111 protein-coding genes and 2 tRNA genes (1 of these 113 running past the window's edge) are annotated in these 115343 nt (G+C 33.7%); 79 read left to right on the forward strand and 34 right to left on the reverse strand.

The genetic code is table 11. The annotated features are described in order from the left end of the window. The first annotated feature begins 160 nt into the window (after positions 1 to 160). Complete coding sequence (locus tag ACXAFS_RS11590) at positions 161 to 2599, forward strand: helix-turn-helix domain-containing protein (RefSeq protein WP_475307117.1); 2439 nt, start codon at positions 161 to 163, stop codon at positions 2597 to 2599. Positions 2600 to 2653: 54 nt separating this feature from the next. Here ACXAFS_RS11590 and ACXAFS_RS11595 read toward each other — a convergent pair whose 3' ends face one another. Further along, the gene (locus ACXAFS_RS11595) at positions 2654 to 3796 is read right to left on the reverse strand and encodes an acyl-CoA dehydrogenase (RefSeq protein ID WP_475307118.1); all 1143 of its coding nucleotides are present in this window, start codon (positions 3794 to 3796) and stop codon (positions 2654 to 2656) included. Between the two features lie 91 nt (positions 3797 to 3887). On the opposite strand from ACXAFS_RS11595, the gene ACXAFS_RS11600 reads away from it, so the two are divergent. The 9 genes from ACXAFS_RS11600 (at position 3888) to ACXAFS_RS11640 (ending at position 13780) form a co-directional block, all read left to right on the forward strand. Beyond that, positions 3888 to 4955, forward strand: coding sequence for an anhydro-N-acetylmuramic acid kinase (locus ACXAFS_RS11600; protein WP_475307119.1), 1068 nt, complete (start codon positions 3888 to 3890; stop codon positions 4953 to 4955). 74 nt (positions 4956 to 5029) lie between these two features. Continuing rightward, a complete protein-coding gene (locus tag ACXAFS_RS11605; RefSeq protein WP_475307314.1) occupies positions 5030 to 6256 on the forward strand; it encodes a Glu/Leu/Phe/Val dehydrogenase dimerization domain-containing protein in 1227 nt (408 codons plus the stop codon). A 21-nt stretch (positions 6257 to 6277) separates the two neighbouring features. Continuing rightward, entirely contained in the window at positions 6278 to 7669 is a 1392-nt protein-coding gene (nhaD, locus tag ACXAFS_RS11610) for a sodium:proton antiporter NhaD (RefSeq protein WP_475307121.1), read from the forward strand. 63 nt (positions 7670 to 7732) lie between these two features. Beyond that, the gene (locus tag ACXAFS_RS11615; protein WP_475307122.1) at positions 7733 to 8428 is read left to right on the forward strand and encodes a MotA/TolQ/ExbB proton channel family protein; all 696 of its coding nucleotides are present in this window, start codon (positions 7733 to 7735) and stop codon (positions 8426 to 8428) included. Between the two features lie 3 nt (positions 8429 to 8431). Beyond that, entirely contained in the window at positions 8432 to 8824 is a 393-nt protein-coding gene (locus ACXAFS_RS11620) for an ExbD/TolR family protein (protein WP_076620209.1), read from the forward strand. 46 nt (positions 8825 to 8870) lie between these two features. Continuing rightward, positions 8871 to 9719 (forward strand): energy transducer TonB, encoded by an 849-nt coding sequence (locus ACXAFS_RS11625; protein ID WP_475307124.1) that lies wholly within the window; start codon positions 8871 to 8873, stop codon positions 9717 to 9719. Between the two features lie 3 nt (positions 9720 to 9722). After that, positions 9723 to 10940, forward strand: coding sequence for a bifunctional folylpolyglutamate synthase/dihydrofolate synthase (locus ACXAFS_RS11630; RefSeq protein WP_475307125.1), 1218 nt, complete (start codon positions 9723 to 9725; stop codon positions 10938 to 10940). Positions 10941 to 10982: 42 nt separating this feature from the next. Further along, on the forward strand, positions 10983 to 11276 hold the full coding sequence (locus ACXAFS_RS11635) for a hypothetical protein (RefSeq protein ID WP_475307127.1): 294 nt from the start codon (positions 10983 to 10985) through the stop codon (positions 11274 to 11276). Positions 11277 to 11281: 5 nt separating this feature from the next. Beyond that, entirely contained in the window at positions 11282 to 13780 is a 2499-nt protein-coding gene (locus ACXAFS_RS11640) for an Hsp70 family protein (RefSeq protein WP_475307128.1), read from the forward strand. Here ACXAFS_RS11640 and ACXAFS_RS11645 read toward each other — a convergent pair. Further along, positions 13777 to 15525: a hypothetical protein gene (locus ACXAFS_RS11645; RefSeq protein ID WP_475307130.1), complete on the reverse strand. Its 1749-nt coding sequence runs from the start codon at positions 15523 to 15525 to the stop codon at positions 13777 to 13779. The genes ACXAFS_RS11640 and ACXAFS_RS11645 overlap by 4 nt on opposite strands. A 148-nt stretch (positions 15526 to 15673) precedes the next feature. Between ACXAFS_RS11645 and ACXAFS_RS11650 the strand changes: the two genes are divergently transcribed. Further along, positions 15674 to 15748: transfer RNA gene (locus tag ACXAFS_RS11650), tRNA-Val, on the forward strand. Between the two features lie 40 nt (positions 15749 to 15788). Continuing rightward, positions 15789 to 15863 (forward strand) — tRNA-Val (locus tag ACXAFS_RS11655). Between the two features lie 41 nt (positions 15864 to 15904). Here the strand turns inward: ACXAFS_RS11655 and ACXAFS_RS11660 are convergent. Both ACXAFS_RS11660 and gldJ read right to left on the reverse strand, forming a co-directional pair. Beyond that, positions 15905 to 17185: a UDP-N-acetylmuramoyl-tripeptide--D-alanyl-D-alanine ligase gene (locus ACXAFS_RS11660; RefSeq protein ID WP_475307131.1), complete on the reverse strand. Its 1281-nt coding sequence runs from the start codon at positions 17183 to 17185 to the stop codon at positions 15905 to 15907. 65 nt (positions 17186 to 17250) lie between these two features. Then, on the reverse strand, positions 17251 to 18930 hold the full coding sequence (gene gldJ, locus ACXAFS_RS11665; RefSeq protein WP_475307132.1) for a gliding motility lipoprotein GldJ: 1680 nt from the start codon (positions 18928 to 18930) through the stop codon (positions 17251 to 17253). Positions 18931 to 19254: 324 nt separating this feature from the next. On the opposite strand from gldJ, the gene porU reads away from it, so the two are divergent. From porU to ACXAFS_RS11725, 12 genes are all read left to right on the forward strand, one after another. After that, positions 19255 to 23106, forward strand: coding sequence for a type IX secretion system sortase PorU (porU, locus tag ACXAFS_RS11670; RefSeq protein ID WP_475307133.1), 3852 nt, complete (start codon positions 19255 to 19257; stop codon positions 23104 to 23106). Between the two features lie 64 nt (positions 23107 to 23170). Continuing rightward, positions 23171 to 24400 (forward strand): type IX secretion system outer membrane channel protein PorV, encoded by a 1230-nt coding sequence (porV, locus tag ACXAFS_RS11675; RefSeq protein ID WP_475307135.1) that lies wholly within the window; start codon positions 23171 to 23173, stop codon positions 24398 to 24400. 76 nt (positions 24401 to 24476) lie between these two features. Then, positions 24477 to 24959: a cytidine deaminase gene (gene cdd, locus ACXAFS_RS11680; protein ID WP_475307136.1), complete on the forward strand. Its 483-nt coding sequence runs from the start codon at positions 24477 to 24479 to the stop codon at positions 24957 to 24959. 91 nt (positions 24960 to 25050) lie between these two features. Further along, complete coding sequence (gene pdhA / locus ACXAFS_RS11685) at positions 25051 to 26049, forward strand: pyruvate dehydrogenase (acetyl-transferring) E1 component subunit alpha (RefSeq protein ID WP_475307137.1); 999 nt, start codon at positions 25051 to 25053, stop codon at positions 26047 to 26049. 3 nt (positions 26050 to 26052) lie between these two features. Further along, positions 26053 to 27681, forward strand: a complete 1629-nt coding sequence (locus tag ACXAFS_RS11690) for a pyruvate dehydrogenase complex dihydrolipoamide acetyltransferase (RefSeq protein ID WP_475307138.1) — start codon at positions 26053 to 26055, stop codon at positions 27679 to 27681. Between the two features lie 149 nt (positions 27682 to 27830). Next, positions 27831 to 28811 carry a M28 family metallopeptidase gene (locus ACXAFS_RS11695; protein ID WP_475307140.1) on the forward strand — a complete coding sequence of 327 codons (981 nt, stop codon included), beginning with the start codon at positions 27831 to 27833 and terminating at the stop codon, positions 28809 to 28811. Continuing rightward, positions 28801 to 29487, forward strand: coding sequence for an SDR family NAD(P)-dependent oxidoreductase (locus tag ACXAFS_RS11700; protein WP_475307141.1), 687 nt, complete (start codon positions 28801 to 28803; stop codon positions 29485 to 29487). Before ACXAFS_RS11695 ends, ACXAFS_RS11700 begins: the two co-directional genes overlap by 11 nt. A 1-nt stretch (position 29488) precedes the next feature. Continuing rightward, a complete protein-coding gene (locus ACXAFS_RS11705; RefSeq protein WP_475307143.1) occupies positions 29489 to 30130 on the forward strand; it encodes an HAD family hydrolase in 642 nt (213 codons plus the stop codon). A 32-nt stretch (positions 30131 to 30162) separates the two neighbouring features. Next, positions 30163 to 34200, forward strand: coding sequence for an FG-GAP-like repeat-containing protein (locus tag ACXAFS_RS11710; RefSeq protein WP_475307144.1), 4038 nt, complete (start codon positions 30163 to 30165; stop codon positions 34198 to 34200). Positions 34201 to 34227: 27 nt separating this feature from the next. Continuing rightward, entirely contained in the window at positions 34228 to 34824 is a 597-nt protein-coding gene (locus ACXAFS_RS11715; RefSeq protein WP_475307146.1) for a SprT-like domain-containing protein, read from the forward strand. Continuing rightward, complete coding sequence (locus ACXAFS_RS11720) at positions 34824 to 35906, forward strand: mannose-1-phosphate guanylyltransferase (RefSeq protein ID WP_475307147.1); 1083 nt, start codon at positions 34824 to 34826, stop codon at positions 35904 to 35906. The genes ACXAFS_RS11715 and ACXAFS_RS11720 overlap by 1 nt, the downstream gene beginning before the upstream one ends. Before the next feature lie 3 nt (positions 35907 to 35909). Then, positions 35910 to 37400 (forward strand): DUF389 domain-containing protein, encoded by a 1491-nt coding sequence (locus ACXAFS_RS11725; protein ID WP_475307148.1) that lies wholly within the window; start codon positions 35910 to 35912, stop codon positions 37398 to 37400. On the opposite strand, the gene ACXAFS_RS11730 is transcribed toward ACXAFS_RS11725, so the two are convergent. Beyond that, on the reverse strand, positions 37401 to 38168 hold the full coding sequence (locus ACXAFS_RS11730) for an ABC transporter ATP-binding protein (protein ID WP_475307149.1): 768 nt from the start codon (positions 38166 to 38168) through the stop codon (positions 37401 to 37403). It lies immediately after the preceding gene. Beyond that, the gene (locus ACXAFS_RS11735) at positions 38168 to 38905 is read right to left on the reverse strand and encodes an MlaE family ABC transporter permease (RefSeq protein WP_138434875.1); all 738 of its coding nucleotides are present in this window, start codon (positions 38903 to 38905) and stop codon (positions 38168 to 38170) included. The genes ACXAFS_RS11730 and ACXAFS_RS11735 overlap by 1 nt, the downstream gene beginning before the upstream one ends. 113 nt (positions 38906 to 39018) lie before the next feature. Here ACXAFS_RS11735 and pafA point away from each other — a divergent pair, with 113 nt between their 5' ends. After that, on the forward strand, positions 39019 to 40686 hold the full coding sequence (pafA, locus tag ACXAFS_RS11740) for an alkaline phosphatase PafA (RefSeq protein WP_475307151.1): 1668 nt from the start codon (positions 39019 to 39021) through the stop codon (positions 40684 to 40686). Between the two features lie 8 nt (positions 40687 to 40694). Next, positions 40695 to 41501 (forward strand): DNA/RNA non-specific endonuclease, encoded by an 807-nt coding sequence (locus ACXAFS_RS11745; protein WP_475307152.1) that lies wholly within the window; start codon positions 40695 to 40697, stop codon positions 41499 to 41501. An 8-nt stretch (positions 41502 to 41509) separates the two neighbouring features. Here ACXAFS_RS11745 and ACXAFS_RS11750 read toward each other — a convergent pair whose 3' ends face one another. The 4 genes from ACXAFS_RS11750 to gcvP all read right to left on the reverse strand — a co-directional run bounded on the left by ACXAFS_RS11750 (position 41510) and on the right by gcvP (position 47030). Beyond that, entirely contained in the window at positions 41510 to 42358 is an 849-nt protein-coding gene (locus ACXAFS_RS11750) for a glycosyltransferase family 2 protein (RefSeq protein ID WP_475307154.1), read from the reverse strand. Positions 42359 to 42391: 33 nt separating this feature from the next. Continuing rightward, positions 42392 to 42919 (reverse strand): class I SAM-dependent methyltransferase, encoded by a 528-nt coding sequence (locus ACXAFS_RS11755; RefSeq protein WP_475307155.1) that lies wholly within the window; start codon positions 42917 to 42919, stop codon positions 42392 to 42394. A gap of 29 nt (positions 42920 to 42948) precedes the next feature. Continuing rightward, positions 42949 to 44007: a 3-oxoacyl-ACP synthase III family protein gene (locus tag ACXAFS_RS11760; RefSeq protein WP_475307156.1), complete on the reverse strand. Its 1059-nt coding sequence runs from the start codon at positions 44005 to 44007 to the stop codon at positions 42949 to 42951. Between the two features lie 173 nt (positions 44008 to 44180). Then, the gene (gcvP, locus tag ACXAFS_RS11765; RefSeq protein WP_475307158.1) at positions 44181 to 47030 is read right to left on the reverse strand and encodes an aminomethyl-transferring glycine dehydrogenase; all 2850 of its coding nucleotides are present in this window, start codon (positions 47028 to 47030) and stop codon (positions 44181 to 44183) included. Positions 47031 to 47152: 122 nt separating this feature from the next. On the opposite strand from gcvP, the gene ACXAFS_RS11770 reads away from it, so the two are divergent. Beyond that, complete coding sequence (locus ACXAFS_RS11770; RefSeq protein ID WP_475307159.1) at positions 47153 to 47986, forward strand: UbiA prenyltransferase family protein; 834 nt, start codon at positions 47153 to 47155, stop codon at positions 47984 to 47986. On the opposite strand, the gene ACXAFS_RS11775 is transcribed toward ACXAFS_RS11770, so the two are convergent. The 6 genes from ACXAFS_RS11775 to ACXAFS_RS11800 form a co-directional block, all read right to left on the reverse strand. Then, positions 47969 to 48226, reverse strand: a complete 258-nt coding sequence (locus ACXAFS_RS11775) for a hypothetical protein (protein WP_475307161.1) — start codon at positions 48224 to 48226, stop codon at positions 47969 to 47971. The two genes, ACXAFS_RS11770 and ACXAFS_RS11775, sit on opposite strands and share 18 nt — an antisense overlap. Before the next feature lie 7 nt (positions 48227 to 48233). Then, the gene (locus tag ACXAFS_RS11780; protein WP_475307162.1) at positions 48234 to 48788 is read right to left on the reverse strand and encodes a sigma-70 family RNA polymerase sigma factor; all 555 of its coding nucleotides are present in this window, start codon (positions 48786 to 48788) and stop codon (positions 48234 to 48236) included. A gap of 69 nt (positions 48789 to 48857) precedes the next feature. Beyond that, on the reverse strand, positions 48858 to 49736 hold the full coding sequence (locus ACXAFS_RS11785) for an SAM-dependent methyltransferase (protein ID WP_475307163.1): 879 nt from the start codon (positions 49734 to 49736) through the stop codon (positions 48858 to 48860). A 4-nt stretch (positions 49737 to 49740) separates the two neighbouring features. Beyond that, the gene (locus ACXAFS_RS11790) at positions 49741 to 50634 is read right to left on the reverse strand and encodes a fatty acid desaturase (RefSeq protein WP_475307165.1); all 894 of its coding nucleotides are present in this window, start codon (positions 50632 to 50634) and stop codon (positions 49741 to 49743) included. After that, a complete protein-coding gene (locus ACXAFS_RS11795; protein ID WP_475307166.1) occupies positions 50631 to 50954 on the reverse strand; it encodes a hypothetical protein in 324 nt (107 codons plus the stop codon). The genes ACXAFS_RS11790 and ACXAFS_RS11795 overlap by 4 nt, the downstream gene beginning before the upstream one ends. A 59-nt stretch (positions 50955 to 51013) precedes the next feature. Next, a complete protein-coding gene (locus ACXAFS_RS11800; RefSeq protein ID WP_475307168.1) occupies positions 51014 to 51517 on the reverse strand; it encodes a GbsR/MarR family transcriptional regulator in 504 nt (167 codons plus the stop codon). A 93-nt stretch (positions 51518 to 51610) separates the two neighbouring features. On the opposite strand from ACXAFS_RS11800, the gene ACXAFS_RS11805 reads away from it, so the two are divergent. Next, positions 51611 to 52309, forward strand: coding sequence for a T9SS type A sorting domain-containing protein (locus ACXAFS_RS11805; RefSeq protein WP_475307169.1), 699 nt, complete (start codon positions 51611 to 51613; stop codon positions 52307 to 52309). Between the two features lie 5 nt (positions 52310 to 52314). Here the strand turns inward: ACXAFS_RS11805 and ACXAFS_RS11810 are convergent, their stop codons facing one another. From ACXAFS_RS11810 to ACXAFS_RS11825, 4 genes are all read right to left on the reverse strand, one after another. Continuing rightward, complete coding sequence (locus ACXAFS_RS11810; RefSeq protein ID WP_475307170.1) at positions 52315 to 53091, reverse strand: hypothetical protein; 777 nt, start codon at positions 53089 to 53091, stop codon at positions 52315 to 52317. 28 nt (positions 53092 to 53119) lie between these two features. Next, positions 53120 to 55150, reverse strand: a complete 2031-nt coding sequence (locus tag ACXAFS_RS11815) for a M3 family metallopeptidase (protein ID WP_475307172.1) — start codon at positions 55148 to 55150, stop codon at positions 53120 to 53122. Between the two features lie 187 nt (positions 55151 to 55337). Then, positions 55338 to 55817, reverse strand: a complete 480-nt coding sequence (purE, locus tag ACXAFS_RS11820; RefSeq protein ID WP_076620265.1) for a 5-(carboxyamino)imidazole ribonucleotide mutase — start codon at positions 55815 to 55817, stop codon at positions 55338 to 55340. A gap of 2 nt (positions 55818 to 55819) precedes the next feature. Next, positions 55820 to 56974: a 5-(carboxyamino)imidazole ribonucleotide synthase gene (locus tag ACXAFS_RS11825; RefSeq protein WP_475307173.1), complete on the reverse strand. Its 1155-nt coding sequence runs from the start codon at positions 56972 to 56974 to the stop codon at positions 55820 to 55822. A 151-nt stretch (positions 56975 to 57125) separates the two neighbouring features. Between ACXAFS_RS11825 and ACXAFS_RS11830 the strand changes: the two genes are divergently transcribed. The 6 genes from ACXAFS_RS11830 (at position 57126) to ACXAFS_RS11855 (ending at position 61991) form a co-directional block, all read left to right on the forward strand. Beyond that, positions 57126 to 58238 (forward strand): adenylate kinase, encoded by a 1113-nt coding sequence (locus tag ACXAFS_RS11830; protein ID WP_475307175.1) that lies wholly within the window; start codon positions 57126 to 57128, stop codon positions 58236 to 58238. Between the two features lie 48 nt (positions 58239 to 58286). Further along, positions 58287 to 58649, forward strand: coding sequence for a four helix bundle protein (locus ACXAFS_RS11835; protein WP_475307176.1), 363 nt, complete (start codon positions 58287 to 58289; stop codon positions 58647 to 58649). Between the two features lie 23 nt (positions 58650 to 58672). After that, positions 58673 to 59671, forward strand: coding sequence for a GTPase ObgE (gene obgE, locus ACXAFS_RS11840; RefSeq protein ID WP_278006334.1), 999 nt, complete (start codon positions 58673 to 58675; stop codon positions 59669 to 59671). A gap of 160 nt (positions 59672 to 59831) precedes the next feature. Further along, on the forward strand, positions 59832 to 60545 hold the full coding sequence (locus tag ACXAFS_RS11845; RefSeq protein ID WP_475307177.1) for an ion transporter: 714 nt from the start codon (positions 59832 to 59834) through the stop codon (positions 60543 to 60545). A gap of 67 nt (positions 60546 to 60612) precedes the next feature. After that, complete coding sequence (locus ACXAFS_RS11850; protein WP_475307179.1) at positions 60613 to 61134, forward strand: DUF4136 domain-containing protein; 522 nt, start codon at positions 60613 to 60615, stop codon at positions 61132 to 61134. 128 nt (positions 61135 to 61262) lie between these two features. Beyond that, positions 61263 to 61991 (forward strand): SDR family oxidoreductase, encoded by a 729-nt coding sequence (locus ACXAFS_RS11855; RefSeq protein ID WP_475307180.1) that lies wholly within the window; start codon positions 61263 to 61265, stop codon positions 61989 to 61991. 243 nt (positions 61992 to 62234) lie between these two features. Here ACXAFS_RS11855 and ACXAFS_RS11860 read toward each other — a convergent pair whose 3' ends face one another. Continuing rightward, a complete protein-coding gene (locus ACXAFS_RS11860) occupies positions 62235 to 68690 on the reverse strand; it encodes an alpha-2-macroglobulin family protein (RefSeq protein ID WP_475307182.1) in 6456 nt (2151 codons plus the stop codon). A 154-nt stretch (positions 68691 to 68844) separates the two neighbouring features. On the opposite strand from ACXAFS_RS11860, the gene ACXAFS_RS11865 reads away from it, so the two are divergent. The 6 genes from ACXAFS_RS11865 (at position 68845) to ACXAFS_RS11890 (ending at position 76481) form a co-directional block, all read left to right on the forward strand. Continuing rightward, on the forward strand, positions 68845 to 69798 hold the full coding sequence (locus ACXAFS_RS11865; protein ID WP_475307183.1) for a tetratricopeptide repeat protein: 954 nt from the start codon (positions 68845 to 68847) through the stop codon (positions 69796 to 69798). Positions 69799 to 69914: 116 nt separating this feature from the next. Next, the gene (locus tag ACXAFS_RS11870; RefSeq protein ID WP_475307185.1) at positions 69915 to 70607 is read left to right on the forward strand and encodes a TetR/AcrR family transcriptional regulator; all 693 of its coding nucleotides are present in this window, start codon (positions 69915 to 69917) and stop codon (positions 70605 to 70607) included. Continuing rightward, positions 70594 to 72255 carry a peptidase domain-containing ABC transporter gene (locus ACXAFS_RS11875; protein WP_475307186.1) on the forward strand — a complete coding sequence of 554 codons (1662 nt, stop codon included), beginning with the start codon at positions 70594 to 70596 and terminating at the stop codon, positions 72253 to 72255. Before ACXAFS_RS11870 ends, ACXAFS_RS11875 begins: the two co-directional genes overlap by 14 nt. A 10-nt stretch (positions 72256 to 72265) precedes the next feature. Further along, on the forward strand, positions 72266 to 73621 hold the full coding sequence (locus ACXAFS_RS11880; protein ID WP_475307187.1) for an HlyD family secretion protein: 1356 nt from the start codon (positions 72266 to 72268) through the stop codon (positions 73619 to 73621). A gap of 3 nt (positions 73622 to 73624) precedes the next feature. Next, complete coding sequence (locus ACXAFS_RS11885) at positions 73625 to 75031, forward strand: TolC family protein (protein WP_475307189.1); 1407 nt, start codon at positions 73625 to 73627, stop codon at positions 75029 to 75031. A gap of 97 nt (positions 75032 to 75128) precedes the next feature. Beyond that, positions 75129 to 76481, forward strand: a complete 1353-nt coding sequence (locus ACXAFS_RS11890; protein ID WP_475307190.1) for a UDP-N-acetylmuramate--L-alanine ligase — start codon at positions 75129 to 75131, stop codon at positions 76479 to 76481. Positions 76482 to 76571: 90 nt separating this feature from the next. Here the strand turns inward: ACXAFS_RS11890 and ACXAFS_RS11895 are convergent, their stop codons facing one another. The 3 genes from ACXAFS_RS11895 to ACXAFS_RS11905 all read right to left on the reverse strand — a co-directional run bounded on the left by ACXAFS_RS11895 (position 76572) and on the right by ACXAFS_RS11905 (position 79166). Then, positions 76572 to 77483, reverse strand: coding sequence for a mechanosensitive ion channel family protein (locus tag ACXAFS_RS11895; protein ID WP_475307191.1), 912 nt, complete (start codon positions 77481 to 77483; stop codon positions 76572 to 76574). A gap of 198 nt (positions 77484 to 77681) precedes the next feature. Next, the gene (locus tag ACXAFS_RS11900; protein WP_475307193.1) at positions 77682 to 78299 is read right to left on the reverse strand and encodes a hypothetical protein; all 618 of its coding nucleotides are present in this window, start codon (positions 78297 to 78299) and stop codon (positions 77682 to 77684) included. Between the two features lie 84 nt (positions 78300 to 78383). Beyond that, a complete protein-coding gene (locus ACXAFS_RS11905; RefSeq protein WP_475307194.1) occupies positions 78384 to 79166 on the reverse strand; it encodes a hypothetical protein in 783 nt (260 codons plus the stop codon). A gap of 306 nt (positions 79167 to 79472) precedes the next feature. On the opposite strand from ACXAFS_RS11905, the gene ACXAFS_RS11910 reads away from it, so the two are divergent. Then, on the forward strand, positions 79473 to 81224 hold the full coding sequence (locus ACXAFS_RS11910) for a T9SS type A sorting domain-containing protein (protein ID WP_475307195.1): 1752 nt from the start codon (positions 79473 to 79475) through the stop codon (positions 81222 to 81224). Between the two features lie 220 nt (positions 81225 to 81444). On the opposite strand, the gene ACXAFS_RS11915 is transcribed toward ACXAFS_RS11910, so the two are convergent. Next, complete coding sequence (locus ACXAFS_RS11915) at positions 81445 to 82014, reverse strand: hypothetical protein (RefSeq protein ID WP_475307196.1); 570 nt, start codon at positions 82012 to 82014, stop codon at positions 81445 to 81447. Between the two features lie 134 nt (positions 82015 to 82148). On the opposite strand from ACXAFS_RS11915, the gene ACXAFS_RS11920 reads away from it, so the two are divergent. Then, a complete protein-coding gene (locus ACXAFS_RS11920; RefSeq protein WP_475307198.1) occupies positions 82149 to 83567 on the forward strand; it encodes a hypothetical protein in 1419 nt (472 codons plus the stop codon). Positions 83568 to 83609: 42 nt separating this feature from the next. Here ACXAFS_RS11920 and ACXAFS_RS11925 read toward each other — a convergent pair whose 3' ends face one another. The 4 genes from ACXAFS_RS11925 to ACXAFS_RS11940 all read right to left on the reverse strand — a co-directional run bounded on the left by ACXAFS_RS11925 (position 83610) and on the right by ACXAFS_RS11940 (position 87012). Further along, the gene (locus ACXAFS_RS11925) at positions 83610 to 83933 is read right to left on the reverse strand and encodes a hypothetical protein (protein WP_475307199.1); all 324 of its coding nucleotides are present in this window, start codon (positions 83931 to 83933) and stop codon (positions 83610 to 83612) included. 44 nt (positions 83934 to 83977) lie between these two features. Then, a complete protein-coding gene (locus ACXAFS_RS11930; protein ID WP_475307200.1) occupies positions 83978 to 85822 on the reverse strand; it encodes a PLP-dependent aminotransferase family protein in 1845 nt (614 codons plus the stop codon). 65 nt (positions 85823 to 85887) lie between these two features. Then, positions 85888 to 86487, reverse strand: coding sequence for an FMN-binding negative transcriptional regulator (locus ACXAFS_RS11935; protein ID WP_475307201.1), 600 nt, complete (start codon positions 86485 to 86487; stop codon positions 85888 to 85890). A gap of 81 nt (positions 86488 to 86568) precedes the next feature. Beyond that, the gene (locus tag ACXAFS_RS11940) at positions 86569 to 87012 is read right to left on the reverse strand and encodes a DUF1569 domain-containing protein (RefSeq protein WP_475307203.1); all 444 of its coding nucleotides are present in this window, start codon (positions 87010 to 87012) and stop codon (positions 86569 to 86571) included. A 51-nt stretch (positions 87013 to 87063) separates the two neighbouring features. Here ACXAFS_RS11940 and radC point away from each other — a divergent pair, with 51 nt between their 5' ends. Genes radC through ACXAFS_RS11960 form a run of 4 tightly spaced genes read left to right on the forward strand, consistent with a single transcriptional unit; the run spans position 87064 to position 90551 of the window. Then, positions 87064 to 87765: a RadC family protein gene (gene radC, locus ACXAFS_RS11945; protein ID WP_475307204.1), complete on the forward strand. Its 702-nt coding sequence runs from the start codon at positions 87064 to 87066 to the stop codon at positions 87763 to 87765. 28 nt (positions 87766 to 87793) lie between these two features. Next, a complete protein-coding gene (locus tag ACXAFS_RS11950; protein WP_475307206.1) occupies positions 87794 to 89095 on the forward strand; it encodes a polysaccharide deacetylase family protein in 1302 nt (433 codons plus the stop codon). Then, on the forward strand, positions 89085 to 89771 hold the full coding sequence (locus ACXAFS_RS11955) for a YjjG family noncanonical pyrimidine nucleotidase (RefSeq protein ID WP_475307207.1): 687 nt from the start codon (positions 89085 to 89087) through the stop codon (positions 89769 to 89771). The genes ACXAFS_RS11950 and ACXAFS_RS11955 overlap by 11 nt, the downstream gene beginning before the upstream one ends. 9 nt (positions 89772 to 89780) lie before the next feature. Then, on the forward strand, positions 89781 to 90551 hold the full coding sequence (locus tag ACXAFS_RS11960) for a hypothetical protein (RefSeq protein WP_475307208.1): 771 nt from the start codon (positions 89781 to 89783) through the stop codon (positions 90549 to 90551). 2 nt (positions 90552 to 90553) lie between these two features. Here the strand turns inward: ACXAFS_RS11960 and ACXAFS_RS11965 are convergent, their stop codons facing one another. Together ACXAFS_RS11965 and ACXAFS_RS11970 are read right to left on the reverse strand one after the other, a co-directional pair. After that, positions 90554 to 91831 carry a replication-associated recombination protein A gene (locus ACXAFS_RS11965; RefSeq protein WP_475307210.1) on the reverse strand — a complete coding sequence of 426 codons (1278 nt, stop codon included), beginning with the start codon at positions 91829 to 91831 and terminating at the stop codon, positions 90554 to 90556. A gap of 152 nt (positions 91832 to 91983) precedes the next feature. Beyond that, entirely contained in the window at positions 91984 to 92583 is a 600-nt protein-coding gene (locus ACXAFS_RS11970) for a hypothetical protein (RefSeq protein ID WP_475307211.1), read from the reverse strand. A 249-nt stretch (positions 92584 to 92832) separates the two neighbouring features. Between ACXAFS_RS11970 and ACXAFS_RS11975 the strand changes: the two genes are divergently transcribed. Next, positions 92833 to 93582, forward strand: coding sequence for a rhomboid family intramembrane serine protease (locus tag ACXAFS_RS11975; protein WP_475307212.1), 750 nt, complete (start codon positions 92833 to 92835; stop codon positions 93580 to 93582). Here ACXAFS_RS11975 and rlmB read toward each other — a convergent pair. The 3 genes from rlmB to ACXAFS_RS11990 form a co-directional block, all read right to left on the reverse strand. After that, entirely contained in the window at positions 93579 to 94316 is a 738-nt protein-coding gene (gene rlmB / locus ACXAFS_RS11980) for a 23S rRNA (guanosine(2251)-2'-O)-methyltransferase RlmB (protein WP_475307213.1), read from the reverse strand. The genes ACXAFS_RS11975 and rlmB overlap by 4 nt on opposite strands. 61 nt (positions 94317 to 94377) lie before the next feature. Further along, complete coding sequence (locus tag ACXAFS_RS11985; protein WP_475307215.1) at positions 94378 to 96009, reverse strand: aryl-sulfate sulfotransferase; 1632 nt, start codon at positions 96007 to 96009, stop codon at positions 94378 to 94380. A gap of 48 nt (positions 96010 to 96057) precedes the next feature. Further along, a complete protein-coding gene (locus tag ACXAFS_RS11990) occupies positions 96058 to 97743 on the reverse strand; it encodes a POTRA domain-containing protein (protein ID WP_475307216.1) in 1686 nt (561 codons plus the stop codon). 178 nt (positions 97744 to 97921) lie between these two features. Between ACXAFS_RS11990 and rpsL the strand changes: the two genes are divergently transcribed. From rpsL to rplQ, 32 genes are all read left to right on the forward strand, one after another. Then, on the forward strand, positions 97922 to 98296 hold the full coding sequence (gene rpsL / locus ACXAFS_RS11995) for a 30S ribosomal protein S12 (RefSeq protein ID WP_008269190.1): 375 nt from the start codon (positions 97922 to 97924) through the stop codon (positions 98294 to 98296). A 24-nt stretch (positions 98297 to 98320) separates the two neighbouring features. Next, positions 98321 to 98797, forward strand: a complete 477-nt coding sequence (gene rpsG, locus ACXAFS_RS12000) for a 30S ribosomal protein S7 (RefSeq protein WP_138434832.1) — start codon at positions 98321 to 98323, stop codon at positions 98795 to 98797. Positions 98798 to 98803: 6 nt separating this feature from the next. Beyond that, positions 98804 to 100930, forward strand: a complete 2127-nt coding sequence (gene fusA, locus ACXAFS_RS12005) for an elongation factor G (protein ID WP_475307217.1) — start codon at positions 98804 to 98806, stop codon at positions 100928 to 100930. 12 nt (positions 100931 to 100942) lie between these two features. Then, on the forward strand, positions 100943 to 101248 hold the full coding sequence (gene rpsJ, locus ACXAFS_RS12010; protein ID WP_007650482.1) for a 30S ribosomal protein S10: 306 nt from the start codon (positions 100943 to 100945) through the stop codon (positions 101246 to 101248). A gap of 143 nt (positions 101249 to 101391) precedes the next feature. Further along, a complete protein-coding gene (rplC, locus tag ACXAFS_RS12015; RefSeq protein ID WP_475307219.1) occupies positions 101392 to 102009 on the forward strand; it encodes a 50S ribosomal protein L3 in 618 nt (205 codons plus the stop codon). Then, positions 102009 to 102638 carry a 50S ribosomal protein L4 gene (gene rplD / locus ACXAFS_RS12020; RefSeq protein ID WP_138434829.1) on the forward strand — a complete coding sequence of 210 codons (630 nt, stop codon included), beginning with the start codon at positions 102009 to 102011 and terminating at the stop codon, positions 102636 to 102638. Before rplC ends, rplD begins: the two co-directional genes overlap by 1 nt. A 7-nt stretch (positions 102639 to 102645) precedes the next feature. Then, complete coding sequence (gene rplW / locus ACXAFS_RS12025) at positions 102646 to 102936, forward strand: 50S ribosomal protein L23 (RefSeq protein WP_224530957.1); 291 nt, start codon at positions 102646 to 102648, stop codon at positions 102934 to 102936. A 10-nt stretch (positions 102937 to 102946) separates the two neighbouring features. Further along, entirely contained in the window at positions 102947 to 103774 is an 828-nt protein-coding gene (gene rplB / locus ACXAFS_RS12030; protein ID WP_461598196.1) for a 50S ribosomal protein L2, read from the forward strand. 10 nt (positions 103775 to 103784) lie between these two features. Next, on the forward strand, positions 103785 to 104063 hold the full coding sequence (rpsS, locus tag ACXAFS_RS12035; protein ID WP_008269180.1) for a 30S ribosomal protein S19: 279 nt from the start codon (positions 103785 to 103787) through the stop codon (positions 104061 to 104063). Positions 104064 to 104068: 5 nt separating this feature from the next. Continuing rightward, a complete protein-coding gene (rplV, locus tag ACXAFS_RS12040) occupies positions 104069 to 104476 on the forward strand; it encodes a 50S ribosomal protein L22 (RefSeq protein ID WP_138434826.1) in 408 nt (135 codons plus the stop codon). Between the two features lie 9 nt (positions 104477 to 104485). Then, a complete protein-coding gene (rpsC, locus tag ACXAFS_RS12045) occupies positions 104486 to 105199 on the forward strand; it encodes a 30S ribosomal protein S3 (RefSeq protein ID WP_076620335.1) in 714 nt (237 codons plus the stop codon). 20 nt (positions 105200 to 105219) lie between these two features. Further along, the gene (gene rplP, locus ACXAFS_RS12050; RefSeq protein WP_278006377.1) at positions 105220 to 105639 is read left to right on the forward strand and encodes a 50S ribosomal protein L16; all 420 of its coding nucleotides are present in this window, start codon (positions 105220 to 105222) and stop codon (positions 105637 to 105639) included. Positions 105640 to 105651: 12 nt separating this feature from the next. Continuing rightward, positions 105652 to 105843, forward strand: a complete 192-nt coding sequence (rpmC, locus tag ACXAFS_RS12055) for a 50S ribosomal protein L29 (protein WP_278006378.1) — start codon at positions 105652 to 105654, stop codon at positions 105841 to 105843. Between the two features lie 17 nt (positions 105844 to 105860). Continuing rightward, positions 105861 to 106118 carry a 30S ribosomal protein S17 gene (gene rpsQ / locus ACXAFS_RS12060; RefSeq protein WP_076620340.1) on the forward strand — a complete coding sequence of 86 codons (258 nt, stop codon included), beginning with the start codon at positions 105861 to 105863 and terminating at the stop codon, positions 106116 to 106118. A 2-nt stretch (positions 106119 to 106120) separates the two neighbouring features. Next, positions 106121 to 106489 (forward strand): 50S ribosomal protein L14, encoded by a 369-nt coding sequence (gene rplN, locus ACXAFS_RS12065; RefSeq protein ID WP_278006379.1) that lies wholly within the window; start codon positions 106121 to 106123, stop codon positions 106487 to 106489. Positions 106490 to 106501: 12 nt separating this feature from the next. Then, positions 106502 to 106813: a 50S ribosomal protein L24 gene (rplX, locus tag ACXAFS_RS12070; RefSeq protein WP_138434823.1), complete on the forward strand. Its 312-nt coding sequence runs from the start codon at positions 106502 to 106504 to the stop codon at positions 106811 to 106813. 2 nt (positions 106814 to 106815) lie between these two features. Continuing rightward, positions 106816 to 107367, forward strand: a complete 552-nt coding sequence (rplE, locus tag ACXAFS_RS12075) for a 50S ribosomal protein L5 (RefSeq protein WP_475307222.1) — start codon at positions 106816 to 106818, stop codon at positions 107365 to 107367. A 2-nt stretch (positions 107368 to 107369) separates the two neighbouring features. After that, on the forward strand, positions 107370 to 107639 hold the full coding sequence (rpsN, locus tag ACXAFS_RS12080; RefSeq protein WP_076620346.1) for a 30S ribosomal protein S14: 270 nt from the start codon (positions 107370 to 107372) through the stop codon (positions 107637 to 107639). Positions 107640 to 107743: 104 nt separating this feature from the next. Next, entirely contained in the window at positions 107744 to 108142 is a 399-nt protein-coding gene (gene rpsH / locus ACXAFS_RS12085) for a 30S ribosomal protein S8 (RefSeq protein WP_076620347.1), read from the forward strand. 12 nt (positions 108143 to 108154) lie between these two features. Then, on the forward strand, positions 108155 to 108697 hold the full coding sequence (gene rplF, locus ACXAFS_RS12090; protein WP_475307223.1) for a 50S ribosomal protein L6: 543 nt from the start codon (positions 108155 to 108157) through the stop codon (positions 108695 to 108697). A 10-nt stretch (positions 108698 to 108707) separates the two neighbouring features. Then, a complete protein-coding gene (gene rplR / locus ACXAFS_RS12095; RefSeq protein WP_475307225.1) occupies positions 108708 to 109064 on the forward strand; it encodes a 50S ribosomal protein L18 in 357 nt (118 codons plus the stop codon). Between the two features lie 6 nt (positions 109065 to 109070). Beyond that, positions 109071 to 109595 (forward strand): 30S ribosomal protein S5, encoded by a 525-nt coding sequence (gene rpsE, locus ACXAFS_RS12100; RefSeq protein WP_076620350.1) that lies wholly within the window; start codon positions 109071 to 109073, stop codon positions 109593 to 109595. Positions 109596 to 109606: 11 nt separating this feature from the next. Further along, positions 109607 to 109786 (forward strand): 50S ribosomal protein L30, encoded by a 180-nt coding sequence (rpmD, locus tag ACXAFS_RS12105; RefSeq protein ID WP_076620351.1) that lies wholly within the window; start codon positions 109607 to 109609, stop codon positions 109784 to 109786. Positions 109787 to 109802: 16 nt separating this feature from the next. Then, positions 109803 to 110255: a 50S ribosomal protein L15 gene (gene rplO / locus ACXAFS_RS12110; protein ID WP_243471096.1), complete on the forward strand. Its 453-nt coding sequence runs from the start codon at positions 109803 to 109805 to the stop codon at positions 110253 to 110255. 10 nt (positions 110256 to 110265) lie between these two features. Next, positions 110266 to 111630, forward strand: a complete 1365-nt coding sequence (secY, locus tag ACXAFS_RS12115) for a preprotein translocase subunit SecY (protein ID WP_475307226.1) — start codon at positions 110266 to 110268, stop codon at positions 111628 to 111630. 79 nt (positions 111631 to 111709) lie between these two features. Further along, the gene (infA, locus tag ACXAFS_RS12120) at positions 111710 to 111925 is read left to right on the forward strand and encodes a translation initiation factor IF-1 (RefSeq protein ID WP_007094967.1); all 216 of its coding nucleotides are present in this window, start codon (positions 111710 to 111712) and stop codon (positions 111923 to 111925) included. 4 nt (positions 111926 to 111929) lie between these two features. Then, entirely contained in the window at positions 111930 to 112046 is a 117-nt protein-coding gene (ykgO, locus tag ACXAFS_RS12125; RefSeq protein WP_008269159.1) for a type B 50S ribosomal protein L36, read from the forward strand. Positions 112047 to 112143: 97 nt separating this feature from the next. Further along, entirely contained in the window at positions 112144 to 112518 is a 375-nt protein-coding gene (gene rpsM, locus ACXAFS_RS12130; RefSeq protein ID WP_138434817.1) for a 30S ribosomal protein S13, read from the forward strand. Between the two features lie 104 nt (positions 112519 to 112622). Then, entirely contained in the window at positions 112623 to 113006 is a 384-nt protein-coding gene (rpsK, locus tag ACXAFS_RS12135; RefSeq protein WP_076620357.1) for a 30S ribosomal protein S11, read from the forward strand. 171 nt (positions 113007 to 113177) lie between these two features. Further along, positions 113178 to 113783, forward strand: a complete 606-nt coding sequence (rpsD, locus tag ACXAFS_RS12140) for a 30S ribosomal protein S4 (RefSeq protein WP_475307228.1) — start codon at positions 113178 to 113180, stop codon at positions 113781 to 113783. Between the two features lie 97 nt (positions 113784 to 113880). Then, the gene (locus ACXAFS_RS12145; RefSeq protein WP_138434814.1) at positions 113881 to 114873 is read left to right on the forward strand and encodes a DNA-directed RNA polymerase subunit alpha; all 993 of its coding nucleotides are present in this window, start codon (positions 113881 to 113883) and stop codon (positions 114871 to 114873) included. 72 nt (positions 114874 to 114945) lie between these two features. Then, positions 114946 to 115343, forward strand: partial view of a 50S ribosomal protein L17 gene (gene rplQ, locus ACXAFS_RS12150; RefSeq protein WP_475307230.1) — the 5' portion only. Its footprint extends 79 nt past the window's final position; only the first 398 of its 477 coding nucleotides appear in the window; the start codon lies at positions 114946 to 114948; the stop codon falls past the right edge of the window.

Consider the following 115343-nt stretch of genomic DNA (forward strand, 5'->3'; position numbering starts at 1 on the left):
CCCGTTTGCGCCGATGGTACTGCACTTGTGGAAGAGTAGGTCGCCGCCTTTTTTGAAGACCCTTACTAAAACTAGTAAGGGTCTTTTGTTTTTTAAGAAGTTTACTTATGGGGTTAATCTTTTAAATAGTTTTATTTGATAATACTTATTTTTACCATTAATGAAATTTAATAAGGAATTACAAATAGCCTGGGATTTTGTAAACAAAAGCCATCGAAATGTTTTCTTAACAGGTAAAGCTGGCACAGGAAAGACTACGTTTCTTCATAGGTTAAAATCAAATTCACTTAAAAGAATGGTTATTGTTGCACCTACTGGTGTAGCAGCAATTAATGCTAAAGGAGTAACTATTCATTCTTTTTTTCAATTACCTTTTGGGCCTATTCTTCCCGATGATAATCTTTCTAATAGTAGTGGTTTTAAAAATAAATTTAGTAAGACTAAAATCAATATTATTAAATCTTTAGATTTATTAGTTATTGATGAAATTAGTATGGTTAGAGCTGACTTACTAGATGCAATAGATAAAATTCTTAGACGATATAAAGATAGGAATCAAGTTTTTGGTGGTGTTCAAGTTCTTATGATTGGTGATTTACAACAATTATCACCTGTCGTTAGAGATAATGAATGGGAACTTCTCAAACCATTCTACAACAATCCTTATTTTTTCAGTAGTCATGCTTATCAATATTGTAATCCAATAAATGTTGAGTTAAAACACATTTATAGACAAGACAATCCTAAGTTTATTGAGATTTTAAATGAAATAAGATCGAATAATTTATCTAAAAATTCAATAGAAGAACTTAATAAACGATTTGATCCAAATTTTTCACCTTCAGAAAATGAAGGCTATATATTTTTAACTACACATAACCATAAAGCCGATCAAGTTAATAATTCAGAATTAGATAAACTGTCAACAAAATTAGTTAGCTATTCAGCTAAAGTTGAAGGTAAGTTCCCTGATCATTCTTATCCAAACGAGGATAAATTATTTTTGAAAGTTGGTGCGCAAGTCATGTTTATTAAAAACGATAGCTCACCAGAAAAGCGTTATTTTAATGGTAAAATAGGAAAAGTCATTCATTTAGATAAAGACGAAGTTGTTGTAAAATGTCCTGATGATGATTTTACAATTATAACAAAACCTGAAACTTGGGAAAACATTACCTACAAAGTAGATAAAGAAACAGACGCTATAACCGAAGACAAAATTGGTAGCTACACGCAGATGCCTTTACGTTTGGCTTGGTCAATTACTATTCATAAAAGTCAAGGTTTAACTTTTGAAAAAGCTGTTATAGATGCAGAAGGTGCTTTTGCACATGGTCAAACTTATGTAGCCTTGAGTAGATGTAAATCTTTAGATGGTTTAGTTTTAAAAAGTAAGATTGATTCAAGACAAATTATAAGTGATACCAATGTTTTAAACTTTACTATACAAGCTGAAGAAAATCAACCAGATGCTGCCGAATTAGAACAATCAAAATCTATATTTCAGCTTCAATTAATTTCAGAAGTTTTTGATTTTTTTCAATTTATATATCCTGTAAATAGAATTCTAGATATCTATTATAAAAATAGAGGAAGTTTTGAAGGCAATTTAGAGCAACCTTTAACCAGTATAAAGGATTGTGCTACAAACCTACTGAAAGTAGCCAATTCATTTAAAATTCAACTAAAAGAATTAGCTAAAGATAAGTTGCCAGAAAACGATCAAGTGATACAAGAGCGTTTTAAAAAAGCTATTACTTATTTTACAGAAGAAACTAAAAGCAAGATTATAGATGCTTATCAAAACTTTAGTTTTAGCACAGATAACAAAGCTTTAGATAGAGATATTAGTAAACAATTAGATACGATTGAAGAACTTATAGCGACTAAAAAACTCTATTTCTCTGAATTGAAAGAAGGTTTTGAAGTCAATAAGTTTTTAGGTCTAAGAGCTAAATCGGTCTTTTTAACTAAAGACAAACCAAAAAAACTCAGAAAAACTGTCATTGATGGTACTACAAATATTGAATTATTTGAGCTGTTAAGAGAATTAAGAAATACACTGGCTCAAGAACACGATTTAATCCACTATCAAATTTTTACCCAAAAAGCACTTTACGAGATGTGCGAAACCTTACCAACGACCAAAAAAGAATTATTACAAGTCAATGGTTTTGGTAAAGTACGAGTTGATAAATATGGAAATGATATTTTAACTGTAATTAGAGAGTATTGTGAAGACAATGATATTGACACTTCAGATGCAAATCAATTTGAATTTGTAGAAGAAAAAAAGCCAAAACGTAAAAAAGGTGATACACAAAAAGAGTCTTTAGCACTTTTTAAAGAAGGTAAAACCATAGAAGAAATTGCTCACATTAGAGAGTTAAATGAAAATACAATCTTTGGTCATTTAGCTAAATTTATTAAATCAGGTGAAATTAAAATTTCCGATTTAATGCCAAAAACCCATTATCAAGAATTAAAAGAACTAATCCCAAAACATACATTTGATACATTTTCAGATTTAAAACATCAACTAGATGATAAATATAGTTATGGTGAAATCAGGTTGGTTTTAGAAGAATTAAATTCATAAAAAAAGGCTTCAACATTACATGCGAAGCCTTTTCAATTTTATATAATTAAAATGTTATCCTTTAATAACACCTCTAGAAATTACAATTTTTTGGATTTCAGAAGTACCTTCATAAATCTGAGTGATTTTTGCATCACGCATTAAACGCTCTACATGGTATTCTTTCACAAAACCATTTCCACCGTGTATTTGAACAGCTTCAACAGTTTGTTCCATTGCAACTTTACTAGCGTATAATTTTGCCATAGCGCTAGACATATCGTAATTGTTACCTTGGTCTTTATCCCAAGCAGCTTTCATTACTAACATACGTGCAGCTTCAATTTCTGTATACATATCTGCAAGTTTAAAAGCAATAGCTTGATGGTTACAAATTTCGGTACCAAAAGCTTTACGCTCTTTACTATATTTTAAAGCAAGCTCGTAAGCTCCAGAAGCAATACCTAAAGCTTGTGCAGCAATACCAATACGTCCACCAGAAAGTGTTTTCATTGCGAATTTAAAACCAAATCCGTCTTCGCCAATTCTGTTTTCTTTTGGTACTTTAACATCGTTAAATTGAAGCGTATGTGTATCACTTCCTCTAATGCCTAATTTATCTTCTTTAGGACCAATATCAAAACCAGGAGTACCTTTTTCAACAATAAAAGCATTGATTCCTCTATGGCCTTTTTCCCTATCTGTTTGTGCAATAACTAAGTAAACATCAGATCTACCACCATTGGTAATCCAGTTTTTTGTTCCATTAATTACATAATGGTCACCCATATCTATTGCAGTAGTTCTTTGTGATGTTGCGTCACTACCTGCTTCAGGCTCACTCAAACAGAAAGCACCAATTTGCTCTCCAGTAGCTAGTTTTGTAAGATATTTTTGTTTTTGTTCTTCTGTACCATAAGCTTCAAGACCGTAACAAACTAAAGAGTTATTAACAGATACCATTACAGAAGCAGATGCATCAATTTTAGATAACTCTTCCATAATTAATACATAGGAAATAGAGTCCATACCGCTACCACCATATTTTGGGTCTACCATAATTCCCATAAATCCTAATTCGCCCATTTTACGAACTAATTCGTCCGGAAAAGTTTGTGTATTATCACGTTCTATAACACCAGGAAGTAATTCTGTTTGAGCAAAATCTCTGGCAGCATCACGAATCATTAAATGTTCTTCAGTTAAGCTAAAATCCATATAGTAAATTAATTATTGATTTGTTAAAAAATTCATGCAAAGATAACGCTTTCTTGCTGTATTTTCAATAAGTAATATTATTTTTACTAATATGATAAAAGCTGAATATAAAGTTGTAGCTGTAATGTCTGGTACCTCATTAGATGGTATAGACATTATTTATGCTATTTATAATTTTCATAAGGATTGGAGCTTCAAAATTCATCATGCGGAAACTCTAAAATACTCAACCGAATGGAAAACTGACTTAAGCAATCTTGTAAATAAATCTCTTGAAGAATTAAAGGAATTAGATATCAGTTATTCTGAGTATTTAGCAAACGTAATAAAGACTTTCATAGCTAAGTACAACCTTAATGAGATAGACTTTGTGTCTTCCCATGGACATACAGCACTTCATCAACCTGAAAACAAGCTTACCTATCAAATAGGAAATCGAACGATTTTATCAGATAAATTACAGCAAAAAATTATTTGCGATTTTAGAGTGCAAGATGTTGAGTATGGTGGGCAAGGAGCACCTTTAGTTCCAATAGGTGATAAATTACTTTTTCATAATTATGATTATTGCTTAAATTTAGGTGGTTTTGCAAATGTTTCGTTTGAAAAAAATAATAGACGTATTGCTTTCGATATTTGCCCAGTTAATATTGTAATTAATCATTACGTTTCAAAAATAAACTTAGAATATGATGATTGCGGAAGAATAGCATCAAAAGGAAAAATACACGAAGGTTTATTAGAACAATTAAATAAGTTCGAATTTTATAAACAATCCGCACCAAAATCACTCGGTTTAGAATGGGTCAGAGAGCACATCTTTCCAACTATAGATAGTTTTGAACTTAAAACCGAAGATATTTTAAGAACTTTTACAGAACATATTTCGACACAGATAGCTTTAGTTTTAAAAGATAAAAAGTCGAAAACATTAATTACTGGAGGTGGCGCTTACAATGATTTTTTAATAGAACAGCTTAAATTAAAAACCCAGTCCAAGATCATAATTCCTGATAACCAAATAATTGAATTTAAGGAGGCTATAGTATTTGGCTTGTTGGGCATTCTTAGAGATAGAAATGAAGTTAATTGTCTTAAAAGCGTTACAGGTGCAATTAAAGATCATTCTTCAGGAAAAATTTTAATTCCAAAGGCTTAAAATTAATATTTAATTCACTTTTTAGGCATTGGAGTTTTTTATATTTGTTACCATTAACTAAATCATAGAAATTGATAAAGCAATTACTTCAAACGTACGAAGATAAATCCCCAGAAATAGTGTTCCATTGGAACGATCCAGAGACCGAAGCAGAAGGTTGGACAGTTATAAATTCTTTAAGAGGTGGTGCAGCCGGAGGTGGAACCAGAATGCGTAAAGGCTTAGATATGAATGAGGTGCTTTCATTGGCAAAAACAATGGAAGTGAAGTTTACGGTATCTGGTCCGGCAATTGGTGGAGCTAAATCTGGTATTAATTTCGACCCTCAAGACCCAAGAAAAAAAGGTGTGTTAGAACGTTGGTATGCAGCTGTTTCTCCATTGTTAAAAAGTTACTATGGTACAGGTGGCGATCTTAATGTAGATGAAATACATGAGGTGATTCCTATTACTGAAGAAAGTGGTGTTTGGCATCCTCAGGAAGGTGTTTTTGAAGGTCATTTTAAACCTACACAAGCAGATAAGATAAATAGAATTGGTCAGTTAAGACAAGGAGTAATAAAGGTTATTGAAAACCCAGAATATTCTCCAGATGTATCTAGAAAATATACTGTGGCAGACATGATTACTGGTTTTGGTGTAGCTGTGGCAGCAAAACATTTTTATGATTTAAACGAAGGCTCAATAAAAGGAAAACGTGTGGTTGTACAAGGTTTTGGCAACGTTGGTGCAGCTGCAGCATTTTATTTTGCCCAGATGGGTGCTAAAGTCGTTGGTATTATAGATCGAGTTGGAGGTTTAATCAAGCCTGAAGGATTTTCCTTTAAAGAAATTACCGATTTATATCTTAATAAAAACGGAAATACATTGGTAGCAGATAATCTTATTCCATTTGACGAAATAAATGAAAAAATATGGTCTTTAGAGACCGAAGTATTTGCACCTTGTGCTGCATCTCGATTAGTCACTAAAAATCAGATCGATCAGATGATTGCTACTGGTTTAGAAGTTATTACCTGTGGAGCAAACGTGCCTTTTGCAGATAAAGAGATTTTCTTTGGCCCAATAATGGAACATACAGATCAAAAGGTAAGTTTAATACCAGATTTTATTTCCAATTGCGGAATGGCAAGAGTTTTTGCGTATTTTATGGAACGTAAAGTACTAATGACAGATGAAGCAATTTTTAATGACACATCAGACGTCATAAAAGAGGCACTAAAAGAAGTTAAAAACAACAATCCATCAACAGTAGGCATAAGCGAAACTGCATTTGAGATTGCACTAAGACAATTAATTTAAAAAAAACATATCCCTTAATTTATGGAAACCGTAATAATTCTCGTATTTGTATTTGGTTACTTAGCCATTACTCTCGAACATAACATTAAAATAGATAAGCTTATTCCAGCTTTGGTGATGATGGCTATAAGTTGGGCATTAATATCATTGGGTATTGATGATTTTACACAATGGTTCGATTCTGCCAAACACAACCTCATGGAAAATTTTGGGTTGTTGCCTCATGAAGAAAAAATGCACCTAATGGAAGAAACCCTGTTACATCATTTAGGTAAGACTGCTGAAATATTAGTTTTCTTACTTGGTGCTATGACCATTGTAGAAATAATAGATTATTTTGATGGTTTTTCAACTATTAAATCAGCAGTAAAATTTAATAGTAGAAAAAAGCTACTATGGATGTTTTCAATATTAGCTTTCATTCTTTCAGCAATAATTGATAACCTTACGGCAACTATTGTTTTAATATCTATACTTCAAAAAATCGTTAAAGATAGAGATGTAAGAATATGGTTTGCTGGTTTAATTATCATTGCTGCAAATGCAGGTGGAGCATGGTCTCCAATAGGTGATGTTACTACTACGATGCTTTGGATAGGAGATAAAGTGTCTACAGGCAAGTTATTTTCATATCTATTCATCCCTTCTATTTTGTGTATGGCAGTACCGACTTTTATAGCTTCTCTACTACCTGCTTTTAAAGGAACAGTAGAGTTACAAGAAGCTGATGAAAAACCTAAAAGTAAGTTTAGTTCTACTATGTTATTTTTAGGATTAGGTGCAATTATATTTGTCCCAATTTTCAAAGTAATTACACATTTACCACCTTATGTAGGTATGATGTTATCTCTTGGTGTAGTTGCTATTTTTGCGGAGGTTTATAGTAATTCAAAATTTGCAATTTCTGCAACAGCTCATGGAGAACATGAAGCGCATGCAAGTCACAGTCCTGTACATTATTCTTTATCAAAAATTGAATTACCAAGCATACTGTTCTTTTTAGGTATTTTAATGGCTGTAGCAGCATTAGAGTCTTTGGGTATTTTATTTGGTTTTGCAGATTCATTACAGACGTCTATGCCAATGATGGGTACTGAGTTGCACGGAGAAGGAGTTTCTGATTTAGTAGTGTTATTACTTGGTGTTGGTTCTGCAGTAATTGACAATGTGCCTTTAGTAGCAGCAAGTTTAGGAATGTTTTCTGAGCCAATGGATAACGAATTATGGCACTTTATAGCATATTCTGCAGGAACAGGTGGTAGCATGTTAATTATTGGTTCTGCTGCAGGTGTAGTAGCAATGGGTATGGAAAAAATTGATTTTTTCTGGTACTTAAAGAAAATATCTTGGTTGGCACTTGTAGGATTTATTGCTGGAGCAATTGCCTTCATGGCTACCAGAGCAATTTTCTAACATACTTAAGTTAAAAACTAAACGTTATAACTTACAGAAACTTTTAAACTTAAAACTTTTTATATGATATTACTAAGTAATATTCAAGACAGTGCAGAAGTATTAGCAGAAGGAGAACAAGTAGAAAAAACACTTTCTATTATAGAGTTAATCACCAGTGGAGGAACTTCAGGAATGGTAATAATTCTTATCCTATTTCTACTTCTTATTGTAGCAACCTATATTTATTTTGAAAGAATTTTTGCTATCAAGGCAGCTTCTAAAGTAGATTCTAATTTTATGAATCAGATTAAAGATCATGTTAGCAATGGTAAAATAGATTCTGCTCAAATGTTGTGTGCACAACAAAACTCACCAGTTTCTCGATTAATTGCTAAAGGCATTACTCGTATTGGTAAGCCATTAGAAGATATTAATACCGCAATTGAAAATGCTGGACGATTAGAAATTTATAGCTTAGAAAAGAATGTAAGTGTACTTGCAACTATCTCTGGTGTGGCACCAATGATTGGTTTCTTAGGAACTGTTGTTGGTATGATACTTTCTATTTTTGAACTAGCTAATGCTGGCGGAACAATACAAATGGATGTTTTAGCTAGCGGACTTTATACTGCAATGACAACTACTGTTGGTGGACTTATTGTAGGTATCATAGCTTATGTTGCCTATAACCATATTGTTGTAAAAACAAATAAGGTTGTTTATCAGATGGAAGCCAACTCTGTAGAGTTTTTAGATCACTTAAACGAACCTATCTAATTTATGAATATTAGAGGACGAAATAAAGTAACACCAGAATTCAATATGGCATCAATGACCGATATTGTATTCTTGTTATTGATCTTTTTTATGATAGCTTCAACCTTGGTAACTACTAATGCAATAGATATTATTTTACCAAAAGCCAGCGGTAAAACCGAAAATAAAAAATCGACAGCAGTAAGTATCAAAAAAGATTTAACCTATTACATAGATCAGAAGCGTGTTGGTGAAAGTGTTTTAGAAAATGAATTGGTAAAAGCGCTATCAACTCAAGAGCAACCAACAATTGTGTTGCGTGCCGAGAAGTCTGTTCCAGTTGAGAATGTTGTTAAGGTTATGGACATAGCTAATAGAAATAAATTTAAAGTGATTTTGGCAGTGCAGCCAAATTAAAACGGCATCGTTTTTGAAAATAAGCTTTTAAAGTGTTTGAATTGAAGTGAAATATCTAGAGACCATACATCAACGTAATGCTGCAAGAATAACAGTGCTTATTGCGCTCTTGTTGTTTTTGTTATTGTTTTTTGTTGGTCCTCAATATTTAGATCCACCAGAAGAATATGGTGTTGCTGTTAATTTTGGAACTACAGATTTTGGGAGTGGGAATAAACCATTAGCACAACCAAGAGAAGCAGTAGAAGAAAATATAGTTGAAGAGTCTCAGCCAGAGCCATCAGTATCTGAACCTACTGAAGCTACTCAAAATACTGAGGATGTAATGACTCAGGAAGACGCAGAAGCCATGGCTATTAAAAAGCAAAAGGAAGCTGAGGCAAAAGCAAAAGCTGAAGCAGATCGTATTGCGCGAGAAAAGCGTGAGGCTGAAGAACGCAAAAAGCGAGAGGAAGCCGAGAAAGTAAAAAGCATTGATAATCTTATTGGTGGTGTAAAAAACTCAAGCGGAAATGACGATGGAGGTGAAGGACCAGATAACAAAGGAGGTAATAAAGGACAGTTAGATGGTGATCCATATGCGCCAAGTTATTTTGGTGGTTCAGGACCAGGAAAAGGTGGTGTAGGTTATGGTTTAGGTGGAAGAGGAAAACCTTCTCGACAAATCTATAAGCAAGACTGTAATGAGTACGGTTTAGTTGTTGTAAGAATTGAGGTCAACAGACAAGGAAAAGTAGTTAAAGCGACACCAGGTATTAGAGGAACCACAAACACAGCACCATGTCTGTTAGAGCCTGCAAAAAAAATTGCCTTATCTCACAAATGGCCAGCAGATTCTGATGCGCCAACTATTCAAGTGGGTTTTGTAAGTATTAATTTCGATATAGGTCAATAGCAAATGAACTATACTGATACAGTTAATTGGATGTTTCAACAACTACCAATGTATCAAAACAAGGGTAAATCTGCTTTTAAAAAAGATTTATCTAATACACTAAAACTTTCAGCACACCTTAATCATCCCGAAAATAAATTCAAATCTATTCATGTTGGTGGTACCAACGGTAAAGGCTCTACTAGCCATATGTTGGCGTCCATACTTCAGGAAGCAGGTTACAAGGTTGGACTTTATACATCACCACATTTAAAAGATTTTAGGGAACGCATAAGGATTAACGGAAAGGTTGTATCAAAACAATTTGTCATTGGTTTTATAAAGCGGAACAAAGCATTTTTAGAATCTAACAACTTATCTTTTTTTGAAATGACCGTTGGTATGGCTTTCGATTATTTTTCAAAGCAAAAAGTTGATATTACTGTTATAGAAGTAGGTTTAGGTGGTCGTTTAGACTCTACCAACATAGTTACTCCAGAACTTTCTGTAATTACCAATATTGGTTTTGATCATATGCAGTTTTTAGGTGATACACTCGAAAAAATTGCAGGTGAAAAAGCAGGAATTATTAAGCAAAATATTCCGGTTGTAATTGGTGAAACACAGCCTGAAACTCAAGTTGTTTTTGAAGCAAAGGCTAAGTCTACAATTTCTGAAATATTCTTTGCAGATCAATTGGTTAAAGAAGTTTTTGAAAGCGACTTAAAAGGGTCGTACCAAAGCCATAATATAAAAACCGTTATTCAGTCAGTTAAAGTCCTAACACAATTGGGTTATAATATTTCAAATTCAAACTTAAAAAATGGACTATTAAACGTTGTTAAAAATTCTGGTTTACAAGGACGATGGCAAGTTTTGCAGAAAAACCCAAAAGTCATTTGCGATACAGCGCACAACAAAGAAGGCTTAAGTTATACTATGAAGCAATTACAATCGGAAACTTATAATAATTTACATATTGTTTTTGGTGTTGTAAGCGATAAAGACTTAGAAACCATACTACCATTATTACCAAAAACAGCCACTTACTATTTCTGCAAACCAAATGTACAGCGTGGATTAGATGCCGAAATTTTAAAAAAGACATTTGCTAAGAACGGTCGACATGGAGATATTTATCCAAGTGTAGGTAAAGCATTCAGTCATGCTAAGTCTGTAGCTGATAATGATGATTTAATTTACGTAGGCGGAAGTACTTTTGTTGTGGCAGAGGTTCTTTAGAGTCTAAAAATATGTATATTTCAAAATCAAATTTTTTAATCGATGATAGAAATTATCAACCAAATATTTGCTTTAGAATCTAAACTTATCAAAACAGGGAGTAAAGATTATACCAGAAATTTTGATCGTATTGCTTCAGAATTTGAAAATCTAAACTACCATGTCATTAATCCGATAGGAAAGCCTTATAGAAATGAAATGACAGATGTTGAAGCAAGTATTTCAGGAGATTTAAATAAAAATTCTAAAATCACTAAAGTTTTAAAACCTATCATTTACCAAATAGATGATAATGAAACTAAGCTTGTACAAAAAGGAATTGTAATTGTAGAATAAGATTAATGAAGACTATAAATTTTGCTATAGATTTAGGAACAACAAATAGCTTAATTGCTAAATATGATAACGGTAAAATAAAGATATACAATAACCCTCTTGGTTTAAAACAAACGTTACCATCTTGCATAGCTTTTAGAGGTAACAGAATAGTCATTGGAGATAAGGCCTTAGATTATTTAGAAAAAGATGCAGAGAATGTTTGCATGCTTTTTAAAAGAAAAATGGGCACGCAAGATACTTATCGCGTACCTTCTTTAGACCAAGAAAAGCAGCCCATAGAACTTTCGTCATTGGTTTTAAAAGAGCTGAAAAACTTTTTACCAGATGATGAAACTGCAAATAGTGTTGTTATTACCATACCTGCAGCCTTTGATACTATTCAATCTAATGCTACTAAAAAAGCAGGTTATTTGGCAGGATTTAAAGAAGTGGTTTTGCTACAAGAACCAATAGCTGCTTGTTTAGCATTTGCTAATACGTCAAACATCGCAGTAAAAGAAAAAGAATATTGGATTGTTTATGATTTTGGTGGAGGAACGTTTGATGTGGCTTTGGTTGAAGTCGATGAGAGAGAACTAAAGGTTATAGACCATCAAGGAGATAATTATTTAGGTGGTGCCGATTTTGACAACTTAATAGTCAAGAATTTAATAGTGCCTTTTATTGAGGAAAAAACCGGACAGTCGGATTTATGGAAATCATTAAAATCAAAATCTTCAGCTCATAAAGGACTTTATTTCGAATTATTGAAGAAGGCCGAAGAAGCAAAAAAAGAATTGTCAAATTTTGAAGAGACAGAAATAGAGTTAGATATCACAATTAATAGCGAAGATTTATACGATCATTTGATCATTAAACGCGAAATGTTTGAGAATTTAATTCTTTCAAATGTAGAGAATACCGTTACCATCATTAAAGATATTATAAAAGATAACCAGCTACTAAATTCAGATATAAAACGCGTAATCTTAATTGGAGGAACCACATATATACCTTTAATAAAGAAGTCTATTGCAAATGCAATTGGTGTTGAAGTTAACGCTTCAATAGACCCAACTTCTGCTGTTGTAGAAGGTGCAGCCTATTATGCAGGCTCTAAACCTAGCGAGTTAAAAGAAGAAGAGAATGTTGAGGAGGAAAAAACTCAAGAGGAATCAATAATAGACTATAAGTTCTTTTATGAGCAGAATACAAGAGACTCTGAAGAGTTAATTACCGCAAAATTTTCAGGTGTAAATATTGCTAATTTTAGAATAATTAGAAAAGATGGAGGTTACGATTCTGGTGTAAAAGGTCTAAAGAATAATTCATTTTCAGAATTTGTACCGCTTCTAGAAGGGAGGCTGAATCAGTTTAAAGTACAGTTACTTAATACAGACTTAGAAGTTTTAAAAACCATCGATCCGCTTTCTATTAATCATGGTAGTTATAGTGTAAATGGGCAGCCTTTACCAAATGATATTTGCATGGAAGTTGATGATTTAGATGCTTCTGCCACTCGGTTAGAGCGCATATTTGCTAAGGGAAGTATACTGCCATTAAAGAAAAAAATATACAAGACAGCTTCTAAAACGATATTAAAAAAATCGAAATCAAACCTTACTATTAATGTTATTGAAGGTAAATCTAACGGTTTGCCAAGTTCTGGTTTAAGTATCGGCTATATCGAAATTTTTGGTGAGGATTTAGAAGATGATTTAATAAAAGGAACTGATATTGAGATTGAGTTAGAAATATCAGAATCTAGAGAATTAAAGATTAATGTCTATTTGCAGTCATGCGATCAAGAATTTGAGAATGTGTTTAGTGAGTCTGAACGCTCTATTAGTATTAATAAAATCAACACAGAGATTAATACAGTTTTAGGTGATGTTGAAGCAGTGATAAAAACAGCAAATTCTCTTGAAAATTTTGAATATTCTAATAAACTTGAGACTATAAGAGTAGGTCTTATTGAGATTCAGATTGAAGCTTCAATGTTGCAAGATGATGATATTTCTGATACTAAATTTCAACTCGATGATAAGAAGCGAAAGCTTATACAAGAGTTTGATGATTTAACTAGAAATGAACTAGTAGCAAAAGAGATAGAAGAGTATAATGACATTAAAGCAGATTTAGAATATCATCTTAATCAAGATGAAAATGAACGTTTTAAAACCAAGTATCAGCGTATCATACAAAACGAAAAGGAGGTTATCAACTCTTTAGATAAATACCTGATTCGTTCAAAAATTAAGGAACTAGAAGAGCTATATAATGCTATTATACAATCTAGTGATGAGAATTTTATATCCTATTATTTAGGATTAAAATTTTATGATAATTTCACTAATAAGCGTAAAGCCGAAAGATTATTCGAGCAAGGTGATAAAGCTTTAGAACAAAAAGATTATAAGGTAATACGTCATGTAGTTTACGGACTTTCGGCATTGGTGCCAGAGAGTGATAGACAAAAACGCAAAAACTTTAATGATGACAGTAAAACAGGTTTAAATTAATTTCTGTTGTAGTAGTTATTATAATATTGTTTATAAAGTTCATCAATATATAGAGGCTTCATACTTAGATCATAGAAGCTTAAATTATCTGTGTCATAAGCATTATGTTGTACTCTTTTTTTTGAGGTATCCGTATTGCCTTTCTTTGGTGGATAAACAATTATTGTACTATTTCCTCTTTCAAGTTTTTTGATTTTATATAATTCTGAAAGTCTACCATCATTTTTAAAATGAGAGAATTTAGACTTTATAAAATCTGTTCCTGTATAAAACGCAAGACAATCTCTTTCTCTTAGATAAACATATTTGTCAGTATCTCTGGGTATATAAACAGATTGGTCAACACCACTTTTTAATCTAAAAACAACAAGATCTTCATTACTTTTATTACTTATTAATGTAATGTTGTCAATGCTGTTAACCCTTGATTTTCCTGGCATAAGGTTAAATGTTTTAGGGTAAGGATTTGTGTTAGGGTACAATGATGAAAATATAGCATTGTCTTTAGGTTTTTTATAATACTTATATTTTAATGAATATAAAAAACGAATATGACTCACTAACTTTCTTTTATCTGCTTTAGAAAGAGGTTCTTCGTCTATTAACTCTGCAGATTCAATAACAGTCTCCTCAATGTCTTCTGTAGATTCAATAACAGTTTCTTCAATCTCATCGTCTGAAGTGTCTTTGGTAGACGATATAGAATTTCCACTAAGAACATCTTTTAAATCGTCTTCATCTGCATTTCCCTTTTGCATTTCTTTAATGATACTATCGATACTTTTTAGACGAGGGTTTTTAATACCTGAAGAATTAAAGTCGTAACTATCAAAATTTATTGGGTTATAATCAGAACGAGAATCGTTAGAAACACTTTTACCTATCCAAAAAATAAGCCTTATAACTATAAAAACAACAAAAATAACACTCCAGCTATTTGGGCCAGATCCAGATTTTTCTTTTTTACGATTAGATGAATATGCATATTCTTTTGCAATCTCTGCGTTAGATTCTAAAGTTTCTTTTAAAAAGGCTTTTGAGGTATCTAAGTCTGCAAAAGCAACCATCACCTTAGCACAAAACTTAAAGTTATCTCTACCAGTATTTCTCCTTAAACGGTTATAGATGTCAATAACCTCAGAGTTTAAACCCTGTATTTCTTCATTAAAAGCATCTGGATAAGCATTTAAACTTTTTATAAATGTCTTGTTGCTAATAAAAGCTACAGGAAATTGTTTTTCGCTTAGTTTACCTTCTTGAAGATATGCAATCGCGTAATTTAGCCTTGCTTTAAAGAAGTTGATAACTAATTGATTGATAGCTTCGGTAAATAGATAGTTATGTTGAAGTACCTTCTGTATATGCTCGTATTTACCTTTGCTTAATGCATTACTTATAAATACAATTAAGTTCTCTTTAAAATAGTCGTTGAGAAAATATTTAAGCGTTTCTAAGTCTTGTATGGAAGACTCATCAACCTCAATGTCTTTTAACTTTATGTCTTCAAAATTTCCTGAAATTAAATGTTTAAGCCAAGCATGTTTTTCAACAAAAATATAGCATGCTCTTAGACTATCACTTTTAAGATCATCTATGATTTTAGTTATTTCACCAAGGTTGTTGTTGTCCTCTAACATAGCTTTAGCCTTCAGCTGTTTATGAAGCCTAATAATACTATTGGCATTAAGCTCAGAGATTTGTTCTAAGCTGAGGTCAAGAAGGTCTGTTAAAGAGGTGTATTTCAAGTCTAAAATCTTATCAGTTTTAAAAGTAGTTAAATTAATTTAGTAGAAAAATGTTTTTCATTTTTTTGGACTGTGGAATAATGAAAAAATTTTTAAAAAATATTTTGAGATATTAAAAACTAGTCTATCTTTGCAGTCCTAATAATTAGGGCGCGTAGCTCAGTTGGTTCAGAGCACTTGGTTTACACCCAAGGGGTCAGGGGTTCGAATCCCTTCGCGCCCACAAAAGTTCACATTTCTGTGAACTTTTTTTGTTTATATAAGGGTCATTAACTCAGTTGGTTCAGAGTGTTACCTTGACAGGGTAGAAGTCACTGGTTCGAATCCAGTATGACCCACTTTAAAAATCAAATCCAAACACAAGTTTGGATTTTTATTTTTATAGAAATTCTAAAATTCGCTCTAAAGCCATTCCTCTAGATCCTTTAATTAAAATCGTAGCGTTCTTTATATCTAGATTTTTTAAATAAGGCTTTAAATCTTCGAAAGTTTTATATTTTTCAGTCGTTGATTTGGTGGTAGTTTTATAAAAATTCTCCCCTACCAGAATAATATTTTCATCAAAATTATCTTCGGCAAAATCAGCTATGGACTGATGCTCCCTTCTAGCCTCATCTCCAAGCTCAAACATATCACCAAGAAAAAGGTATTTAAGTTCTGCATTGAGCTGTTTTAGATTTTTAAGTGCAGCCAACATACTTGTTGGATTGGCATTATAGGCGTCTAAAATAATTTTTGTAGAACCTCTTTCAATAATTTCAGAGCGATTGTTGTTAGGTTGATACCCTTCAATGGCTTTTTTAATAGCATCAGGTTTTACTTTAAAATATTGGCCAATGGCAACTGCTACTGCGATGTTACCATAATTGTAGTCTCCTATCAGTTGACTTTCAATTTCAATATTTTTGTAGTTTAAGTTTACAAATGGGTCAGCACTTTTAAACTCAACCGTACAGTCGTTTTTTTGATCTTTTCCGAAACTCACAATATTAGGATAATCACTAATTTGTTTCAACTGTTTTGGGTCGTCTGAGTTTATGAATGCGATTTTTTTATTAGATTTTATAAAATCATACAATTCAGATTTACCTTTTATAACACCTTCCTCACCACCAAAACCTTCAAGATGGGCTTTTCCAAAATTTGTGATTAATCCAAAATCAGGCTCGGCAATACTGCAAAGAAATTTGATTTCTTTTTGATGATTGGCACCCATTTCAACAATACCAAAATCTAAGTCTTTGGTAAAGGATAATAATGTAAGCGGTACACCAATATGGTTGTTAAGATTTCCTTTGGTTGCATTTACCTTGTATGTTGTTGAAAGTACAGCCTTAATAAGTTCTTTTGTAGTGGTTTTACCATTACTGCCTGTTAAAGATATTATTGGGACCTTAATTTCTTTGCGATGGTAAGTAGCTAAATTCTGAAGTGTAGTTAGCACATCATTTACTAATAAACAATTATCATTTATTACCGCAGTTTTATCATCAACGACACAATATTTCGCACCGTTTTCAAATGCTTGCTTTACAAACTTATTGCCATCAAAATTATCGCCTTTTAGGGCAAAGTACATATCGTCCTTATTAATTTTTCTTGTGTCAGTAGAGACAGAAGCACAGACTTGAAACTTTTTGTATATAGATGTTATTTCCATAAGCCTAAAAATAAAAAAGTCCTGATAATTTTATCAGGACTTTTTTAATATTATTTAACGTCTAATTAGTTACGTTTCTTTTGAGATTTTACAGATTTTGAACCTACTCTAGAAACTGCACATCTAAACCCTATATAGTCTGTCGCCATATCTTGTGGGAAGTAACGACGTTGAGCAGGATCTATCCAGTATGCTCTATCTCTCCAAGAACCACCTTTATAGACTCTTACTTCGTCGTTAATTAATGAGGTTCTGTTGTTAGATTTATCATATTCTCTAATTAGCTTACCGCCAGCAGAATCAACTTCAACTCTATGTTTAGGTGAGTTATACATTTTGCCAGTAGCATCAATTCTATCATCACCTTCGTCAAAACTTTCTCTGTAGTAACGCGAAGAACGCTTGTCACCATCTCTAAAGTTTCTGTTGTCACTCTTGTCAAACTGAGTTCTTAGGTAAGTATCTTCGTCATCAACTGGGATTTTTGCAATCTCACCAGGAAGATTACGAGCTATGATTTTACCATTACTTAATGTATCGTAAACTATTTCATCTACAGTGACAATCTTTACAGTACCATCTTCATTTAAGGCATTCTTAGTATATACGTTACCTCTGTAGTAGTTAAAGTCATTAAATTCGTCATCTACAATAGGACGATAAACGTCAGCTACCCACTCAGCAACGTTACCAGCCATATCATAAAGACCGTAATCGTTTGGTTGGTATGATTTTACTTCGGCAGTGATGTCAGCACCATCATCAGACCATCCTGCAATTCCACCGTAATCACCTTTACCTTGCTTAAAGTTTGCTAACTGATCTCCACGATTTACTCGCTTACCAGATCTTGTATATTGTCCATCCCAAGGATATTTTTTACGTCCTCTGTAAACGTTATAGCTTCTTAACTCACTCATACCTAAAGCGGCATATTCCCACTCTGCTTCTGTTGGAAGTCTGTATTTTACAGGAATTAATCCAGTTTCTCTATTTGCGTAAACGTTAATTGGGTTACCGTCAGCATCAGTTTGTTGTCTTCTTTTACCACCTTCTAAAACTTCAGAATTACCACCATATGTTTCAGTTGGTGCGTTGATATATGTATCTACATCAAAAGTACTTTCTGCATTTAAGTCTGTTAAATGAGCATCTCTTTTAATGTAACCAGCATCTTGTAAAGACATTTCAGCTACACGGTTAGATCTCCAATTTGCATATTCAACAGCTTGAATCCAGCTTACACCTACAACTGGGTAATTTGCATAACCAGGATGACGTAAGTAGTTTTCTGTCATCATTTCGTTATAACCTAAACGATTTCTCCAAACCAAAGTATCCGGAAGTGCTCCTTTATATATGAGGGCATAATTTGGATCGTCTGGAGGATATACACTCTTTAAATAGTGAAGGTAGTACAGGTAGTTTACGTTAGTAACCTCTGCTTCGTCCATGTAAAAAGACTGAATATGTTGCTGGTTTGGTGTATTGTTCCAATCGTGCATTGGGTCATCTTGTACCTTACCCATTGTAAAAGTTCCACCTTCTATAAACGCTGTTCCAGGAGGTGTTTCTTGTTCTTTAAAACTGGTGTTGTACTGAAAACCACCATTTTTATCGTTGATTTTCCATCCAGTTGCACTATCTACATTGCCTGAATTAGAGTTGCGTTTACAGCTAACAATACTAGCGCAAAGCGTCAGTGCAATTAAAAATTTTAGGTTTGAGACATTTTTCATATCCATATGTTTAAGTAAGCTCGTTGAATTTTTAGTTCCGCAATATAACAATTAAAGGTAAACCAACAACTTTTTTTCGCCTGAAAATTCAAAAAAATATGCATTTCATCCTTTTTTTTGAACACAATAACGGATTTTTGGTCGATTTAACGATGTATTTTGCTCTTTAATAACGACCACTAAAATAAATTATTGTTGTATTTTTGAAATAAAAATTGAAGTACTATAATAAGCCTATAATTTAACCGTTATTCAACTGTATTTTATACAATATCAGGTTAGTGATATTCACACTTAAAAAACTAAGGCTTTTAAATCATAGAAAACTAAATGAAAAATTGCTCTGTTTTTATTTTAATGATAATGGGTTTGTTTGCTTTTGGACAACAAAAACAATTCAATATTGAATGGAATGGCGATAAAGTATTAGAAACAGAATATGGAAAAATAATCGTTCCAGGTTTTAGTGAGCAACATTTTAGTTATGATAATAAAAATGGTCTAAAGTTTTTTTCTCAATGGAATAGTAATGGTGGATATGTTGATGAAAATTCGGTAACCTTATCTAATGTTAACTACGAAACAATTACTCAAAGTGGTCTAAGAAACTTAAACACAAACCTTATTCCAAAATCTCCAAAATTCAATTTCTACAATACCAATGCTAGAGATAAACGTGGATACTATTTTGAAATAAGCCCAATTATTAATGATAGAGGAGTTTTTAAGAAGATAAAATCTTTTACGATAAATTATAATTTTTCCGCAAATAGATCCCAAACAGCAGCAAGGACAGAAATCACAAATTCAGTACTTAGCTCTGGGGAGTGGTACAAATTTTATATTGAAGAATCTGGTGTTTTTCAACTCACTAAAGGATTCTTGAGCAGTTTAGGTGTTAATACAAATTCTGTGGATCCACGCACTATAAAAATTTATGGTAATGGCGGTAGAATGTTACCCTTGCTAAATTCTGAGAATTACCCTTTTGATGTTGTTGAGAATGCAGTAAAATTCGTAGGTGAAGAAGATGGAAGTTTTGATAATGGAGATTATATTTTGTTTTATGGTGAGGGTCCAAAGACTTATAGTGAGGAAAGCGAAACAAATTTAAATTTATATACAGATAGAACATATTACTACGTAAATATTAGTTCTGGTAATGGTAAAAGAATTCAGCAAATGCCTACTATAGATGCAGCTGCTGATATTCAGGTTAATACATTTCAGGATTACCAATTTTATGAAGTTGATGAGTTTAATTTAGCGAAATTAGGACGACGATGGTTTGGTGATGATTTTGCAATTGAAAATCAACGCGTATATAATTTTGAATTTCCAAATTTAGTAACAAGTGAGACTGTTAGATTTGATATTGCTGTGGGCTCTGTATCTGAAACTGATGGTACAACTATGGGAATTACCATCAATGGGAATTTTGTTTCTAGTCTTGGTTTAGGAGTTATTAGTCCAGGTTCAGTTTTAGGGACTGCAAATGCATATGGCGATGATATTACTATTTCTTCAGATGCAATTACAGTAACGTTAGATTACAATAATAATGGTAATCCGTCAGCAAACGCATTTTTAGATTATATAAACATTGAAGCAACAAGAGCGTTGACCTATGATGGCGAACAATTGGTCTTTAAAAACAAAGATGTGGTGACTACACCTGGTATTGCTGAGTATAATCTTGCTAACGCTTCTGGAGTACAAGAGGTTTGGGATGTAACAGATAGATTTAATGTTTCAAATATTTTAAATTCTGAAGGGTTAAATAATCTCAGTTTTAAAGCTGTATCTGGTGAATTGCGTACCTACTTAGCTTTTTCTTCTTCAAATGTTTTACAGCCTAAAAAAGAATCTAGGTCTACTTTAGCAAACCAGAATCTTAAGGGAACAATTTTTCTAAATAGTCAAGGTGCTTTTGAAGATGTGGGTTACATCATACTAACACCTGCAGAACTTAGGTCTCAGGCAGAGCGCTTGGCTCAAATTAATAGAAATCAATATAATCTTAAAGTTAAGGTTGTAGATCTTCAGACTATTTATAACGAGTTTAGTACAGGTAGTCAAGATATAGCAGCCATAAGAAACTTCATAAAATATGTTTATGATAATGCAAGTGTTCCAAGTGAAAGGTTAAAGTACGTATGCTTGTTTGGTGAAGGCTCTTATGATTATAAAAACAGAGTGAATAATAACACTAATTTGGTGCCTTCATGGTACTCTATGCCGAGTTTTAGCCTTACAAATTCATTTGTCTCAGATGATTTTTATGCTATGTTAGATGATACTGAAGGAGGTATGGGAAGTAGTGATAGGATGGATGTTGCTGTTGGTAGAATATTGGCCGAAGATATTCAACGTGCAAAAGAACTAGTAGATAAAATTGACGCTTATTATCAACCTGAAGCATACGGAAGCTGGAGGAATAACATATTATTAGTATCTGATGATGTTGATGTAGGATGGGAAAGAACATTACAAGAAACAACTGACGAATTAGGAACTAATATAGAGACAGACAAACCCTTTTTTAATGTCATAAAGATTCATGCCGATGCTTTTGAACAAGAATCTTCAGCTGCAGGTAACAGATATCCGCAAGTAAACGAAGCTTTTAAGGATGCCATAGAAGTAGGTGCTTTGGTTGTAAATTACTTTGGTCATGGTGGTGAAGATGGATTAGCTAAAGAACGTATTTTCGATAAGTTTGATGCCCAAGAAATTAACAATATATGTAAGTACAATTTATTCATTACAGTAACTTGTGAATATACTAAGTTCGATGATCCAGGTAGGCCAACTGCAGGCGAATTTACTTATTGGAATAAAACAGGTGGTGCTATTGCCTTAATGACAACAACTAGACAAATTTTTGTTACTGTTGGTGAAAGTTTTAATGAGGTTTTAGATGATTATTTGTTTGCTTACGGTTCTAATGATTACCAACCTATAGGTGAAGTTTTAAGATTAACAAAGACAGATAATAATATTGCTGGTATATCACAAAAACGACTAGTATTTTTAATTGGTGATCCAGCTATGAAATTAGCTTTTCCACAACCAGACGTCAGGCTAACAAAAGTTAATGATGTCGAAATTACACAGCCAATAGACACGCTAAAGGCTTTAAGTTACACCAAATTAGCTGGTGAAGTTACTGATGTTAATGGTAATGTGTTGTCTAATTACAATGGTACTTTAACAGCAACTGTTTTTGATAAAAGAATTGAGCGTCAAACTTTAGCTAATGATGGTACCAGTGATAATGGAGGTACAATTTATTTGAACTTTACGACTTTAGGTGAAATTTTATTTAAAGGTCAGGCAACAGTTGAAAATGGTCAATTTGAATTTGATTTTATTGTGCCTAGAGATATTGGTATACCTGTAGGCAATGGAAAAGTTAGTTTTTATGCTCAAACTAATAATCCATTATCAGATCAAGCAGGTGCTAACTTTGATATAAAAGTAGGTGGTATTAATGAAGATGCTCCTGAGGACAATATTGGTCCTGTAATTAATCTCTTCATGAATGATGAAAACTTTGTATCAGGAGGTATTACTAATGAATCACCTAATCTTTTGGCAAAACTACAAGACGATAATGGAATAAACACAGCAAGTGGTATAGGTCATGACATTACTGCGATAATTGATGGTGATGAGACCAATCCTATAGTGCTAAACGATTATTATCAGGCTAATGTTGATGATTATACAAACGGTACGGTTACTTATCCTTTCCGGGATTTAGAACCTGGTCCACATACACTTACTTTAAAAGCTTGGGACACCTATAATAATTCATCAACTGCCGAAATTCAATTTGTTGTATACGATAAGGACGAAGAGTTAGTTATAGATAACGTTCTTAATTATCCTAATCCTTTTGTGAATTACACGGAGTTTTGGTTTAATCACAACAGTGTAGAGCCATTAGATGTTTCTGTACAGATTTTTACTGTCTCAGGTAAACTTGTTAGAACCTTAAATGGTCAAACATCAGGCGGAAGTAAGTCTGTAAGTTCTTTATCTAAAGATATTGTTTGGGATGGTAGAGACGATTTTGGTGATAAAATAGGAAAAGGAGTGTACGTATATAAACTAAAAGTAAGATCTAACCGTTTAAATAAACAAGTTGAAAAAATTCAAAAACTTGTCATACTCTAATAATAAATTATATTTGCTAACGAATTAGTACTAAGCGCTTAGTGCTAATAACCTAATTATGAACATGAAGAAATACGCAATAACCCTTATCGCTCTAGTAACATTAAGTTTCACGTTTGCGCAAGAAACCATAACATTCCCAGATCAATCTTCTGTAATTACTACAGGAGTTCCATTTATGCTTATAGCTCCAGATGCAAGATCTGCATCTATGGGAGATATGGGAGTAGCAACCTCTGTAGATGGATTTTCTCAACAATGGAATCCAGCAAAATACGCATTTTCTGAAGCTAAATCTGGTGTAAGTTTAAGTTATACTCCTTACTTAAGTAGATTAGTGAATGACATATCTATAAGTTATGCTACCTATTATAATAGATTAAACGAATACAGTGCGGTTTCAGCAAGTTTTAAATATTTTAGTTTAGGTGAAATTCTTTTAACTCAAAGTGAAACCGATCCTGGAGTTAATGTAAAACCAAATGAATTTACTGCAGATGTCGCTTATACATTAAGACTAGCGGATCAATTTGCAATGGCTGTAGCTGTACGTTATATGAGATCAGATTTAAGAATTGATCAAGTAGATCCTAATGCAGATGCAGCAAGTACATTTGGTGCTGATCTTACAGGTTATTATCAAAGTGAAGAAGAAGCGTATAATGACTTCAACGGTCGTTGGAGAGCAGGTTTTGCGATTCAGAATTTAGGACCAAAATTTAAGTATGATGATGGAGGTAGAGAAAACTTTCAGCCTACAAACTTAAGATTAGGTGCTGGATTCGATTTTATTTTCGATGAGTATAGCAAATTAGGTATTACTGCTGAAGTTTCTAAACTATTAGTACCAACACCACCAAAGTTTGGATTTGTTGATACTAATGGAGACGGTGTACAAACAGATGATGATCCTAGTACTCCAGATGTTGACGAAAGCGAGCCAACAATCATTACCCAAGGACAAGATAATGACGTAAGTTTCTTAAATGGAATTTTTCAATCTTTTGGTGATGCACCAGGAGGTTTCAGCGAAGAGCTTAGAGAGTTTACATGGGCTTTAGGTGCAGAATACACATACCAAGAGAACTTTGCATTTAGAGCGGGTTACTTTAATGAAGCAGAAGATAAAGGTGCTCGTAAGTTTTTCGCTATTGGTGCAGGTTTTAAATACACAACTATTAATCTAGATTTATCATATTTGTTTTCAGCATCAAGAGTGCAAAGTCCATTAGAAAATACATTGCGTTTTTCACTGACATTTAATTTTGGTGATGGTGAGTATGACGAATATTAGAATATATAATTAAAAAGATTTTTCAAAAACTATTGTCTAAAAGCAATAGTTTTTTTGTCTAACAAAGAATTTGAATATGAAGGAAGTTAAGATTGAATCAACATTTAAAGTTTATGAAGGCTTGAGTGAGCTTCCAGACGATATTCAACATTTAATGCAATCTGCTATAGAAACTAGGGAAAATGCTTATGCTCCTTACTCTAAATTTAAAGTAGGTGCTGCTATTCTATTAGATAATAATGAAGTTGTCGTTGGTAGTAATCAAGAAAATGCATCTTATCCATCTGGTTTGTGCGCTGAGCGTACTGCTATTTATTATGCAGGTGCAAAATATCCTACTGCTAAGATTTTAAAAATGGCCATAACAGCTTCATCTCAAAATCAAATCACAGATTCTCCAATTCCACCTTGTGGAGCATGTAGGCAATCTATTTCAGAATATGAAATAAAACAAGACCAACCCATAGAGATTTACTTTATGGGAGCTACGGGTAAGGTGGTAAAATCAAACTCTTTAGCAAATTTATTGCCTCTCGGTTTCGATAGAAGTTTCCTATAACGTTTTCGTAACAAATTTTACAATTTTCGGTTTTTTGGTTACTAACTAATGTGTTATTTTTGTTATTCCGATTAAAAGAACGAATCAAAAAATGCAAAAAATAACCAAAGAAGTTTACCTTAAGTGGTACGAGGATATGTTGTTTTGGCGAAAGTTTGAGGATAAACTTGCCGCAGTATATATTCAACAAAAAGTAAGAGGATTTCTTCACTTATATAACGGTCAAGAAGCAGTTTTAGCAGGAGCTTTGCATGCTATGGATCTAACTAAAGATAAAATGATTACTGCTTACCGTAATCACGTACAGCCTATAGGAATGGGAGTAGATCCAAAACGTGTTATGGCAGAGTTATATGGTAAAGCAACAGGAACATCACAAGGTTTAGGTGGTTCTATGCATATCTTCTCTAAAGAGCATAGATTTTATGGCGGTCACGGTATTGTTGGAGGTCAAATTCCGTTAGGAGCAGGTATTGCTTTTGGCGATAAATACCATGGTAGTGATGCTGTAACTATTTGTTGCTTTGGTGATGGTGCTGCAAGGCAAGGGTCATTACACGAAACATTTAACCTTGCAATGCTTTGGAACTTACCTGTAGTTTTTGTTTGTGAAAATAACGGTTATGCTATGGGAACTTCTGTGGAGCGTACAGCAAATCATACAGATATCTGGAAACTAGGTTTAGGTTACGAAATGCCATCTGGTCCTGTAGACGGAATGAATCCTATTAAAGTAGCAGAAGCTTTTGATGAAGCTATTCAACGTGCAAGAAAAGGTGGTGGACCTTCATTCTTAGAAGTAAAAACATACAGATATAGAGGACACTCAATGTCTGATGCACAGCATTACAGAACAAAAGAAGAAGTAGAAGAGTACAAGAAAATAGATCCAATTACTCAGGTAAAGGATGTCATTTTAGAGAAGAATTACGCAACCGAAGAAGAGATTAAAGCTATTGATAAGCGCGTGAAAAATCTTGTTTCTGAATGTGAGAAATTCGCTGAAGAATCACCATATCCAGACAAGAATGTAATGTATGACGCTGTATATGAGCAAGAAGATTACCCATTTATTCAACACAAATTATAAGCTATGGCAGAAGTAATAAATATGCCGCGTTTAAGCGATACAATGGAAGAAGGAACTGTTGCCACTTGGTTAAAGAAAGTTGGTGACAAGGTTGAAGAAGGAGATATTTTAGCTGAAATTGAAACTGATAAGGCTACAATGGAGTTTGAGTCTTTTAATGAAGGCACATTGCTTCATATTGGTATTCAGGAAGGTGAAACGGCAAAAGTAGATTCGCTTTTAGCTATCATTGGTGAAGAAGGGGAAGATATTTCAGGATTATTAAATGGTAACTCTGCATCAGAAGAAGAAACTAAGCCTGAAGAAAAAACTGAAGATAAAAAGGAAGAGGCAACAGAATCTGAAAGCTCAGAAGAATTGCCAGAGGGAGTTACTGTTGTAACTATGCCTCGCTTAAGCGATACAATGGAAGAAGGAACCGTGGCTACATGGTTAAAGAAAGTTGGTGATGAGGTAGAAGAAGGTGATATCCTTGCTGAGATTGAAACTGATAAAGCAACTATGGAGTTTGAATCTTTTCAGTCAGGAACGCTTTTGCACATTGGCTTAGAAGAAGGTGAGTCTGCAAAAGTAGATGCATTACTAGCAATTATTGGTCCTGCTGGTACAGATGTTTCTGGTGTGGCAAAAAACTTTAAAGTTGGTGGTTCAGAATCTAAATCAGAGCCTAAGACCGAAACTAAAGCAGCTCCTAAAGAAGAAAAGAAAGAAGAGCCTAAGAAAGTAGAAGCAAAGCCAACAGCTACTAGTACACCAACAGCAAGTGTTTCTGCATCAGGTGGAAGAATTTTTGCTTCACCTTTAGCAAAAAAAATGGCTGAAGAAAAAGGTATTAATCTGTCTCAGGTAAAAGGATCAGGTGAAAATGGTAGAATTGTAAAAAGAGATATTGAGAACTTTACACCATCACAAGCGTCTGCATCTGTTGGAAAATTTGTGCCAACAGGACAAGAAGATTTTGATGAAGTACCAAACTCTAACATGCGTAAAGCGATTGCTAAGAATTTAGCGAAGTCTAAATTTACGGCACCACACTACTATTTAAATGTAGAGTTTGATATGGAAAATGCGATTGCATTCAGAGCTCAGTACAATTCTTTACCAGATACAAAGATATCTTACAACGATATGATTGTTAAAGCTTGTGCGTTAGCATTAAAGCAACATCCACAAGTGAATTCTCAATGGTTTGACGATAGAATGAAGTTAAACAACCATGTGCATATTGGTGTGGCTGTAGCAGTACCAGATGGATTGGTAGTGCCAGTTGTTAAGTTTGCTAACGAGCAGAGTTTAACTCAAATAGGAGCAGCTGTAAAAGAGTATGCAGGTAAAGCAAGGAATAAGAAGCTAACTTTAGATGAGATGGAAGGTAGTACTTTTACTATTTCTAACTTAGGTATGTTTGGCATTGAGAGTTTTACATCTATTATCAACCAGCCTAATTCAGCAATATTATCAGTTGGTGCAATTGTTTCTAAACCAGTTGTTAAAAATGGACAAGTTGTGCCAGGTAATACGATGAAGTTAACTATGGCATGCGATCATAGAACTGTAGATGGTGCTACTGGTGCACAATTCCTTCAAACATTAAAAGGATATATAGAAAATCCTGTAACGATGTTAGTATAAGTCGGATTGTTATTCTGAATCATCACACTGAGCGTTGTTCACTGAGCTAAGTCGAAGTGTTGTTCCAGAATCTCATTTATAATTTTAAGACCTGATTTGATATGTTTCAAATCAGGTTTTTTTATCTTTAAACTCAAATCAAAATTAGTATGAAATATGTATTGTCTGTACTTGGTTTGTTATTCATAACAGCATGTGGTACAAAGCAAAATAGCTCCGTTAGTAAACAAAGCACTTCAGAAAAAATTACCATTACAGCTCAAGATGTTAAAATAAGTATGGAATATTTAGCTTCTGATGAATTAGGAGGTAGAGCAACAGGAAGTGAAGGTATTGAAAAAGCCGCTGTTTATATTGAAAACTACTTTAAAAAGAATGGAATAAAACCATATTTTGAAACCTATAGAGATAGCTTTAAGCTAGATGAAATAGACGGTTATAATGTGGTTGGTGTTATTGAAGGAACTGATGATAAACTCAAAAATGAATTCATAATCCTTGGCGGTCATTACGATCACATAGGAAAAGGTAAAATAGTAGAAGGAGACAGTATTGCCAACGGAGCCAATGACGATGCCTCTGGTACCATAGCTGCTATGGAGTTTGGTAGATATTTTTCAAAATCTAAAAGTAATAAACGGAGTATACTTATTACGCTATATGATGCAGAAGAAATGGGTCTAAAGGGTTCAGCGCATTTGGCAGCTAAACTTAAAGAAGCAGGTTTAAATGCTTACACGATGATAAATTTTGAAATGATTGGTGTGCCAAGGGCAGAGGACAAGTCAATGGCTTATATGAGTGGTTATGACCGTTCTAATTTTGCGCCAATACTGAATAAATATGCTGGAGAAGAGATTGTTGGTTTTTTTCCAAAGGCTAAAGAATTTCAATTGTTTTACAGATCGGATAATTTTCCGTTTTTCAAAGAATTAAATGTTCCTGCACATGCCATCTCTACATTCGATTTTACAAATTTTGATTATTATCATCATGTAGACGATGAAGCTGATAAAATGGATTATGAGCACATGGCAAATTTTATTAATAAGATGATACCTGCTTTAGAAGGTATGATGAATTCCAACAATAAAGAAGTTGTATTAGAAGCTGTAGTAAATGAAGAGTAAAAATATTATTATAACAGGAACGAGTAGAGGTATTGGTTTTGAGTTAGTACATTTTTTTGCCAATCAAGGACACAATGTGCTGGCACTATCGAGAAACGCCCAACCCGTTAATAATTTACATTTTGAAAATATAACATCTTTTGCTTTTGATTTGTGCAAGGATGAAGACTATAAAAAAGTCGAAGACTTTATTAGTACTGAGTGGAAGCATGTAGATGTTCTAATTAATAATGCTGGTTTGTTGTTAAATAAACCTTTTGCTGAAACCACATTTCAAGATTTTGAAAAAGTATATAGAACAAATGTTTTTGGAGTATCAGAAATGACGAGAATAGTTATTCCCTTTATGAAACAAAATGGACATGTTGTTACTATCAGTAGCATGGGAGGCATACAAGGAAGTGTGAAGTTTCCTGGACTTTCTGCTTATAGTTCTAGCAAAGGAGCGGTAATCACATTAACAGAGTTACTTGCTGAGGAGTATAAAGAAACTGGACCTCAATTTAATGTTTTGGCATTAGGCGCAGTACAAACAGAGATGTTAAAGGAGGCTTTTCCAGATTATCAGGCACCAACAACTGCTATGGAAATGGCAGAATATATTTCTGACTTTTCCCTTGAAGGAAATAAATACTATAACGGTAAGGTATTACAGGTTTCTAACTCTACACCTTAAAATGTCTAAATACAAGTGTATTATTTTTGATTGTGATGGTGTTTTAGTAGATAGCGAACCACTAAGCAATCAAGTCATGGTGGATTTGGCAAATGCGCTTGGTGCGAATATAGATTTAGATTATGCTTATCAGCACTTTAAAGGCAATAGTTTCAATGAGTGTGCTAACAAAATTTCAAAACTAATTAAGCAAGAACTACCAATTGATTTTGAAGAACAATACCGAAAAGAATCTTTCCAAAGATTTAAAAATGAGATTAAGCCTATTGATGGTGTAAAAGATGTTATTCAGGATTTAAAAATTCCTTTTTGCGTTGCCTCTAGTGGTCCTGTAAATAAAATAAAACTCAATTTAGAGCTTACAGGTCTATCATCTTTTTTTCAGGATAAAACTATATTTAGTTGTTATACTATTAAAAAGTGGAAACCAGATCCTGCTGTATTCTTATGGGCATCTGAAACTATGGGATTTAGAAATAATGAATGCTTAGTTATAGAAGATAGTCCAATAGGAATTGAAGCAGCAATAAGCGGAGGTTTTGACGTTTTTGGGTTTACTGCTCACGATTACAGAGGTGAATTGCATAAAAAAGCGACTAAAACCTTTAGGAGTATGAAAAACCTAAAAGAATTGTTAAAATAATAAGGTAATTTCTATATTTAGCAAAAAAACTTATGGATGTAAAATTACATAGTTCTAAGCTACCCAAACTAAGTATTCTATTCGTCTTATTTTTTAATTTTTTTCTCGGTGCTCAAAACTTTGAGCGTGTAGAAACAATTGTTGGTCTAGAAAATTTGGCTCATAACAATGGAGTGGCTGTAGCAGATTATGATGGTGATAACGATCTAGACATTTTTGTTGTAGCTAATGCAGTTGAAAATCCTGATGATATTACTAGTTACAGTCGTCTGTACCAAAATAATAATGATGGTTCTTTTACAGATGTTACCGAAGCATCTGGTTTGATTGAATTGCTTACATCAGAAGAAGATGTACAGCTTACTTTAGCGCAACAAGGCTATAAGTTTAGTGCATCTTGGGGAGACTATAATAATGATGGTTTTCCGGATTTATTTCTAACATATTCTTTAAAAGTTCAATTATGGCGAAATCTAGGCAATGGTACATTTGCTAATGTTACCGAAATCTCTGGATTTGGCGCAACAAACGATTGTTTAAATATTGGAGCAACTTGGTTAGATTATAATAATGACGGTTTATTAGATATCTATATTACTGATTGGAGTAGGTGCGATTCAAATTCTATGTATAAAAACAATGGTAATAATACTTTTACAAATGTAACAGCAGAATTAGGACTTACCGAAGTAGAATCAAATTACAGCTATACACCATTTCCTTTTGATGTTAATAATGATGGCTGGATGGATTTAATAGTCACAAACGATTTAGAAGATCCAAATTATTTATACATCAATCAGAATGGTACTTCGTTTACAGAAGATGCAGCAACCTATGGATTGGATAATATGATAGATGATATGGGTCTAGCTATTGGTGACTTTGATAATGATGGTGATTTTGATTTTTTCCATACTGGTATTGATGAAAATGTTCTCTTGCAAAATAATGCATCAAATAATTTCTCTGATACTTCTGCCTCTTACGGAATTGTAGGTACAGGTTGGGCTTGGGGAGCACGATTTTCAGATTTTGATTTAGATGGTGATGAAGATTTATTCATTGTTAACGGTTACGATTTTGAAGCTAGAGGACCAGAACAAAATGTATATTACAGAAACCTTCATAGTCAAGGACAGTCGATGTTTGAAGATGCTTCAGTAGAATTAGGTATAAATGATAATACAGAAAGTGTAGAGGTTCTAGATTTTGATTACGATAATGATGGTGATATAGATGTGTTGATTACTAATGGTGATGGTTCTGTAATTTTTTATGAAAATAAACTTCTTAATTATGATGATACCGAGACAACCTTAAATTGGTTTAAAGTTCATTTACAAGGCACGACATCTAACAGAAATGCAATTGGGACAACATTAACATTAACAACAACCAATGGAACTTTAAAGCGCTACTATACTGGAGTAGGTTTTTTGGGTCAAAGCTTACAAGCCGTACATTTTGGGTTAGATGACGCAACAGAAGTTCTTACTTTAGAAGTAAAATGGCCTTCGGGATTAGTTGAGAATTATTCAAACATATCTTCAAACACTACAGTAAAGTTAACCGAAGGAGTTGGTCTAGAGATTCTAAATATTGAACCAAGCCAAAAAATTTATGGTTGTACAGACCCAACATCTTGTAATTATAATCCAGATGCTACATTAGATGATGGTTCTTGTGTGTATCTACCTTCTCAAAATATAGTAGGGAATACTAGTTCCTCTTTTTTAAGAAAAGAGACTTATACCTATAATACAGCCGCAGGTTCAACAGCAAATTGGGTTATTTCAGGTGGTGAATTAATAAGTGGGCAAGGCACAAATTCAATTACTGTAAGATGGCATTTAGAAGATTCAGGAAGGGTAGCTATTACTGAAACGGATGACCAATGTTCTAGTCAAGAAGTAGCAATAGATATAGAATTAGGAGTTGATAATCTTCCAGATAATGTATCAATTGCAAGACTATGGAACGAAGCTTTACTTGAAGCTATTAGAGATGATTTTGCAAGACCTACAGTACATGCAAGAAACTTGTTTCATACCAGTGTTGCAATGTACGATGCTTGGGCAATTTATGACGATACTGCAGTGCCATATTTAATTGGAAATACAGTCAACGACTTTACTACAGTATTAGAAGAATTTACACCAAATGAAGATTTAGATACATCGGTAAGTAAGACAATTAGCTATGCTATGTATCGTTTAATGACGCATCGATTTCAAAATTCTCCAGGATTAGAAGAAACTCAAGCAAGATTTGACTTGCTTATGGATAAATTAGGTTATGATATTAATAATACCTCTTTGCTGTACGAAGATGGTGATGCTGCAGCTCTAGGTAATTTCATTGCTCAGTCTATTATAGATTATGGGTTACAAGATGGATCGAGAGAAGCAACAGGTTATGACAATGCCTATTATGAGCCAGCAAATCAGGCTTATGCTTTAGATGATAACAATAATCCACCAATTCAAGATCCTAATCGTTGGCAACCTCTTGGTTTAGATTCGTTTATTGATCAAGGTGGAAATATTATAGATAGTAATGTACCACCATTTTTAAGCCCAGAATGGGGAAATGTTTATAGTTTTTCTCTCAAAGAAGAAGACAAAGTTACTTACCAACGCGACGGAAATAATTATCATGTATTTCATGATCCTTCAGACCCTCCATACCTTAGTTTGACTGAAGAGAATGCTGCAAGCGATGCTTATAAATGGGGATTTTCTATGGTGTCTGTATGGCAGTCACATCTGGATCAATCAGATGGAGTTATGTGGGACATTTCACCGAATTCTATCGGCAATGTTGACATAAGTACTTTTCCGACTAATTATGCAGACTATCCTGTTTTTTATGATTTTTTTAATGGAGGCGCAAATAGTAACGGACATACAATTAATCCAATAACAGGTAATCCGTATGAGGTAAATATGGCACCTAGAGGTGACTATGCTAGAGTACTTGCTGAGTTTTGGGCTGATGGTCCAGACTCTGAGACTCCGCCAGGACACTGGTTCTCTATATTAAATTATGTAAATGACCATCCAATGTTCGAAAGACGATTTGAAGGTCAAGGAGATATTTTAGATCCATTAGAATGGGATGTTAAAGCTTATTTTATTTTAGGAGGTGGTATGCATGATGCAGCTATTTCTGCATGGAGTGTCAAAGGTTGGTATGATTACATAAGACCAATTTCTGCTATACGATCTATGGCAGAACGTGGGCAAAGTACAGATAACACATTAGATAACTATCATGTTGGTGGAATAGAATTGATAGATGGTTATATAGAAGTGGTTGAAGCTGGTGATCCATTAGCAGGTTTTGCCAATCAACATGTTGGAAAGATAAAACTATACACATGGAAAGGTCACGACTTTATAGGTGATACAGAAACTGACCAGGCAGGTGTCGGCTGGATTTTAGCTGAGGATTGGTACCCATACCAAAGACCAACTTTTGTAACACCTCCATTTGCTGGTTATGTGTCTGGTCATTCTACATTTTCTAGGACAGCATCAGAGTTAATGACCATGATGACAGGTAGTGAATTCTTTCCTGGTGGTTTAGGAGAATTTGTAGCAAAAGCTAATGAGTTTTTAGAGTTTGAAGAAGGACCTTCGGTTGATGTTGTGTTGCAATGGGCAACCTATAGAGATGCATCAGACCAAACGAGTTTAAGCAGAATTTGGGGAGGAATTCATCCTCCAGCTGATGATATTCCTGGTCGATTTATTGGTCAAGAAGTTGCGGAGGACACGTTTGATTTTGCAGTACCTTACTTTAATGGTTCACTTGCTTTTGATGAGCATGAACTTTCAATTAATATTTATCCCAATCCTGTAACTGATGGTGAAGTTTTTATTACAAATACTAATGGTACAGAATCTATAGAAATTTATGATATTAGTGGTAGAAGGATAGAAGTTGTTAGTAAAACTTTTAGTCAATTCGACCAAACTACGTCTATTAAATTTAATGTTACTGCTACAGGTTTTTATCTATTAAAAGTGAATAGCACTTCTAAAATGATAATGGTTAAGGATTAATATCCTAAATCCATTACTTTTGCTTTAATGCAAAATCAACTTTTAGAGTTTATTCCAGAGCAAGCGCATGCTCAGCTTAAAGCCTTACTGGCAAAGGATAATTTGGTGGTTAAAGTAAAACAAGAGCGTAAGACCAAACATGGTGATTACAGACAATTGCCTAATGGTAAGCATCAGATTACTGTAAATGCAAATTTAAATGCTTATCGTTTTTTAATTACACTTGTTCATGAAATTGCTCACTTCGAAGCATTCACCAAATTTGGACGATTTATAAAACCACATGGTAAAGAATGGAAGCTGACCTTTCAGCATTTAATGTTACCATTTTTAAGACCAGAAGTATTTCCGTTAGAATTGTTGCCATTACTTGCCAATCACTTTAAAAATCCAAAAGCGTCTAGCGACACAGATACGCAACTCGCCTTAGCATTGAAGCAATTCGACGAAGGTGAAGATAAAACCTACGTTTTTGAAGTACCTTTGGGCACAACTTTTAAACTCTATAATGGAAGAGTGTTTAAAAAAGGAAATAAAAGAAGAAAACGAATAGAATGTGTTGAGGTAAAAACAGGTAAATTATATTTGTTTAACCCTAATGCAGAGGTAGAAATTTTAGACTAATGAAAAATAAAAATTATTACGCCATTTTAATGGCTGGTGGAGTAGGCTCAAGATTTTGGCCAGTAAGTACACAAAACTTTCCTAAACAATTTCATGATATGTTAGGAACAGGAGACACTTTAATCCAAAAAACTTTTAATCGCCTAGCAAAACTTATTCCCGAAGAAAATATTTTTATTCTTACTAATGAGCGTTATAATGATTTGGTTTTTGAGCAATTACCAAATGTTACAAAGCGTCAGGTTGTATTAGAGCCAGCTATGCGAAACACAGCACCATGTATATTATATGCGTCTCTGAAGATTCAAAAAGAAAATGAAAATGCAGTAATGATTGTGGCGCCAAGCGATCATTGGATAGAGGATGAAGATGCCTTTTCAAACAATGTGCAAACAGCCTTTGATTATTGCGAATCTAACGATGCTTTAATGACTTTAGGTATTACGCCAACCTTCCCAAATACAGGTTATGGGTATATTGAGTATAATAAATCATCTGAAGAAGATATAAAGCCTGTAAATCAGTTTAGAGAAAAACCAGATTACGAAACTGCTAAGTCTTTTTTAGCACAAGGTAATTTTCTATGGAATGCAGGGATTTTTATGTGGAGTGTAAAATCTGTTGTCGCTGCATTTCAAAGAAATCAACCAGAATTACACCAACTTTTTGAAAGTGGTTATAATGTATATAACACAGAGTTTGAAGATGACTTTATAAGAGATAACTATCCAAAAGCAGAAAACATATCTGTAGATTACGCGCTTATGGAGAAAAGTAATAATGTCTATGTAATTCCGGCAACTTTCGATTGGAATGATCTGGGTACTTGGGGAAGTCTTTACGATAAATTAGATAAGGACACTAATGATAATGCAGTTGTAAATGCTAGAGTACTAGCCGAAGATGCTTCGGGCAATATGATAAGATCTAAAAAAGATAAAATTGTTGTTGTAGACGGATTAAAAGATTATATCATTGTTAATAAAGACGAAGTTTTGCTTATCTTTCCTAAGGCTAAAGAACAAGATATTAAAAAAGTACTCCAAAATGTAAAAGCCAATTTTGGAGAAGAATATGGTTAACATATGAGTAACGAAAATAAATTCAATTTTTCTGAGGAAGAAAACTCGAAAGTAACAAACGAAATGAATAAAGAGGCTGCCGTTGAAGAAAAAAAGGAGGCCGTAAAAAAAGATGCGCAAGGACTTTTTGCGAGTATAAAAACATTTCTAAGTGAGCTTTTAGATTTTAGAGATGACACAGATAGAGATGCTACGATTGAGGCTATAAAAGCAGATATTTCATTTAAAGGTGCTACTGCTTGGATTTTGGTGTGTTCTATAATGGTCGCTTCGGTTGGATTGAATGCAGATTCTACAGCAGTTGTAATTGGTGCCATGTTAATTTCACCATTAATGGGTCCTATTCTAGGTGTTGGTATGTCAATAGCTATTAATGATATAGATACACTAAGACGTTCTCTTATTAACCTCGCTATAATGATTGTTTTGAGTCTGTTGACAGCGTGGTTATTTTTTAAGTTTTTCCCTTTAAGCGAAGATACGAGTGAATTGCTAGGTCGTGTAAAACCAGATATCAGAGACGTACTTATTGCCTTTTTTGGTGGTTTAGCCTTAATTATTGCAAGAACCAAAAAAGGAACAATAGCATCTGTAATTTTTGGTGTAGCCATTGCTACAGCCTTAATGCCACCACTATGTACAGCAGGTTATGGTCTGGCAAAAGCCAATTGGACCTATTTCTTAGGCGCTATGAATTTGTTTACTATTAATACTATTTTTATTGCCCTTGCAACATTCATAGTACTTAAGGTATTGCGTTTTCCAATGCTTAAATACGCAAATTCATCTAAGAGAAAACGTATTGCAAGATTTGCCGCTTTGGTGGCAATTATTGTTATGGTGTACCCAACGATTACTTTTTTAAAAGTATTAAAGCAAAGTGGATACGATAATGATTATGGTAAGTTCATTAAAAATGAAATAGAATCTAATAATGAGTTATGGTTTCAAAAAGGGATACCACATTATGAGGACAAAAAAATCACACTTTATTTTAATGGTGAAATTTCTGATGCTACAGAAACAGACCTTAAAAACGAATTGAAACAATATGAAAATCTAAAAGATTTTGATTTAGAAATATTCGGAAATAAGAATAGAAGTTTTGATAAGCTTTCTGATGCTTATGATAGAGCTATTAATGAGTTAGATAAGAAGGATCTTATTATTTCTGGTTTAGAAAAGCAAATTACAGAATTGCAAGAAACGGTTTCAGGTTTAAATCAGCAAATTGAAGCAAAAAGTGCTTCAGGAGAAGTCGCATTTTCAAGTTTAGCTAAAGATGCCAAAATTAGATTTTCTGACTTAGAGTATTTTGGTTATGCCAAAATGTTAGAGTCTAAAGATTTTATAAAGGTAGATACACTTACAGTAGCTAACGTAAAGTGGAAAGAATCACTTAACGATAGTTTGGTATTAGTAAAAGAAGGTGAACTTTTAATCTGGTTGAAACAAGCTTTAAAGACAGAAAAAGTAAGTATTAAGAGAAATTAATTATTGGTTTTCTTCCAAATACATTCTACGTACTTTTTTAAACAAGTTTGAGGAATAAACAAAGTTGGTAACAGCTTCATTATCTGTTCTAAAAATAGTGTCTTTAGAGCCTTCCCATTCTTTATGGCCATCTTTAAGAAAAACAATCTTCTCGCCAATTTCCATAACAGAATTCATGTCGTGAGAGTTAATAACTGTGGTTATTTGATACTCATCAGTAATTTCCTGAATGAGGTTATCAATGACGATAGCAGTTTTAGGGTCTAATCCAGAGTTTGGTTCGTCACAGAATAAATATTTCGGATTGTTTACAATAGCTCTTGCAATAGCAACACGTTTTTGCATACCACCAGAAGCTTCGCTTGGCATTTTATGATGTGCATTGTCAAGGTTTACACGTTTTAGAACAAAATCTACTCTGTCTTCCATTTCACTTTTACTCTGCTTGGTAAACATTCGTAAAGGAAACATCACATTTTCGGCAATTGTCATAGAATCAAAGAGTGCGCTGCCTTGAAACACCATTCCAATCTCAGAACGTAACTCCGTTCGTTCGTCTCTACTTAAATTACTAAAAATCTTACCATCGTAAGAAATACTTCCTTGCTCGTATTCAAAAAGACCAAGCAGACATTTTAAAAACACCGTTTTACCAGAACCACTCTGCCCAATGATGAGATTGGTTTTGCCTTTATCAAACGTAGTAGAAATACCTTTTAAAATATGAGCATCACCAAACGATTTATGTAAGTCTTTAACTTCTATCATTAGCCTAATAATAAACTGGTTAATAAAAAGTTGAGTAGAATGATGACGACACTAGTCCATACAAAAGAGGTCGTACTCGCTTTTCCAACTTCTAAAGCACCACCTTTCATAAAATAACCATAAAACGAAGGAATTGTTGCCAATATAAAAGCAAAAACCATGGTTTTTATAAAGGCATATGCCATATGAAAGGGTATAAAGTCATTTTGAACACCTTCAATATAATCTTCTAAAGTTCCATAGCCACCGTAAACACAGGCTGCTAAACCTCCAAGGATTCCCAAAAACATAGCAATTGAAATTACAAATGGATATAGTGTTAGTGCAATAAATTTTGGAAACACCAAGTAGTTAATGGCATTAATTCCCATTACTTCTAAAGCATCAATCTGTTCAGTAACACGCATAGTTCCGATACTAGATGTAATGAAAGAACCTACTTTTCCAGCCATTATTATGGAAATAAAAGTGGGTGCAAACTCCAAAATTATAGATTGCCTAGTAGCAAAACCAACTAGGTATTTTGGGATTAAAGGATTACTTATGTTCAACGAGGTTTGAATAGCTACAACACCTCCAACAAAAAATGCAATAAAAGCTACAATACCTAGTGAACCAATGATGAGGTCATCAATATCTTTAAGGATTAATGTTTTCAATACAGACCATTTGGTAGGTCTGCGAAACATATCCTTTATCATTATAAAATAAGTGCCAATATTATGAAGGTACTTCATGCAAGAATTTCTTAGTGCTAAAGTATGAAAAAAGATGAGTTTATTAATGTTAATTTAAATTAAGATACTGAGAAAACCGTATTTTTGACCATTAGAATAAATGTATATAAATCATGAAAAAATACTTTACTTTATTCTTGTTCGCATCTTTAATTTATTCATGTGGTGCTCAACAAGAATCTAACAATAATTCAATCCAAAATACTGATAAAGTTTCATCTTCGAGACCAAAATTAGTTGTTGGTATTGTTGTAGATCAAATGCGTTATGATTATCTCACACGTTTTGAATCTAAGTTTGGAGAAGGTGGTTTTATGCGAATGATCAATGAAGGTTTTAATTGTAAAAACAATCATTTTAATTATGTGCCAACATACACTGGGCCTGGGCATGCTTCTGTTTACACAGGTACAACGCCAAAATACCATGGTATTATATCAAACAATTGGTACGATAAAGACATAAAAAAGTCTGTCTATTGCGCTCAAGATGATAATGTAGAATCTGTTGGTACAGATAGTTGGGCAGGTAAAATGTCTCCCAATAGAATGCTAACCACTAGTATTGCAGATGAGAATAGATTGTTTACACAAATGAGAGGTAAGACCATTGGTGTAGCTATAAAAGATAGAGGTGCAATATTGCCAGCAGGCCATACAGCAAATGCAGCATATTGGTTTCATGGTAAAAATGAAGGAGTATGGATTACGAGTACATTTTACAGAACTAATTTGCCACAATGGGTAAATGATTTTAATGATTCTGATGCTGTTGAATCTTATCTTAAAGTTTGGGATACGTATCAGCCAATAGAAACTTATATAGAAAGTGGTACAGACTTAAATGATTTTGAACGTGGTTTCAATGGTAAAGAAACAGCAACATTTCCTTACGATTTAGCAGCTTTAAAGGATGAAAACGGTGGTTACGATATTCTAAAGGCAACAGCTTATGGTAACAGTTTAACTGTAGACTTTGCGCTAGCCGCTATTAAAGGTGAAGCTCTAGGGCAAGACAATGATACAGATGTATTAACGGTAAGTTTTTCTTCAACAGATTATGTAGGTCATAATTTTGGTGTAAATTCTAAAGAAATAGAAGATACGTATATAAGATTAGATAAAGATTTAGAGCGATTTTTTAACTACCTAGATGACAATGTTGGCGAAGGCGAATACACTGTGTTTCTTACAGCAGATCATGGAGCAGTAGATGTGCCTGCGTATTTACAGTCCGTAAAAATTCCAGCAGGTTATTTAGACTACAATTCTAGAAAAGAAAAGTTCAATAAGTTTTTAACCGATACTTATGGTACAACAGAGATTGTAGAAAACATAAGTAACAACCAAGTGTTTTTAAATAAGGCAAAGCTTAAAGAGTTAGACTTAAATCTACATGATGTTGAGCAAGCCTTAGTAGATGAGCAAATCAGTTATTCAAACATTGCAAAGGTGTATACAGCAACAGCTATGAATAGCACTAATTTTACAACAGGAATTGAAGCATTATTGCAAAACGGATTTAACCAAAAGCGTTCTGGTGATGTTATTATTGTAGATGATATAGCGCACATTGCTTATAGCAAAACAGGTTCTACACATGGTAGTGGACTTAACTATGATACACACGTGCCATTACTGTTTTTCGGAAAAGGAATTAAGCATGGCGAAACGGTAGATAAAACGGTTATACCAGATATAGCACCAACAATTTCTGCAATTTTAGGGATTAGTTTTCCTAATGGAGCTACAGGTCAACCTTTAGGTTTTGTAATAGATTAAGCTTTATTTTGAACAAAAAACGAATATATTCCATAATAGCTATCATAATTTTGATAGCTATTTATGTTTTTGAGCATTACCTAAATTCAGAAGAAAAATCGGCTATTGTAGAAGAAGGTAAACAACCTAAAACAGAAACGAACGAATACTTTTTGCCGACTAGTACTACAGGACAAATTGTGCATCATCAAAACTATTCATTATCGTATAATGAGCCATACGAACAAGCAGAATGGGTGGCTTATGAGTTAAAGGCATCTCATTTGAGTGCTACAAATCACAAACGACCATATTTTGAAATTGATAATGCGGTAAAAAGCGGAGCAGCACATTGGAGAAACTATAAGCAATCGGGTTACGATCGAGGACACCTTTGTCCTGCAGGAGATCGTAGGTTTAGTAAAGCAGCACACGATGAAACCTTTTTAACCAGTAATATTAGTCCGCAAGAACATCAGTTCAATTCTGGTGTATGGAACAGATTAGAACAGAAAGTAAGGTATTGGGCTAAAAAATATGATGGTGTTTTTGTAGTTACAGGAGGAATTTTAAAAGACGGTCTAAAAACAATAGGTGAAGAACAGGTAGCTGTACCAAATCAGTTTTATAAAATTGTATTAGATAATACCGATGGTAAACCTAAAGCGTTAGCATTTTTACTGAATCATAATGACTCAGATATGCCATTGTATAAGTTTGTGGTATCTGTAGATGAGGTTGAAAAATTAACAGGAATAGATTTCTTTCCAGAACTAGATGACGCTATTGAAAATAAAATTGAAGCGTCTAGTAGTTATAAAAACTGGATCTTCTAATTTTCAGTTTAAACCAACTTCTTTTTAATACCTTTCCAACGTAAGTTACGTATAAACTTACCTTCATCTTTGGAGACTAAAAAGTCTTTTTTTGAAGCTTTCGCTTTAAAATAACCAGCCATATAATCTCTAAATAAACTGAAACTCCTTTTTTTTAAAGCTAATTTAAGAGCAGAAATTAAAGTAATCCAAAAACCATAGCGCATTTTATACATCGCTTCGCCTTGCAGGTATTTAGAAGCCTTGTTGTAAGATTGTCCTGTAGGTTTCAGGTGTTTTACATGAAGTGATTCGTCTGTTAGAATGTCCCAACCATGAAATTTTGCTAATAACTCATCTACAGTATCCCAACCCATAGAAGGTTTTAGTTGCCCAATTTGATTAAAACAGGTTTTACGATAAGCTTTCAAGGCACCTCTAACATGATCTTTATTGGTAAGGTTTTCAAGGATCCATTGGTTGTCTTTTTCTATGTAACAAAAACCAGAAGCCATACCAAGTTTAGGATTTTTACTATAATGATAAGCCAGCGTTTCTAAATAATTATCCGGAAAAATAAGGTCGGCATCAAACTTACAAATTACATCATAGTTGTTATCAAAAGTTTCAAAGCCCTTGTAAAAGGCATTTATAATTTTAGAACCAGGTAAATGCTGATCTGATGATTTTGAAATTACCTGAGAAATCCAAGGATGCGTTTTTGAAAAACCATCAACTATAGCTTCTGTATTATCGGTAGAATTATCATTAACCACAACCAACTTTTTAGGCAAAAGTGTTTGCTTTGCTAAAGACTCTAGTGTTTTACCAATAAAGGCATCTTCGTTATGAGCTGGTATGACGATGTAGAAATTCAATATCTAAATTCTAAATTTCAAATCTAAAGAATTCTACTCGGAAATTCTTTCTGCATAAACAATATAATACCGATTTGTAAACCGTCTCAAAAGAGGTCTTATGCCAAACTTTTTTACAGGATTGGTCCATTGTTGTCGGTCTATAATTTTCCAACCTGTTTTTTCTAAAAGCCAATCGAGCTGCCAGTCTTCAAACTCATGGTAGTGTCTATCCCATTTGTCAGTTTTACTTCTGTATGCTGAAGCAAACCACAATCTTAGAGGAACGCTTATAAGAAGTTTTTCGGTTTTAATAGATTTTAAAACCTCGTAAGGGGAGAGTAAGTGTTCAAAAATTTCGAATGCAGTGACAACATCGGCAGAAGAATTTTCTATTGTAGAACGGTCTTCGTCAAGGTCTTCGCCTTTGGTGTTTTCAACAGTATAACCTTCAGAAATCATAATTTCTGAAAATGGATTTTTAATACCTAAATCTAAAATAGTTTCAGAGGTAGAAATGTGTTTTTGTAAAAACTGAAGTGTGAGTTTAAATCGCTTGTTAGGATATGTTTTTTCGTACATTACATTTCCGCAACAGCGGTATAGTTTTATTAATATCTGTAAACAATGGCATTGATATGCATACCAGCGCCAACACTTGCAAATATAATAACATCTCCTTTATTGATTTGGTGGTCTTCGAGTTTATTGTTTCTTATTAAATCGAAAAGCGTAGGGACAGTTGCCACAGAACTATTTCCTAATTTATGAATGCTCATAGGCATAATACCTTCTGGAGCCTTGGCTTTAAAAAGCCTATAAAAACGTTTTATAATAGCTTCATCCATTTTTTCATTTGCCTGATGGATGAGTACTTTCTTTACTTCAGAAATGTCTACACCACTTTTTTCTAAGCAATCTTTCATAGCTTGAGCTACGTTGGTTAATGCAAATTCATAAATTTTACGACCATGCATTTTTATGTAACGAGTATCTGGACAAAGATTTTTATTGTTAGAATTTCCGAAGAATAAATAGTAAGCTTCATCGTAGGTAAATGAGGCTGATTCGTGCGCTAAAATGCCATTATCCTCATTAGTTTCCTCAACAATACTTGCACCAGCACCATCAGAATATATCATAGAATCTCTATCATGCTTATCTACTACACGAGATAGCGTTTCTGCACCAACAACAAGACAGCGTTTTGCCATACCTGCTTTAATGTAAGCTTGTGCTTGTATAACTCCTTCTACCCAACCAGGACAACCAAATAAAATGTCGTAAGCAACACATTTAGGATTCTTGATGCGAAGTCTGTGTTTAATGCGAGAAGCTAAACATGGTAAAATATCACTCTGAATGGTATTGGCTTTTACGTCGCCAAAATTATGAGCACAGATAATATAATCTATAGTTTCTGGATCGATGTTGGCATCATCAATAGCTTTTTGGGCAGCAAGAAAACCAATGTCTGAAGCAACTAATTGATCGTCTGCATAACGACGTTCAACAATGCCAGTAATGGCTTTGAATTTTTCTACGATAACTTCATTTGGGTAGTCTATCTTAGAACCGTCTGTGTTTAAAAATTGATGTTGGTGAAAATCCTCGTTTTTTTCTATGCTTTTTGGAATATAACTTCCAGTACCTGTGATCTTAATTCCCATACCTCAAAATTTGCTATTAATTTACTAAACTAGTTAAACTCTTATACATGAGAATAAATTAGTTAAGTAAAAACGATATTTTTTTTAAATTCTTAATTATCCTGAATTCTATTATAAATACCACAAAAAAAGTGCTCAATTTGAGCACTTTTTTAATTTATGTTTATTAGAAACTAAGCTTCAATAAAATCTTCAATTGGTGCACAGCTACAAATTAAGTTTCTGTCTCCATAAGCATCATCTACGCGTCTTACACTTGGCCAGAATTTATTATCTCTAATATAGTCTAGTGGGAAAGCTGCAGCTTCACGGCTATAAGGTAATAACCATTCATCTGAAGTTAGCATTTCTAATGTATGTGGTGCATTTTTTAGCACGTTATTAGGTTCGTCTTTAGACGCATTGTCTATTTCTTTTCTAATAGAAATCATGGCATCACAAAAACGATCCATTTCTGCTTTACTTTCACTTTCTGTAGGTTCTATCATCATAGTACCTGCAACTGGGAATGATACTGTTGGTGCGTGGAAACCATAATCCATCAAACGCTTAGCGATGTCAGTAACTTCAATGCCTTTGGCTTTAAAATCACGACAATCTATAATCATTTCATGTGCAGCTCTACCGTTTTCACCAGTATATAGTGTTGGGTAATAGCCTTCTAAACGCTCTTTAATATAATTAGCATTAAGAATTGCTGCTTCAGTAGCTTCTTTTAGACCTTTTGCACCAAGCATAGAAATATAGCCGTAAGAAATTATACATGCTAATGCTGAGCCAAATGGAGCTGCTGAAATTGCAGATATAGACTGATGGCCGCCTGTTTTAATAATCGGGTTACCAGGTAAGAATGGCACCAATTGTTCTGCAACACAAATTGGGCCTACACCAGGCCCACCACCACCATGAGGTATGGCAAAGGTTTTGTGTAAGTTAAGATGGCATACATCTGCACCAATATTTCCAGGATTGGTTAAACCAACCTGTGCATTCATGTTGGCTCCATCCATATAAACTTGTCCGCCATTATCGTGAATTATTTGCGTAATTTCTTTAATAGCAGACTCATACACACCATGAGTGGATGGATAGGTAACCATTAATGCAGAAAGATTATCCTTATGTAGTTCTGCTTTTTCTCTTAAGTCATCTACATCAATATTACCATCTTCAGATGCTTTAGTTACTACGACTTTCATTCCAGCCATAACAGCACTTGCGGGATTTGTTCCGTGTGCAGATGATGGAATTAAGCAAATGTTTCTGTGATGATCTCCACGAGATTCGTGATAAGCCTTTATCACCATAAGTCCTGCAAACTCTCCTTGCGCACCTGAATTTGGTTGTAAGGATGTTGCTGCAAATCCAGTGATTTCAGTAAGTTGGTTTTCTAATGCATTTAGCATTAATTGATATCCTGCAGCTTGCTCTTCTGGTACAAAAGGGTGCATATTTCCCCAATTGCTCCAGCTTAATGGCAACATTTCAGACGCAGCATTTAATTTCATGGTACAAGAGCCAAGTGAAATCATAGAGTGGTTTAACGCTAAATCTTTGCGCTCCAAACGCTTTATGTAGCGCATTAATTCTGTTTCCGAATGGTAAGAATTAAACACATCAAAGGTTAAAAATTCGGTTTGACGTTTTAAAGTATCAGGAATTGTATTCCCTTCTGAAATTGACGTGATTTCTTCGGTTTTATTTTTTGTTACAGCTTCAAAAATTGAAATAATTTCATTTAAATCTGAAATTGTCGTTGTTTCGTTTATAGCTATGGTAACAGTGTTGTTATCTGGATAATAGAAATTTACCTCCTTCTTTTCGGCTTCGTATTTTACCTTTACAGGATCTGCCTTTATTTGAAGTGTATCAAAGTAATGCGAGTTAACTTGTTCTAAACCTAATTTCTCTAAAGCATTAGCTAAAGTTGCTGTGGTATTCTGAACTTTATTAGCAATAAATTCTAAACCTTTTGGTCCATGATATACGGCATACATTCCTGCCATAACTGCTAATAATACCTGAGCTGTACAAATGTTTGAGGTTGCTTTATCTCTTTTAATGTGCTGCTCTCTTGTTTGTAAAGCCATACGTAAGGCTCTGTTGCCATTAGTGTCTTTTGTAACACCAATAATACGACCAGGAACGTCTCTTTTATAGGCTTCTTTTGTAGCGAAATAAGCTGCGTGTGGACCACCATAACCCATTGGTATACCAAAACGCTGTGTTGTACCAATAACCACATCAGCACCAAATTTACCAGGTGCCTCAAGCTTTACTAAACTTAAGATATCAGCAGCTACAGCTACTTTGATGTTTTGAGCATTGGCTTTTTCTATAAAAGACTTTATGTCTGTAATTTGTCCGTTTTTACCAGGATATTGTAGGAGTGCACCAAAATAATCTTCAGAAAGGTTGTATTCTGCTTCATTACCAATTTCTAGCTCAATGCCAATAGGATTGGCTCTTGTTTCTAACAAGGCAATTGTTTGTGGTAAAACTAAATCAGAAACAAAGAATTTATTGACACCTGCTTTTTTCTGAGCACGATCTCTAACCGCAAACAATAAACTCATAGCTTCTGCAGCAGCAGTACTTTCGTCTAAAAGTGATGCATTTGCAATTTCCATACCTGTTAAATCAATAACCATAGTTTGAAAATTTAATAACGCTTCTAAACGCCCTTGGGCTATTTCTGCCTGATATGGTGTATAAGCTGTATACCAACCTGGATTTTCTAAAATATTGCGTTGAATAACTGCTGGCAAATTAGAAGGGTGATACCCTAAACCTATATAAGATTTAAAAACTTTGTTTAGCTGAGATAACTTGTAAATGTGGCTAAGATATTCTTGCTCACTCATTGCTGGATTTAAATCTAAATCCTTTTGAAGACGTATACCTGCAGGTATAGTTTCTGAAACTAATTGATCTATACTTGTAGCACCAATGGTGTTAAGCATAGCTTTTTGTTCATCTTGGTTTGGGCCAATGTGTCTAAGTGCAAAAGAGGTTGTGTCCATTCTTTATTCTGCTGATTTTTTTGATATGCAAAAATACGGAAAACGACTATTTTATTCTGTACTGAGAATTAAAGTTTTTAACTGAAAAGGTGGGTTATTAACACATTCGTTATTTTTGTTTAATGCGTATTCTAAGGCAAGTATTAAATTTTTACATCAATAGTAGTATTCATGTAGCTTTCGCTGTAGTGGCTATGACTTGGGTAACGCTAATTCAATTTGAATTACATAATAACTATGTTATACTTTCTTTTGTTTTTTATGCAACCGTTACAGGCTATAATTTTGTGAAGTATTTTGGTGTTGCAAAATTTCATCATAGAAGTTTAGCTGCATGGCTAAAGACAATTCAGATATTTTCTTTTATTGCTTTTGTAGGAATGTGCTATTATGCTTTAAAATTGAATATCAATTCTCTAATATATCTTTCAATTTTTGGACTTGTAACTTTTCTGTATGCAATACCTCTGTTACCCATGCGATATTTTAGAGATAATCAAAAAAACTTAAGGCAAATAAGCGGATTAAAAATCTATGTCATTGCTTTTGTTTGGGTGTTTACAACGGTCTTTTTGCCATTAATTGAAAAGAATTATCATATAAATGTCGATGTGCTAATAACTGGTGCACAACGTTTTGTTTTTGTGATTGTATTGATGTTACCTTTTGAGATAAGAGATCTTATGTACGATAGTGTAAAACTAGCTACAATCCCTCAACGCATAGGAGTGAAAAACACTAAAATAATTGGTATTTTATTAATGCTGGTGTTTTTCTTTTTAGAATATTTTAAAGATGAAATAAGTAGTGAGAATATAATTGCAAATGCTGTGATAATGTGTGTAACACTAATTTTTGTATTGCTTGCTCACAAAAATCAATCTAAATATTACAGTGCACTTTGGGTAGAAAGTTTGCCAATTGTATGGCTTGTAGTTTTATTGATGCTTAGCTAATTCTTCTTCGAATTGTTCCTTTATTTTACTACGCTCACCATTCTCTAAACATTTAATTTCAGAATGTTCTATAGCATCTGTCAATTTATTATTTTTAGTAGAATAGGCTCTGGTAACTCTACACCACGAAAGTCTTAAAGCCAACTTAATACGCTCCCAGCCTGTTGCTTCTCCATATTGTGTTTTATCACAAATGTGTTTAGCTTCTTCGCAACTTATAAATAAAAAACTTTTTTTCATTTTGTTTTTAAAACCAATTTTCTTCCATGCAATCTGCTAATGCTGTTCTTGCTCTGTGTATTATTACCCAAAGGTTAGACGCAGTAATATCTAATTCATTACAAATAGTTTCGGTGTCATAACCCAAAATCGTTTTCATCTTAAAAACCTCAGCTTGCTTTTCAGGTAGTTTTGCTAAACAATCATAGATAGCATTACCTAATTCAGTATTCTCAATTTTATCCTCAGCGGTTTTATCAAATGGATCAGCTACGCGTTCTTCTAGCCAATCACCTTCAGTTTCAGAATCATTATTGTAGGTCATTCTAACTTCAGCCTTACCCTTGTTAGAATTAATTTTTCTGTAGTAATCTATGATTTTTCGTTTAAGAATAGAGACCAGCCAAGTGCGTTCACTTGCTTCTCCTTTAAAATTGCTCATGGATTTTAGACCAGCAAGAAACGTTTCAGATACCAAATCTTGAGCCATAGCTCTATCGTTAACTCTAGAGATGGTATAGTTAAAGAGGTAGTCTGAATACAAATCAATCCAGTTGTTAGGATTTAATTGATGCTTAGCCATTTTTCATTCTCATTGCTAAGTCAAAAATAGGTTAAAAAATTAAGACCTAAAATACGTCTTCACATTTTCCTAACGTTTAGTGGCACTAATGATATAATACCCAAAACTTTTCAGGTGTAAACCAGACAAAAGCGCATAGAAAGAACCTTTTAAGTTATGAAGACTCTCTCTTTTAAGACTCTTAAACCTAAATAACTTTTTTAAAATAAAACCAGCAATGGCAAAAGGAACATGAAGTACAGATGGTGCAACTTTAAATGACACATCTTCAATTTTTATGTCTGTAAAACCTATGTTTTCTAAGCTTAGTTTGATGAAGTGATGAGTTTCCAATTTTTCTAAACTCCAATGATTGCATAATTTATTGTAAGCGTATTTACCGCCTTTACAAAGTTGAGCTTTGTCTTTTTTTAGAAAAGCATCAGCCATAACAAAACGTCCACCTGGCTTTAAAAGTCTATGCATTTCTTTTAAAGAATTATAATTATGACCAGAATGACAGAAGCTTTCTATTGCAACAGCAGAATCAAATGAATTAGATTGAAATGATGTGTTATTATAATTTTCTTTGAGGATGATACCGTTCTTGCCTTTTAATAATTCATTTCCTTTTTTAACCTGAAAATCAGATAATGTTACACCGTAAGCTATTACGTTTTTGTAATTTTTTAATGCATATCGCATAGTAGCTCCCATACCACAACCTAGATCTATAAGTCTGTTTTTATTTTTGCTTATGTTTAGTCTTTTTGTGACTTGCTTATTCATTTCATTCAGCATAGAATCACGTTTGAAAGGATTTGTTTTAAACGGAACAAAATAGCCAAAATGCATGTTGTAGTCGTTACTCCAAAACTCATAGTCTTCGGTAGCTTCGTTATAAAAGTCTACCATTTCTATTCGGTTTTGTTCTGCGAAATTGCTGTAAGGTATGGATTGTGTTTTCATGGTGTTATAGTTTTGGTAATTTCCAATTTGTAGAATTGTAAGCTATTGCAGTAGATTTTAAATTCCCTTTTTGTGTTTTTACAGATGTAATTATTTTTAGCTTTTTTAATAGCCACGCTATCATCCATCCAAAATCGATTTCATACCATTTTGAAGAAAATTTAGCTGAAGTAGGATAAGAGTGATGGTTGTTGTGAAAACCTTCTCCAAAAGATATTAGACCAAGGAATATGTCGTTGTAACCACTCTCGTCAGCACCATTTATTTTATGTCTAGAGTAACCGTATTTATGTGAGGCATAGCCAATATACCAGTGGCCAAGAATTATTATAGATGTACGTAAACATGTTGCAATAAGCATGCTGTTAAAACCAACAAGAAAATACAGGAGGAGCATAAAGATGATATAATGTAATTGCCATGTTTTATGCAGCCAAAGTATAGTTGTATCGTTTATATCATCTTCTGGAATTTGATAACGCACTAAATCTGTTGGAATAAAAGTTAGATGAAGATTCCAGTAATAATCTGTGAACAAAGAATGTTTATATTGAAAATATCTAGGGCAATCATTTCTGTTTTGCCAATAGTCTCTTAAGTAATGTTGTTTTAACCAATTCAATGGGCTTCCCAATCCTGTTAATACAAAAAGATAGAGGCTGATTTTTCTAAATGTTTTACTTGTTTTGTAGGATTTATGAATGATGCCTCTATGTAAACCAACAGAGTGACCTATACCCACAGTTAAGAACAAGAGTAAAATGTTTAAAGCTAAATCTTGCCATTGAATTGATGAGAAATCAATAAATAAGATTGGAAATATCATTGTGTATAACCAAAACGTTTTTCTCCATGAAAAATCAATTTTTCCAAAAGGTGTCTTTAGATTTTTGTTCATGATTCTTTGATTTTATATGTGATATATAAATGGAAAAAAGCAATAAGCATCGGAATTATTAGATGTATGGTTATGAAGCCTGTGCTTATAATTTTTCCAAAGGCAATAACTGAAAGTATAGTTACGACTGATACTAAATAAATGTTGAAAAGAAATTTTATCTGCTTTTCAAGTTTATTGTAATTATAAAGCATGTATAAACTCATGAGCACCTGACTCACACCTAAAACCATCTGAAAGAGCATTCCTAGATAAAGTGTTAAGTAGAGGAGAATTGTAATTATGACTAACCATTTGTTAACGTTGTATAATCTTTTCATAATTTCATTATTTTAAAACTTTCAAAAAATATTGAAAGTTAGATTTAAAAAAATATAATCTACTTCATTAGCTTTAAAACAGACTTTGTTAGCCAGTTTTGTTTTTGGTTTACTAATTTGTTCATTAATGTATCCAAATCGTCTGTAAGTTCTTTTAAAGCTTTGGTTTGTTTAATCAATTCCTTTGTTTTTTCTGTGCCATCATCTTTAATAGAGGATACGTCTTCTAAAACTTTGATTACAGGTTTTATTTCTCTACGGCTACGTTCTTTGGCAACAATACGAGCGAGTTCTTGTACATCCTTTTCTGTTGTAAAAAACTCTTTACGTTCACCACTCACTAAGACCTTGGTTACAATTCCCCAATCTATAAGTTGTCTCAGGTTCATACTGGTGTTGCCACGAGAGATTTTGAGTTCTTCCATAATCTCTTCCATAGATAATGGTTTTGTAGAAATAAAAAGCAAAGCTTGTATCTGAGCCATCGCTTTATTGATGCCCCAAAGTGTACCTAAACTTCCCCAAGTACTAATAAACTTTTCTTTTGCTTCTAAATATTCCACACCACAAAGATATAATAAATTTTAAACTTTCAATAATTATTGAAAGTTTATTTTATTAAGAATTTATTATCTTAGATTAAAATAGCCTTAAATATGAAAACAAAACTACTATATCTAACGTTACTTATGTTCGGAATAAGCCAAGCCCAAATAGAGCTTGTTCCAAATCCATGTGATATAAATTCTGGCACCATTACCTTTAAATATGGTGAATTAGGAGACTATTCTGTTTTTGACCCTTTAAGTGATCCTAATTTGTACTTATATACAGGTTTACAAACCGATGCAGATCCATTAACTTGGGATTATCATGATGATTTTACAAATGTTGCAACATTGATTCCTTTAACTTATGATTCTGGTTTAGGATATTATGTGGCGACTTTTAATCCTGCAACGAGGAATTATCTAGAAGAACCAATGTTAAACACAGCTACAATTCCTTCTGGTACTGAAGTTTTTGATTGGTATTTTTTAATCACCAACTCTGATCAGTCACGTCAATCAGCAGATTTAAGAGGTAGCGATTATGGTTTTGGTTCGGCGCTTTTATCAATTGAGTCGTTTAATAAGACTAATGACGTAAGCGTTGGAAATGGAACAATTACCTTTAACAGTGCTGCACAATATGAGATCGCAGTTTATGATGTGCTTGGTAAAAAAGTAATTGATAAAACTTTAAACATTACTTCTCAAACCACTCACGATCTCCAGTTAAGAAATACAGGTGTTTATCTTGTAAAAATTAGTTCTGGTAGTTATAGCCGAACCGTCAAAATGCTGAAATATTAGCTTAGTTATTTTATTTCAAAATGTATATGGTCGTCATGCCTTACGGCTTGGCATCCATGAAATCTGATATTGTCATATTTGCTTAGTCCTAATTCTTTTTTTAGATAAGGTTCTATGAAAATTTTTGAGTTTTTATTTCTGTAAAGCAACCCTTGAATAAGCGTTTTAGTGTTTTCTTTATCTAATTGGAATGCATCACTTTTGTCAGGAGATAAGTATTTTGTTAAGTCGTATTGCCAATAGCCTTGTTTTTTACACTGATTGGACGTAGGATTTACGTCATCTACAAAAGCTCCATAACCCATAAAAGAAGGTTTTTCGTCTGTTTTGTTGTTGTTTTCTAAATACATAAATGCGATATCTATTTTCTTCCCATCATTATGACTAAGATGAGGAAATAGTGGAAACCCATTTATAAAAGGGAAATTAGCATCTAAGTAGATTGTTTTAATGCCTAAGTGAGCTAAATCTATGTTTGATTGTTGTAAGACATCATAAAGTTCATTGTCTACATAATTTCTAAACAATAACGGATAGATATGGTTTTGAGGCTTAAGTGCACTTTTTATTACAGGGAGTTTTGTTCTTCCAAAATAAGGAGCTACAATTGGAACAATAATGAGATTGCAAACAAGGTATACAATGGGAAAAATATACCGTTTCTTTTTTTGAAGTTTTACGGCAATAAAAACACTCATTAACCATAGTAATCCTCCGACTTGGGTTAGTATGGTTAAGAGTGCTATAAATAAGATGTGTCCTATAAGTTTTAGAAACTTCATGCAGTACTAAAACGAATTAAGTTTGTACTTATTTTATCAAACCAGCACGTCGTAACAACGCTTCAGGTTGAGGTTCTTGCCCTCTAAACTTTTTGTATAATGTCATTGGGTTTTCAGTACCACCTTGGGACAATACAAATGCTTTAAATTTATCGGCAACCGTTTTATTAAAAATGCCTTCTTGTTTAAAATATTCAAACGCATCTGCATCTAAAACTTCTGCCCATTTGTAGCTGTAGTAACCAGAAGAGTAGCCTCCTTGAAAGATGTGTGCAAAAGCAGTACTCATACAGTTCTCTTCAACATCAGGATAAAGTTTTGTCGCACCAAAAGCTTCAACTTCATGCGCTTTTACATTTGTAATTGCTGTTGGGTCTATACTATGCCAGCTCATGTCTAGTATACCAAAACTTAGCTGACGTAAGGTTTGCATACCTTCATGGAAGGTTGATGATGCCTTTATCTTTTCAACAAGATCCATCGGAATTACTTCTCCGGTTTCGTAATGCGTAGCAAAGAGTTTTAGAGATTCTTCTTCGTAACACCAATTTTCTAAAACCTGGCTTGGTAATTCTACAAAGTCCCAATACACGCTTGTGCCAGAAAGGCTAGGGTAGGTGGTGTTGGCTAACATGCCATGAAGCGCATGCCCAAATTCGTGAAACAAAGTCGTAACTTCATTAAAGGTTAATAAAGAAGGCTTGCTCTTTGTTGGCTTGGTGAAATTACAAACGATAGATACGTGAGGTCTCTCGTTAACACCATTTTTTATCATTTGTGGCTTGTAAGAGGTCATCCATGCACCATTACGCTTTCCGGATCTTGGGAAAAAGTCGGCATAAAATATAGAAACCAATTCGCCTTCACTGTCTGTAACTTTATAAGTTAAAACATCTTCATGATATTTATCGATAGTATTAATTTCTTCAAACTGAAGTCCGAATAATTTATTGGCAACAGTAAATGCACCATTAATCACATTTTCTAATTTGAAATAAGGCTTTAATTTTTCGTCATCCAAATCGAATAATTTTTGTTTCAATTTTTCAGAATAGTAAGCCGAATCCCATTTTTGTAACTGATCGATACCGTCTAATTCTTTGGCAAAACCCTCAAGTTTTTCAAACTCTTCTTGTGCCGCTGGTTTTGCTTTATCCAATAACTCATTTAAAAAAGCATTGACTTTCTCAGGTGTTTCTGCCATGCGCTCTTCTAAAACAAAATGAGCATGGGTTTTATAGCCTAAAAGTTTAGCGCGCTCAAAACGAAGATTAGCAATCTTTAAAACAATATCCTGGTTGTCTAAGTCGTCATTATGAAATCCTTTGCTGCCAAAAGTTTTGGATAATTTTTCGCGTAGTTCGCGATTATCAGCATAAGTCATAAAAGGGATGTAACTAGGATAATCTAAAGTGATTAGCCAGCCATCTTTACCTTTGCTTTCAGCTAATTGTTTTGCTGCTTCTTTTGCTCCTTCTGGTAAACCAGAAAGATCAGATTCGTCAGTAAGAAGCATTTCAAATTTATTGGTTTCTGCTAAAATGTGCTCACCAAATTTTAGTTTTAGCTGACTTAATTCTTTGTCAATAGCACGTAATTTTTCTTTTTTGTCTTCAGATAAATTAGCACCATTTCTCGAGAAACTTTTATATTTTTTATCCAGAAGCGTTTCTTGTTCTGTTGTTAATTCTAAGCCATTTTTAGAATCGTAAACAGCCTTTACACGTTTGAACAAATCTTCATTCAATGTAATATCGTTACTAAATTCAGATAATAAAGGCGAAACTTCTTGAGCAATTTTTTGAATTTCATCATTAGTTTCAGCAGAATTTAAATTGAAGAAAATACTAGAGATTCTATCTAATTGTTCTCCCGAATAATCTAGAGCCTCAATAGTGTTTTCAAAAGTTGGTGATTCAGTATTATTTACAATTGCATCAATCTCATTTTTAGCGTTCTCAATAGCTGTTTTAAACGCTGGAAGAAAATCTTCATTTTTTATTTTTGAGAATGGAGCGGTATTATGCTGAGTATCAAAAGTTTTATTTAGAATAGTCATTGTCTAATCGTCTAATTTTTCTTACGTATATTGTTGATAATGTGAATTTTAACGCTATTTTATGATGTTGGTGTTTATCAGTTGAATAAGTTTAATTACCTTTGCGCCATCTTTGACGAACAAGAACTTTTTTGTTCTTAAGGATTGGTTAATAGCAAAAAAAGCCTTGACGGAAGTTGAGGCTTTTTTATAGGTCTTTTGCAGACTCAATAACCTTAGCCTTTAAGCCTTCTTTGTAAACGATTACCTTGTCTAGAATACACTGGTCAGAACTGCCTAAAATTTGAGCCGCTAAGATGCCTGCATTTTTAGCTCCATTTAGTGCTACCGTAGCTACAGGAACACCACCTGGCATTTGTAATATAGATAAGACAGAATCCCAACCGTCTATAGAATTACTGCTTTTTACAGGAACTCCTATAACAGGCAAAGGTGATAATGAAGCTACCATACCTGGTAAATGCGCTGCACCTCCAGCACCTGCAACAATTACTTTAATACCTCTAGTATGTGCATTTTTACTATAATCGAATAATTTCTCTGGTGTGCGATGTGCAGATACGATATCAACTTCTACTTCGATATCAAATCCTTTTAATATATCTATAGCGTCTTGCATTACTGGCAAATCGCTTTTACTTCCCATTATTACTCCTACTTTGCTCATGGTTATTCGCTTATTACTTCTATAGTTCGTTTTACGTTTTCGGCAATTTCTCTTGCTTTGTTGATGTCTTTATTTACAATGGTAACATGACCCATTTTACGGAAAGGACGTGTTTGTTTTTTACCGTAAATGTGTGGTGTTACGCCATCCATTGCCATAATGTCTTCAATGTTTTTGTAAAGTACATTTCCTGTGTGGTCCTCAGCACCAACCAAATTCACCATAACACCTGCTACTTTACTGTCTGTATTACCTAGCGGAAGTCCTAAAATACATCTTAAATGCTGCTCAAACTGGTCTGTATAACTCGCTTCTATGCTGTAATGACCAGAGTTATGAGGTCTTGGTGCAACTTCGTTTACAATAATATCATCATTTTCAGTTTGAAACATTTCTACAGCCAAAAGTCCAACATGCTCAAAAGCTGCTGCAGCTTTTAAGGCCACGAGTTCGGCCTTTTTTGCAATGTTATCCGGAATTCTTGCCGGACAAATTACATACTCAACTTGATTGGCTTCAGGATGAAACTCCATCTCAACCACTGGATATGTTTTTAAATGACCTTTACTGTTTCTAGCAACAATGACCGCCAATTCATTTTTAAACGGAATTAAATCCTCTGCTATACATTCAACATTTGGTAAATCTATTAAATCCGTGTAGCGTCTTACAACTTTTACACCTTGCCCATCATATCCAAACCGTGCACTTTTCCAAACGAAAGGATAATCTAATCCACCATTATCTACAGCATCTTCAATTTCGGATGTATGTGCAAATCTCGAAAAATCAGCCGTTGGGATGTCGTGGTCGCGATAAAATAATTTTTGATTTGCTTTATTTTGAATGGTACGTAACGTCTTTGCAGAAGGGTAAACTTTTACGCCTTGCTTTTCAAGCGTTTCCAGAGCTTCAACGTTTACGTTTTCTATTTCAATAGTAAGGATATCAACTTGTTTTCCGAAGTTAACAACCGTTTCATAATCTAATAAATCGCCAACCGAAAATTCATCACAAGCCAGTCTTGCAGGTGCGTCTTTGCTAGGATCTAAAACGCAAGTTTGTATGTCGTATTTGCGCGTATGATACAAAATCATTTTGCCTAATTGTCCACCACCAAGAATGCCGAGTTTAAAGTTTGAAGAAAAGTAGTTCATGTTTACTTCCCGAATACATGGGAAATTTTTAAGATTCAACATTAATTCAATGCAAAAATAAGCTAATTATAGCAGATACTGTTAAATTCGTAATTCAAAAAATCGGCAATCGGCAATCAATTCATTATCTTTGCATTTCTAAAATAATACCATGGTTGTCAAGCTTCACGATTTATATTTCAAACCTTTTGTAAATTCAGATGAAATTGATGTTGTAGTTCAACGTATGGTGAACGAAATTGCTGCAGATATAGGTGACGAAATTCCGGTGTTTGTTGGGATTATGAATGGGTCGTTTATGTTTGTGAGTGACTTCGTGAAAAAATATCCAAACCCTTGTGAAGTTACGTTTATAAAATTAGCGTCTTACGAAGGTGTTAAATCTACCGAAGACATTCAGAGACTTATTGGGTTAACGCAAGATTTAACAGGCAGAACGGTTGTTATTTTAGAAGATATTATAGACTCAGGCAACACGCTCGAAGAGGTGCATCGCATTTTTAAGAACGAAAACGTTAAGCAGCTTCTTATTGCGACATTGTTTTACAAGCCTGAAGCTTATGACAAAGACTTTAAACTTCATTATGTAGGTAAAGAAATTCCGAATAAATTCATTGTAGGTTATGGATTAGACTACGATGGTTTGGGAAGAGATTTGCCAGATGTATACCAATTAAAAACAACACAACACATGACAAACATCGTGCTATTTGGCCCTCCAGGTGCAGGAAAAGGAACACAAGCAAACTTCTTAAAAGAAAAATATGATCTAGTGCATATCTCTACAGGAGATGTTTTTAGATACAACATTAAAAACGAAACTGCCTTAGGTATGTTAGCCAAGTCTTACATGGACAAAGGTGAGCTGGTACCAGATCAAGTAACAATTGATATGTTAAACAAAGAGGTTGAAAAAAATGCCGATGCTAACGGTTTTATTTTTGATGGTTTTCCAAGAACAAATGCACAGGCCAAGGCCTTAGATGATTTAATGGATAGTAAAGATTCTCAAATTAATGCAATGGTAGCCTTAGAAGTTGATGATGAGGTATTGGTAGAACGTTTATTAAAGCGTGGTGAAACTAGTGGAAGAGCGGACGATGCCGATGAAAGCATCATCAGAAACCGTATTAAGGAATACTACGATAAAACAGCAATACTAAAGGATTACTATTCTGCGCAAGACAAATATTATGGTGTTGATGGAGTAGGTAGTATTGAAGATATCACAGAGCGTTTAAGTGCTGTGATTGATAAGTTATAGAAGTTTATTCGTTTAACTGTTTATTGGTTTAATCGAAACGAGTTCAACATGTATCAACATTCATTTGAGAAATTAACTGTTTGGCAAGACTCAATTGATTTGGTTGAATTGATTTACAAAACAGTTAGTTCATTTCCTGAAGAAGAGAAGTTTGGATTAATTAGCCAAATGAAAAGATCAGCAGTGTCTATCTCTTCAAATTTAGCAGAAGGAACATCAAGAATAACAAAGAAAGATAAAGCACATTTTTCTACTATGGCATTTAGTTCTACAATGGAACTTCTATGTCAGACTGAAATTTGTAAACGTTTAGCCTTTATAGATGAAGTTCAATATGATAATCTTAGAAGTAATATTTTGAAAATTTCTAACAAGATTAATTCGTTGAGAAAATCTCAATTAAACGCTTAAACAAATAAACCATTCAACTTTAGATGACAGAAGGAAATTTTGTAGACTACGTAAAAATGCACGTAGCTTCCGGAAACGGAGGTAAAGGCTCTGCACATTTACATCGTGAAAAATATATAGCCAAAGGTGGACCTGATGGTGGTGATGGTGGTCGTGGAGGTCACGTGATTATTAGAGGTAATGAAAACCTATGGACGCTATTGCACCTTAAGTTTAAGCGACACATTAGAGCAGGTCATGGTGAGCATGGTAGTTCTGGTAGAAGTACAGGAGCCGATGGCGAAGACGCTATAATCGAAGTGCCGCTTGGAACTGTGATAAGAGATACAGAAACCAATAACATCCTTTTTGAGATCACAGAAGCTGGCGAAGAAAAAATCGTTGCAGAAGGTGGTAAAGGTGGTCGCGGTAACTGGCATTTTAAGAGTTCTACAAACCAGACTCCTCGTTATGCACAACCAGGTATTCCTCTCGAAGAAAGAGATATTACTTTAGAGTTAAAAGTACTAGCAGATGTTGGTTTGGTTGGTTTTCCAAATGCAGGGAAGTCAACGTTGCTGTCGGTGTTAACGTCTGCAAAACCAAAAATTGCAGATTACGAGTTTACAACGCTCAAGCCTAATTTAGGTATTGTGAAATATCGCGATTTTCAGTCGTTTGTAATGGCAGATATTCCTGGTATTATTGAAGGAGCAGCCGAAGGAAAAGGACTTGGCTATTACTTTCTAAGACATATAGAGCGTAATTCAATCTTACTGTTTTTAATTCCTGCAGATGCAAAAGATATTGTTGAGCAATACGAAATTTTAGTAGATGAGTTAAGACGCTACAATCCAGAAATGTTAGATAAAGAGCGTTTTGTTTGTATTTCAAAATCTGATATGCTCGATAACGAATTAAAATCTGAAATGTCTACCATTTTAGATAAGGATTTGGAATGCAAGTACATGTTTATTTCATCTGTAGCGCAGCAAGGACTTACAGAATTGAAAGACAAACTTTGGGGAATGTTAAACAATTAATATCTCTAAAATCGATCTCTTGTCATTCTGAACCGTCACACTGAGCGCAGTCGAAGTGTTGTTTCAGAATCTCATTTTTTAGACTAATTATTTAGACACTGAAACGAGTTCAGTGTGACAAATAATGCTATTTTTATCTAAATTATTTAGTTACGAGAAGATGAAAGATACCATTAAAAACATTGTAGAACACAACGACAATAGGCTCAGTAAGAGTTTTGCGTTGTTTATTCAGTTTTTAATTGTGTTGTCTGTCATTACATTCTCAGTAGAAACACTTCCAAACTTAAAACCGCAAACCAAAGCAATTCTCAATTCTATTGAAGTATTTTGTGTGGTCGTCTTTACGTTAGAGTATTTAGCAAGAATTTTTGTGTCTGACCGAAAGTTAAAATTCATTTTTAGCTTCTTTGGGCTCATTGATTTATTCGCCATTCTGCCTTTTTACTTGTCTTTTGGTTTAGATCTTAGATCTCTCAGAGTGTTGAGAATGTTTAGATTATTTAGACTGTTAAAATTGGTAAGGTACAATAGAGCGATGCGGCATTTTGCTAAAGCCATGCTATTGGCAAAAGAGCAAATAATTCTCTTCATGGGAGTTACTTTGGTGCTTATTTATTTTGCGGCTATTGGTATTTACTATTTTGAAAACGAAGCCCAACCAGAGCATTTTTCTTCAATTTTTGATAGCCTTTGGTGGTCTATCGTTACTTTGACAACAGTGGGTTATGGTGATGTGTATCCTATAACAGTTGGTGGCAGAATTTTTACCTTTTTTATACTTTTAATAGGTTTAGGTATTGTGGCTATTCCAACCGGAATTATCTCTTCTTCACTCACTAAAGTTGTTGAGCCAGATGCTGAGGAAGAATAGTTAAAGTTTTCTTTCTGTCATTCCGTACTTGATACGGAATCTATTTTTAAGTATCTTTAAAATAAAAATGAAAAATTTAAAATACTTATTCCTGTTCCTTTTAATATCGTCATGTGGCACAGTGGTCAATTACGATTACGAGACATCTACAGACTTTACACAGTACAAAACGTATGACTATTTCAGTGATATGCAAACAGGTTTAAGTCAGTTAGATACCAAACGTATCATGCGCGCTATAGATGCAAAATTGGCAACAATGGGTATGTCGCGTTCAGAAAATCCTGATTTTTATATCGATATACAAAGTGAAGATGTAATGAACAGAAATAACTCTACCGTTGGTGTTGGTGCAGGTGGTGGAGGCGGAGGCGGTTTTGGTGGTGTCTCTGTAGGAATTCCTATTGGAGGCAATCAAAGTACACGACAAATCACGATTGACTTTGTAGATAAAAAACAAAACGAACGCTTATTCTGGCAAGCTGTTAGTGAAAGTAGTTATCGTGAAAATGTTTCACCAGAAAAACGTCAAGCCTATTTTGATGCTTTGGTTGAAAAAGTTTTTGCGAAGTATCCTCCTAAAAAATAGTTTTGTTATTCTGAACTTGATTCGGAATCTATGGTAAGTTTTGAACTTTATCATTTTCCTAACATTATAAACTTCATCGTGGTCATTCGGTTTTGTAATTTTGGTTGAATTCAAAAAAAACAAAAACGATGAGCATATTAGAAGGTAAAGTAGCACTGATTACAGGTGGAACTAAAGGTATTGGTTATGGTATTGCAGAAGCATTACTTAACCAAGGGTTTAAAGTTGCCATAACAGGAAGAAATCAAGAATCGACAGAAGCAGTGGCGAAAGAACTAGCATCTAAAACCAATTCAGAAAATGCAGTAATCGGACTTGAAGCCGACGTAAGACAACTAGAAAGTCAGGAAAAAGCAGTAAAAGCAACGCTTGACGCTTTTGGTCAGTTAGATTTAGTAGTTGCAAATGCAGGATTAGGACACTTCGGAAGTATTGAAGAATTAACCGTAGACCAGTGGAACGCAGTTATAGATACTAACTTAACAGGTGTTTTCAATTCTATAAAAGCAAGTGTTGATGCTTTAAAAGAAAGCAAAGGCTATTACATCACAATTTCAAGCTTGGCAGGAACCAATTTCTTCGCAGGAGGCTCTGCTTATAACGCTAGTAAGTTTGGTGTTACAGGATTTACACAAGCAGTAATGTTAGACTTGCGAAAATACGGTATCAAAGTCAGTACGATAATGCCAGGTTCGGTGTCTACACATTTTAATGGTAACGAACCAAGTGAGGCAGGTGCTTGGAAAATTCAAATTGAAGATATAGGCGAACTGGTTGTAGATTTATTAAAAATGAATCCAAGAACCTTACCAAGTAAAATTGAAGTAAGACCAACGACGCCTCCGAGTAGTAAGTAAATGTTAATGTCATTGCGAGCGAAGCGTGGCAATCTATTCAAATAAAAAGATTGCTTCGTCCTTCGTCCTCGCAATGACGTTTTATCTTTGTTAATCTGTCATTCTGAATTTATTTCAGAATCTCATTAGATAGATTTCATATTGTTTTAGAATCTGAATCAAGTTCAGATTGACAAAACAGAAATTTCCAGACAGTTTTAGTTTTTTTCCTTTGCGCCTTTAGCGCCTTAGCGAGAAGAAAAACTATTCAACAGTAACGCGAATTCCTTCACTATGACTACTAAACTCAGGTGCATACATCGACTGAATTGTACTAATGCCATTACTCATATCTCCAGCATTGTTGACGCGTAAATCATATTCAAACACGTAAACGCCTTTTGGTAAATAATCCATAAAAAAGTTAGTTGCTGCATCTTTTGTGCTTTCGTAATAGCCTAAACCATCTTGCCATTTGTATTGCGATAATACGTTGATAGGTTCAAAACCTGCAGCACGCATATCTTTTAAATGCACAAATTCCATATCTCTGTCTGAACGTAATTCAATACGAACGCGAACTAGATCACCAACATTCAATTTAGTGTCTTTTGTGATTTCTGAAATTTCTTCACCATTATCAGTGTTTGATTTTAAGAAGAGTTTTTTACTCAATTTTAAAGGTGTTTCTGCTGAAGTGATTTTATCTAAATCTTCAAAATATTGCCAGTAAAGTGCTCCCCAAGCAATGCCATCTCCTTTTTTAGAAATAGTAACATTGGCTTGTTCTGCTGTAATTTCTTCACCTGTCCACGATGTTTTATAGTAACCTGTTCCTGCTTCAACTTTTACATTATCTAATGTTGAAGGGTTTATAGTTTCGTTACCAACTTTTACATCAACCATTTCATTAACCTCTAACCAAGAACTGCCTTGAAGCAATAAAGCATATACAGCTTCTGTGGTTGCTTTTGTAGTTTCCCATTTGTTGGTTTGTTTGTTTTTGAGTAACCAGATTTTTAGGTTGTCAACGATTGTGGTGGTTTCTTTTTGCGCTTCGACTGCGCTCAGCGTGACATCATAACTACCAACACCAACTTCAGAAAATGCTTCAACTAAAAGAGACTGTGTTTCAATTGGTGCTTGGTGCCAGTACCAAGAACTCGTGTTGGCTTTCCAGTACATACCTAATTCGTCTGAGGTAATGCTGTTTTCTTTTAGTGATTTTAAAATCTTTCCTGCTGTGGTATCATCGTTCATTCTATGAAGCGTTAAGGCCATTAAACCTTTGGCATATAATGAACGTTTTAACCAATACTTCTGCATCTGAGATTTATAGTAGTCCATTATGCTTTCCACTTCTTTTGAAGCTTTTACTTCAGGATAAAAACTACGTACATACATATAATGAAGTTGTGTGTAAGACAAATGGTCTTTACTTAAATCTGCATCCTTATTGTATTTTCTGATGTCTTTATACTCTTTTACGAATTCAGTGTCTAGGTACTGAATGGCGTTTTGAATCATTTGCATCTCGACTGCGCTCGATGTGACATTGAGTTGCTTTAAATGCCCAAACCCAGAAATAATGTGTTGCGTGATAAAACGATTTGCATAGCCACCATTAAACCAAGGCCAAGCACCAGATGGTAATTGGTTTTGCTTTAATTTGTTTAAAGCTGAACTCAGTTCGTTATTCATTTTATTTAAGTCGAATAACAAGCCAATACGCTTTTTCTGCTCAGTTTCAGATTGCGCATCACGTAACCAAGGTGTTTCTTGAATTAAAAGTGATTTCAACTCTTGATTTTTTTCAAGGTTAGAAAGTAATGCATCTGAAGATTTCCAGCTATTAAACACAGCTTCAATCTTTGGATTAGAGGTCACGATATGCTGTGCTAAAGCATTAGCATAATATCTTGAAAACGTCTGCTCGTTACAATCGTATGGATATTCCATTAAATATGGTAAAGCCTGTACGGCATACCATGCAGGATTAGACGTCATCTCTAAAGTCAACTTATGATTGGTCAACGTTGTTGAGGTGTTGTCCTTTAGTTTATCCAAAGTAAACGTCTTCGTTTCGTTTGAACGTATCCACATTGGTAAAGTTTCAGTGACTAACATTCTGTTGGATAAGACTGGTAGTGCGTTTTGTTCACCATCGCTAAAATCACCAGCTTTTGCGACAATTTTATATTGAACAGCTTGTAAGCCTTCAGGGATTCTTAATTTCCAAGAAACCTGAGTGTTGCCTTCTCTTTCTACGTTGAAGTTTTGCTCAATGGAAGAGGTTTCGACTGCGCTCAACCTGACAATCTCATTTGAAATATCTTCTCCTGTAATTGGATTAGTTAATATGAGTTGTGCAACTCCAGATAATTCCTTCTCAGTAAGATTAGCGATTTTTGTACTAATGGTAATTTGGTCACCTTCTCGTAAAAAGCGAGGTGCATTTGGAATGACCATCAACTCTTTTTGAGTCACAGTTTCTAGTTGTTTTACCGAACTTTCCAAAGTTTTGGTATGTGCCAATAATTGCAATTTCCATTTGGTTAAGGCTTCAGGTGCTTTAAAGTTAAAACTTACATTACCGTCTTCATCAGTTTGTAATTGTGGGATGAAAAAAGCGGTTTCGTTAAGGTTTTTTCGGATTTGGACATCCTTGTTTGAAACCAATTTAGCTCTTTCCATTTTAATATAATATTCTGAGTCTTCTAATAGCTCAGAAGTAGTAAATTTTCCGTCTGCTTCAAAATATACACTATCACTGACTCTAGCATTTGCGTTTATGTAATCATATCCGCCATCATTATCTGCAATAGCAGCAGTACCAGTAAACGATTCTTTAGTAGTCTTACTGTAACCCATAACTACGACTTCGTCTAAATGAGCGTCATCAGTTACTAATCCAATATTGTAGAAATTATCATCGGTGATAATTAATTCCAAAGGTTTCATTCCAACATAACTTATGACAATAGTCTCACCCTTTTTAGCTTCAAGTTTAAAATTGCCATCAAAATCAGTTTGTGTTCCTCTCTTACTTCCTTTTATAACAATAGTTGCACCTGGAAGCGATTCTTCATCTTCAGCAGTAATTACATTACCCTTAATAAAACCATCTTTAATATCAGATTGTTTTTTTGAAGTAAAGTACGAAGGAATGTTGGCATACCTGCTTCTTAAAAACATTTTTCGGGCATAATAATGTGAGCCATCAAAACTAAATCCATACCAATTTAATTCATCATAATGTCTATACTGATAAGCGTTTGGATAACTAAAACGGTTAAATAACCTAAAATTAGTTGTGCCAAAACTTTGTCTGCCATTTTTGTTTATTCGACTATAATATCGAGGATGATGTATGGGACTAAAGTACCAGTTGTGTCCTCTAAATTCATCTAAAGACGCATCGTACATGCTTGCTAAAAGCTCAGCAGAGACTTTATCTCCCTTTGGACCTTTGATTTTAAAACTCCAAGTTTCATCTTGTCCTGGCTGTAACTTATCTCTAAAGGTTGTGGTTTCAATCTCTAAATCTGTTTTAGGATAAGGAACATTCACGCTAAAGCTTTGGTAAACATAACTATTGTAAGCGGCAAAACTAGTGTGAACTTCAAAACCACCTAAGTCACCATCTAATACAGGAATGTTAATGGTTTGTTTAGAGTTGTTCAATTTTACCAATTGAGTAACGATGATGCTGTTGTCTTTTTCAACCTCTACAGTTACTGTGATGTCTTTTGCTGCTGAACCAATGGTGAGTTTTGCAACATCACCAGCTTTGTAGCTGTCTTTGTCTAAAGACGCTTCAAAAAGTTGATTGTCTGCAACGGTTTTATCTTTTTCGCTAAATAGATTTGTGTACGCTTCCGCTTTTACGTCTTCTCCAAATTTATCCTTGCTTTCTGCAATAACAATGTACTGACCAGAGTTCCATTTTTTTAGTTTCTTTAATGCGATGGTTTTTTCTTTTTCAGTATCGAAATCTGTTGAGAAAACTTCCTCTCCTTTATCCCAATTGGTCGATAAATGCTCATCGTTGTATGGATCGTGAGGAAATAAACGTTTAAATTCTTTCTTTGAAATTACCTGAAAATCTGGAGCATCCCATGGTCTGGCTCTCAGAATAGCATCAGGTGACTTTAGTTTAAAGACCTTTAAGGTCCCTTTTGCAGGTACAAACTCACCGTTGAGGTTTTGAGAGTTTAGGGTTAATTCAACCTCTTTTTTTGATTTATCTACCTGCTCTGGAGTAGAAATCTCCAAAGTCATAGCATGATAGCCAACATTAACAACCGTTGATGTAGAGCGTGTTTCTCCATTGACATCTGTAATATCAGCAGTGACTTCATAATTAAAAACAGGAAGATTGTCTTTAGAAACGCTTTCGTCTGGTAAGGCTTTAAATGTGATTTCAAATTCGCCTTTGTCGTTTGTTGTACCTTCTCCAAAAGTGATTTCTTGTGCTTCAGAACTGTAATAACCTGGTCGTCTCAAATACCACCAAGTAGGATATTGTACCTGACGTTTTACACGATACACGACCTTGGCATCTGTAATATTACTACCTGCAAAAGCAACCGCTTTTCCTTTTACGGTAATACTGTCATTAACTTTAAACGTTTCAGTAATTGGCTGAAATTCTGGTTTAAACTTTGGACGTTTGTATTCTTCAACAGAGAAGTATGTGTAGCCTTTTCTACCACAAACCATTTCAATTGTAAAGCTTCCTGTAAGACCTTCGTTAGGTAAAATAAATTCGCCTGCAACAGAACCAAATTCGTTAGTCTCAAGTTCTAGTTCGCTTACAACTTCACCATTAACATTTTTTAATTTTACAGTCGCTTTTTCGTTAGCATACACTTCGGTTTTGTCATCTTTGGTAGCTGTAACAATGCCTTTAAAATAAGCTGTTTGTCCAGGTCTGTAGATGCTGCGGTCTGTAAATAAAAAGACGTTGTGTTGGGTGTCATTGTTCTTACGAGGTACATATGCTCTAGAAATATAATAGTTGCCAAAAAAAGCTATATCGTCTTTGTAATCTGCTTTAATTTCTACATTTCTGTAATAATTGCCATCCTTTTTGAAAGTGAATTTTCCAAAACGATCTGTTTTTAAATTTTTAGAAAAATACTTATTTCTATTATTTGTGTAAGAGATTTTTATAGAAGCATCAGAAATTGGCTCACCATTATTTCTGTTAATAAGCTGATAATGTATAGCCTCGTTTTGTATGCTCTCTAAAAGCGCTAAATCCGTTACTTGAATATGTGAGGTTGCAAAAGTTTTATCGTGCAAATCAGCCATGATTAAGTATAAGCCATTAGAGAGGCTAGGCAATAAAATCTCAGTTGTATGGTTTTGATAGTCTAGTTCTGTCTTTAGATTTGAAACAAATCTTTGATGAATTTTGAGTTTGTTTAGAAATTTTAGCTTTTCTTCATTTTCATATATGTTATTGTATTTTTCTAATTCAATCTGATTGATTTTATAAATCTTAAAATCAATTACACTGAGATTTTTATAAGACACTAAAATTCTAAAAGGTGAATTTATGGGTACAAACCGTTCGGTTTGGAGGCTAAGGTTTGGTGTTTTAATTTGTTCCATTAAACCTAAGCATTTTTTTCCTCCATAACTGTCAGGAAATCTTGAAAAAGCTAAGTTGCTTATTTCATACGCCTCTTTAAGTTTCCATCGATATGCTTCGTTATTATTAAGGGTGTTGCTGCTATTATCGTATCGATTACCTTGTTGTTGATAAAGGCTTGCTATTTCGTAATTGTAGAGTGCAGATAGTGGTGAGCTTTTTAAGGCTTCTGCGTTAGTAGTTAAAGTCTTAATTAATACATCTTCTTTATTATCATAAGTGGCATGTTGTAAAACAAAATTTAGACGCTCAATATCTACATTTACAAAGGCTTTACTTTGTTTATTATTACGATGAAATTTTAAAAGATTCTGATAAACCTTAAGTGCATTTAGCTCTAGGTTTGTGGAATCTTTTGAGCTTAATTTTAAATTAATAAAGATCTCACTATCACCTAAAAATGATGGGTCGTCAATCTTAAATTGATATGCAGGTTTAGTAATGCTATTTTCACTGGTTTTATAAAACTGAAGCGCATTATGGCTCAACAAGTCAAACAAAGCAGGTCTGTAGGTTTTAGAATTTTTGGCTTCATTCAAAAGTACACTGTAGTTTTTTAACGACTCTTGTTGGAGCAATAGTCCATTCTCTAAAGAACGTTGGTAATACACATGAATTTCGTGAAATAATGTTTCTAAATCCCAAGTTCTGAAATCATTACTAGCTTTATCTTCGGTTTTAGATCTATTATAAAACTTATATCTGTTTTGCTGAAAGTACTGCCAATACATCGTTGCCAGCATATTTTCTAAAAGTCGCTTTGTAGGAATATCTTTTATGTCTTCAATTTCAGATTTAAAAAGGTTGACTATATTAAGCTGTGCGTCTTCTTCAAGAATTAGCATGTATTTGCTTTTATGTAATAATGCTTTTATCTGTTGTTGTTTGTTTTTAGAAGATTTTGCACTTTGGTATATTGTGTCAACAAGTTCTGCCGCACTTTTTGTTAAGCCTTCACTTTCTAACTGTGTAACTTTTTTCCATTGGTTATCAAAGTTATTTTGGGCTTGTGAAAAAGAGGCAAAGCAAATAAGCATTAGTATTGGTATATAGTTTTTCATGAGTAATCTAAATTTTCTACAAAATACCTTCAAAAGGCATTCCAAACAAAGCTATAAAACGTCAAACTCTTATTTGGGTGAGTTAAGTTAAACAATTTGTGAGTGAATGTGCTCGTTATTAAATTGTATTTTTGTAAAAAATAGACTTTAGCCTATGAATAAGTTTCTGTGGATTTTTTTCGTGTCTGCCTTTTGTTTTTCTCAGTCTTCTAAAGAGAAAGCAAAGACATATTTGACTGAAAAGAATTATAAAAAGGCACAGCAAGAACTTATCACCTTTATTGAATCTAATCCAAGTGATATTGAAGCTATTGAGCTATTGGGTGATGCTTATGGTTACCAAAAAAAGTGGGATGATGCTATAGAGCAATATGAAAAGTTAAAGGACAATTATCCTAAAAATGCTAATTACCATTATAAGTATGGTGGTGCTTTAGGTATGAAAGCACTTAGCATAAGTAAGATAAAAGCACTTGGAATTATTGGTGATGTAAAACGTGCTTTTTTAAAAGCAGCAGAACTAGATCCTAACCATATTGACACACGTTGGGCATTGGTAGAATTATATGTGTCGCTTCCAGGTATTGTTGGTGGAAGTACTTCTAAGGCACTTAAGTATGCAAATGAACTTCAAAATCTTTCTAAGGTCGATGGTTATTTGGCAAAAGGTTATGTTTATGAGTATGATGACGAACCTGAATTGGCAGAGAAATATTATAAACTCGCTATTGAGGTTGGTGGATCAGTAACCTGTTACGACAAACTCACTAATTTTTACGAGTCTAATGACCAACCAGAAAAGGCTATAGATAATATTGAAAAAGCACATAATAAGCATCAACGAAATGCAATGCATTATCAGATCGGTAAAGTTTGTGCCGATTATAATATTCAATTAGAAAAAGGCGAAAAATGCCTTAAAGCCTATTTGTCTAACCATTCGGCAAAAGACGGCGTGCCAAAAGCATGGGCTTATTACCGCTTGGCACAAATCTACAAGCACAAAAAAAACAAATCCGAAGCTTTAAAGTGGATTGACAAAGCTATTGCTGGCTTACCTAAGATTGAAGTCTTCAAAGAGGAAAAAGACACTATTTCTAAGCTTTAACTCTATCATATAAATTTTCTTTATACTTTCTATTAATAATATCAATAGCTTAAATATTTGTTAAATGCGCAAAAATGATAGTAATACTATTATATTTGCAATCAAATAATTTAAGTATGATAAATTTACTGTCAAATCTTAAAATAGCAGTACCAGAAAAGATCTTTATAAAAGATCCTGAGTCATCTAATTTGGGCAAGCGTATTGTAGAACATAGTATTCTTCTAATAGACGATATTGGTTTTGATAGTTTCACATTTAAGAAACTTGGAGCTAAAATTGGGTCTAACGAAAGTTCCATATACCGTTATTTTGAAAGTAAACATAAATTACTTCTATACCTAACATCATGGTATTGGGCTTGGATAGAATACCAAATGGTATTTGCAACGCACAATATGCCTAATGACACAGAAAAACTCCACAAAGGTATTGAGGTTGTTACCAGGACCATAAAAGAAGATGTAACCTTTACCCATATTAATGAGGTAGTACTAAACAGAATCATTATTAACGAATATTCAAAATCGTATTTAACTAAAGAGGTTGATAGCGAAAATAAGGAAGGCTATTTTGTGGTATACAAGCGCGTGGTTACACGTCTAAGTGAGATGATAAGCAACGTAAATTCAGATTATGAGTTTCCGTCTAGTCTCGCCAGTACTATAGTAGAAGGAGCTTTGCATCAGCACTTTTTAAAAGCGCATTTTCACTCTATTACAGACTGTGGTAATGATGTAACTCCAACAGAATTCTTTCTCAACCTAACCCAAAAAGTATTAAAGACAGCATCAGATGGAACAAAATAAACCTATTTTAACTCCGTGGCAACGTTTTGTTGGGATTTTAAGACTCGAGAAAAAAGATTTGCTTCAGGTCATTTACTATGCCGTTTTTTCAGGTCTTATCAGTTTAACTTTACCGCTGGGAATTCAGGCTATTATTAACTTAATTCAAGGTGCACAAGTAAGCACATCATGGATTGTTCTGGTTATTTTAGTAACCTTGGGTGTTGTGTTTGTTGGTGTGCTTCAGCTTATGCAAATGCGAATTATAGAAACTGTACAACAGCGTATTTTTATGCGTGCTTCGTTTGAGTTTACTTACAGGTTTCCAAAAATAAAAATGAATGAGTTGCGCAACTACTATCCACCAGAGTTGGCAAACCGTTTTTTTGATGTATTAACTGTACAAAAGGGTTTAGCAAAGCTATTAATCGATGTGCCAGCAGCTGTATTGCAAATTGTTTTTGCATTAATTCTATTGTCTTTTTACCATCCGTTTTTTATAGCATTTGGCATTTTGCTGATCATCTTAATCTATGTGGTGTTTAAGTTTACCATTCAAAAAGGGATGGAGACAAGTTTAAAGGAGTCTAAGAAAAAGTATATGGTTGCACATTGGATACAAGAAGTTGCAAGAGCCATTACAAGTTTTAAGATTTCAGGAAGAACATCACTCGCTTTAGAGAAGAACGATAAATTGGTAGACGGCTATTTAGAAGCTAGAGAAAGTCACTTTAGAATTTTAGTAATTCAATTTATTCAAATGATTGGATTTAAGGTGATTGTTACTGCAGGATTATTACTGATAGGTGGACTTTTAGTATTGACTCAAGAAATGAATATTGGTCAGTTTGTTGCTGCTGAAATTATCATTCTTTTGGTTATTGCTTCTGTAGAAAAATTAATTCTTGGATTAGAGTCCTTTTATGATGTTTTAACTTCATTAGAAAAAATGGGTCAGGTGGTAGATAAAAAACTAGAACCACAGGATGGAATTAAGATTGATACTGCTGAAAATTTAAAAATAGAATTAGACAAGATTGCTTACGAAGTACCAAATAGGGCAGTACCTATTCTTAATAACATAAACATGATAATAAATCCATCTAGTAGAATTTTGATACAAGGACCTAGTGGGTCTGGTAAGTCAAGTTTGTTAAGGATTATTTCTGGAATTATAGAACCAACCCAAGGACGAATTTTTGTTAATGATGAGTCACTTCAAAATATCCACCTTAATAATTACAGGTCTTGTTTAGGTTTGTCACTAGCAGAAGAAACACCATTTGAAGGTAGTATTAGAGATAATTTAACCTTGACAAATAAGGATATAACAGATCAAGAAATTAAAAGTGCTATCGAAATTGTCGGTCTTAAAGACTATTTAAAAGAAACCGAAAGAGGATTAGAAACTATCATTTATCCAGAAGGAAAGCAGATGTCGTTTACAGTAGCTAAAAAGATAATTTTAGCAAGAGCGATACTTAAAAAACCAAAAGTATTAGTTCTTGAAGAGCCTTTAGAGCATTTTGAGGCCACTGAAGCAAAACGAATTATTAAAGCTTTAACTGCACCAGAAAACCCTTGGGCAATTATTGTAGCAAGTTTCAATAACGATTGGAGAGAAGACTGTACAGATGTTGTTAACTTAAATAATGGTGAAATTATCTAAAACAAACGCTATGTTGAACATTTCAAAAAATCCATTAAATAAAACCGTTGACTTATCTGATTATAATTCAGGAAAGCGTGTTTTTGATAAATCTTACTATAAATATTTCAATAGGTTCCTTGCGGCTTTTGCAATTATTGGTGTTATAATTTTGTTTTTGCCTTGGACTCAAAATATAACAGGTAGAGGTAATGTAACTACGCTTACTCCAGATCAAAGACCGCAAACCATACAATCTCAAATTCCTGGTAGAATAGAGAAGTGGTTTGTTAATGAAGGTGACCATGTAAAAAAAGGCGATACCATAATGCAAATCTCTGAGGTTAAGAGTGATTATTTTGACCCTAATTTAGTTGAGCGTACAGCGCAACAACGCGATGCCAAGGCGTTTTCGGTAAAATCCTATGAGCAAAAAGTAAAAGCTACAGATGTAAGAATTGCAGCTCTAGCAAATGAGCGAACGTTAAAGTTAGAACAAGCTAAAAACAAGTTGATGCAATCTAAACTAAAGGTGCAAGCAGATAGTATAGATTTAGAAGCAGCAGAAACTAACTTACGAATCGCTCAAACTAAATATAATCGTGCAGATACGCTTTATAAAGATGGTTTTACAGCATTAAAAAATGTAGAAGATGCTCGTGTAAAATTACAAGAAACTCAAGCTAAACGTATTTCGCAAGAAGCTAAACTTTTGGCAAGTAAAAATGAAGTTATTAATGCCCAAGTAGAAATTTCGAGAATTAAAGCTGAGTATTCAGATAAAATTTCAAAAGCACAAAGCGATAAGTTTACTGCACAATCTAGCCAATTTAATTCTGAAGCAGAAGTACAAAAGTTAGAGAATCAATATTCTAATTACAAAATAAGAAACAGCCTGTTGTATGTTACAGCACCTTACGACGGTTTTATTAATAAAGCACTTCGTGGTGGTGTTGGTGTAACTTTTAAGGAAGGTGAAGAACTAGTTGGTATCATTCCAGATAAGGTAGATTTAGCTGTAGAAACCTTTGTAGAGCCTATAGATTTACCATTAATTCATAAAGGTGAAAAAGTTCGTGTACAGTTTGATGGTTGGCCAGCTATTGTCTTTAGTGGATGGCCAAACGTTTCTTATGGTACGTATGGTGCAGAGGTTGTTGCGGTAGAACGTTTTATTAGCGATAATGGTAAGTTTAGGGTGTTGCTTAAACCAGATCCAGACGATCATCCATGGCCAGAAGATATAAGAGCAGGCTCTGGTGCCTTTACCATGGCATTGTTAGATGATGTACCAATTTGGTTTGAATTATGGCGACAACTTAATGGTTTCCCACCAAATTACTACCAACCACAAGATGGAGGAGCGTCCAAAAAAGCAAAGAAATAAATCATGAAGTATTTAATACATATTGTACTTTTTGTTTGTGTAGGTTTATCTGGCTTTGCTCAGTCCGACAGTATTGCTGAGGTTTTAAGATTTGATGAATACTTAGGTTACGTTAAAAAATTTCATCCTATCGTAAAACAAGCCGAGTTGGTGATAGATGAGAGTCAGGCTAAACTTTTAAAATCACGTGGTGCATTTGACCCTAAGTTTGAAGTGGACTACGATCGTAAAAAGTTTAAAGGCACTGAGTATTTTGACAAGCTCAATGGAATGTTTAAAATTCCGACGTGGTATGGTATAGAACTTAAGGCCACGTTTGAAGAAAATTCGGGTGAATTCTTAGGTAGAGAATCCTTTGTGCCAGAAGATGGATTATATTCTGCAGGTGTAAAAGTACCTGTTGCCCAGGGATTGCTAATTAACGATAGAATGGCATCGTTAAAACAAGCCAAGCTTTTTAGAGAGCAAGCAAAAGCAGACAGAGATATCTTTGTCAATAATATTTTGTTTGATGCCTCATTGGCATACTTCAAATGGTTACAAGCATATAATGAGCTTAAATTATTCGAAAATTTCCTAACCAATGCACAATTGAGATTTAGAGGTATAGAACGTGGTGCAGAGGTAGGTGAGCGTGCAGAAATTGATGTTGTTGAAGCAAGAATTGCTATCAATCAACGTCGATTAAGTTTAGAGCAATCTAAAGTAAAATTGATGAAGGCAGCGCTAGAACTGTCAACCTTTTTGTGGTTAGATAATAATATTCCTGTTGAGTTACAACCTAATGTTATTCCAGATGTAAACTCTGAACCAGTTGTAGATACCACATTTGATATTAATCAGTTGCGAGATAATGAAACCATCATAGATAAGCATCCTAAGATGATTTCTTTAGATTATAAATTGCAAAGTCTAGAGGTTGATACGCGATTAAAAGCTAATAAACTTTTGCCAAAAGTAGATGTTGAGTATAACTTCATTACAGAAGTACCAGAAGTTGCGCGTACATTCAATACAGCAGAATATAAAGGCGGTCTAAATATTAGTTTTCCATTATTTCTGAGAAAAGAACGCGGAGATTTAAGATTGGCAAAATTAAAACAGCAAGATACTGAGTTTGAAATTGATGCCACACGTGTTAATCTTCAGAATAAAATAAATGCTATTAGACAGGAGTTAGATTCTTATGTAACTCAAAATACACTTGTAGCAGATATGGTTACGGATTATTCTAAAATGCTTGAAGCGGAAGAGCGTAAATTTCAATTGGGAGAAAGTTCATTATTCTTGGTTAACTCACGTGAATCTAAACTCATCGATGGACAGCTAAAAGCTATTGAAGTCCAATACAAGTTTTTTAGTACTAAAGCAAAGCTGTTTAATAGTTTGGCAGTAAATCCAGATCTTTAGTTTTCAGTCACAGTTCACAGAAATCAAAAATCGTAATTCGTCAATTTTTCTCATCTCTCATCTCTAATATCTCTCATCTATAATTTATATTTGTTATATGAACGTACATTTTATAGCTATAGGTGGTGCTGCAATGCACAATTTGGCATTAGCATTACATAACAAAGGATACCATATCACAGGAAGTGATGATACCATTTTTGACCCATCAAAATCACGATTAGAAGCTAAAGGCTTATTGCCAGAAACTTTTGGTTGGTTTCCAGATAAAATCACAACAGATTTAGATGCTGTGGTATTAGGTATGCATGCTAAGGCTGATAATCCTGAGTTGTTAAAAGCTCAAGAATTAGGTCTTAAAATCTATAGCTATCCAGAGTTTTTGTACGAACAGTCTAAAAACAAAACCAGAGTTGTTATTGGTGGAAGTCACGGAAAAACGACCATAACCTCTATGATTTTGCACGTTATGCATTACCACGATAGAGATGTAGATTATATGGTTGGCGCACAACTCGAAGGTTTTGATGTGATGGTAAAACTTACTGAAGACAATGATTTTATTGTTTTAGAAGGTGATGAATACCTGAGCTCACCAATAGATAGGCGACCAAAATTTCACTTGTACAAGCCAAACATTGCGTTGTTGAGTGGTATTGCTTGGGATCATATCAATGTATTTCCAACGTATGAAAACTATGTAGAGCAATTCAAAATCTTTGTAGATTCTATTGTTTTAGGTGGAAGTATTAATTACAACGAAGAAGATGAAGAATTGAAAAAAGTAGTTGAAGCTTCAGAAAACCAAATACGTAAAATTCCATATCATACACCAGAATATACGGTTGAGGATGGTGAAACCTTATTGGAAACTCCTGAAGGTCCAATGCCAATTGAAATTTTTGGTGCTCATAACTTAAATAATCTTGCAGGTGCCAAATGGATTTGCCAACATATGGGAATTGATGAAGATGATTTTTATGAGGCGATTTCTACCTTCAAAGGTGCAAGCAAACGTTTAGAGAAAATTGCAGAAACTTCAAAAAGTGTGGCTTATAAGGATTTTGCGCATTCGCCAAGTAAAGTTGAAGCGACGACCAAAGCAGTTAAGGCACAATATAGTGATAGAGCCTTAGTCGCTTGTTTAGAGTTGCACACCTACAGTAGCCTTAATGCTGAGTTTTTAAAAGAATACAAAGGCGCTTTAGATGCAGCTGATGTGGCTGTGGTTTTCTATTCGCCACATGCTGTAGAAATTAAGAAATTAGAGGAAGTGACTCACGAGCAAATAGCTAATGCCTTTGAGCGCGATGATTTAATTATTTATACCAATCCAGAAGAATTTAAAGCCTTCTTGTTCTCTCAGAATTTTGATAACAAATCCTTGTTGTTAATGAGTTCTGGTAATTATGGTGGTTTAGATTTTGATGAAGTCAAAAAACTGTTCTAAGTTTTGTTATCCTGAACTTGTTTCAGGATCTTATTTATAGTTTTCTATGTTTGTAGATTCCACATTAAGTGCGGAATTACAAAAGCTTTTTTAAGTGTCTGTTGTCTTATCTTCTTTAATATTTACTGTTGGGATATTTACAATTTCAAATGTAGCAGATGCCAAAGTCACTTTACCATTGGTTTGCTCAATACGTTTGACAATCTCCTCGTTTAGCAAATGTTTGGTGTATCTTCTTTTCTTGTAATCTACAATGTATCTAAGATTAAATTGTATCCAATTATCAGTCATGGTAATCGCTAGTGAAGGGTTAACCTGAGCATCTTCGATGTAATATTTGTCTACAACACCTTTCCATTTTGATAATGATTCTGTAACATAATCGGAGAGCTTTTCCTGAGCTACAGAAATAACTATTTCTTTAGCTAATTCTATATCAGAACCATATCTAATAGGTAGATTAAATTCATCCCAAACAAAAGGAAAATCCTGAGAGTAATTATAAACAGGACCTTTAAACACAAAAGCATTACTCAATTTTACAATTCTACCACTATAATTGTCACTGCTTACCCATTGGCCAATTTCCATCATTGTGGTATAAATGCTATCAATATCTATAACATCGCCTTTTATTCCGTTTATTTCTATACGGTCGCCAGGTTTGTATACACGCACAAAAAAAATATAGAACGAACCTGCAATGCTCAGTATTAATTCTTGAAGTGTTATGGTGATACCAGCTGTTAATAAACCAATGGCTAGGCCAAAATCTTTAATGTTACCTGTAAAATAGGTGATGGTTATAAGTACTACCAAGAAGTAACCAATAATCTCAATGCCTTTTTGGGATTTGTAGCGTAAAGCGTTATCAGGAAGGCGTTTTTTTAAGAGTCGTCTTACCCATGCAATTATTAGAAAAATAAGTATAACCCAAACTAGATATTTAGCAATATTTACCAGAATAGGATATGCCTCTAACCAATGTTTTATGTCTTCCACAGCACTCTAAATTAAGACTTATAATGATGTTGAAATTATCAACTACATCAAATGTAAATGAAAGTTGGTTTAGAGGTAATGATTTTAATCAGTTGAAGATTGTTTTAAGGGGTTTGGTAACTCCTTTATTTGTTGTCTGATTATAGAAAAGTAAGTCGTTATGTTTTCGTTCTAAAATACTAGAGTAAGTAATTGTAGTTATCTATTATTCCCCAATATAGTTGTCGACATATCATAATTAATTGACGAATCGGTTATTCTTAAATAACAGTACTCTTGCATTTTGTAAGCCATTATTTTTCTGTTTTTTTCAATCCAGTAATATGTAAATGGTCCATTTTCTTTTGTTTTTGAAAGAACTGAGTAAAGTTTTAAGCGTTCATTACCATATTTTTTTCTTAAAAACTCAATTAATTTTTCAAATCCGAGTTCAATATTTTTTTCATCTGTGACAAAGACTAATTCCAATTCATGTAGTTTGTCTTTGTAATGATCAACTCTTATTAAAGTTGGAACCACAAAGTCTGTGAATTTCCAATTTATACCATAATTCTCAAACTCATGTGTGCTCGTGTTTATGGATTCAAAATCAGACTTTTGTTTTAGGATCGAATCAACTGTCTTACTAGATTGGCCAAATTCTAAATCTAAAATATTTAAATCTAAAATTGAGCCTTTAGATTTTTCTTCTTCCGTTATTCTAATTAATTCTCTTTGGTCACGTTCAATTAGTTGTGCCAAATCAGGTTCAGGGTTTGATTGACCTTTACAGCTAATTGAAGTCAGAATTATTAATGATAGCAGTAGTTTTTTCATTGGATTGAAAAATTAGTGACATGTTTTTATTACATATAAGTAGTTAGCTAGGTTCACCTAAAACTCTAGCTAATTAAGATTGTGTTACCCAATCTTAGATTTAATTAAAAATACCAAAATCAAAATGTTGAGAGGTAATAACCACCAAACCCATTTGGTGTTGTTATTTCCAAATATGGTGTTAGAGATAAAGCCATCCATTTTGTTGTAAAGTTTTGAGCTGGCTTCAACTTTATTACCGCTTGTAATTTCTTCTTTTAGATCTATCAACATGCCAGCAAAAGGAATTTTACTTAGAATTAAAATGATACCTTTTCGTAAAAACTTAGGTGTTTTTTTGTATCTAGAATTTACCATTTTACCAAAGTCTAAGGTTTTCTGTAGCTGATTGTCAGACACCTTGCCTTTACCTTTAAATACGTGTTCTGTTTTATCAATAATGAGTTCGCTTATTTTGTGAAAGAGCGATGATAGATTTTCATAAATAACTCTCATGGTGTCAATAATAACGTATTGATACGCTCTGTAGGAGGCATAAATAGTTACGGCAAGACCAAGTATAAAAACCAGAATAACAAACATAAGTTTGCTGAACTCAAAATCCGTAGAGAAAAGCCGTTTTATAGCATAAAAAAACAAAATGGTATTAGATATGGCAAAAAGAAATAATACGGTAAAAAAACGCTTTACACCATTTACACCAAGTTTTCCTCCTTCTTTTATCAATCGCCAAGGATGATTGAGTAGTTGCAGAAGTCTATTGTTGTTTTCTTCGTTTTCAGGAAGGTTGTTGTATTCTATTTCAAACTCTTTTTCTTCACCACCATTTATTTGATAGCTACCATGAATTGAAAATTTCTTTTTCATCTGTATTGATTAGTCAATTTTTTGTAAAAGGTCGTTTATTTTTTTGAAAATGACAAAATCTTGTTGAAAGTTGGTTTAATGCATCAGATTTTGATGCGTTGAAGGATCTGTTTTACAAGTGCACACCAAGCTGAAAATTTAAGAAGTACGGGAAAACAAACAATTATTTTTAATCATTGTTGTGCATTTTTTTTCATATATAACACTTCATTTATTTCATCTTTACTAACATTTGCATTTCATTATTTAGATTTATTTTATCTTGCAAATTAACTCAGAAGTACAATCATTGACCTAAAACTATACATGCATAAAAAAATCCTTTTTATCACTTTTTTAATTGCGTTCACAAGAATACATTCTCAAAACTTTTTACCTTCAAATGAAATGATTTTTGAAACACTAACGGTTTCAAATTCTGACGTTGGAGATTATGACAGTGATGGTGATTTAGATATCATTATAATGGGTTTAAATGCAGGGACGCATAGTACATTATTATATAATAACGATGGATTAGGTAATTTTACATTAAGTCCTATAACATTTAATGACAACTATAGAAATGGACAAGTAGAGTTTATAGATTATGATAATGATAACGACTTAGATATTTTTATTTCAGGATTAGTAGAGTCTGGTGCAAGTAAATCAAGACTTTATCAAAACAATTCAAATGTTTTTACAGAAATTCCATTCGCATTTGCCGATAATATTATAAACAATCAGTTTGCATGGGGAGATTTAGATAATGATGGTGATTTAGACTTATTATTAATGGGAAATTTTGAGATTCTTGATGATTATGCTTATTTGTTTAGGAATGACGGTAATTCTAATTTTACAGAAATTAGTCATTCATTTTTGCCTTTAAGTCAAGGGGATATTGTTTTTGCCGATATGGATAATGACGGTGATAATGATATTGTAACAGGAGGTTTAAATAATGGTAGTAGTCATCTAGAAATTTATGAAAACAATGGAAATTTCAGTTTTACTTTTCAAACAAGTCTTGAGGGTTATTTTAATGGTGATATAGAATTGAGGGATTTTGATGGTAATGGTCTTATAGATATCATTAAAAATGGTACTACAGATACAGGAGATTCTACTAAAATGTATTTAAATAATGGTAGTTTTATTTTTAATGAAAACACTTCAATTGGTTTAACTTCGGTAGGTGACTCTGCAAATATTGTTTCTGCAGATTATAATGGAAATGGAGAATTAGATTTGCTAGTCTCCGGAAGATTACAGCCATATACTCAATTATTGTTTTCAACCTCAATTTTTGAGAATAGTGGTAATTTGACATTGATAGAAAATACATCAACTGGAATCTTAAATAATGCTTTCAATGCAATTGAATTAGGAGATTTTGACAATGATCATGATACAGACATATTTGTTTTAAAAAATAATGTTTCTAATACATATACAAATCAGTCAAGAATCCAAAATACAATTCCTAATCCTCCTCTAAGTCTATCTTCTAGTGTTACAGGCTCTAATGTGGTTTTGAGTTGGAATGATTCTACAGATAATGAGACACCTACAAATCAATTAACTTACAATATCTATGTGGGAACAGCCTCCGGAACGACAGATGTTATCAGTCCAATGTCTAATTTAAATACAGGCTACAGGAAAGTTGTTGGTATTGGGAATTCTCAGTATAAAAATCAGGTAATTTTAGAGAATCTACCTGATGGAAATTACTATTGGGCAGTACAATCTATAGATAATCAATATGAAGGTTCTTTGTTTACTACTGAACAAACATTTTCAATTAATGACCACCTTAGCTTAGATGAATTTGATAATAAAGTATCGGTAAAATATTATCCTAATCCTGTTAATGACCGATTAATGATTTCATCGAAACAAAATATTGAAAAGGTTTCAATAAGCTCTTCTGCAGGTCAAATATTGAATACCCTTTCTTTTGACGATTTAACCAGCTTTTACATTGATTTCACTAATTTCGATTCAGGAATTTATTTTGTCTGCTTATTTTCAAGCAAGGGAAAGGATGTTGTAAAAGTTATTAAAAAATAATCCTCGGCTATTGAAGGCTAAAATCTTGTAGTTTCCTTTATTTTTTTGAATACATAAAGATATAATTTCATAGAAACTTATTTTGAATTTTTGAAAAGCCAAAATCTAGTTGAAAGTTGGTTTTGTATTTGTTTTAACTAAGGGTATGTTTTTAAAGTTTTAGCTAACGATTTAATATAATCTTTGGTTTCTTGGCTAAGGTAAGTTTTGCTAAAATAGATTAATAGTTGGGTGTTTTGCTCAACATTATTTTTGATTCCGAAATTAAAGAATAATTGAAACCTATTTGATGCCAAAATTCTTTAATATAATCAATTGCTTTTTCACAATCGATATTGACTATAGTTTGTCTAGATAGGTAAATATCTTTATTAGTTGACTGAAAATACTGGATATCTTTATTGTCAGTATTTTCAATTTTGAAGTTTTCAATAAGGAAAAAAATGTCTTCATCATTTACATATTTCCTTCTCATGATGTTATTCTTTATTTCATCTTTTTTTGGAATTTTAAATTCTTCTTCATCCTCTACTACATTTTCAAAAAGATATTTGCGATATTCACCACTTATAATTTCTCCACTGCCAAGCAATTTATACTCTTTAGTTGTCTTATTGTAAGCGATAGGACCAACTCCAATTCGATGTCCTCTCTCGTCATCAATGTCATACTTTTTGTGTTTCCAACCTATAAAGATGTACTTACTAGAATCCCAAATTCTACTAATTTCATATTCTGGACCAATTGTTTCGTCTATTAGCTTCTGGACTTTTATTCTGTCTATTTCCATTTGATTGATTACAGCAAGAGGGTTAGTTTTACATATTACTAATTTCTGCTAATTTTTTGAGAAAGTCAAAGTCTCATTAAATTACCGTAACAAATGTTAATTTATTGAGACCTATTAAATAATAGCTGTCAACTATGAAACTCAACCATCTTTTTTACAACTCCGAAGTAAACTTCAAGTTAATATCTAAAAAGAGAATAATTTTATCTATTCTTTTAGGTTTGGCTTCAACAGTGTTGTTTTATAGTTTCTTTTATGGCTTAAGAGAGACAGAACGAATAATGTTTTTAGATTTTGAGGAAAGACCAATGCTTTTATCCGAAAACGATCGTCAACTTTTTAATTTGTTTTTTGCTGCAATTTCAGTCATTTTAGGTAATTCCTTAGCTATTAATTTGTTATTTTCTAGACCGCAACGTGCCTTCTCTAGACGCAATAACAAGCGAATTAGAATATTAAATGACAATACGTTTTTGGGTTTTAATTTTATCCACTGGTTTGCAAAAGTTTGGTTTTTGTTTGCAACATTTTCTTCATCATTTATGGGTTCTAAATTCATAACCAATTTTTTGTGGCCGTCAATTTTTTTGATAACTGTACTCTATTTAGATACTTGGAAAACACTTAGCTTAGTCATGAAAAATAATAGACTAAAAACTATATTCATTCATTTCTGTGCATTTGTTTTATTATCATTTTGTTTGAGCAGGCTTAATGTAATTGACTATAAATCTCTAGACGAAGCTGCTTACAGCGCTCGCCCAAATATCGATGTGCCACATAGTGTCTTTAGTGATGAGCCATACGAAAGGCGATATTATAATTATCTCGTTTTTAAAATAGACTTTGACTCACATGGTAATATTCAGTTGTTTAATGAGCAATACCAACCAATAGAGTTAACCGATGCATATAATTATGTAAATAATATGAAAAACGAATTAACAGAAGAGGTGAGTCATAGAGCTGCGACAAGATTGAGGGCAAATAAATCTATTCCGATACGTTATATAAAGGAGTTTGAATTTGAACTATTTAAATATGGACAATATAAAATTATTTATGAAGTTCAAAATGATGACGAATTAACTAATAGATTTTATAACAATCAGATAAAGAATTACATTTCAACATCACTTCATGAGGCTTTTCCAAGAAAACATAACGAGCCACCCAGAGTGCCTTTTTTTGATAGGTATAAAGAACTTGAATTCTCTGACACTATTCGAGTAGATATTGGAAAGAATATCATGATTAATGGAGACGTAGTTGTCTTGGAAAATTTAGTGGATAAATTCAAGCCACTTGTTAATTCATCTACTATTTTTGAGTATGTATACACAGACGAGGCATCATATCAAAATTATATTGACGTATTATCTGCTCATAAAAAAGCAATTAAGCAATTAAAGGTTAGAGATTCAAAATTTGATTATGACGAAATGATGTTGCAAATTTATCGTAATCAATTTAGTAGAGATACAATTATTAATAATGAAAGAGATCGATTAAGAGAAAAATATCCAATTCATATAATTGAAAAGTTTGAATAAACTTAAGGATATATAAAATCTTGTTATAATGATTATTGAACCTTACCTCCTATATGACCCAAACTTAACTAAACTCCAAAAAACAAAAAGCCCAATTAGTCCAATTCTAGCATAACCATAAAAAACTGCTACTAAAAGCAGTAAGCTAATTATGAGAACAGCTGTTTTAAAAAAGCGGTTAGACTTTTTTTTGAGTTTAGATGGAGATTTGTTGTTTAATAGTTGATTTATGTAAATCTCATCAGATTTTTTTAAATAAAATTCTATATCAGGTTCATCAAAGCCATTGGCTTTCATTTCTTGGATTATTTCGTTTTTAGATAACCCTTTTTCTCTTAATGAAACGCTATAGTTTAGTTTATTCAATTTTACTTAATCTGTGATGTTACATGCCTAATCCTGCATTAAATCTACAAACTCTCAACAAAATCTAAAAACACAGCCTTATGCTTTTCTAAATCTAAATCTGGCGAAACTGCAACTCTGGCAATATAATCTTTGTCTCCTTCCTTGGTTGTACCTTGTGTAGAGGTGGCAGGAATCGTCCAATAACAACCCTTTAGTTGGCCGTAACTTACACAGTATTTACTTTCGGATGGAATTTCAGTAATCATCAAATTGATTAATCTAAGATTTAAAGCACGTTTGTAAGTTTCGCGTTCTTCATCTGTATTACCTTTTGTGGGTAAGTCTAACGAAAAAACCGATGGTGTAAAGCCTTCAGCGGCTAATGCTTCTGAAACAAAGTTAATTTTAGCATCTGGTAATACCTCATGAATATAATTAACAAAAGCTCTTGTGTTTTTATAGGCGTCTGCAATACGTGTTAACATCGATGGCATTTGAGTAGCCAAAATTTGGTATTGTAAATCTGTGGCTTCGTTATCGCAAAGTTCTAGATGTTTAGCTATTGGTTGAATTAAATATTCTGCTTTTCCATTGGCTACAGCATAACCAGCAGTACATTTTCCACCACTAGGAAACTTTGAGCCACTAACGTAAGCAATGGTTTTTACGTTAGCAAGTATACCGTCATTACCTAAAAACTGTACGTTAGGACAAAATGTTTGATCTAAAATAAACACAGGTGCAATGGCAGTTGTACCATTCGGAGTTTGGCGCACTTTGCTTAATGCTGCATTAAGTTGCTCTAAATCCGGAACTTCTACACGTGGATTTGTTGGTATTTCAGCAATTATGTATGGTATAGCATCTGCTTTAGCTAGCTGTGTTAATACTTTTTCTACGCTGTTTACCATATCGTTGTCACCATCAACAGGTAAGTCAACAATTTCTACATTGTCAAGACAAGCAGCAACACGTCTGGCTTGGTCATTAGTACCTCCATAACAGTTTGGCGGTACTACAAATTTGATGGCTTTGCCAGGATGTTCTTTTTGAGCGTTGTCAATCAATCCCATCATAATGGCATACTGCATAGACAGTCCGCTAGAAGCTACTAAGGCTTCGCCAGAAGTCGCGTTAATTTCATTAATGATAGATTTTACTTTGGCTTTGTGAGTAGCTGTATCTAACTGCTGCGGTGAAAAAGAAGTTTCGGCAGTATATGCTTTTAAAGCCACCAAACAATTAGCAGGTGTCATAGCAATAGTCTCACGACGTCTTACATGCTGAATGTCTGAAATAAAACTCGTTTTTGCTTTATCAGAAATTAATAATACACTACCTAAATCTTCATAAAGATTGACATAAAAATCAATAGCATCATTTTGAAGGTTGGCTTCAACCTTCTGGTGCTTTGAAATTAGTATTGTAGAACCATCAAAGGCTTCAACGTCTTCTAAATTGCTTATCTCTTGAATTTCGAAATTATAATTGTAAACCGATTTTAAAAGCTCTGTATTGAAACCTTTTGGCAAACTATTAGTGTGTAAAATCCTTGTGGCTCTCTTTTCTAATAAGTTAGTGCGAAGTACTGCCAAAACAGGAATTGTTTCTGAAGAAAAGCTAATCACATATTCTGCATTGAGATTATTAAGTTTAGCGATGGTCCATTCTAAAACCGAAGATAACGGATGCCCAAGTCTTATGTAATCGTAAGCAGTTGGTAATTGGCTTAAGGCTTCAGTACTGGAATCTTCAGATTTATAAAGAGTTTCAAATTGCTCTATAAATTGAGTTTTTGCTAATTTTTCGTTGTAAATGTCTAAACGATGTGTGGTTAAATTCAACCAATCGCTAGGCATATTTTGTATAGTGTTTTTTATGTAATTCAGCATTTGAAAATCTTTCATTTATTCCTAAATATTTAGGTTTACAAAGATACATTAGTTGAGAGTTCTTCAAAAGCTTACTTAGGTTAGTTTGTGTTAAAAACTTTATCCAAAAACTCACGAATACTTTCTTGATTTGCTCTAATCAATTCCTCACGGGCTGCTACCATATCACTCGTTTTTTTGTCTTGAGAGAGTTTAAATTTTCCTTCCCAATGCGTAATGTCTATTTCAAACATTTTAATGTAATTGAGATTAGCATCTAGGCGAGGATTGTCTGGTTCTAACGTGTATTTTGGGTTTGGTTTTTCCAAAAAATCAGTCATTGTTATTAGTGACTGTTTTAATTTGTCTTTATCTTCAATTGCAGTTACTTTTCCTTTGAGGTGTACTCTAATATAATTGTATGTTGGTAATTGTGTAGTGGAATATATACTTGGTGAAATGTAGCATTGTGGTCCATAAAAGAGCACTGTGATATCTTTATTGTCTTTTAAATAATCAGTTTGCGGATTGTAAATATCAATATGCCCAAAGAGTTTTCCTTCTTCATAAATAAGTGGCAAATGAGTTATTAAAGGCTCATTATCATTAACCGAAATTATTGTTGCTAAAGGATAGGCTTTTATCACTTCTATTATTTGCTTTCTATCTGAGTCTTGATGGTGCTTTGGAGGGTATTTCATGTTTTGTCATGCTGAACTTGTTTCAGCATCTCAGTTTTGATTTTTATTAGATCCTGAAACGAGTTCAGGATGGCAGCGTCATTATACACCAAACTGCTTTAAATGATGATCTAAATGTTTGTATTGCATTTGTCCCCATTGTTGTGCCGTAAAATATCCAAAAGCAGGATGTGGATTCCACTCTGACTTATCTTTATGAGCGTAGGTTTCGTCTAATAAAGCTTCGAGTTTGGCTTTTTCTGTATTAAAGTCTTTAGTGTCTTTAGTTTTTAGAAATTTAGCTGTTGGTAATCCCTTTTTCCAAGGTTTATCATTGTACAATGATTTTTTAAAAAACACCTTGGCAATCCAACTAGGCTTCATGCCATAATCATCTTTTTCTAAAATAATATTAAGAGGACCTTGGCAATGCCAAACCATTTGGCCAACATCCATTTTTCCCCAATTAGCTTCAGCATTTTCACTTAGGTTTTCTAGTCGACTTTTTATTTCGTTATAAGCATTTTCTTCAAAAATAGATTGCATAATTATTGATTTAAATGGACGCTTAAAGTTACAATTTTTTATCTTTAGAGCATGTCGGAAAATTCAAATTCATTCTCCATAAAAAACTGGTCTCAAGACGACCAACCAAGAGAAAAATTAAGGGATAAGGGTAAGTCTGTTCTTTCGGATGCAGAATTAGTTGCCATACTCATCGGTTCTGGGAGCAGAGCGGAAAGTGCAGTTGATTTATGTAAGCGCATATTAGCCAGCGTAGATAATAATCTAAATGCTTTAGGAAAATTATCCATTAAACAACTGATGGAATTTAAAGGTATAGGTGAGGCTAAAGCCATAACCATTGCTGCGGCTATGGAGTTGGGTAGAAGAAGACGATTAGAGGATGCTGTGCAGTTAGATAAAATAACATCGAGCCGTTCTGTATTTGATTTGATGCAACCTATAATTGGCGAATTGCCTCATGAAGAATTTTGGATTCTTTATTTAAATAATTCTAATAAGGTTATTCAAAAAAATCAGTTAAGTAAAGGTGGTATAACAGGAACTTTAGTAGATGTGAGACTGGTCTTAAAATCTGCTTTAGAAGTAGGCGCAACATCATTGATACTTTGTCATAATCATCCTTCGTGTACTTTAAAGCCAAGTCAGGCGGATAAGGATGTAACACATAAATTAAAAATAGCAGCGCAAAGTTTGGACATAAAAGTTTTAGATCATTTAATTATAACAGAGAACACTTATTTTAGTTTTGCAGATGAAGCAATGCTAAAATAAACTCAATAAAATACTGCAAAGAGTAAATATGCTATTAGTTTACACACATAAAATTACTCCACGCCTTACGTATACATTTAAGCACATTTGTAAGCGTATTCTGGGTTTAGATGTAAAGTTTACCTCTAAGGTGGAAGATTTTATAGCGCACGATAGTCTTAAGATGTCTTACGCTAAACAGCCATTGAGTAATGAGTTGTTTGTTCGTAGTCATTATTTATTATTTGAAAGTGGTATTTCAGATTTAGATATAAGTGTACAGCAATGGGAAAACACTAAAGGCTTTTTTCCAACAGGAGAACGTAGCGATTTAGCTTTCGACATCTTTGCAGCTTCATTTTATTTGCTAAGTCGATACGAAGAGTATTTACCACATGTAAAGGATGACTTTGGAAGATTTACTGCAAAAGAAAGTCTGGCATACAAACATCGGTTTTTAAGCCAGCCAGTTATAGATATTTGGGCATATAAGCTTAAGGATGTCTTAGAAGAGCGTTTCCCGGAATTTGTTTTTCCTAATCGCAACTATAAAGTGCAGCCAGTTATAGATGTACCAATGACTTATTACTTTCGGAAAAAGGGGTTGTTGCGTACTATCGGAGGTACTTTAGCAGATATTGGTAGATTTAGATTTAAGCAATTGTATCAGCGTTATTCTGTGCTTATGGGTTTTAAACGCGATCCTTACGATACATTCAAGTGGATTATAACCAAACAAAAACAATGCGATTTTAAGTTCATGGTTTTGTTTTTAATAGGCGATTATTCTACCTACGATAAAAATATCAGTATTAATAAAAAGGAATTTGTGTCCCTCATAAAGTCGGTTGCGGATTATTGTAATGTAGGTTTAAAAGCCTCTTATTTTGCTTTAGAAGATATTTCGATTTTAAAGAAAGAAAAGTTGAAAATGGAAGCAGTAATCAATAGGGATTTGCAAGGGGTTAGGCATTCCTTTTCAAAGCTAAACCTTCCGCAGTCTTATAGAAATTTGGTTGAGTTAGAGATTCATCAAGATTATACAATGGGTTACATAGATACGCTAGGTTTTAGGGCAGGTACATGTACGCCATTTCAGTTTTATGATCTCGATTTTGAAGTGCAAACACCATTACAAATCAATCCATATCATTGTTTAGATTTTGCGTTATTAAAGTATCAATCAGAGTTAGATAAAAAAGAGCATTTGCTAAAGCTAATCAAAGAAGTTAAAGAAGTTAATGGTACATTTACACCAGTGTTTCATAACTATACATTTAGTAATCTAGAACGTTGGGAAGGTTTTAGGTCGCTTTTTACATTAATATTAGATTCAGTAGATGAGGGATAGAATAAAGCATGTTTTTTTTGATTTAGATCATACCCTTTGGGATTTTGATAAAAACTCTGGATTAACATTCGAGAAGATTTTTAAACTCAATAGCTTAGAAGTTGACCTTTCAGCTTTTTTAGAAGTTTATGAACCCATAAATCTACAATATTGGAAACTCTATAGAGAAGAGAAAGTTACTAAGTCAGCATTGCGCTATGGTAGGTTGAGGGAGGCGTTTAATGCTATAAATGTCGAAGTAGAAGATGATATGATAAATCATCTATCTGTTGCTTATATAGATTATTTAACAACATTTAATAATTTGTTTGAAGGTACATTAGAAATTCTTAATTATTTAAAGCATAAGTACCACCTACATATTATTACCAATGGTTTTGAAGAGGCCCAAGAGCGAAAGATGAATAATGCGAACATCAGAGATTATTTTAAGACCGTAACCAATTCTGAAATGGTTGGTGTAAAGAAACCTAATCCTAAGATTTTTAATTTTGCATTAGACATTGCAAATGCAAGTTCATCAAATAGCGTGATGATTGGTGATAGTCTTGAAGCGGATATCGAAGGCGCTAATAATGTTGGAATGGAAACCATTTATTTTGACTACAAAAATTTGAATAATTCAAACGGATTTAAAAGGGTTACATCCTTAAATTCGATTAAAAATTATCTTTAATAGTATATCATGAAAAAATTTATAATCACACTGGTGCTATTTCTTAGTATTGGATTTGCCGCAATGGCGCAAAAGACAATCGATAATTATCAGTATGTAATTATACCATTACAGTATGATTTTTTAAGTGAGAAAGATCAATATCGGCTAAACACATTGACTAGACATTTGTTTAAACAAAAAGGGTTTATTGTTTTATTTGATGCAGAAGAATTTCCGGAAGAGATTAACAAAGATAGATGTGAAGCATTGTATGCAAACGTTGAAAAAGTTAAAGGAGGTCTTTTTGCAACAAAGTTAGAAATTGTTTTAAAAGATTGTTTTGGTAAAGAAGTTTATCGAACAGAAACAGGTGTAAGTCGAGAGAAGGAGTTTAAAAAGGCTTATATCGAAGCTTTAAGAAATGCATTTTCTTCAATAGAATTTTTGGAATACAAATATCAACCTTTAGAAACAAACATAGAAAGAGAGGATGAAGAGGGCATTGATAGTGTTGTAGATAGTGATGAAGCCGAAACCAAAGAAGAAGTAGTGACATCCATAGAGGTAGTTGAGGTGCAATCAACTAATACTACCCTTTATGCTCAAGAAAAATCTTATGGTTACCAAGTTGTAGATGCAACACCAAAAGTAGTCATGCAGCTATTTAAAACTACGGCAGTAGATGTTTTTATTGTAAAAGATAAAAATGCAATTGTATACAAGGAGGATGGCTTTTGGTACTATTCCGAAAATAACGGTGAACTAAAAGAGCCCAAAACTTTAGATATTAAGTTCTAAAATCAATACCCATATTTCTCTTTCCAACGTGCTTTTAAAAATTGACGTTGGGCGTTTTCACGAGTGTTATTTCCTGGATTGTAGAGTTGGGTATTTTTTATTTCGTCTGGTAAAAATTCATGCTCAGCGAAGTTGTTTTCGTAATTGTGAGCATACTTATATTCATCTCCATAACCGAGTTCTTTCATCAGTTTTGTAGGAGCATTTCTTATGGATAATGGCACTGATAAATCACCTGTTTCTTTGACTAGTTGTTGTGCTTTATTAATAGCATCATATGCAGCATTGCTTTTTGGAGAGCTTGCTAAATATGTTGCACATTGACTCAAGATAATTCGAGATTCTGGATTACCAATTACAGAAACAGCCTGAAAAGTATTGTTGGCAATAACCAAAGCTGTTGGGTTGGCATTACCAATATCTTCACTTGCTAAAATTAACAAGCGTCTGGCAATGAATTTTACATCTTCACCACCTTCAATCATTCGCGCTAAATAATAAACAGCTGCATTTGGGTCGCTACCACGAATAGATTTTATAAACGCTGAAATAATATCGTAATGCTGCTCACCTGTTTTGTCGTAACGAGCTGCTTTGCTTTGCACTTGTTTTGTAACAAGCTCGTTGGTAATTACAACTGGTTCCTTTTCAAAAGAGGTAACTAATAATTCAAAAATATTAAGCAGTTTTCTGGCATCTCCACCAGAAAATCTCAGTAGTGCTTCTGTTTCTTTTAGTTCTATGTTTAATTTAGATAAAACTTCATCTTCAGATATCGCACGTTTAAGTAATGCTTCTAAATCGTCTTTGCTAAAAGCATTTAAAGTATATACCTGACAACGGGAAAGTAATGCAGAGATGACTTCAAAACTTGGGTTTTCTGTAGTGGCGCCAATTAAGGTTACCCAACCTTTTTCCACAGCTTCTAATAACGAATCTTGCTGTGATTTGCTAAATCTATGAATCTCATCAATAAATAAAATAGGATTTTTAGCTGTGAATAGTCCTCCGCTTTTTTTAGCTCTATCAATAACATCTCTAATGTCTTTAACACCAGAATTTATAGCGCTCAGCTTAAAAAAAGGTCGCTCAGATTCATTAGCAATAATGTTAGCTAGAGTGGTTTTCCCAATTCCTGGTGGTCCCCAAAGTATCAGCGAAGGTATAACACCACTCTTTATTTGGTTGTAGAGCATGCCGTTTTCACCTACCAAATGTTGTTGGCTCAGATAGTCGTTGATGGTCTTTGGTCTTAAGCGTTCTGCTAATGGAATATTCATGGTCGAAAATTACGAAATACCTTTTAATTTGAATTGTATTTTGGTTCTATGTTTATTTCTTTGTTGAAGCAACTAACTTAGTAAACAATAAACAAGATTTTAGAGAAAATTCTGAAGCAATTTTTGTAAGTAGACCTGAACCGAGTAATTAATTATATACTTTTTTGGGAATTGGTTATTTCTTTCAGGCTTATTTCGAGTATTCCTGAATACTGATTGTAAATTTTTATTTTATTAAAATCTAAATCAAAACTTACAATGCCAAAGTATTTTTTTGAATTAGGATAGCCGATTTTGGACATTTCAATAGACCTAGTTAGGCGTAAATCATTAAGTGAAAAATTGTAAATCTTACGTGAATTTAAATCAATTACTTTAACATTGTTTCTATTTACAAAATCGGGTGTTGCTATTCCACAGCTACCAGAGGATATTAGAATAAAGTTTTTCTTAAACACTTCTATAACTCGACATTCATTCTCAACTTTTGTCGGCATAGAATAGACCAATAGATTGTCAATCCAAAATTCGTAGCTATTTTCATTTCGTACTGTTTTTAAATTCAAACTATCGTAATGAAATATGTTTTGCTCATTTTCTGTATTGCTAGACGATTTAAAGCTTCCTAAAAAATCGAGTTCATTTCCAAAAAAACTAGGAAAATTAGTTTTGTAAACTGAGTTTTGTTTTGGTTTACAAGAAATCAGTGATAAAATCAGAAATAACAAATATTTTATAATGCTAGTTTTCATAATTAAACCCAACGTTTAAGATAAGGTCAGTTGCTATTAACCGTATCGTCCCATAAGCGAAGCTAGGTTTTTTCTGATCAATAATCAATAACTTTTTATAAAGATTAAAACCTTTTGAATTTATCTTGTGTACTTAGAAAACACATTCAAACCGTCATAAAGCCTGTGTTTTTATGAACACTTATGACAATATTTCATACAATGCTTTTTTGGTTTTAAATTTGAAGAAGGTATTAGAAAATAGTAAAAATGTCTAAGCAGCAATTCAAATTTTCAAATGGTGTCATCATCTATCCGGTTTTGATGTTGCTTGCTGTGTGGTTGGTATTTTGGTATCAAACAACCGTTGATTATGGTATAAAGTCCTATGGCATAAGACCTCAAAAAGTTGAAGGCTTATTGGGTGTTTTTACAAGTCCGTTTTTGCATGGAGATTTAAATCATTTGTATAACAATTCATTTCCGTTATTAATTTTATCGCTCGCTTTGTTTTATTTCTACAACAAAATAGCATGGAAGGTGCTAGGCTTTGGGGTTTTGCTTTCAGGATTTTTAACTTGGCTTATTGGGAGTTCAGGAAATCATATAGGAGCAAGTGGACTTATCTACGTGCTGTTTAGTTTCATCTTTTTTAAAGGTATTTTTGCGAAACACTACAGGTTGATTGCTTTATCTTTAGTTGTGATTTTTATGTATGGAAGTATGATTTGGTATGTATTTCCTATAAAACAAGGTATGTCTTGGGAAGGGCATTTAGGTGGTTTAATTACAGGTTTATTGTTTGCGTTAGTTTTTAAAAATAATGTAGCAAAACCTGAACGTTATGTTTGGCAACAACCAGATTATAATGAAGAAGACGATCCCTTTATGAAGCATTTTGATGAAAATGGTAATTTCATCGAATACTTACCTGAAGAAGAACCTGAAATTGATTCAGACAATGATTCTGAAACTAAAGTCAATTATATCTTTAAAAAATCAAAAGATGAAAGTCCTTAAGAACGTTGCCTCACAGCTTCGTACAAAAAGGCACCACAAGCCACAGAAACGTTAAGCGATTCAATCTCACCCAAAATTGGAAGTTTAGCATGTTCGTCCACTACTTTTAAAACCGAAGGATTAATACCTTTTCCTTCAGATCCCATAATAATAGCACAAGGTTCTTTAAACGAAACATCGTAAATAAAATCATTGGCTTTTTCAGTGGCAGCAATAACTTTTATTCCAGAAGATTGCATGTGGAAAACAGCGTCTTTAATATGGTCTACCTTGCAAATCGGAATTTTAAAAATAGCACCTGCACTGGTTTTAATAGTGTCACCATTAATAGGAGCACCACCTTTTTTCTGAATGATAATTCCTGAAACACCTGTGCATTCTGCGGTTCTTACTATAGCACCAAAATTTCTAACATCACTAAGTTGATCTAAAAGTAGAAATAGAGGTGTTTTACCAGATTCTATAACATTTATAACTAAGTCGTCTATATCATGAAACTCAATAGGAGAGATGTTGGCAACAGCACCTTGATGATTTCCTCCTTTGCTAAGTCGGTTTAATTTTTCAACAGGTACGTAAGATGAGTTAATTCCTTCAGAACGAAGTAAAGCTTCAAATTCCTGAAAGAGTTCTCCTTTTAAACCTTTTTGAACAAATACTTTGTCTATAGTTTCGTTAGACTTTATAGCTTCAATAATAGCTCTAATGCCGAATATGGTTGTTTCGTTTTTCATTGGTGTAAAGGTATAAAAAAACCATCCTAAGTTAGGATGGTTAATTGTTTTTTAGAACTGTTTAATTTTTAATGATTTTCTCAATCATACTTTTGTTCCCAGAATGTATTTTTAATATATAAATACCACTTGGTTGCAGTGATAAATCAACCTTAGATGCTGTAGTTACGAAAATTCGTCTTCCTAAAATATTGAAAACTTCAATTTTGTCAATTACATTTTTCGATTCAATCTGAACAAAATCAGATGTAGGATTTGGATAGATGGTGAAATAATTGTTTTCAAATTCTGAAGTGCTTAGATTATTACATAATGTCAAATCTGGGTTTAATTCTATAGGATCTCCAGGTGTTAAATCTCTACCTGTAAAAGCGGCATAAGATGGTGTATATTTTTCAGCTCTAAAAGTTAAGTTTGCGTTAGGTGGTGGATTTCCTTGAGAAGAAATAACACCAGTATTGCTATTAACAGGATTAATATATTCCCATACTTTTTCTTCGCTACTGTTTATCTCAAAAAAGTGACCTTGGTTACCTTCGCAAATTAGAATATTTCCATTTGGTAGTTGTTGTGCGTTACTTACAATAGGTGTATAAAAATCTGAACCTCCTGGGTCAAATTCATCATAAGTGTAGTCTGTGCTATTTGGTAGGTAAGATGTGTTAGGTGTGTAATCGTATACTCCAAGACTTGATTCAGGTGGTGAAATTATATCTACTTGAGAATAGGATGGAGTTCGATCAATACCATTATTAAATAGTAATATTTTTCCACTATTAGGTAGGCCAGATGGTATAAAATGAGGCGTATGCTGTCCAAATGAAGTGCGATCAACAGAAGTGCCTTGTCTGTATGCTTCTGGATTTCCCCAACGATAAAGTAAATCACCACCTTTACCATAAATACCTCCTGTGCCAGATGCAGCTTCAGCGGTTGTTGTAGAATGGTCAATAATCCACAATTCGCTCATATGTCTAGAACTTAAAACAATTTGGTCTCTTTCTTCATTGTATTGAATGGAGTTAATATGAAGCCAGTTAGAAGCTCCCGAACCACCATTTAAGAAATTTACGTCGAGTTTGTTGGGATTCAATCCAACATCACCAAAATTATCTTTAGTAGCATCAAAATCTTGAATGAGATGATCTTTTATGTTCCACTCCCAAACGATATTAGCATTATTTAGACCTACAGGTGTAACTTCTATGATTTGTTCGTTATATAAATCTGATTCTGTAAGTAAGGCAGGATTTCTTCCAGCCTGAATGGCTTCACTGTTACTCATCACAGTAGCTGCCAAAATCAGTACGTTTCCGTTTGGCATAGGATAGACATCATGATGCTGTCTCATTGTAGGTGTATCATAGAGGTATTGCCAAATTAAATTACCATCCCAATCATAAATTTCTACAACACCACCTTGTCCGCCAAAAGTTATATCTGTTGAAGGTGTTCTGCCAGGTCTTAATAAATTTCCATTTTCTAATAAATAAACAGAATTCCCTGGAGGAAAGGTACTCGACCATTGGTTAATTACCTCTCCGCAATTATTAATTAAATACGTTTCATTGAAAACCGTAAATAATGTGTAACCATCATAAACATCTTCAGTAATATTTATAGTGCCAACAGTATTTTGTGCAACCATAAAATTTGAAACAATAAAAAATGTAAAGAGTATTTTTTTTATCATGAGATTTCTTTTCTAGCGTTTTCAAAAGTATCAGATTATTTTAACTAATCAAAAAGTGGCCGTTAAACTCACATGAACTTTTGAGTCTGATAATCTAAATTGTCTGTTTTCAGATTTACCACTAGAATAATTTAGTCTAAATAGTCCTGCATTTGTAAGAAGCCCCAAACCAAATCCAAATCCAAATAGTTTTTCTTTGGTATCGGTAATCTGATTTTCGAAATATGCAGCATCTAAAACGGAATGTATATATATTCCGTTACTTAGTCTGTATCGATATTCAGTATTAATGACTCCATAAAGATTTGCTACAAGGCTGTTTTCTTCAAAACCTCTAATGGAGTTGATGCCTCCAAATCTAAAAAGTTCGTTGTCAAGATAATCATCAGAAGTTAAAACAGCTCCGTTAAACCTTGTGTAAATACTGTTTTTTGGATTAAGGTTAAATATTTTATAAGTGTCTACATTAAAAACGGTCTGGTTCTGGTTTCCAAAATTATTTTCTCTATCTCCAAATCCAGTAGAAAAATCCAACCAAAAGTTTATGGGAAAAAGTGGGTCGTAAAATTGAGGCTTGGTAAAATTGTAACCTAAAGTATAGTAATTGGTTGTATAATCATTTAAGATTGTTGTATCAGAATCTAATAAGTTAGTAGATTTAGTTGATGAAATACCAGCAGCAATACGATGCTGAGAATTAATCTGATAATTAACTTTCACATACTGCTTAGCATTAGAAAAAGTAGTGTCCTTTCTAAAAATGTTGAGACCAGCTTGTATGCCTATAGGTGACCCAAATACATAAGGTAAATCAGTGTCAACCCTAAAAGTCTGTTGGTCAATCTCGTCACTTTTGTAAAAAAGGTTTATAGTTTCTCCATAATTAAGGTTGTTGACTAACCTTAAATCTAGATAACCATCAAATTCAATTTTGTTAGTGTTTTCATTGGTGCCAAACCCAAGGAATCCATCAAAGTTATTGGTGCGTGTTTTTTCTATGTATAAATATAAAGTAGTTGAATCTTTTGTAAATAAAACTTCAGGCTCCCTTATTGTATTTGCAAAGCGTAAATCTTCTATTAGTTCTACCTTTTCTTTTATTTCATTTAAGTTGAAGGTTTTTCCTTTTTTTAGTTTTAAAAATCGTTTAATATAGGATTTTGAAAACTTTTCGTAACCTTTAACTACAATCTTATCAATCCGTCTTTTTTGATTGGTGACAATTTTGAGTTCTGCCGAAATTAAATCAGGACGCTCTTTGGTGATGTTAACAAGTTGTATTGTAGAGAAAGGATCGCCTTGTTCGGCAATTTTAGAGTTAAGCGTGTATAAAGAGTTTTCTAATTCAGCTATATTAATTTCAAAAGAATCTTCGTTAAGCTTATGGTTAATAAAATTTAGAAGATCATTATTAAAGTTTTCATCGTATTTAATCTTAATTCGCTCAATTTTTTTACCTAAGAATAAAAAAGCATTAAAAAGTGTGTCGTTTTTTCTGATGATACTATCAATAGTTGTATCAACGTATCCTAATCTAGCAAGTTTGTCTTTCAATTTATTTAATTCATTTTCAAGACTATTGTAATTATCAAAGGTTCTAGAATAGTTAATAGAGTCTATGGTTTTCGTTTTTATTTCATTTTCACCTTCAATATTCAGACGTAACGATTGGCTAAAAATCTGATGAGACAAAGCCAGCATAAAAAGTAAAATACAACGTTGAATATTCGACATTAAATTAAAATGAAATAACTGAAAAGATAACGTAAAAATAGACCATTATATATATGTATAAAATGAATTATGATAATTCTTTTAAAAATAAATTCTCAACTATTTGAATTATAAATATATATTTCTACCTTTGCAGCCCTCAAAAGTGAGGGTTAAACAAATATTTATATAGTAATATATGCCAACAATTTCACAATTAGTACGAAAAGGAAGAGCCAAAATAACTAAGAAGAGTAAATCGGCTGCTTTAGATTCGTGTCCTCAAAGACGTGGTGTATGTACTCGTGTTTATACAACGACACCTAAAAAACCTAACTCAGCAATGCGTAAGGTGGCAAGGGTTCGTTTAACAAACGGAAACGAGGTTAACGCATACATCGGAGGTGAGGGTCACAACCTACAAGAGCACTCGATAGTATTAGTTAGAGGTGGAAGGGTAAAAGATTTACCAGGTGTTAGATATCACATCGTTCGTGGTGCATTAGATACAGCAGGTGTTGCTGGTCGTACCCAACGTAGATCTAAGTATGGTGCAAAACGCCCTAAAAAGTAATTTAAAAAACTTTAAGAAGAAGACATGAGAAAAAGAGCAGCAAAAAAGAGACCGCTTTTACCAGATCCAAGATTTAACGATCAGTTGGTGACACGTTTTGTTAACAACATGATGTGGGATGGTAAGAAGTCTGTAGCTTTTAAAGTATTCTACGATGCAATTGATATTGTTGAGGAGAAAAAGAACGACGAAGAAAAAACAGCTTTAGAAGTATGGAAAGATGCTTTATCTAATGTGATGCCTCACGTAGAAGTGCGTAGTCGTCGTGTTGGTGGTGCTACATTCCAGATTCCAATGCAAATTCGTCCAGATCGTAAAGTTTCTACAGCGATGAAGTGGTTAATTGGCTACGCGCGTAAAAGAAACGAAAAATCTATGGCACAACGTTTAGCGGCAGAGATTTTAGCTGCAGCTAAAGAAGAAGGTGCAGCCGTTAAGAAAAGAGTAGATACTCACAAGATGGCAGAGGCAAATAAAGCATTCTCACACTTTAGATTTTAATTAGAAATGGGAAGAGATTTAAAATTCACAAGAAATATAGGTATTGCAGCACATATTGATGCTGGAAAAACAACTACTACAGAACGTATCCTTTACTACACTGGTGTTTCTCACAAAATTGGTGAGGTACATGATGGTGCGGCTACAATGGACTGGATGGAACAAGAGCAAGAAAGAGGTATTACAATTACTTCTGCTGCAACTACTTGTACATGGAACTTTCCATTAGAGAATGGTCAGCCAACTCCAGATACAAAAGGATATCATTTTAATATTATCGATACTCCAGGTCACGTTGATTTTACAGTTGAGGTGAACCGTTCTTTACGTGTATTAGATGGTTTAGTTTTCTTATTTAGTGCGGTTGATGGTGTTGAGCCTCAGTCTGAGACTAACTGGAGACTTGCAGATAACTATAAAGTGCCACGTATAGGTTTCGTAAACAAAATGGACCGCCAAGGATCTAACTTTATGGCTGTATGTCAGCAGGTAAAAGATATGTTAGGTTCTAATGCAGTACCAATCGTAATGAACATTGGTGACGAAGCTGATTTTAAAGGTATTGTAGACTTAGTTAAAAACCGTGCAATTGTTTGGCATGATGAAACACAAGGGTCAACTTTTGATGTTATTGATATTCCTGAAGAATTAAAAGCAGAAGCAGCTGAGTTAAGAGCTCAGTTAATAGAAGAGGTTGCTAGTTACGATGAAAACCTTCTTGAGAAATTCATGGAAGATGAAAACTCTATTACAGAAGAAGAAGTGCACGCTGCATTAAGAGCTGCTGTAATGGATATGTCTATCATTCCTATGATTTGTGGTTCTGCGTTCAAAAATAAAGGTGTACAATTCTTATTAGATGCTGTATGTCGTTACCTTCCTTCTCCTGTAGATAAGGAGGCGATTGTTGGTACTGATCCAGATACAGATAATGAGATTGCACGTAAGCCAGACGTAAAAGAACCTTTCTCTGCATTGGCATTTAAGATTGCAACAGATCCTTTCGTAGGTCGTTTAGCATTCTTTAGAGCTTATTCAGGTCGTTTAGATGCTGGTTCTTATGTTTTAAATAACAGATCAGGTAAAAAAGAACGTATCTCTCGTATTTATCAAATGCACTCTAATAAGCAAAATGCTATTGAGTATATCGAAGCAGGTGATATTGGTGCAGCTGTAGGTTTTAAAGATATTAAAACTGGTGATACACTTTCTGATGAAAAAGCACCAATCGTTTTAGAATCTATGGACTTCCCAGATCCAGTAATTGGTATTGCGGTTGAGCCAAAAACTAAAGCAGATGTAGATAAGTTAGGTATGGCTTTAGCTAAATTAGCTGAAGAAGATCCAACTTTTACTGTAAGGACAGACGAAGCTTCAGGTCAGACTATTATTTCTGGTATGGGTGAGCTTCACTTAGATATTATTGTAGACCGTCTTAAGCGTGAGTTTAAGGTAGAGGTTAACCAAGGTCAGCCTCAAGTAGAGTACAAAGAAGCTATTACGCAACGTGCAGAGCACAGAGAAGTTTATAAAAAACAATCTGGTGGACGTGGTAAATTTGCTGATATTGTATTTACAATTGAGCCAGCTGAAGAAGGTAAGCAAGGTTTAGAATTCGTTTCAGAAATTAAAGGTGGTAACGTTCCTAAGGAATTTATCCCTTCTGTTGAGAAAGGATTCAAAATGGCAATGGTTAATGGTCCATTAGCAGGTTACGAAGTAGATGCAATGAAAGTTACTTTAACTGATGGTTCATACCACGATGTGGATTCTGATCAGTTATCATTCGAATTAGCTGCTAAGTTAGGATTTAAAGCTGCTGCAAAAGCTGCAAAAGCTGTAATCATGGAGCCAATCATGAAGTTAGAAGTGTTAACACCAGAAGAAAGTATGGGTGACATTGTTGGTGACTTAAACCGTCGTCGTGGTCAGGTTAATGACATGAGCGATAGAGCAGGTTCTAAAGTTGTTAAAGCAAATGTACCATTATCTGAAATGTTCGGTTATGTAACATCATTAAGAACATTATCTTCAGGTAGAGCAACATCTACAATGGAATTCTCTCACTACGCAGAGACTCCATCAAATATATCAGAAGAAGTAATCAAAGCAGCTAAAGGCGTAGAAGCTTAAAACTAAAAGAAAATGAGTCAGAAAATTAGAATAAAATTAAAGTCTTACGATCATAATTTAGTTGACAAGTCTGCTGATAAGATTGTAAAAACTGTAAAAAGCACAGGTGCTGTAGTAACTGGTCCAATTCCATTACCAACACACAAGAAAATTTTCACTGTGTTACGTTCACCACACGTTAATAAGAAGTCAAGAGAGCAGTTTCAATTAAGCTCTTACAAGAGATTGTTAGATATCTACTCTTCATCTTCTAAAACAATTGATGCTTTAATGAAACTTGAATTACCAAGTGGAGTTGAAGTTGAGATTAAGGTGTAATTACACATTTCTGTAAAAACAGAAATTATAAAATGTCCCACCGATGCGGTCGCGGGAAAAACGGAAAAAATACAATTCAAGGCTGAAACGTATTTTTCAGCCTTGAGTTTTAAATAAAGAATAATAAATAATAAATAATAAATATGTCTGGGTTAATTGGAAAAAAAATCGGTATGACCAGCATCTTTGATGAAAATGGAAAAAACATTCCATGTACAGTAATCGAAGCAGGTCCATGTATCGTTACCCAAGTCAGAACTGAAGAAGTAGACGGTTATAACGCACTTCAATTAGGTTTCGATGACGCGACAGAAAAGAACGCTACAAAAGCTGCTCAAGGGCATGCTAAAAAAGCGGGTACTTCTGTTAAACGCAAAGTCGTAGAATTTAAAGGTTTTGGCGAGGAGTACAAATTAGGTGATGCTATCACAGTTGAACAATTTACTGAAGGTGAGTTCGTGGATATTTCAGGAACTTCAAAAGGTAAAGGTTTTCAAGGTGTTGTAAAGCGTCATGGTTTTGGTGGTGTAGGTCAAGCAACGCATGGTCAACACAACCGTTTAAGAGCTCCTGGTTCTATTGGTGCAGCTTCTTATCCTGCGAGAGTATTCAAAGGAATGAGAATGGCCGGAAGAATGGGTGGCGAAACAGTAAAAGTTCAAAATTTAAGAGTTTATAAAGTAGTTCCAGAAAAGAACTTACTTGTTGTAAAAGGATGTGTTCCTGGTCACAAAAATTCTTATGTAATTATTGAGAAGTAATGAAGGTAGCAGTTTTAGATATAAACGGAAAAGATACGGGTAGAAAAGCTGAGCTTTCTAAGGACGTATTCGCTATTGAGCCTAATAATCACGCTGTTTATTTAGATGTTAAGCAATACTTAGCTAACCAAAGACAGGGTACACATAAGGCTAAAGAAAGAGGTGAGATTACTGGTAGTACACGTAAGATTAAAAAACAAAAAGGAACAGGTACAGCACGTGCAGGTTCTATTAAGTCTGGTGTATTTAAAGGTGGTGGTCGTATGTTCGGTCCTAGACCAAGAAATTACGGTTTTAAATTAAACAAAAACGTAAAGCGATTAGCACGTAAATCAGCATTAAGCATTAAGGCAAACGATAAAGCAATTGTAGTATTAGAAGACTTTAATTTTGATGCTCCAAAGACTAAAAATTTCGTGAATGTATTGAAGGCCTTAGAGATAGACAACAAAAAGTCTTTGTTTGTGTTGGGTGACTCAAATAATAATGTATATTTGTCGTCGCGCAATTTGAAAGGCTCTGAAGTTGTAACAAGCTCAGAATTAAGCACTTACAAAATAATGAATGCTAATAAAGTAGTTCTTTTAGAAGGTGCGTTAGAAGGAATTGAATCGAATTTAAGTAAATAGAACACAGATGAGTATCTTAATTAAACCTATCATCACAGAAAAAGCAACCACTCAAAGTGAGTTGTTAAATGCTTATGCATTCGAAGTGAACACAAAGGCGAACAAGGTAGAAATTAAAAAAGCGGTTGAGGCTGCTTATGGTGTTTCTGTAGAAAAAGTTCGTACGATAAATGTCCGTCCAGATAGAAGAACGCGTTATACAAAAACGGGTATTCAACATGGTAAAACAAATGCTGTTAAAAAAGCAATTGTACAACTGGCGGAAGGTGAAACAATAGATTTATACGCTAACATGTAATTAGACAAAAATGTCAGTTAGAAAATTAAAACCGATCACATCAGCTCAGCGTTTTAGAGTAGTAAATGGATTTGACGCCATCACTACTGATAAGCCGGAGAAAAGTTTATTAGCTCCGAAAAAAAGATCTGGTGGTAGAAACAGTCAAGGAAAAATGACCATGCGCCACATGGGTGGAGGTCATAAGAAGAAGTATCGTATTATTGATTTTAAACGTAACAAAACTGGAATTCCAGCTGAAGTTAAGTCAATAGAATATGATCCAAACAGAACAGCATTTATTGCATTGCTAAACTATCAAGATGGTGAGAAGAGATATATCATCGCTCAAAATGGTTTACAAGTAGGTCAAAATGTTGTGTCTGGTGAAAGTGGTGTAGCTCCAGAAATTGGAAACGCAATGCCATTAAGTGAAATACCATTAGGTACTATTATTTCTTGTATAGAGTTACGACCAGGTCAAGGTGCTGTTATGGCGCGTAGTGCTGGTGCTTTTGCTCAGTTAATGGCAAGAGATGGTAAGTTCGCAACTATTAAGTTACCATCTGGTGAAACTAGAATGGTGTTAGCTACTTGTATGGCTACTATAGGAGTTGTTTCAAACTCAGATCATCAGTTATTAGTATCTGGTAAAGCAGGTAGAAGCAGATGGTTAGGTAGACGTCCAAGAGTAAGACCAGTAGTAATGAACCCAGTTGATCATCCAATGGGTGGTGGTGAAGGTAAATCTTCAGGTGGTCACCCAAGATCTAAGAATGGTATTCCTGCTAAAGGTTATAGAACACGTTCTAAGACGAAAGCGAGTAATAAGTATATTGTAGAACGTAGAAAGAAATAAGTAAGATAGTATGGCACGTTCATTAAAAAAAGGACCTTATATCCATTATAAGTTAGAAAAGAAAGTTGCAGAAAATGTAGCTTCAAACAAGAAGACTGTTATCAAGACTTGGTCAAGAGCGTCTATGATTTCGCCAGATTTCGTAGGTCAGACTATAGCAGTTCACAATGGTCGTCAATTTGTTCCAGTATATGTAACTGAGAATATGGTAGGTCATAAATTAGGAGAATTTTCACCAACAAGATCATTTAGAGGTCATGCAGGTGCTAAGAATAAAGGTAAAAAATAAGAATCATGGGAAGTCGTAAAAAACAAATGGCGGAAGCTATTAAGGCTGAGAAGAAGCAGGTTGCTTTTGCTAAGCTAAATAACTGTCCTACATCTCCAAGAAAAATGCGTTTAGTTGCAGATTTAGTAAGAGGCGAAAAGGCAGAGAAAGCTCTTCAGATTCTTAGATTTAGCCCTAAGGAAGCGTCTCGTCGTTTAGAAAAATTAGTAATGTCTGCAATTGCAAACTGGCAAGCTAAAAACGAAGATGCTGATGTTGAGGAAGCTAATCTATTTATCAAAGAGATTAGAGTAGATGGAGGTACAATGCTTAAGCGTTTACGTCCAGCACCTCAAGGTAGAGCACACAGAATTAGAAAAAGATCTAACCACGTTACTGTTGTGGTAGATTCATTAAATAAAACACAAAGCTAAGGTAGAGATATGGGACAAAAGACAAATCCAATCGGAAATCGCTTAGGAATTATCAGAGGATGGGAATCTAACTGGTATGGCGGAAATGATTATGGAGACAAACTTGCAGAGGATGATAAAATCCGTAAGTATATCCATGCTCGTTTATCTAAAGCTAGTGTAAGTAGAGTAATTATTGAGCGTACGCTTAAACTTGTAACCGTTACTATCACTACTGCTAGACCTGGTATTATTATCGGTAAAGGTGGTCAAGAGGTAGACAAGCTAAAAGAAGAGCTTAAGAAAATTACTGGTAAAGAAGTTCAATTGAACATCTTTGAAATTAAAAGACCTGAACTAGATGCACATTTAGTAGCAGCAAGTATTGCTCGTCAGATAGAAAGTCGTATTTCTTACAGAAGAGCAATCAAAATGGCTATCGCTGCAGCTATGCGTATGAATGCTGAAGGAATCAAGGTTCAAATTAGTGGTCGTTTAAATGGTGCTGAAATGGCACGTTCTGAGCACTACAAAGAAGGACGTATTCCTTTATCTACATTTAGAGCTGATATTGATTACGCTCTTGTTGAAGCACATACTACTTACGGTAGATTAGGTGTGAAAGTGTGGATTATGAAAGGCGAAGTTTATGGAAAAAGAGAACTTTCTCCATTAGTAGGTCTTTCTAAGCAAAAAGGAAAAGGTGGACGTGGAGGAAACAAAAACCAACGTCGTAGAAAGTAATTTTTTAAAGAAAAGACAAAATGTTACAGCCTAAAAGAACAAAATTTCGTAAGCAGCAAAAAGGTCGTATGAAAGGTAATGCCGGAAGAGGTCATTTGTTATCAAATGGTACTTTTGGTATAAAATCTTTAGACTCGTCATTTATAACTGCACGTCAAATAGAAGCAGCTCGTATTGCCGCTACTCGTTATATGAAAAGAGAAGGATCGTTATGGATTAAAATATTTCCAGACAAACCTATTACAAAAAAGCCTCTTGAAGTACGTATGGGTAAAGGTAAAGGTGGTGTAGAATATTGGGCAGCTGTTGTAAAACCAGGACGTGTATTATTTGAAGTAAGTGGAGTGCCGTTAGAAACAGCTCAAGAAGCTTTGCGTTTAGCAGCACAAAAACTTCCAGTAAAAACTAAGTTTATCATTGCTAGAGATTACGAAGCATAATAAAAAGAAATTATGAAGCAATCAGAAATTAAACAGCTTTCAACAGCTGAGTTACAAGAAAAACTTAGTGAGACTAAAAAGAGTTATTCAGACCTAAAAATGGCTCACGCAATATCTCCTTTAGATAATCCAATTCAGCTTCGTGCTGTAAGAAGAACTGTAGCTAGATTAGCAACAGAATTAACTAAAAGAGACGGACAATAATTGTATTCTGCTGAAAGATGGAAAAAAGAAATTTAAGAAAAGAACGTATAGGAGTAGTTACTAGTAACAAAATGGAGAAATCTATTGTTGTTTCAGAAGTAAAAAAAGTAAAACATCCTATGTATGGAAAGTTCGTGTTAAAGACAAAGAAATATGTTGCGCACGATGAGAAAAACGACTGCAACGAAGGAGATACTGTAAAGATCATGGAAACAAGACCTATGAGTAAATCTAAGTGTTGGAGATTAGTAGAAATAATTGAAAGAGCGAAGTAATTATGGTACAACAAGAATCAAGATTAAAAGTAGCAGATAACACAGGAGCTAAAGAAGTTTTAGTAATTCGTGTTTTAGGTGGTACAAAAAGAAGATACGCTTCTGTTGGAGATAAAGTAGTAGTTTCTGTTAAAGACGCTACTCCTAATGGAAATGTAAAGAAAAAAGCAGTTTCTACTGCTGTTGTTGTACGTACAGCTAAAGAAGTAAGACGTCCAGATGGATCTTACATCAGATTTGACGATAATGCATGTGTATTATTAAACCCACAAGGTGAAATGAGAGGTACACGTGTATTTGGTCCAGTAGCAAGAGAACTTCGTGATAAACAATTCATGAAAATTGTATCATTAGCACCAGAAGTGCTTTAATTGATAAATAAGATGACAAAGCTTAAAATAAAATCAGGAGATACTGTAAAAGTAATTGCTGGAGACCACAAAGGATCAGAAGGTAAAGTGCTTAAAGTATTAAAAGATAAGAACAAAGCCATTGTGGAAGGTGTAAACATGGTGAAGAAACACACTAAACCAAGTGCACAAAACCCACAAGGAGGTATTGTAGAGAAAGAAGCATCAATTCATATTTCAAACTTGTCTTTATTAACAAGTAAGGGAGAAACTACAAGAGTAGGTTATAGAATGGATGGCGACAATAAAGTAAGATTTTCTAAAAAATCTAATGAAGTAATTTAATTATGGCTTACGTTGCAAGATTAAAAAAAGAGTACAAGGAAAAAGTAATTCCTGCTCTTACAGAAGAATTTGGATATAAAAATGTAATGCAAGTACCTAAACTTGAAAAGATAGTTTTATCTAGAGGTGTTGGTGCTGCTGTTGCTGATAAGAAGTTGATTGATCACGCTGTTGATGAATTAACGAAGATATCTGGGCAAAGAGCCGTAGCTACAATTTCTAAGAAAGACGTTGCATCATTTAAATTACGTAAAGGAATGCCAATTGGCGCAAAAGTAACCTTACGTGGTGAGCAAATGTACGAGTTCTTAGATAGATTAGTAACAACTGCATTACCACGAGTAAGAGATTTTAACGGTATCAAAGCTACAGGTTTTGATGGTCGTGGAAACTATAACTTAGGTATTACAGAACAAATCATTTTCCCTGAAATTGATATTGATAAAATCAATAAAATATCAGGAATGGATATTACATTTGTGACTTCTGCTGAAACAGATAAGGAAGCAAAGTCTTTATTAACAGAACTAGGATTACCATTTAAAAAGAATTAAGTATGGCTAAAGAATCAATGAAAGCTCGTGAGGTGAAGCGTGCAAAGACAGTAGCTAAATATGCTGAGAAAAGAAAAGCTTTAAAAGAAGCTGGAGATTACGAAGCGTTACAAAAGCTGCCAAAAAATGCATCACCAATACGTATGCATAACCGTTGTAAACTTACAGGAAGACCAAAAGGTTATATGAGACAGTTTGGTATCTCTCGTGTAATGTTTAGAGAAATGGCTAACAAAGGGTTAATTCCAGGTGTAAAAAAAGCAAGTTGGTAACATTGAGGAAGCGAATTAGCTTCTGTACAATTATCAATATAACTATTGTATAATCGGAATCTAGGTTCGAGAAGTTCGAAAACCATTTTCCTAAATTTTAAACTATGTACACAGATCCAATAGCGGATTATTTAACGCGAGTTAGAAATGCTGTGAAAGCTAACCACAGAGTGGTTGAGATTCCTGCATCTAACTTAAAAAAGGAGATAACTAAAATATTATTCGATCAAGGATATATTTTAAGTTACAAGTTTGATGACTCAACAGTACAAGGTACAATTAAGATTGCCTTAAAGTACAACAAGGAGACAAAAGAGTCTGTCATCAAAAAAATTCAAAGAATCAGTAAACCAGGTTTACGTAAATATGCTGGTGCTAACGAAATGCCAAGAATCTTAAATGGTTTGGGTATTGCAATTGTTTCTACCTCTCACGGAGTGATGACTGGTAAGCAAGCGCAAAGAGAAAACGTTGGTGGCGAAGTATTATGTTATGTTTACTAAAAACAGGAAATTATGTCAAGAATAGGTAAAAGCCCAATCACAGTTCCTGAAGGTGTAACTGTAGAAATTAAAGATAACGTAATTACAACAAAAGGTAAGTTAGGAGAATTATCTCAACCTTACTCTGATGTAGAAATTACTTTAGAAGACGGTACCATCACTTTAAACCGTCCTTCTGAGAAGAAAGATCACAGAGCAAAACACGGTCTTTACAGAGCGTTAATTGCCAATATGATAGAAGGTGTGTCTAACGGATTTACTAAAGAATTAGAATTAGTAGGTGTAGGTTATAGAGCATCAAATCAAGGACAAAAATTAGATTTAGCAATTGGTTTCTCTCACAATATTGTTATGGACATTGCTCCAGAAGTAAAAGTTGAGACAATTTCAGAAAAAGGTAAGAACCCAATCGTTAAATTAACATCTCACGACAAACAATTAGTAGGTCAGGTAGCAGCGAAAATCCGTAGCTTCCGTAAGCCAGAACCTTACAAAGGAAAAGGTATTAAGTTTGTTGGTGAAGAAATTAGAAGAAAAGCAGGTAAATCAGCTTAATAAGTAAGTTATGGCATTAACAAAGAACGAAAGAAGACTAAGAATAAAAAACAGAATCCGTAAGGTAGTATCTGGTACAGAAGCTAGACCAAGATTGGCTGTTTTTAGAAGTAATAAAGAAATTTATGCTCAGATCGTGAATGATGTAACTGGTGTAACTATAGCTGCTGCATCTTCAAGAGATAAAGATATAGCAAAGTCTAAAGGAAATAAGACTGAGATTGCTGCTTTAGTAGGAAAAGCTGTTGCAGAAAAAGCTATGAAAGCTGGTGTAGAAACTATCTCTTTTGATAGAGGTGGTTATTTATATCATGGTAGAGTAAAATCATTAGCAGAAGGTGCTAGAGAAGCAGGACTTAAATTTTAAGACATTATGTATCAAAAATATAAAAACGCAGAATTAGTAAAACCAGGCGGATTAGATTTAAAAGACCGTTTAGTAGGTGTACAGCGTGTAACTAAAGTAACAAAAGGTGGTAGAGCATTTGGTTTTTCTGCTATTGTAGTTGTTGGTGACGAAGCTGGCGTTGTTGGTCATGGATTAGGAAAATCTAAAGACGTAGCAACAGCAATTTCAAAAGCTGTAGAAGACGCGAAAAAGAACTTAGTAAGAATTCCTATCGTAAAAGGTACATTACCACACGAGCAAAAAGGAAAATACGGTGGTGCTAGAGTAAATATTATTCCAGCTGCACCTGGTACAGGAGTTATTGCTGGTGGTGCTGTAAGAACAGTACTTGAAGCAGTTGGTGTACATGATGTATTATCAAAATCTCAAGGATCTTCAAATCCTCATAACGTTGTAAAAGCTACTTTTGATGCTTTATTACAATTAAGAGATGCAAAGGCTGTAGCAAGAGAACGTGGAATTTCACTTGAAAAAGTATATAAAGGATAATCTAGGACAAGATGGCAAAGATTAAAGTAACTAAAGTAAAAAGTGCAATCAATCGTACTAAAAGACAAAAGCAAACATTAGAAGCTTTAGGTCTTAGAAAGATTGGACAAGTAGTAGAGCACGATGCCACACCAAATATCCTTGGTATGGTAAAAAAAGTTGAACATTTAGTTTCTGTAGAGGAAGCTTAAAAATATAAACTTAACAATGGATTTAAGTAATTTAAAACCTGCAGAAGGTTCAGTTAAAAATCAAGGAAAACGTGTTGGACGTGGTCAAGGATCTGGTAAAGGTGGTACTGCGACAAGAGGACACAAAGGTGCTAAGTCACGTTCAGGATACTCTAAGAAATTAGGTTTCGAAGGTGGTCAAATGCCTTTACAAAGACGTGTTCCTAAGTTTGGATTTACTAACATTAACAGAGTAGAATATCAAGGTATAAACTTAGATACTTTACAAGAGTTAGTAGACGAAAAGAAGATAAAAGATACTGTAGATTTTGAAACACTTGTATCATTAGGTAAAGCTGGAAAGAACGATCTAGTTAAAATCCTAGGTAGAGGTGAATTAAAAGCAAAATTAACAGTAACTGCACATAAATTTACTGCTACAGCAAAAGCTGCTATTGAAGCTGCTGGTGGTGAAGCTGTAACTTTATAAGATTTAAAAGATGAAGATAATAGAAACATTAAAAAACGTCTGGAAAATCACTGAGCTTAAAGATAGAATTATTCTAACCTTAGGCTTGTTATTAGTGTACCGTTTTGGTGCTCAGGTGGTTTTGCCAGGTGTAGATTTTCCAAAGTTGTCAGAGCTTCAAAGTTCTGCTGCAGAGGGTGGTTTATTATGGTTAATTAATGCATTTACAGGAGGTGGTTTTTCTAAAGCTTCTGTTTTTGCACTCGGTATTATGCCATATATCTCTGCATCTATCGTTGTACAGCTTATGGGTATTGCAATTCCTTATCTACAGAAACTCCAAAAAGAAGGAGCGAGTGGACAAAAGAAAATTACTCAAATTACACGATGGTTAACAATAGGAATTTGTTTGGTACAGGCACCTGCTTATTTAGGTACTATTCCGTCTTTATCTGGGCTACAGTCAATCAACCAAATGTTAATACCTGGCTTTTCAGAAAGTATTTTCTATTTCTCATCAGTAATTATTCTAGTTACAGGTTGTGTTTTCGCAATGTGGTTAGGTGAAAAAATTACTGATAAAGGGATAGGTAATGGTATTTCATTATTAATTATGGTTGGTATTATAGCAACCATGCCACAGTCATTTGCTCAAAACATGTTCTCAAGATTAGAAGGTGGAAATGGTGGATTTATGATGATTTTAATAGAATTAGTTATATGGTTCTTAATCATCTTAGGTTCAGTATTCTTAGTAATGGCAGTACGTAAAATTGCTGTTCAATACGCAAGAAGAACAGCTTCTGGTGGCTATGAGAAAAATGTATTTGGATCACGTCAGTTTTTACCATTAAAGCTAAATGCTTCAGGTGTAATGCCTATTATATTTGCACAAGCAATAATGTTTGCACCTGCATATATTGGTAAATTATTCGGACCTGAAAGTGGAGTAGGACAATGGATGCAAACTAACTTCCAAGATATCTTTGGATTTTGGTACAACCTTGTTTTTGCATTATTAATTATAATATTTACATATTTCTATACTGCAATTACAGTACCTACTAACAAAATGGCAGACGATTTAAAACGTAGTGGTGGGTTTATTCCTGGAATTAGACCAGGTACAGAAACAGCTGAGTACTTAGATAAGATTATGTCTCAGATTACATTACCAGGATCTATTTTCTTGGCCTTAGTAGCAATATTCCCTGCGTTTGTATACCAATTAGTAGGAGTGCAACAAGGTTGGGCATTATTCTTTGGTGGTACATCATTATTAATTATGGTTGGTGTGGCTATTGATACTATGCAGCAGATTAATTCTTATTTATTAAATAAGCATTATGATGGCTTGATGAAAACCGGTAAGAACAGAAAATCTGTTACCGCATAATTATAAAATCAATAAAAATGTTCAACTAAAAATTAGGCAAGGTATTTGTTAAATGAAGACTGAACATTAAAAATAAATTATGGCAAAGCAAGCAGCAATAGAACAAGACGGAACAATAATAGAGGCATTATCTAATGCAATGTTTCGAGTTGAATTAGAGAATGGTCACATTGTGACGGCACACATATCTGGTAAAATGCGTATGCATTACATTAAGTTATTGCCAGGTGATAAAGTAAAATTAGAAATGAGCCCATACGATTTAACTAAGGCTCGTATAACCTATAGATACTAACAAGATGAAAGTAAGAGCATCAGTTAAAAAGAGAAGTGCTGATTGTAAATTAGTACGTCGTAAAGGAAGACTTTACGTTATTAACAAAAAGAATCCAAGATTCAAGCAAAGACAAGGATAAAAAAGTCAATTAGTAATTAGTAGTTAGATGAATCTGTTCGAAATCGAAAGGTTTAGGATTCTAACAACTAAAAGCTAACAGCTAAAAACTAAATTATATGGCAAGAATTGCAGGTGTAGACATACCAAAACAAAAAAGAGGAGTTATCTCTTTAACTTATATCTATGGTATAGGTAGAAGTAGAGCTAAGGAAATTTTAGAGACTGCTAAAGTTGACGAGAGCACTAAAGTACAAGATTGGACTGACGACGAAATAGGAGCAATCCGTGAAGCCGTTGGTTCTTACAAAATTGAAGGTGAATTACGTTCTGAAACACAATTAAACATTAAGCGTTTAATGGATATTGGATGTTACAGAGGTATTCGTCATAGAGCTGGTCTTCCATTAAGAGGGCAGCGTACTAAGAACAACTCTCGTACAAGAAAAGGTAGAAGAAAAACAGTTGCTAACAAGAAAAAAGTAACTAAATAATAACAGACATTAGTCATTAGTAATTAGACGTTAGATGAATCTGTTCGAAATCGAAAGGTTTAGGATTCTAACAACTAAAAGCTAACAACTAGAAACTAAAAAATATGGCAAAGTCAAGTTCAAAAAAACGTAAAGTAATAGTAGATGCTATTGGTGAAGCACACATCACAGCTTCATTTAACAACATCATTGTTTCTTTAACAAATAAAAAAGGTGACGTAATCTCTTGGTCATCTGCTGGTAAAATGGGCTTTAGAGGTTCTAAAAAGAATACTCCATATGCAGCTCAATTAGCTGCTGAAGATGCTGCAGGTGTAGCAAAAGAAGCTGGTTTAAAGAAAGTAAAAGTATACGTTAAAGGTCCTGGTAACGGTAGAGAATCTGCTATCAGATCTATTCACAATTCAGGTATTGAAGTATCAGAAATTATTGATGTAACTCCAATGCCACATAACGGTTGTCGTCCTCCTAAGAGACGTCGCGTATAATAATGTACACATAGTAAGGTTAATATCAGTCGATTATTCGGTTGATATTAACTTTTTTTATGTACATTTGCAAACTGAAAAATTTAAAACAAGTATCAACGAGAGATTAACGGTTATAGAAGGATAAGCTTAAGACCTTAATTTTATAATCACTCTCAAAATTAATTTAAAATGGCAAGATATACTGGTCCTAAAACTAAAATAGCTCGTAAATTCGGACAAGCTATCTTCGGAGACGATAAAGCCTTCGAAAAAAGAAACTATCCTCCAGGTCAACACGGTAACAACAGAAGACGTGGAAAAAAATCTGAATATGCTATCCAATTAATGGAAAAGCAAAAAGCTAAATATACCTACGGTATTTTAGAAAAGCAATTCAGAAATATGTTCAAAAGAGCAACTGCAGCTCAAGGTATTACAGGTGAAGTATTATTACAATTATGTGAGTCTCGTTTAGATAACGTGGTTTTCAGAATGGGTATTGCTCCAACTAGAAGTGCTGCAAGACAATTAGTATCTCACAGACATATTACAGTTAATGGTCAAAAGGTAAATATTCCTTCTTACCAATTAAAGGCTGGTGATGTTGTAGGTGTAAGAGAAAAATCTAAATCTTTAGAAACTATTCAAGCTTCATTATCTAACTCTAGCAATGTTTATGAGTGGATAACTTGGAATAATGATAAAATGGAAGGAACTTATGTTTCTGTACCAGCTAGAATCCAAATTCCTGAGCAAATCAATGAGCAGTTCATCGTCGAACTTTACTCTAAATAATAAATTAATCACATTGGTATTTGGCCAAAGGGTTTATTTGTCTTCTTCAAACTTATAAACCGCGCAACCAAATAACAATTAAAACGAAGACAACAAAATGGCAATATTAAATTTCCAAAAACCAGACAAAGTAATCATGATTGATTCTACTGATTTCGAAGGTAAATTCGAATTCAGACCATTAGAGCCAGGATATGGTTTAACAGTTGGTAATGCATTAAGACGTGTATTATTATCTTCTTTAGAAGGTTTCGCAATCACTTCTGTTAGAATAGAAGGTGTAGATCATGAGTTTTCTACAATTTCTGGTGTAGTAGAAGATGTAACTGAAATGATATTAAACTTAAAGCAAGTAAACTTTAAACGTCAGATTGATGAAGTAGATAACGAAACTGTTACTATTTCTATCTCTGGACAAGAGCAAATTACTGCTGGTGATTTCCAAAAGTTTATTTCTGGTTTCCAAGTATTAAATACAGATTTAGTAATCTGTAACTTAGATCCTAAAGTAAATATCAACATGGAGTTAACGATTGAAAAAGGTAGAGGATACGTTCCTGCTGAAGAAAATAAAAAAGCTTCTGCTCCAATGGGAACAATCTTTACAGATTCTATCTACACTCCAATAAAAAATGTTAAGTACAGTATCGAAAACTTCCGTGTTGAGCAAAAGACGGATTATGAAAAATTAGTTTTCGAAATCTTAACAGATGGTTCTATCCATCCTAAGGATGCTTTAACTGAAGCAGCTAAAATATTAATCCACCACTTCATGTTATTCTCTGATGAGCGTATTACATTAGAAGCTGATGAGATTGCACAAACAGAAACTTATGATGAAGAATCACTTCACATGAGACAGTTACTTAAGACTAAATTAGTTGATATGGATCTTTCTGTACGTGCACTTAACTGTTTAAAAGCTGCAGAAGTAGATACTCTAGGTGATTTAGTATCATTCAACAAAAACGATTTAATGAAATTCAGAAACTTTGGTAAGAAGTCTTTAACTGAGCTTGAAGAATTAGTAAGCGTTAAAGGTCTTAACTTTGGTATGGATTTAAGTAAATACAAATTAGATAAAGACTAATTATAATTAATTATTAATCATATTTTGCTCCTCAAAAAATGAGTTCGGTAGCAAGATGATAAAACAAGAGTCATGAGACACGGAAAAAAATTCAATCATTTAGGTAGAAAATCTGCGCACAGAAAGGCAATGTTAGCAAATATGGCATGTTCTTTAATAGAGCATAAGCGCATTAATACTACAACAGCGAAGGCTAAAGCTTTAAAACAGTTTGTAGAGCCATTAATTACTAAGTCTAAGGAAGACACTACTCACAATAGAAGAATTGTGATGTCTAGACTTAGACAAAAAGAGGCAGTTGCAGAATTGTTTAGAGATGTAGCAGCTAAAGTAGGTGATCGTCCTGGTGGTTATACACGTATCATCAAGTTAGGAAACCGTTTAGGTGATAACGCTGATATGGCAATGATTGAATTAGTAGATTACAACGAGCTTTATAATGCTGGTAAGCCTGCTAAGAAATCTACTCG

Source organism: Winogradskyella sp. ABM4_392 (assembly GCF_056160445.1).

Excerpts from the sequence above, each read along its gene's own strand:
- ACXAFS_RS11590 (WP_475307117.1), top strand. The coding sequence starts at position 161 with ATGAAATTTAATAAGGAATTACAAATAGCCTGGGATTTTGTAAACAAA.
- ACXAFS_RS11595 (WP_475307118.1), bottom strand. The coding sequence starts at position 3,796 with ATGGATTTTAGCTTAACTGAAGAACATTTAATGATTCGTGATGCTGCC.
- ACXAFS_RS11600 (WP_475307119.1), top strand. The coding sequence starts at position 3,888 with ATGATAAAAGCTGAATATAAAGTTGTAGCTGTAATGTCTGGTACCTCA.
- nhaD (WP_475307121.1), top strand. The coding sequence starts at position 6,278 with ATGGAAACCGTAATAATTCTCGTATTTGTATTTGGTTACTTAGCCATT.
- ACXAFS_RS11615 (WP_475307122.1), top strand. The coding sequence starts at position 7,733 with ATGATATTACTAAGTAATATTCAAGACAGTGCAGAAGTATTAGCAGAA.
- ACXAFS_RS11620 (WP_076620209.1), top strand. The coding sequence starts at position 8,432 with ATGAATATTAGAGGACGAAATAAAGTAACACCAGAATTCAATATGGCA.
- ACXAFS_RS11630 (WP_475307125.1), top strand. The coding sequence starts at position 9,723 with ATGAACTATACTGATACAGTTAATTGGATGTTTCAACAACTACCAATG.
- ACXAFS_RS11635 (WP_475307127.1), top strand. The coding sequence starts at position 10,983 with ATGATAGAAATTATCAACCAAATATTTGCTTTAGAATCTAAACTTATC.
- ACXAFS_RS11640 (WP_475307128.1), top strand. The coding sequence starts at position 11,282 with ATGAAGACTATAAATTTTGCTATAGATTTAGGAACAACAAATAGCTTA.
- ACXAFS_RS11660 (WP_475307131.1), bottom strand. The coding sequence starts at position 17,185 with ATGGAAATAACATCTATATACAAAAAGTTTCAAGTCTGTGCTTCTGTC.
- gldJ (WP_475307132.1), bottom strand. The coding sequence starts at position 18,930 with ATGGATATGAAAAATGTCTCAAACCTAAAATTTTTAATTGCACTGACG.
- porU (WP_475307133.1), top strand. The coding sequence starts at position 19,255 with ATGAAAAATTGCTCTGTTTTTATTTTAATGATAATGGGTTTGTTTGCT.
- porV (WP_475307135.1), top strand. The coding sequence starts at position 23,171 with ATGAAGAAATACGCAATAACCCTTATCGCTCTAGTAACATTAAGTTTC.
- cdd (WP_475307136.1), top strand. The coding sequence starts at position 24,477 with ATGAAGGAAGTTAAGATTGAATCAACATTTAAAGTTTATGAAGGCTTG.
- pdhA (WP_475307137.1), top strand. The coding sequence starts at position 25,051 with ATGCAAAAAATAACCAAAGAAGTTTACCTTAAGTGGTACGAGGATATG.
- ACXAFS_RS11690 (WP_475307138.1), top strand. The coding sequence starts at position 26,053 with ATGGCAGAAGTAATAAATATGCCGCGTTTAAGCGATACAATGGAAGAA.
- ACXAFS_RS11695 (WP_475307140.1), top strand. The coding sequence starts at position 27,831 with ATGAAATATGTATTGTCTGTACTTGGTTTGTTATTCATAACAGCATGT.
- ACXAFS_RS11700 (WP_475307141.1), top strand. The coding sequence starts at position 28,801 with ATGAAGAGTAAAAATATTATTATAACAGGAACGAGTAGAGGTATTGGT.
- ACXAFS_RS11705 (WP_475307143.1), top strand. The coding sequence starts at position 29,489 with ATGTCTAAATACAAGTGTATTATTTTTGATTGTGATGGTGTTTTAGTA.
- ACXAFS_RS11710 (WP_475307144.1), top strand. The coding sequence starts at position 30,163 with ATGGATGTAAAATTACATAGTTCTAAGCTACCCAAACTAAGTATTCTA.
- ACXAFS_RS11715 (WP_475307146.1), top strand. The coding sequence starts at position 34,228 with ATGCAAAATCAACTTTTAGAGTTTATTCCAGAGCAAGCGCATGCTCAG.
- ACXAFS_RS11720 (WP_475307147.1), top strand. The coding sequence starts at position 34,824 with ATGAAAAATAAAAATTATTACGCCATTTTAATGGCTGGTGGAGTAGGC.
- ACXAFS_RS11725 (WP_475307148.1), top strand. The coding sequence starts at position 35,910 with ATGAGTAACGAAAATAAATTCAATTTTTCTGAGGAAGAAAACTCGAAA.
- ACXAFS_RS11730 (WP_475307149.1), bottom strand. The coding sequence starts at position 38,168 with ATGATAGAAGTTAAAGACTTACATAAATCGTTTGGTGATGCTCATATT.
- ACXAFS_RS11735 (WP_138434875.1), bottom strand. The coding sequence starts at position 38,905 with ATGAAGTACCTTCATAATATTGGCACTTATTTTATAATGATAAAGGAT.
- pafA (WP_475307151.1), top strand. The coding sequence starts at position 39,019 with ATGAAAAAATACTTTACTTTATTCTTGTTCGCATCTTTAATTTATTCA.
- ACXAFS_RS11755 (WP_475307155.1), bottom strand. The coding sequence starts at position 42,919 with ATGTACGAAAAAACATATCCTAACAAGCGATTTAAACTCACACTTCAG.
- ACXAFS_RS11760 (WP_475307156.1), bottom strand. The coding sequence starts at position 44,007 with ATGGGAATTAAGATCACAGGTACTGGAAGTTATATTCCAAAAAGCATA.
- gcvP (WP_475307158.1), bottom strand. The coding sequence starts at position 47,030 with ATGGACACAACCTCTTTTGCACTTAGACACATTGGCCCAAACCAAGAT.
- ACXAFS_RS11770 (WP_475307159.1), top strand. The coding sequence starts at position 47,153 with ATGCGTATTCTAAGGCAAGTATTAAATTTTTACATCAATAGTAGTATT.
- ACXAFS_RS11775 (WP_475307161.1), bottom strand. The coding sequence starts at position 48,226 with ATGAAAAAAAGTTTTTTATTTATAAGTTGCGAAGAAGCTAAACACATT.
- ACXAFS_RS11780 (WP_475307162.1), bottom strand. The coding sequence starts at position 48,788 with ATGGCTAAGCATCAATTAAATCCTAACAACTGGATTGATTTGTATTCA.
- ACXAFS_RS11785 (WP_475307163.1), bottom strand. The coding sequence starts at position 49,736 with ATGAAAACACAATCCATACCTTACAGCAATTTCGCAGAACAAAACCGA.
- ACXAFS_RS11790 (WP_475307165.1), bottom strand. The coding sequence starts at position 50,634 with ATGAACAAAAATCTAAAGACACCTTTTGGAAAAATTGATTTTTCATGG.
- ACXAFS_RS11795 (WP_475307166.1), bottom strand. The coding sequence starts at position 50,954 with ATGAAAAGATTATACAACGTTAACAAATGGTTAGTCATAATTACAATT.
- ACXAFS_RS11805 (WP_475307169.1), top strand. The coding sequence starts at position 51,611 with ATGAAAACAAAACTACTATATCTAACGTTACTTATGTTCGGAATAAGC.
- ACXAFS_RS11810 (WP_475307170.1), bottom strand. The coding sequence starts at position 53,091 with ATGAAGTTTCTAAAACTTATAGGACACATCTTATTTATAGCACTCTTA.
- ACXAFS_RS11815 (WP_475307172.1), bottom strand. The coding sequence starts at position 55,150 with ATGACTATTCTAAATAAAACTTTTGATACTCAGCATAATACCGCTCCA.
- purE (WP_076620265.1), bottom strand. The coding sequence starts at position 55,817 with ATGAGCAAAGTAGGAGTAATAATGGGAAGTAAAAGCGATTTGCCAGTA.
- ACXAFS_RS11825 (WP_475307173.1), bottom strand. The coding sequence starts at position 56,974 with ATGAACTACTTTTCTTCAAACTTTAAACTCGGCATTCTTGGTGGTGGA.
- ACXAFS_RS11830 (WP_475307175.1), top strand. The coding sequence starts at position 57,126 with ATGGTTGTCAAGCTTCACGATTTATATTTCAAACCTTTTGTAAATTCA.
- ACXAFS_RS11835 (WP_475307176.1), top strand. The coding sequence starts at position 58,287 with ATGTATCAACATTCATTTGAGAAATTAACTGTTTGGCAAGACTCAATT.
- obgE (WP_278006334.1), top strand. The coding sequence starts at position 58,673 with ATGACAGAAGGAAATTTTGTAGACTACGTAAAAATGCACGTAGCTTCC.
- ACXAFS_RS11845 (WP_475307177.1), top strand. The coding sequence starts at position 59,832 with ATGAAAGATACCATTAAAAACATTGTAGAACACAACGACAATAGGCTC.
- ACXAFS_RS11850 (WP_475307179.1), top strand. The coding sequence starts at position 60,613 with ATGAAAAATTTAAAATACTTATTCCTGTTCCTTTTAATATCGTCATGT.
- ACXAFS_RS11855 (WP_475307180.1), top strand. The coding sequence starts at position 61,263 with ATGAGCATATTAGAAGGTAAAGTAGCACTGATTACAGGTGGAACTAAA.
- ACXAFS_RS11860 (WP_475307182.1), bottom strand. The coding sequence starts at position 68,690 with ATGAAAAACTATATACCAATACTAATGCTTATTTGCTTTGCCTCTTTT.
- ACXAFS_RS11865 (WP_475307183.1), top strand. The coding sequence starts at position 68,845 with ATGAATAAGTTTCTGTGGATTTTTTTCGTGTCTGCCTTTTGTTTTTCT.
- ACXAFS_RS11870 (WP_475307185.1), top strand. The coding sequence starts at position 69,915 with ATGATAAATTTACTGTCAAATCTTAAAATAGCAGTACCAGAAAAGATC.
- ACXAFS_RS11875 (WP_475307186.1), top strand. The coding sequence starts at position 70,594 with ATGGAACAAAATAAACCTATTTTAACTCCGTGGCAACGTTTTGTTGGG.
- ACXAFS_RS11880 (WP_475307187.1), top strand. The coding sequence starts at position 72,266 with ATGTTGAACATTTCAAAAAATCCATTAAATAAAACCGTTGACTTATCT.
- ACXAFS_RS11885 (WP_475307189.1), top strand. The coding sequence starts at position 73,625 with ATGAAGTATTTAATACATATTGTACTTTTTGTTTGTGTAGGTTTATCT.
- ACXAFS_RS11890 (WP_475307190.1), top strand. The coding sequence starts at position 75,129 with ATGAACGTACATTTTATAGCTATAGGTGGTGCTGCAATGCACAATTTG.
- ACXAFS_RS11900 (WP_475307193.1), bottom strand. The coding sequence starts at position 78,299 with ATGAAAAAACTACTGCTATCATTAATAATTCTGACTTCAATTAGCTGT.
- ACXAFS_RS11905 (WP_475307194.1), bottom strand. The coding sequence starts at position 79,166 with ATGAAAAAGAAATTTTCAATTCATGGTAGCTATCAAATAAATGGTGGT.
- ACXAFS_RS11910 (WP_475307195.1), top strand. The coding sequence starts at position 79,473 with ATGCATAAAAAAATCCTTTTTATCACTTTTTTAATTGCGTTCACAAGA.
- ACXAFS_RS11915 (WP_475307196.1), bottom strand. The coding sequence starts at position 82,014 with ATGGAAATAGACAGAATAAAAGTCCAGAAGCTAATAGACGAAACAATT.
- ACXAFS_RS11920 (WP_475307198.1), top strand. The coding sequence starts at position 82,149 with ATGAAACTCAACCATCTTTTTTACAACTCCGAAGTAAACTTCAAGTTA.
- ACXAFS_RS11930 (WP_475307200.1), bottom strand. The coding sequence starts at position 85,822 with ATGAAAGATTTTCAAATGCTGAATTACATAAAAAACACTATACAAAAT.
- ACXAFS_RS11935 (WP_475307201.1), bottom strand. The coding sequence starts at position 86,487 with ATGAAATACCCTCCAAAGCACCATCAAGACTCAGATAGAAAGCAAATA.
- ACXAFS_RS11940 (WP_475307203.1), bottom strand. The coding sequence starts at position 87,012 with ATGCAATCTATTTTTGAAGAAAATGCTTATAACGAAATAAAAAGTCGA.
- radC (WP_475307204.1), top strand. The coding sequence starts at position 87,064 with ATGTCGGAAAATTCAAATTCATTCTCCATAAAAAACTGGTCTCAAGAC.
- ACXAFS_RS11950 (WP_475307206.1), top strand. The coding sequence starts at position 87,794 with ATGCTATTAGTTTACACACATAAAATTACTCCACGCCTTACGTATACA.
- ACXAFS_RS11955 (WP_475307207.1), top strand. The coding sequence starts at position 89,085 with ATGAGGGATAGAATAAAGCATGTTTTTTTTGATTTAGATCATACCCTT.
- ACXAFS_RS11960 (WP_475307208.1), top strand. The coding sequence starts at position 89,781 with ATGAAAAAATTTATAATCACACTGGTGCTATTTCTTAGTATTGGATTT.
- ACXAFS_RS11965 (WP_475307210.1), bottom strand. The coding sequence starts at position 91,831 with ATGAATATTCCATTAGCAGAACGCTTAAGACCAAAGACCATCAACGAC.
- ACXAFS_RS11970 (WP_475307211.1), bottom strand. The coding sequence starts at position 92,583 with ATGAAAACTAGCATTATAAAATATTTGTTATTTCTGATTTTATCACTG.
- ACXAFS_RS11975 (WP_475307212.1), top strand. The coding sequence starts at position 92,833 with ATGTCTAAGCAGCAATTCAAATTTTCAAATGGTGTCATCATCTATCCG.
- rlmB (WP_475307213.1), bottom strand. The coding sequence starts at position 94,316 with ATGAAAAACGAAACAACCATATTCGGCATTAGAGCTATTATTGAAGCT.
- ACXAFS_RS11985 (WP_475307215.1), bottom strand. The coding sequence starts at position 96,009 with ATGATAAAAAAAATACTCTTTACATTTTTTATTGTTTCAAATTTTATG.
- ACXAFS_RS11990 (WP_475307216.1), bottom strand. The coding sequence starts at position 97,743 with ATGTCGAATATTCAACGTTGTATTTTACTTTTTATGCTGGCTTTGTCT.
- rpsL (WP_008269190.1), top strand. The coding sequence starts at position 97,922 with ATGCCAACAATTTCACAATTAGTACGAAAAGGAAGAGCCAAAATAACT.
- rpsG (WP_138434832.1), top strand. The coding sequence starts at position 98,321 with ATGAGAAAAAGAGCAGCAAAAAAGAGACCGCTTTTACCAGATCCAAGA.
- fusA (WP_475307217.1), top strand. The coding sequence starts at position 98,804 with ATGGGAAGAGATTTAAAATTCACAAGAAATATAGGTATTGCAGCACAT.
- rpsJ (WP_007650482.1), top strand. The coding sequence starts at position 100,943 with ATGAGTCAGAAAATTAGAATAAAATTAAAGTCTTACGATCATAATTTA.
- rplC (WP_475307219.1), top strand. The coding sequence starts at position 101,392 with ATGTCTGGGTTAATTGGAAAAAAAATCGGTATGACCAGCATCTTTGAT.
- rplD (WP_138434829.1), top strand. The coding sequence starts at position 102,009 with ATGAAGGTAGCAGTTTTAGATATAAACGGAAAAGATACGGGTAGAAAA.
- rplW (WP_224530957.1), top strand. The coding sequence starts at position 102,646 with ATGAGTATCTTAATTAAACCTATCATCACAGAAAAAGCAACCACTCAA.
- rplB (WP_461598196.1), top strand. The coding sequence starts at position 102,947 with ATGTCAGTTAGAAAATTAAAACCGATCACATCAGCTCAGCGTTTTAGA.
- rpsS (WP_008269180.1), top strand. The coding sequence starts at position 103,785 with ATGGCACGTTCATTAAAAAAAGGACCTTATATCCATTATAAGTTAGAA.
- rplV (WP_138434826.1), top strand. The coding sequence starts at position 104,069 with ATGGGAAGTCGTAAAAAACAAATGGCGGAAGCTATTAAGGCTGAGAAG.
- rpsC (WP_076620335.1), top strand. The coding sequence starts at position 104,486 with ATGGGACAAAAGACAAATCCAATCGGAAATCGCTTAGGAATTATCAGA.
- rplP (WP_278006377.1), top strand. The coding sequence starts at position 105,220 with ATGTTACAGCCTAAAAGAACAAAATTTCGTAAGCAGCAAAAAGGTCGT.
- rpmC (WP_278006378.1), top strand. The coding sequence starts at position 105,652 with ATGAAGCAATCAGAAATTAAACAGCTTTCAACAGCTGAGTTACAAGAA.
- rpsQ (WP_076620340.1), top strand. The coding sequence starts at position 105,861 with ATGGAAAAAAGAAATTTAAGAAAAGAACGTATAGGAGTAGTTACTAGT.
- rplN (WP_278006379.1), top strand. The coding sequence starts at position 106,121 with ATGGTACAACAAGAATCAAGATTAAAAGTAGCAGATAACACAGGAGCT.
- rplX (WP_138434823.1), top strand. The coding sequence starts at position 106,502 with ATGACAAAGCTTAAAATAAAATCAGGAGATACTGTAAAAGTAATTGCT.
- rplE (WP_475307222.1), top strand. The coding sequence starts at position 106,816 with ATGGCTTACGTTGCAAGATTAAAAAAAGAGTACAAGGAAAAAGTAATT.
- rpsN (WP_076620346.1), top strand. The coding sequence starts at position 107,370 with ATGGCTAAAGAATCAATGAAAGCTCGTGAGGTGAAGCGTGCAAAGACA.
- rpsH (WP_076620347.1), top strand. The coding sequence starts at position 107,744 with ATGTACACAGATCCAATAGCGGATTATTTAACGCGAGTTAGAAATGCT.
- rplF (WP_475307223.1), top strand. The coding sequence starts at position 108,155 with ATGTCAAGAATAGGTAAAAGCCCAATCACAGTTCCTGAAGGTGTAACT.
- rplR (WP_475307225.1), top strand. The coding sequence starts at position 108,708 with ATGGCATTAACAAAGAACGAAAGAAGACTAAGAATAAAAAACAGAATC.
- rpsE (WP_076620350.1), top strand. The coding sequence starts at position 109,071 with ATGTATCAAAAATATAAAAACGCAGAATTAGTAAAACCAGGCGGATTA.
- rpmD (WP_076620351.1), top strand. The coding sequence starts at position 109,607 with ATGGCAAAGATTAAAGTAACTAAAGTAAAAAGTGCAATCAATCGTACT.
- rplO (WP_243471096.1), top strand. The coding sequence starts at position 109,803 with ATGGATTTAAGTAATTTAAAACCTGCAGAAGGTTCAGTTAAAAATCAA.
- secY (WP_475307226.1), top strand. The coding sequence starts at position 110,266 with ATGAAGATAATAGAAACATTAAAAAACGTCTGGAAAATCACTGAGCTT.
- infA (WP_007094967.1), top strand. The coding sequence starts at position 111,710 with ATGGCAAAGCAAGCAGCAATAGAACAAGACGGAACAATAATAGAGGCA.
- ykgO (WP_008269159.1), top strand. The coding sequence starts at position 111,930 with ATGAAAGTAAGAGCATCAGTTAAAAAGAGAAGTGCTGATTGTAAATTA.
- rpsM (WP_138434817.1), top strand. The coding sequence starts at position 112,144 with ATGGCAAGAATTGCAGGTGTAGACATACCAAAACAAAAAAGAGGAGTT.
- rpsK (WP_076620357.1), top strand. The coding sequence starts at position 112,623 with ATGGCAAAGTCAAGTTCAAAAAAACGTAAAGTAATAGTAGATGCTATT.
- rpsD (WP_475307228.1), top strand. The coding sequence starts at position 113,178 with ATGGCAAGATATACTGGTCCTAAAACTAAAATAGCTCGTAAATTCGGA.
- ACXAFS_RS12145 (WP_138434814.1), top strand. The coding sequence starts at position 113,881 with ATGGCAATATTAAATTTCCAAAAACCAGACAAAGTAATCATGATTGAT.